The organism is Companilactobacillus musae, assembly GCF_003967595.1.
In the GTDB taxonomy this organism is placed as follows: Bacteria; Bacillota; Bacilli; order Lactobacillales; family Lactobacillaceae; genus Companilactobacillus; species Companilactobacillus musae.
The window spans coordinates 173,015-288,357 of sequence record NZ_BIFW01000002.1; the positions used below are offsets into that span (position 1 = coordinate 173,015).

The 115,343-nt window shown below is 34.6% G+C and carries 136 protein-coding genes, 2 tRNA genes and 1 other annotated feature (2 of these 139 running past the window's edge); of the genes, 28 read left to right on the forward strand and 110 right to left on the reverse strand.

What is annotated here, in order from left to right:
• Both LAB100_RS04395 and mscL read left to right on the forward strand, forming a co-directional pair.
• Positions 1-814, forward strand: partial view of a glycerol-3-phosphate dehydrogenase/oxidase gene (locus LAB100_RS04395; protein ID WP_119325749.1) — the end only. 881 nt of this gene lie to the left of the window's left edge; only the last 814 of its 1,695 coding nucleotides appear in the window; its start codon lies beyond the left edge, outside the window; it ends in the stop codon at positions 812-814.
• Positions 815-940: 126 nt separating this feature from the next.
• Positions 941-1,351: a large conductance mechanosensitive channel protein MscL gene (mscL, locus tag LAB100_RS04400; protein ID WP_119325748.1), complete on the forward strand. Its 411-nt coding sequence runs from the start codon at positions 941-943 to the stop codon at positions 1,349-1,351.
• A 169-nt stretch (positions 1,352-1,520) separates the two neighbouring features.
• On the opposite strand, the gene LAB100_RS04405 is transcribed toward mscL, so the two are convergent.
• From LAB100_RS04405 to LAB100_RS04450, 10 genes are all read right to left on the reverse strand, one after another.
• Positions 1,521-2,495 carry a ribose-phosphate diphosphokinase gene (locus tag LAB100_RS04405; protein ID WP_119325747.1) on the reverse strand — a complete coding sequence of 325 codons (975 nt, stop codon included), beginning with the start codon at positions 2,493-2,495 and terminating at the stop codon, positions 1,521-1,523.
• 14 nt (positions 2,496-2,509) lie between these two features.
• Positions 2,510-3,898: a bifunctional UDP-N-acetylglucosamine diphosphorylase/glucosamine-1-phosphate N-acetyltransferase GlmU gene (gene glmU, locus LAB100_RS04410; protein WP_119325746.1), complete on the reverse strand. Its 1,389-nt coding sequence runs from the start codon at positions 3,896-3,898 to the stop codon at positions 2,510-2,512.
• A gap of 74 nt (positions 3,899-3,972) precedes the next feature.
• Positions 3,973-4,815: a pur operon repressor gene (purR, locus tag LAB100_RS04415; protein WP_119325745.1), complete on the reverse strand. Its 843-nt coding sequence runs from the start codon at positions 4,813-4,815 to the stop codon at positions 3,973-3,975.
• A 373-nt stretch (positions 4,816-5,188) separates the two neighbouring features.
• A complete protein-coding gene (locus tag LAB100_RS04420) occupies positions 5,189-5,464 on the reverse strand; it encodes a Veg family protein (protein WP_119325744.1) in 276 nt (91 codons plus the stop codon).
• A gap of 75 nt (positions 5,465-5,539) precedes the next feature.
• The gene (gene rsmA, locus LAB100_RS04425) at positions 5,540-6,421 is read right to left on the reverse strand and encodes a 16S rRNA (adenine(1518)-N(6)/adenine(1519)-N(6))-dimethyltransferase RsmA (protein WP_119325743.1); all 882 of its coding nucleotides are present in this window, start codon (positions 6,419-6,421) and stop codon (positions 5,540-5,542) included.
• Positions 6,408-6,989, reverse strand: a complete 582-nt coding sequence (rnmV, locus tag LAB100_RS04430) for a ribonuclease M5 (protein WP_119325742.1) — start codon at positions 6,987-6,989, stop codon at positions 6,408-6,410. Before rnmV ends, rsmA begins: the two co-directional genes overlap by 14 nt.
• Positions 6,990-6,991: 2 nt before the next feature.
• The gene (locus tag LAB100_RS04435) at positions 6,992-7,753 is read right to left on the reverse strand and encodes a TatD family hydrolase (RefSeq protein ID WP_119325741.1); all 762 of its coding nucleotides are present in this window, start codon (positions 7,751-7,753) and stop codon (positions 6,992-6,994) included.
• Positions 7,753-9,771, reverse strand: coding sequence for a methionine--tRNA ligase (gene metG / locus LAB100_RS04440; RefSeq protein WP_119325740.1), 2,019 nt, complete (start codon positions 9,769-9,771; stop codon positions 7,753-7,755). Before metG ends, LAB100_RS04435 begins: the two co-directional genes overlap by 1 nt.
• 48 nt (positions 9,772-9,819) lie before the next feature.
• Positions 9,820-10,533, reverse strand: a complete 714-nt coding sequence (locus LAB100_RS04445; protein WP_119325739.1) for an NAD-dependent protein deacylase — start codon at positions 10,531-10,533, stop codon at positions 9,820-9,822.
• 10 nt (positions 10,534-10,543) lie between these two features.
• Positions 10,544-11,500, reverse strand: coding sequence for a hypothetical protein (locus LAB100_RS04450; protein ID WP_119325738.1), 957 nt, complete (start codon positions 11,498-11,500; stop codon positions 10,544-10,546).
• A 31-nt stretch (positions 11,501-11,531) separates the two neighbouring features.
• Here LAB100_RS04450 and LAB100_RS04455 point away from each other — a divergent pair, with 31 nt between their 5' ends.
• A complete protein-coding gene (locus LAB100_RS04455) occupies positions 11,532-12,038 on the forward strand; it encodes a YbhB/YbcL family Raf kinase inhibitor-like protein (protein WP_119325737.1) in 507 nt (168 codons plus the stop codon).
• Positions 12,039-12,042: 4 nt separating this feature from the next.
• Here LAB100_RS04455 and LAB100_RS04460 read toward each other — a convergent pair whose 3' ends face one another.
• From LAB100_RS04460 to trpS, 10 genes are all read right to left on the reverse strand, one after another.
• Positions 12,043-12,963, reverse strand: coding sequence for a Ppx/GppA phosphatase family protein (locus LAB100_RS04460; RefSeq protein ID WP_119325736.1), 921 nt, complete (start codon positions 12,961-12,963; stop codon positions 12,043-12,045).
• Between the two features lie 72 nt (positions 12,964-13,035).
• The gene (locus tag LAB100_RS04465) at positions 13,036-13,809 is read right to left on the reverse strand and encodes an ABC transporter permease (RefSeq protein WP_119325735.1); all 774 of its coding nucleotides are present in this window, start codon (positions 13,807-13,809) and stop codon (positions 13,036-13,038) included.
• Positions 13,802-14,446 (reverse strand): ABC transporter ATP-binding protein, encoded by a 645-nt coding sequence (locus LAB100_RS04470; RefSeq protein ID WP_119325734.1) that lies wholly within the window; start codon positions 14,444-14,446, stop codon positions 13,802-13,804. Before LAB100_RS04470 ends, LAB100_RS04465 begins: the two co-directional genes overlap by 8 nt.
• A 405-nt stretch (positions 14,447-14,851) precedes the next feature.
• Positions 14,852-17,335, reverse strand: coding sequence for an SLAP domain-containing protein (locus LAB100_RS04475; protein WP_119325733.1), 2,484 nt, complete (start codon positions 17,333-17,335; stop codon positions 14,852-14,854).
• 169 nt (positions 17,336-17,504) lie between these two features.
• The gene (locus tag LAB100_RS04480; protein ID WP_119325732.1) at positions 17,505-18,971 is read right to left on the reverse strand and encodes a peptidoglycan-binding protein; all 1,467 of its coding nucleotides are present in this window, start codon (positions 18,969-18,971) and stop codon (positions 17,505-17,507) included.
• 12 nt (positions 18,972-18,983) lie between these two features.
• Entirely contained in the window at positions 18,984-20,183 is a 1,200-nt protein-coding gene (locus LAB100_RS04485) for a C39 family peptidase (RefSeq protein ID WP_119325731.1), read from the reverse strand.
• A 151-nt stretch (positions 20,184-20,334) separates the two neighbouring features.
• The gene (locus tag LAB100_RS04490) at positions 20,335-21,063 is read right to left on the reverse strand and encodes a DUF4811 domain-containing protein (protein ID WP_119325730.1); all 729 of its coding nucleotides are present in this window, start codon (positions 21,061-21,063) and stop codon (positions 20,335-20,337) included.
• The gene (locus LAB100_RS04495) at positions 21,063-22,568 is read right to left on the reverse strand and encodes an MDR family MFS transporter (protein WP_119325729.1); all 1,506 of its coding nucleotides are present in this window, start codon (positions 22,566-22,568) and stop codon (positions 21,063-21,065) included. Before LAB100_RS04495 ends, LAB100_RS04490 begins: the two co-directional genes overlap by 1 nt.
• 26 nt (positions 22,569-22,594) lie before the next feature.
• Positions 22,595-23,032, reverse strand: coding sequence for a MarR family winged helix-turn-helix transcriptional regulator (locus LAB100_RS04500; RefSeq protein WP_119325728.1), 438 nt, complete (start codon positions 23,030-23,032; stop codon positions 22,595-22,597).
• Positions 23,033-23,161: 129 nt separating this feature from the next.
• Positions 23,162-24,178, reverse strand: coding sequence for a tryptophan--tRNA ligase (gene trpS, locus LAB100_RS04505; RefSeq protein ID WP_119325727.1), 1,017 nt, complete (start codon positions 24,176-24,178; stop codon positions 23,162-23,164).
• Between the two features lie 321 nt (positions 24,179-24,499).
• On the opposite strand from trpS, the gene helD reads away from it, so the two are divergent.
• Entirely contained in the window at positions 24,500-26,773 is a 2,274-nt protein-coding gene (gene helD, locus LAB100_RS04510) for an RNA polymerase recycling motor HelD (RefSeq protein WP_119325726.1), read from the forward strand.
• Between the two features lie 161 nt (positions 26,774-26,934).
• Here helD and LAB100_RS04515 read toward each other — a convergent pair whose 3' ends face one another.
• Entirely contained in the window at positions 26,935-27,600 is a 666-nt protein-coding gene (locus LAB100_RS04515; protein WP_119325725.1) for a CPBP family glutamic-type intramembrane protease, read from the reverse strand.
• Between the two features lie 112 nt (positions 27,601-27,712).
• On the opposite strand from LAB100_RS04515, the gene LAB100_RS04520 reads away from it, so the two are divergent.
• Positions 27,713-28,783 (forward strand): acyltransferase, encoded by a 1,071-nt coding sequence (locus LAB100_RS04520; RefSeq protein ID WP_119325724.1) that lies wholly within the window; start codon positions 27,713-27,715, stop codon positions 28,781-28,783.
• A 307-nt stretch (positions 28,784-29,090) separates the two neighbouring features.
• On the opposite strand, the gene LAB100_RS04525 is transcribed toward LAB100_RS04520, so the two are convergent.
• Positions 29,091-30,869, reverse strand: coding sequence for a collagen-binding domain-containing protein (locus LAB100_RS04525; protein WP_119325723.1), 1,779 nt, complete (start codon positions 30,867-30,869; stop codon positions 29,091-29,093).
• 110 nt (positions 30,870-30,979) lie between these two features.
• On the reverse strand, positions 30,980-32,170 hold the full coding sequence (locus tag LAB100_RS04530; RefSeq protein WP_246001242.1) for an MFS transporter: 1,191 nt from the start codon (positions 32,168-32,170) through the stop codon (positions 30,980-30,982).
• A 186-nt stretch (positions 32,171-32,356) separates the two neighbouring features.
• On the opposite strand from LAB100_RS04530, the gene LAB100_RS04535 reads away from it, so the two are divergent.
• A complete protein-coding gene (locus tag LAB100_RS04535; RefSeq protein WP_246001244.1) occupies positions 32,357-32,698 on the forward strand; it encodes a winged helix-turn-helix transcriptional regulator in 342 nt (113 codons plus the stop codon).
• A gap of 95 nt (positions 32,699-32,793) precedes the next feature.
• Here LAB100_RS04535 and LAB100_RS04540 read toward each other — a convergent pair whose 3' ends face one another.
• From LAB100_RS04540 to LAB100_RS04820, 59 genes are all read right to left on the reverse strand, one after another.
• Entirely contained in the window at positions 32,794-33,663 is an 870-nt protein-coding gene (locus tag LAB100_RS04540; protein ID WP_119325721.1) for a DegV family protein, read from the reverse strand.
• A 301-nt stretch (positions 33,664-33,964) separates the two neighbouring features.
• Complete coding sequence (locus LAB100_RS04545) at positions 33,965-34,372, reverse strand: protein-export chaperone SecB (protein WP_246001246.1); 408 nt, start codon at positions 34,370-34,372, stop codon at positions 33,965-33,967.
• Positions 34,373-34,397: 25 nt separating this feature from the next.
• Positions 34,398-34,787: a hypothetical protein gene (locus tag LAB100_RS04550; protein ID WP_119325720.1), complete on the reverse strand. Its 390-nt coding sequence runs from the start codon at positions 34,785-34,787 to the stop codon at positions 34,398-34,400.
• A 23-nt stretch (positions 34,788-34,810) separates the two neighbouring features.
• Positions 34,811-35,353, reverse strand: coding sequence for a hypothetical protein (locus LAB100_RS04555; protein WP_119325719.1), 543 nt, complete (start codon positions 35,351-35,353; stop codon positions 34,811-34,813).
• 287 nt (positions 35,354-35,640) lie between these two features.
• Positions 35,641-36,765 (reverse strand): GH25 family lysozyme, encoded by a 1,125-nt coding sequence (locus tag LAB100_RS04560; RefSeq protein WP_119325718.1) that lies wholly within the window; start codon positions 36,763-36,765, stop codon positions 35,641-35,643.
• The gene (locus LAB100_RS04565; RefSeq protein ID WP_119325717.1) at positions 36,749-37,168 is read right to left on the reverse strand and encodes a phage holin family protein; all 420 of its coding nucleotides are present in this window, start codon (positions 37,166-37,168) and stop codon (positions 36,749-36,751) included. The genes LAB100_RS04560 and LAB100_RS04565 overlap by 17 nt, the downstream gene beginning before the upstream one ends.
• Positions 37,169-37,203: 35 nt before the next feature.
• Positions 37,204-37,347 carry an XkdX family protein gene (locus LAB100_RS04570; protein ID WP_119325716.1) on the reverse strand — a complete coding sequence of 48 codons (144 nt, stop codon included), beginning with the start codon at positions 37,345-37,347 and terminating at the stop codon, positions 37,204-37,206.
• Positions 37,348-37,358: 11 nt separating this feature from the next.
• Positions 37,359-37,715, reverse strand: coding sequence for a hypothetical protein (locus LAB100_RS04575; RefSeq protein ID WP_119325715.1), 357 nt, complete (start codon positions 37,713-37,715; stop codon positions 37,359-37,361).
• Positions 37,716-37,726: 11 nt separating this feature from the next.
• Complete coding sequence (locus tag LAB100_RS04580) at positions 37,727-39,481, reverse strand: phage tail-collar fiber domain-containing protein (RefSeq protein WP_119325714.1); 1,755 nt, start codon at positions 39,479-39,481, stop codon at positions 37,727-37,729.
• Positions 39,474-40,196, reverse strand: a complete 723-nt coding sequence (locus LAB100_RS04585) for a putative phage tail protein (protein ID WP_119325713.1) — start codon at positions 40,194-40,196, stop codon at positions 39,474-39,476. The genes LAB100_RS04580 and LAB100_RS04585 overlap by 8 nt, the downstream gene beginning before the upstream one ends.
• Positions 40,189-41,337, reverse strand: coding sequence for a baseplate J/gp47 family protein (locus LAB100_RS04590; protein WP_119325712.1), 1,149 nt, complete (start codon positions 41,335-41,337; stop codon positions 40,189-40,191). Before LAB100_RS04590 ends, LAB100_RS04585 begins: the two co-directional genes overlap by 8 nt.
• Entirely contained in the window at positions 41,327-41,689 is a 363-nt protein-coding gene (locus tag LAB100_RS04595) for a DUF2634 domain-containing protein (protein ID WP_307719004.1), read from the reverse strand. Before LAB100_RS04595 ends, LAB100_RS04590 begins: the two co-directional genes overlap by 11 nt.
• Position 41,690: 1 nt before the next feature.
• Complete coding sequence (locus LAB100_RS04600; protein WP_057879623.1) at positions 41,691-42,059, reverse strand: DUF2577 domain-containing protein; 369 nt, start codon at positions 42,057-42,059, stop codon at positions 41,691-41,693.
• On the reverse strand, positions 42,032-43,087 hold the full coding sequence (locus tag LAB100_RS04605) for an XkdQ/YqbQ family protein (protein ID WP_119325710.1): 1,056 nt from the start codon (positions 43,085-43,087) through the stop codon (positions 42,032-42,034). The genes LAB100_RS04600 and LAB100_RS04605 overlap by 28 nt, the downstream gene beginning before the upstream one ends.
• Positions 43,084-43,773: a hypothetical protein gene (locus LAB100_RS04610; RefSeq protein WP_246001247.1), complete on the reverse strand. Its 690-nt coding sequence runs from the start codon at positions 43,771-43,773 to the stop codon at positions 43,084-43,086. Before LAB100_RS04610 ends, LAB100_RS04605 begins: the two co-directional genes overlap by 4 nt.
• Positions 43,774-43,785: 12 nt before the next feature.
• Entirely contained in the window at positions 43,786-46,860 is a 3,075-nt protein-coding gene (locus LAB100_RS04615) for a tape measure protein (protein WP_119325708.1), read from the reverse strand.
• A gap of 230 nt (positions 46,861-47,090) precedes the next feature.
• A complete protein-coding gene (locus LAB100_RS04620) occupies positions 47,091-47,504 on the reverse strand; it encodes a phage tail assembly chaperone (RefSeq protein WP_119325707.1) in 414 nt (137 codons plus the stop codon).
• Positions 47,505-47,517: 13 nt separating this feature from the next.
• Entirely contained in the window at positions 47,518-48,003 is a 486-nt protein-coding gene (locus LAB100_RS04625) for a phage tail tube protein (protein WP_119325706.1), read from the reverse strand.
• A 16-nt stretch (positions 48,004-48,019) separates the two neighbouring features.
• Positions 48,020-49,402: a phage tail sheath family protein gene (locus LAB100_RS04630; protein WP_119325705.1), complete on the reverse strand. Its 1,383-nt coding sequence runs from the start codon at positions 49,400-49,402 to the stop codon at positions 48,020-48,022.
• Positions 49,403-49,404: 2 nt separating this feature from the next.
• Complete coding sequence (locus LAB100_RS11530) at positions 49,405-49,563, reverse strand: hypothetical protein (RefSeq protein ID WP_162894160.1); 159 nt, start codon at positions 49,561-49,563, stop codon at positions 49,405-49,407.
• Positions 49,553-49,972, reverse strand: coding sequence for a phage tail terminator family protein (locus LAB100_RS04635; RefSeq protein WP_119325704.1), 420 nt, complete (start codon positions 49,970-49,972; stop codon positions 49,553-49,555). Before LAB100_RS04635 ends, LAB100_RS11530 begins: the two co-directional genes overlap by 11 nt.
• Positions 49,969-50,403: an HK97 gp10 family phage protein gene (locus LAB100_RS04640; RefSeq protein ID WP_119325703.1), complete on the reverse strand. Its 435-nt coding sequence runs from the start codon at positions 50,401-50,403 to the stop codon at positions 49,969-49,971. The genes LAB100_RS04635 and LAB100_RS04640 overlap by 4 nt, the downstream gene beginning before the upstream one ends.
• Complete coding sequence (locus tag LAB100_RS04645) at positions 50,384-50,782, reverse strand: hypothetical protein (RefSeq protein WP_246001249.1); 399 nt, start codon at positions 50,780-50,782, stop codon at positions 50,384-50,386. The genes LAB100_RS04640 and LAB100_RS04645 overlap by 20 nt, the downstream gene beginning before the upstream one ends.
• On the reverse strand, positions 50,779-51,165 hold the full coding sequence (locus tag LAB100_RS04650; RefSeq protein WP_119325702.1) for a head-tail connector protein: 387 nt from the start codon (positions 51,163-51,165) through the stop codon (positions 50,779-50,781). Before LAB100_RS04650 ends, LAB100_RS04645 begins: the two co-directional genes overlap by 4 nt.
• 141 nt (positions 51,166-51,306) lie before the next feature.
• Positions 51,307-52,227 carry a capsid protein gene (locus LAB100_RS04655; protein WP_246001251.1) on the reverse strand — a complete coding sequence of 307 codons (921 nt, stop codon included), beginning with the start codon at positions 52,225-52,227 and terminating at the stop codon, positions 51,307-51,309.
• 6 nt (positions 52,228-52,233) lie between these two features.
• Positions 52,234-52,788, reverse strand: a complete 555-nt coding sequence (locus LAB100_RS04660; RefSeq protein ID WP_119325701.1) for a phage scaffolding protein — start codon at positions 52,786-52,788, stop codon at positions 52,234-52,236.
• Positions 52,789-52,944: 156 nt separating this feature from the next.
• Positions 52,945-53,964: a minor capsid protein gene (locus LAB100_RS04665; RefSeq protein WP_162894159.1), complete on the reverse strand. Its 1,020-nt coding sequence runs from the start codon at positions 53,962-53,964 to the stop codon at positions 52,945-52,947.
• Positions 53,957-55,369 (reverse strand): phage portal protein, encoded by a 1,413-nt coding sequence (locus tag LAB100_RS04670; protein WP_119325699.1) that lies wholly within the window; start codon positions 55,367-55,369, stop codon positions 53,957-53,959. The genes LAB100_RS04665 and LAB100_RS04670 overlap by 8 nt, the downstream gene beginning before the upstream one ends.
• On the reverse strand, positions 55,351-56,616 hold the full coding sequence (locus LAB100_RS04675) for a PBSX family phage terminase large subunit (protein WP_119325698.1): 1,266 nt from the start codon (positions 56,614-56,616) through the stop codon (positions 55,351-55,353). The genes LAB100_RS04670 and LAB100_RS04675 overlap by 19 nt, the downstream gene beginning before the upstream one ends.
• The gene (terS, locus tag LAB100_RS04680; protein WP_119325697.1) at positions 56,588-57,439 is read right to left on the reverse strand and encodes a phage terminase small subunit; all 852 of its coding nucleotides are present in this window, start codon (positions 57,437-57,439) and stop codon (positions 56,588-56,590) included. Before terS ends, LAB100_RS04675 begins: the two co-directional genes overlap by 29 nt.
• Before the next feature lie 493 nt (positions 57,440-57,932).
• Positions 57,933-58,005, reverse strand: a tRNA-Asn gene (locus tag LAB100_RS04685).
• A 354-nt stretch (positions 58,006-58,359) separates the two neighbouring features.
• Complete coding sequence (locus LAB100_RS04690; protein WP_162894158.1) at positions 58,360-58,815, reverse strand: ArpU family phage packaging/lysis transcriptional regulator; 456 nt, start codon at positions 58,813-58,815, stop codon at positions 58,360-58,362.
• 78 nt (positions 58,816-58,893) lie between these two features.
• Positions 58,894-59,118: a hypothetical protein gene (locus tag LAB100_RS04695; RefSeq protein ID WP_119325695.1), complete on the reverse strand. Its 225-nt coding sequence runs from the start codon at positions 59,116-59,118 to the stop codon at positions 58,894-58,896.
• A complete protein-coding gene (locus LAB100_RS04700; RefSeq protein WP_119325694.1) occupies positions 59,115-59,513 on the reverse strand; it encodes a hypothetical protein in 399 nt (132 codons plus the stop codon). Before LAB100_RS04700 ends, LAB100_RS04695 begins: the two co-directional genes overlap by 4 nt.
• A complete protein-coding gene (locus tag LAB100_RS04705; RefSeq protein WP_119325693.1) occupies positions 59,503-59,877 on the reverse strand; it encodes a hypothetical protein in 375 nt (124 codons plus the stop codon). The genes LAB100_RS04700 and LAB100_RS04705 overlap by 11 nt, the downstream gene beginning before the upstream one ends.
• Positions 59,870-60,010: a hypothetical protein gene (locus LAB100_RS11535; protein ID WP_162894157.1), complete on the reverse strand. Its 141-nt coding sequence runs from the start codon at positions 60,008-60,010 to the stop codon at positions 59,870-59,872. Before LAB100_RS11535 ends, LAB100_RS04705 begins: the two co-directional genes overlap by 8 nt.
• Positions 60,003-60,224, reverse strand: coding sequence for a hypothetical protein (locus LAB100_RS04710; protein WP_119325692.1), 222 nt, complete (start codon positions 60,222-60,224; stop codon positions 60,003-60,005). The genes LAB100_RS11535 and LAB100_RS04710 overlap by 8 nt, the downstream gene beginning before the upstream one ends.
• On the reverse strand, positions 60,221-60,496 hold the full coding sequence (locus LAB100_RS04715; protein ID WP_119325691.1) for a hypothetical protein: 276 nt from the start codon (positions 60,494-60,496) through the stop codon (positions 60,221-60,223). Before LAB100_RS04715 ends, LAB100_RS04710 begins: the two co-directional genes overlap by 4 nt.
• Positions 60,489-60,644, reverse strand: coding sequence for a hypothetical protein (locus tag LAB100_RS11540; RefSeq protein WP_162894156.1), 156 nt, complete (start codon positions 60,642-60,644; stop codon positions 60,489-60,491). The genes LAB100_RS04715 and LAB100_RS11540 overlap by 8 nt, the downstream gene beginning before the upstream one ends.
• Complete coding sequence (locus LAB100_RS04720) at positions 60,641-60,859, reverse strand: hypothetical protein (RefSeq protein WP_119325690.1); 219 nt, start codon at positions 60,857-60,859, stop codon at positions 60,641-60,643. The genes LAB100_RS11540 and LAB100_RS04720 overlap by 4 nt, the downstream gene beginning before the upstream one ends.
• A 34-nt stretch (positions 60,860-60,893) precedes the next feature.
• Positions 60,894-61,118, reverse strand: coding sequence for a hypothetical protein (locus tag LAB100_RS04725; RefSeq protein WP_119325689.1), 225 nt, complete (start codon positions 61,116-61,118; stop codon positions 60,894-60,896).
• 2 nt (positions 61,119-61,120) lie between these two features.
• Entirely contained in the window at positions 61,121-61,471 is a 351-nt protein-coding gene (locus LAB100_RS04730; RefSeq protein ID WP_119325688.1) for a hypothetical protein, read from the reverse strand.
• Positions 61,461-62,249, reverse strand: a complete 789-nt coding sequence (locus tag LAB100_RS04735; RefSeq protein WP_119325687.1) for a DNA cytosine methyltransferase — start codon at positions 62,247-62,249, stop codon at positions 61,461-61,463. Before LAB100_RS04735 ends, LAB100_RS04730 begins: the two co-directional genes overlap by 11 nt.
• A gap of 11 nt (positions 62,250-62,260) precedes the next feature.
• The gene (gene ssb, locus LAB100_RS04740; RefSeq protein ID WP_371851210.1) at positions 62,261-62,791 is read right to left on the reverse strand and encodes a single-stranded DNA-binding protein; all 531 of its coding nucleotides are present in this window, start codon (positions 62,789-62,791) and stop codon (positions 62,261-62,263) included.
• Positions 62,760-63,062 (reverse strand): hypothetical protein, encoded by a 303-nt coding sequence (locus LAB100_RS04745; RefSeq protein WP_119325685.1) that lies wholly within the window; start codon positions 63,060-63,062, stop codon positions 62,760-62,762. The genes ssb and LAB100_RS04745 overlap by 32 nt, the downstream gene beginning before the upstream one ends.
• The gene (locus LAB100_RS04750) at positions 63,062-63,403 is read right to left on the reverse strand and encodes a hypothetical protein (RefSeq protein WP_119325684.1); all 342 of its coding nucleotides are present in this window, start codon (positions 63,401-63,403) and stop codon (positions 63,062-63,064) included. The genes LAB100_RS04745 and LAB100_RS04750 overlap by 1 nt, the downstream gene beginning before the upstream one ends.
• A 17-nt stretch (positions 63,404-63,420) precedes the next feature.
• Positions 63,421-63,669 (reverse strand): hypothetical protein, encoded by a 249-nt coding sequence (locus LAB100_RS04755; protein ID WP_119325683.1) that lies wholly within the window; start codon positions 63,667-63,669, stop codon positions 63,421-63,423.
• The gene (locus LAB100_RS04760) at positions 63,650-64,126 is read right to left on the reverse strand and encodes a RusA family crossover junction endodeoxyribonuclease (protein WP_119325682.1); all 477 of its coding nucleotides are present in this window, start codon (positions 64,124-64,126) and stop codon (positions 63,650-63,652) included. The genes LAB100_RS04755 and LAB100_RS04760 overlap by 20 nt, the downstream gene beginning before the upstream one ends.
• The gene (locus tag LAB100_RS04765) at positions 64,089-64,415 is read right to left on the reverse strand and encodes a hypothetical protein (RefSeq protein ID WP_119325681.1); all 327 of its coding nucleotides are present in this window, start codon (positions 64,413-64,415) and stop codon (positions 64,089-64,091) included. The genes LAB100_RS04760 and LAB100_RS04765 overlap by 38 nt, the downstream gene beginning before the upstream one ends.
• Positions 64,416-64,426: 11 nt before the next feature.
• Entirely contained in the window at positions 64,427-65,188 is a 762-nt protein-coding gene (locus LAB100_RS04770; protein ID WP_119325680.1) for an AAA family ATPase, read from the reverse strand.
• Positions 65,189-65,197: 9 nt separating this feature from the next.
• On the reverse strand, positions 65,198-65,980 hold the full coding sequence (locus tag LAB100_RS11675) for a phage replication protein O (RefSeq protein WP_246001254.1): 783 nt from the start codon (positions 65,978-65,980) through the stop codon (positions 65,198-65,200).
• Between the two features lie 11 nt (positions 65,981-65,991).
• Positions 65,992-66,795: a PD-(D/E)XK nuclease-like domain-containing protein gene (locus LAB100_RS04780; protein ID WP_174233491.1), complete on the reverse strand. Its 804-nt coding sequence runs from the start codon at positions 66,793-66,795 to the stop codon at positions 65,992-65,994.
• Positions 66,776-67,666, reverse strand: coding sequence for a recombinase RecT (locus tag LAB100_RS04785; RefSeq protein WP_119325678.1), 891 nt, complete (start codon positions 67,664-67,666; stop codon positions 66,776-66,778). Before LAB100_RS04785 ends, LAB100_RS04780 begins: the two co-directional genes overlap by 20 nt.
• Before the next feature lie 180 nt (positions 67,667-67,846).
• Positions 67,847-68,098 carry a hypothetical protein gene (locus LAB100_RS04790; RefSeq protein ID WP_119325677.1) on the reverse strand — a complete coding sequence of 84 codons (252 nt, stop codon included), beginning with the start codon at positions 68,096-68,098 and terminating at the stop codon, positions 67,847-67,849.
• Positions 68,099-68,110: 12 nt separating this feature from the next.
• Entirely contained in the window at positions 68,111-68,344 is a 234-nt protein-coding gene (locus LAB100_RS04795; RefSeq protein ID WP_119325676.1) for a hypothetical protein, read from the reverse strand.
• A 2-nt stretch (positions 68,345-68,346) separates the two neighbouring features.
• The gene (locus tag LAB100_RS04800) at positions 68,347-68,679 is read right to left on the reverse strand and encodes a DUF771 domain-containing protein (RefSeq protein ID WP_119325675.1); all 333 of its coding nucleotides are present in this window, start codon (positions 68,677-68,679) and stop codon (positions 68,347-68,349) included.
• Positions 68,666-69,169, reverse strand: a complete 504-nt coding sequence (locus tag LAB100_RS04805) for a hypothetical protein (protein ID WP_119325674.1) — start codon at positions 69,167-69,169, stop codon at positions 68,666-68,668. Before LAB100_RS04805 ends, LAB100_RS04800 begins: the two co-directional genes overlap by 14 nt.
• 252 nt (positions 69,170-69,421) lie before the next feature.
• Positions 69,422-69,631: a hypothetical protein gene (locus LAB100_RS04815; protein WP_119325672.1), complete on the reverse strand. Its 210-nt coding sequence runs from the start codon at positions 69,629-69,631 to the stop codon at positions 69,422-69,424.
• 124 nt (positions 69,632-69,755) lie between these two features.
• A complete protein-coding gene (locus LAB100_RS04820) occupies positions 69,756-69,974 on the reverse strand; it encodes a helix-turn-helix transcriptional regulator (protein ID WP_119325671.1) in 219 nt (72 codons plus the stop codon).
• 138 nt (positions 69,975-70,112) lie between these two features.
• On the opposite strand from LAB100_RS04820, the gene LAB100_RS04825 reads away from it, so the two are divergent.
• The 4 genes from LAB100_RS04825 (at position 70,113) to LAB100_RS04840 (ending at position 72,796) form a co-directional block, all read left to right on the forward strand.
• Complete coding sequence (locus LAB100_RS04825; protein ID WP_119325670.1) at positions 70,113-70,475, forward strand: helix-turn-helix domain-containing protein; 363 nt, start codon at positions 70,113-70,115, stop codon at positions 70,473-70,475.
• On the forward strand, positions 70,465-70,899 hold the full coding sequence (locus LAB100_RS04830) for an ImmA/IrrE family metallo-endopeptidase (protein WP_119325669.1): 435 nt from the start codon (positions 70,465-70,467) through the stop codon (positions 70,897-70,899). The genes LAB100_RS04825 and LAB100_RS04830 overlap by 11 nt, the downstream gene beginning before the upstream one ends.
• 58 nt (positions 70,900-70,957) lie before the next feature.
• Entirely contained in the window at positions 70,958-71,548 is a 591-nt protein-coding gene (locus LAB100_RS04835; protein WP_119325668.1) for a DUF3862 domain-containing protein, read from the forward strand.
• A gap of 129 nt (positions 71,549-71,677) precedes the next feature.
• The gene (locus LAB100_RS04840; RefSeq protein ID WP_119325667.1) at positions 71,678-72,796 is read left to right on the forward strand and encodes a tyrosine-type recombinase/integrase; all 1,119 of its coding nucleotides are present in this window, start codon (positions 71,678-71,680) and stop codon (positions 72,794-72,796) included.
• Between the two features lie 249 nt (positions 72,797-73,045).
• Here the strand turns inward: LAB100_RS04840 and LAB100_RS04845 are convergent.
• Both LAB100_RS04845 and LAB100_RS04850 read right to left on the reverse strand, forming a co-directional pair.
• A tRNA-Thr gene (locus tag LAB100_RS04845) sits at positions 73,046-73,119 on the reverse strand.
• A gap of 52 nt (positions 73,120-73,171) precedes the next feature.
• On the reverse strand, positions 73,172-73,693 hold the full coding sequence (locus LAB100_RS04850; protein WP_119325666.1) for a DUF308 domain-containing protein: 522 nt from the start codon (positions 73,691-73,693) through the stop codon (positions 73,172-73,174).
• Between the two features lie 124 nt (positions 73,694-73,817).
• On the opposite strand from LAB100_RS04850, the gene LAB100_RS04855 reads away from it, so the two are divergent.
• Complete coding sequence (locus tag LAB100_RS04855) at positions 73,818-74,468, forward strand: metal-dependent transcriptional regulator (protein WP_119325665.1); 651 nt, start codon at positions 73,818-73,820, stop codon at positions 74,466-74,468.
• Positions 74,469-74,607: 139 nt separating this feature from the next.
• Here LAB100_RS04855 and LAB100_RS04860 read toward each other — a convergent pair whose 3' ends face one another.
• The 4 genes from LAB100_RS04860 to LAB100_RS04875 are packed head-to-tail and all read right to left on the reverse strand — an operon-like array spanning position 74,608 to position 77,375.
• Complete coding sequence (locus LAB100_RS04860; RefSeq protein WP_119325664.1) at positions 74,608-75,423, reverse strand: DUF975 family protein; 816 nt, start codon at positions 75,421-75,423, stop codon at positions 74,608-74,610.
• A gap of 57 nt (positions 75,424-75,480) precedes the next feature.
• Positions 75,481-76,413 carry a DUF4097 family beta strand repeat-containing protein gene (locus LAB100_RS04865; RefSeq protein ID WP_119325663.1) on the reverse strand — a complete coding sequence of 311 codons (933 nt, stop codon included), beginning with the start codon at positions 76,411-76,413 and terminating at the stop codon, positions 75,481-75,483.
• Complete coding sequence (locus LAB100_RS04870) at positions 76,406-77,068, reverse strand: DUF1700 domain-containing protein (protein ID WP_119325662.1); 663 nt, start codon at positions 77,066-77,068, stop codon at positions 76,406-76,408. Before LAB100_RS04870 ends, LAB100_RS04865 begins: the two co-directional genes overlap by 8 nt.
• A complete protein-coding gene (locus LAB100_RS04875) occupies positions 77,061-77,375 on the reverse strand; it encodes a PadR family transcriptional regulator (RefSeq protein ID WP_119325661.1) in 315 nt (104 codons plus the stop codon). Before LAB100_RS04875 ends, LAB100_RS04870 begins: the two co-directional genes overlap by 8 nt.
• A 150-nt stretch (positions 77,376-77,525) precedes the next feature.
• Positions 77,526-77,747, forward strand: a binding site (T-box leader).
• Between the two features lie 171 nt (positions 77,748-77,918).
• Here LAB100_RS04875 and LAB100_RS04880 point away from each other — a divergent pair.
• Genes LAB100_RS04880 through LAB100_RS04890 form a run of 3 tightly spaced genes read left to right on the forward strand, consistent with a single transcriptional unit; the run spans position 77,919 to position 80,101 of the window.
• A complete protein-coding gene (locus LAB100_RS04880; RefSeq protein ID WP_119325660.1) occupies positions 77,919-78,572 on the forward strand; it encodes an amino acid ABC transporter permease in 654 nt (217 codons plus the stop codon).
• 12 nt (positions 78,573-78,584) lie between these two features.
• On the forward strand, positions 78,585-79,223 hold the full coding sequence (locus tag LAB100_RS04885; protein WP_119325659.1) for an amino acid ABC transporter ATP-binding protein: 639 nt from the start codon (positions 78,585-78,587) through the stop codon (positions 79,221-79,223).
• A gap of 20 nt (positions 79,224-79,243) precedes the next feature.
• Positions 79,244-80,101, forward strand: coding sequence for an amino acid ABC transporter substrate-binding protein (locus tag LAB100_RS04890; RefSeq protein WP_119325658.1), 858 nt, complete (start codon positions 79,244-79,246; stop codon positions 80,099-80,101).
• Positions 80,102-80,489: 388 nt separating this feature from the next.
• On the opposite strand, the gene LAB100_RS04895 is transcribed toward LAB100_RS04890, so the two are convergent.
• Complete coding sequence (locus LAB100_RS04895) at positions 80,490-81,443, reverse strand: ADP-ribosylglycohydrolase family protein (RefSeq protein ID WP_119325657.1); 954 nt, start codon at positions 81,441-81,443, stop codon at positions 80,490-80,492.
• A gap of 432 nt (positions 81,444-81,875) precedes the next feature.
• On the opposite strand from LAB100_RS04895, the gene LAB100_RS04900 reads away from it, so the two are divergent.
• The 9 genes from LAB100_RS04900 to LAB100_RS04940 all read left to right on the forward strand — a co-directional run bounded on the left by LAB100_RS04900 (position 81,876) and on the right by LAB100_RS04940 (position 88,869).
• The gene (locus LAB100_RS04900) at positions 81,876-82,349 is read left to right on the forward strand and encodes a nucleoside 2-deoxyribosyltransferase (protein ID WP_119325656.1); all 474 of its coding nucleotides are present in this window, start codon (positions 81,876-81,878) and stop codon (positions 82,347-82,349) included.
• Positions 82,350-82,359: 10 nt separating this feature from the next.
• The gene (locus tag LAB100_RS04905; RefSeq protein ID WP_119325655.1) at positions 82,360-82,911 is read left to right on the forward strand and encodes a TetR family transcriptional regulator; all 552 of its coding nucleotides are present in this window, start codon (positions 82,360-82,362) and stop codon (positions 82,909-82,911) included.
• 185 nt (positions 82,912-83,096) lie between these two features.
• Complete coding sequence (locus LAB100_RS04910; protein WP_119325654.1) at positions 83,097-84,275, forward strand: CynX/NimT family MFS transporter; 1,179 nt, start codon at positions 83,097-83,099, stop codon at positions 84,273-84,275.
• A gap of 85 nt (positions 84,276-84,360) precedes the next feature.
• On the forward strand, positions 84,361-85,014 hold the full coding sequence (locus LAB100_RS04915; protein ID WP_119325653.1) for an HAD hydrolase-like protein: 654 nt from the start codon (positions 84,361-84,363) through the stop codon (positions 85,012-85,014).
• The gene (locus LAB100_RS04920; RefSeq protein ID WP_119325652.1) at positions 85,007-85,813 is read left to right on the forward strand and encodes a YdcF family protein; all 807 of its coding nucleotides are present in this window, start codon (positions 85,007-85,009) and stop codon (positions 85,811-85,813) included. The genes LAB100_RS04915 and LAB100_RS04920 overlap by 8 nt, the downstream gene beginning before the upstream one ends.
• A gap of 114 nt (positions 85,814-85,927) precedes the next feature.
• A complete protein-coding gene (locus tag LAB100_RS04925; protein ID WP_162894154.1) occupies positions 85,928-86,377 on the forward strand; it encodes a PTS sugar transporter subunit IIA in 450 nt (149 codons plus the stop codon).
• 242 nt (positions 86,378-86,619) lie between these two features.
• Positions 86,620-87,831: an MFS transporter gene (locus LAB100_RS04930; protein ID WP_119325650.1), complete on the forward strand. Its 1,212-nt coding sequence runs from the start codon at positions 86,620-86,622 to the stop codon at positions 87,829-87,831.
• A 165-nt stretch (positions 87,832-87,996) separates the two neighbouring features.
• Positions 87,997-88,431 carry a MarR family winged helix-turn-helix transcriptional regulator gene (locus tag LAB100_RS04935; RefSeq protein ID WP_119325649.1) on the forward strand — a complete coding sequence of 145 codons (435 nt, stop codon included), beginning with the start codon at positions 87,997-87,999 and terminating at the stop codon, positions 88,429-88,431.
• A 9-nt stretch (positions 88,432-88,440) separates the two neighbouring features.
• Positions 88,441-88,869 carry a GNAT family N-acetyltransferase gene (locus LAB100_RS04940; protein WP_119325648.1) on the forward strand — a complete coding sequence of 143 codons (429 nt, stop codon included), beginning with the start codon at positions 88,441-88,443 and terminating at the stop codon, positions 88,867-88,869.
• Here the strand turns inward: LAB100_RS04940 and LAB100_RS04945 are convergent.
• The 14 genes from LAB100_RS04945 to LAB100_RS05010 form a co-directional block, all read right to left on the reverse strand.
• Positions 88,866-89,351: an NUDIX domain-containing protein gene (locus LAB100_RS04945; RefSeq protein ID WP_119325647.1), complete on the reverse strand. Its 486-nt coding sequence runs from the start codon at positions 89,349-89,351 to the stop codon at positions 88,866-88,868. The genes LAB100_RS04940 and LAB100_RS04945 overlap by 4 nt on opposite strands.
• Before the next feature lie 73 nt (positions 89,352-89,424).
• Positions 89,425-90,225 carry a hypothetical protein gene (locus LAB100_RS04950; protein WP_246001256.1) on the reverse strand — a complete coding sequence of 267 codons (801 nt, stop codon included), beginning with the start codon at positions 90,223-90,225 and terminating at the stop codon, positions 89,425-89,427.
• A 37-nt stretch (positions 90,226-90,262) separates the two neighbouring features.
• Positions 90,263-91,384, reverse strand: a complete 1,122-nt coding sequence (locus tag LAB100_RS04955) for an AI-2E family transporter (protein WP_119325646.1) — start codon at positions 91,382-91,384, stop codon at positions 90,263-90,265.
• Positions 91,385-91,479: 95 nt separating this feature from the next.
• Positions 91,480-92,343, reverse strand: coding sequence for a helix-turn-helix domain-containing protein (locus LAB100_RS04960; RefSeq protein WP_119325645.1), 864 nt, complete (start codon positions 92,341-92,343; stop codon positions 91,480-91,482).
• A 223-nt stretch (positions 92,344-92,566) separates the two neighbouring features.
• Entirely contained in the window at positions 92,567-93,472 is a 906-nt protein-coding gene (locus LAB100_RS04965) for a glycine betaine ABC transporter substrate-binding protein (RefSeq protein ID WP_119325644.1), read from the reverse strand.
• A 10-nt stretch (positions 93,473-93,482) separates the two neighbouring features.
• Entirely contained in the window at positions 93,483-94,346 is an 864-nt protein-coding gene (locus LAB100_RS04970; RefSeq protein ID WP_174233492.1) for an ABC transporter permease, read from the reverse strand.
• Complete coding sequence (locus LAB100_RS04975) at positions 94,339-95,550, reverse strand: quaternary amine ABC transporter ATP-binding protein (RefSeq protein ID WP_119325643.1); 1,212 nt, start codon at positions 95,548-95,550, stop codon at positions 94,339-94,341. Before LAB100_RS04975 ends, LAB100_RS04970 begins: the two co-directional genes overlap by 8 nt.
• Before the next feature lie 390 nt (positions 95,551-95,940).
• A complete protein-coding gene (locus LAB100_RS04980; RefSeq protein WP_162894171.1) occupies positions 95,941-96,348 on the reverse strand; it encodes a MerR family transcriptional regulator in 408 nt (135 codons plus the stop codon).
• A 172-nt stretch (positions 96,349-96,520) separates the two neighbouring features.
• Positions 96,521-96,835, reverse strand: a complete 315-nt coding sequence (locus LAB100_RS04985) for a SemiSWEET family transporter (RefSeq protein ID WP_119325641.1) — start codon at positions 96,833-96,835, stop codon at positions 96,521-96,523.
• Positions 96,836-96,963: 128 nt separating this feature from the next.
• Positions 96,964-98,232 (reverse strand): D-alanyl-lipoteichoic acid biosynthesis protein DltD, encoded by a 1,269-nt coding sequence (gene dltD, locus LAB100_RS04990; RefSeq protein ID WP_119325640.1) that lies wholly within the window; start codon positions 98,230-98,232, stop codon positions 96,964-96,966.
• Positions 98,233-98,235: 3 nt separating this feature from the next.
• Complete coding sequence (gene dltC / locus LAB100_RS04995; protein ID WP_371851211.1) at positions 98,236-98,475, reverse strand: D-alanine--poly(phosphoribitol) ligase subunit DltC; 240 nt, start codon at positions 98,473-98,475, stop codon at positions 98,236-98,238.
• Between the two features lie 15 nt (positions 98,476-98,490).
• Positions 98,491-99,699 carry a D-alanyl-lipoteichoic acid biosynthesis protein DltB gene (dltB, locus tag LAB100_RS05000; protein ID WP_119325639.1) on the reverse strand — a complete coding sequence of 403 codons (1,209 nt, stop codon included), beginning with the start codon at positions 99,697-99,699 and terminating at the stop codon, positions 98,491-98,493.
• Entirely contained in the window at positions 99,692-101,212 is a 1,521-nt protein-coding gene (gene dltA / locus LAB100_RS05005) for a D-alanine--poly(phosphoribitol) ligase subunit DltA (protein ID WP_119325638.1), read from the reverse strand. The genes dltB and dltA overlap by 8 nt, the downstream gene beginning before the upstream one ends.
• Positions 101,213-101,233: 21 nt before the next feature.
• Entirely contained in the window at positions 101,234-101,383 is a 150-nt protein-coding gene (locus LAB100_RS05010) for a teichoic acid D-Ala incorporation-associated protein DltX (RefSeq protein WP_119325637.1), read from the reverse strand.
• An 867-nt stretch (positions 101,384-102,250) separates the two neighbouring features.
• Here LAB100_RS05010 and LAB100_RS05015 point away from each other — a divergent pair.
• From LAB100_RS05015 to LAB100_RS05025, 3 genes are all read left to right on the forward strand, one after another.
• Positions 102,251-103,090 carry a WxL domain-containing protein gene (locus tag LAB100_RS05015; protein ID WP_119325636.1) on the forward strand — a complete coding sequence of 280 codons (840 nt, stop codon included), beginning with the start codon at positions 102,251-102,253 and terminating at the stop codon, positions 103,088-103,090.
• 143 nt (positions 103,091-103,233) lie between these two features.
• A complete protein-coding gene (locus tag LAB100_RS05020; protein ID WP_119325635.1) occupies positions 103,234-104,313 on the forward strand; it encodes a GDSL-type esterase/lipase family protein in 1,080 nt (359 codons plus the stop codon).
• A gap of 172 nt (positions 104,314-104,485) precedes the next feature.
• Complete coding sequence (locus tag LAB100_RS05025; RefSeq protein ID WP_119325634.1) at positions 104,486-105,208, forward strand: GntR family transcriptional regulator; 723 nt, start codon at positions 104,486-104,488, stop codon at positions 105,206-105,208.
• A gap of 217 nt (positions 105,209-105,425) precedes the next feature.
• Here LAB100_RS05025 and LAB100_RS05030 read toward each other — a convergent pair whose 3' ends face one another.
• From LAB100_RS05030 to LAB100_RS05050, 5 genes are all read right to left on the reverse strand, one after another.
• Complete coding sequence (locus LAB100_RS05030) at positions 105,426-106,157, reverse strand: GntR family transcriptional regulator (RefSeq protein WP_119325633.1); 732 nt, start codon at positions 106,155-106,157, stop codon at positions 105,426-105,428.
• Positions 106,158-106,230: 73 nt separating this feature from the next.
• Complete coding sequence (locus tag LAB100_RS05035) at positions 106,231-107,880, reverse strand: alpha,alpha-phosphotrehalase (protein ID WP_119325632.1); 1,650 nt, start codon at positions 107,878-107,880, stop codon at positions 106,231-106,233.
• Positions 107,881-108,173: 293 nt separating this feature from the next.
• Entirely contained in the window at positions 108,174-109,904 is a 1,731-nt protein-coding gene (locus LAB100_RS05040) for an ABC transporter ATP-binding protein (protein WP_119325631.1), read from the reverse strand.
• Positions 109,901-111,664, reverse strand: coding sequence for an ABC transporter ATP-binding protein (locus tag LAB100_RS05045; protein WP_119325630.1), 1,764 nt, complete (start codon positions 111,662-111,664; stop codon positions 109,901-109,903). Before LAB100_RS05045 ends, LAB100_RS05040 begins: the two co-directional genes overlap by 4 nt.
• A 47-nt stretch (positions 111,665-111,711) precedes the next feature.
• On the reverse strand, positions 111,712-112,176 hold the full coding sequence (locus LAB100_RS05050; protein ID WP_119325629.1) for a MarR family winged helix-turn-helix transcriptional regulator: 465 nt from the start codon (positions 112,174-112,176) through the stop codon (positions 111,712-111,714).
• 145 nt (positions 112,177-112,321) lie between these two features.
• Here LAB100_RS05050 and LAB100_RS05055 point away from each other — a divergent pair, with 145 nt between their 5' ends.
• Positions 112,322-112,852 (forward strand): GNAT family N-acetyltransferase, encoded by a 531-nt coding sequence (locus LAB100_RS05055; RefSeq protein WP_119325628.1) that lies wholly within the window; start codon positions 112,322-112,324, stop codon positions 112,850-112,852.
• Positions 112,853-112,926: 74 nt separating this feature from the next.
• Here the strand turns inward: LAB100_RS05055 and LAB100_RS05060 are convergent, their stop codons facing one another.
• Positions 112,927-113,610 carry a GTP pyrophosphokinase gene (locus LAB100_RS05060; RefSeq protein WP_119325909.1) on the reverse strand — a complete coding sequence of 228 codons (684 nt, stop codon included), beginning with the start codon at positions 113,608-113,610 and terminating at the stop codon, positions 112,927-112,929.
• Between the two features lie 71 nt (positions 113,611-113,681).
• Entirely contained in the window at positions 113,682-114,914 is a 1,233-nt protein-coding gene (gene codA, locus LAB100_RS05065; RefSeq protein ID WP_119325627.1) for a cytosine deaminase, read from the reverse strand.
• A 197-nt stretch (positions 114,915-115,111) separates the two neighbouring features.
• Here codA and LAB100_RS05070 point away from each other — a divergent pair, with 197 nt between their 5' ends.
• Positions 115,112-115,343, forward strand: partial view of a cytosine permease gene (locus LAB100_RS05070; protein ID WP_119325626.1) — the start only. 1,118 nt of this gene lie beyond the right edge of the window; the window shows 232 of its 1,350 coding nt (coding positions 1-232); the start codon lies at positions 115,112-115,114; its stop codon lies off the right edge, out of view.

A 115,343-nucleotide genomic window follows, 5' to 3' on the forward strand; every position in this document is an offset into this window, starting at 1 on the left:
TGGAACAACAGATACTACTTGGACTGATGATCCCAAGGAACCAAATATTACTGCAACTGATGTAACCTATATCCTTGCTGCAGCAAATCAAATGTTTGATCTTCCTCAATATCTAACACCTGACGATGTTGAAAGTGGTTGGTCTGGTGTTAGACCATTGATCCAAGAAGAAGGAAAATCACCTTCAGAGATTTCTCGTAAGGATGAAATATTCCAATCCGATTCTGGACTGCTTTCCATTGCTGGAGGAAAACTAACTGGTTATCGTAAAATGGCTGAGAAAATTGTCAATCGCGTTAGCCAACAACTAAATATTGAAGAAAATTATAAATACCAAGCTATCAAAACCAAAAATTTGATTCTTTCCGGTGGCGACGTCGGTGGTGGTAACGGTTGGATGGACTTCTTTGATCAAGCTGTTCATGAAGGAATTATTAATTATGATCTTGACCGTGAGGATGCTGAAAAATTAGTTCAACGTTACGGTTCTAATATCTATGATGTTTATGAACTATTACCTGACACCAAAACCAAATCACGTTTGCCAAGAATTGACTGGGCAATGCTCACTTATGGTCTTCAGGCAGAAATGGTTGAACATCCTATTGACTATCTTCTACGTCGTAGTAGTCAAATGCTGTTTGACATTAATCATATGAGAAGTATCAAAACTCCTGTTATCGACTGTATGACTAAATACTATAACTGGGATGATGATACTAAACAAAAAATGACCGACGAAGTAAATGAGAAATTAGCCTTGAGTAGCCTTGAAGCCGTTAAAGCTAAGTACGCAGATTACAAAAAGAAGTAATCCTGATTGCATCTCCATTAAAATTTCAATAAAAATTGATATAGCCACTTTAAAATTTTCCAATTTATAGTAAAGTGAAGGCTGTACTTTGAAAAACGTAATATCAATGAAGGAGATTTGGCGAGAATGCTCAAGGAATTCCAAGAATTTATTTCCCGTGGTACTGTTGTTGACTTAGCTGTCGGTGTTATCGTTGGTGCTGCTTTCAATAGTCTAGTATCAGCGATTACTACATACCTCTTAAATCCGCTAATCGGACTTTTTATTGGACAAATTGATCTATCAGATATGAAGTTCCAAGTTTTGGGTGCTAACTTTTTGATTGGTGATTTCATAAATGCTTTGATCAACTTTCTAATTATCATGTTTGTGGTCTTTATAATCGTTAAGATGATGAACAAAATGCGTCGAGATGGTTCACGTAGTAAGTTTGATCAAAATGGTGACGAAATCCCCGATCCACAAACTGAATACTTACAACAAATTCGCGACTTATTAAGATATCAACAGAGAAATAACCGTAATGATCATTATTAAAAAATAACGTCCATTAAAACAGGTATATTTTTATATACCTTGAATGATTTTCTAATAGACGTTATTTTTACTTTTAAATTAATTATTTATTACTAAAAGACCAGTGTAACAGCCATTTTATGACTATTGCACTGGTCTTTTTAATGTTTAAAAATCAATATTCTTTAAACTATTTCTTTTGGAAACGTGTGTTGAACAATGGACTAACTGGGTCATTATCATGAACACGTTTGATGGCTTCACCGATAAGTGGTCCAACTGATACTTGAACCATCTTGTCGATAATTTTTTCCTTAGGAAGATTAATTGAATCTGTTACAACCAAAGTCTTGATTGGTGAAGCTTCAATTCTTTCAATAGCAGGACCTGAAAGAATTGGATGTGTACAACATGCATATACTTCAGTGGCACCAGCATCGATAAGAGCTTGTGATGCTAGAGAAATTGTACCAGCAGTATCGATCATATCATCAATAATGATGGCACGTTTGCCTTTAACATTACCAATAATATTCATAACTTCGGCAACATTAGCACGAGGTCTACGTTTATCGATGATAGCGATTGGAGTCTTCAAAAATTCAGCTAATTTTCTAGCACGTGTAACACCACCATGATCAGGTGAAACAACAACTGCATCTTCTTCAAGATGATTTGACAAGAAGTAATCAGCTAATAATGGAGCACCCATTAAGTGATCAACAGGAATATCAAAGAATCCTTGAATTTGAGCAGCATGGAGATCAAGAGCAAGAACACGATCAACACCAGCACGTTCCAACATATTAGCAACTAACTTAGCAGTAATAGGTTCACGTGAACGTGACTTACGATCTTGTCTAGCGTAACCATAATAAGGCATAACAACATTAATAACACTAGCAGATGCTCGTCTTAATGCATCAACCATGATCAATAATTCCATCAAGTTATCGTTAACTGGAGCTGAAGTTGATTGAATCAAGAACACTTCAGAACCACGGATACTTTCATCAATATTAATTTGAATTTCACCATCACTAAAACGTGTAACTGATGATTTTCCTAGTGGTACGCCAACCTCTTTAGCAATTTTTTCAGCCAAAGGTTTGTTTGAATTCAATGCAAAAATCTTCATTGGTTGTTCGTTATTTTGAAATGACATTTAATTATTCACCTTTATTTCCAATCTTCACTATTTGATAGTGGTAATCTATCCCAAAAATCTTCTTTATTTGTTTGTCTCTGACGCGCAATTGCCATTGCATGCTTAGGAATGTCGTTAGTAATAGTTGAACCAGCAGCAATAAACGAATGGTCAGACATTTCAACTGGAGCAATTATATTAGAATTGCTACCAATGAATGAATGATCTCCAATATTACTGTGCCACTTCTTTACACCATCATAATTTACAAAGACAACTCCACAGCCAACATTAATATCAGTTCCAAGAGTAGCATCACCAACATAAGTTAAATGACCTACCTTAGTTCTATCACCAATTTTAGCATTTTTGATCTCACAGAAATTTCCAATGTGAACATCGCGACCAATTTCAGCTTTTGGTCTTAGATGTGAATTAGGTCCTACGTTGCTACCTTTGTGCATAACAGCACTCTCGATAGTTGAACTAATAACCTCAACATTATCTTGAATTTCTGAATCAGAGATTCTTGAACCAGAACCAATAACACATTCTGAACCGATTGTTGTTTTACCAAAAATCTTTACGTTAGGTTCGATAACAGTATCGTTACCAATTTTAACGTCTACATCAATGTACGTATTGTCAGGATCAACAATCGTAACGCCATCACGCATATGTTTTTCGTTAATTCGACGTTGCATAATTTTTTCTGCTTGTGATAGAGCAACACGATCATTAACACCTAATGATTCACTAAGATCAGCCATTTGATAAGCTGAAACCTTCTTACCCTCTTCTTTAAGCAATGAAATTACATCTGGCAAGTAATATTCACCTTGGGCATTATCATTATTAACTTTGTGCAATTCTTCAAACAATAGTTTGTTATCAAAGCACAAAACGCCAGTATTGATTTCTTGAATTTCTTGCTCACTTCTTGAAGCATCTTTTTGTTCAACAATCTTTTCAACATTGCCGTTACTATCACGGACAATACGACCATATCCGAATGGATTATCAGCATGTGCTGTCAAAATTGTTGCAGCTGCTCCTTCTTTTTCATGAAAATCAAACAATTTCTCAAAAGTATCAGCAGTAAACAAAGGAGTATCACCAGTAGCTACTAGTGTAATACCATCCTTGTCACCTAAATCCTTCTCAGTCTGTAATACAGCATGACCTGTACCCAGTTGCTCAGATTGCAAAGCATATTTTGTTCTATCACCTAATAAAGCTTTTACTTTATCAGCACCATTACCAATAACAGTTTCAATTAGATCAGGTTGGACCTTTTCTACTTGTGTTAAGACATGGTCGACCATAGCTCTACCAGCGACAGGATGCAATACTTTGTATAATCTAGACTTCATTCTTGTACCTTTTCCAGCTGCAAGAATTATTACATAACGATTCGACATCAGAAACTCCCTTCAGTCATTCAAATATCCTTATATATAATAGCATTATTATATATAACTGCTCAATCAAGAATTTATTCAAAATAACTGAAATCGGTATTAGTTAAATAATTTCCCGGTTCCACATTTAAAATACGGTTTTGTGTATCAATTTTTGTCACTTTAAAGATCGACGTTATATCGGCGTCACCAAATTGACTGTGTAGATTGATGTTCTCAGCAAAGACCGTTGCACCAACAAAAATGGCATTAAATTCTGAGATCAAACTACGCAAGCCATTAATAGTTCCGCCACCCTTCATAAAGTCATCAACTACTAATACTCTTGAACCTTCTTCTAAACTACGTTTTGAAAGTTCCATCTTTTCTACTCGATCTGATGAACCTGAGGCATAGTTAACACTAATTGTTGATCCTTCGGTGATTTTAGAATCACGACGAACAATCACAAATGGAATGTTCAAGAAATTAGCTACGCTTTGAGCAATTGGTATACCTTTAGTGGCAACCGTCATAACGACATCAATTGAACTCTGTGAATACTGAGTTGCAATCATTCTTCCAACAGTTCTCAAAAGTTCTGGATCGGCTAATAAATCGGTTAGATACAAATAGCCCCCTGGCAAAATACGGTTGGGTTCAACCAAGCGCTTAGATGTTTCCTCAATAAATTCAGTTGCTTCTTTTTTAGAGATTCCTGGTGTAAAAATCACTCCTCCACCAGCTCCAGGTAAAGTTTCCAAAACCCCGATTCCTCTGATCATAAAAGTTCTTCGTAAAATTCCTAAATCCTCAGATATTGATGACTTAGCTGATTCGTAACGATCGGCAAAAAATGCCAAAGAAATCAATGTGTGTGGTCGTTCAAGTAAATAGCGAGTCATATCAATTAAACGTTCGCTTCTTCGTGTTTTCATCTTTTTTTCTCCTAAAACATATCTTCCTACAAGATTATAAAGCAAAACAGTGAACAATTCATGTTTTTTTGGAATGAAAACGGGTTAGTATCTTAACTTTCATAAGGATTCCGTCCTCCACTGCGCTAGAAATCAATCCCTAGTCCGGAGCAACAAAGAAAATGGTCTCAGCCGCGGAATTGTTCTTAGTGGGGAACCCACTTAGAACAAGGCCAGTATTTGAGATGATTGTGAACCTCAATTAGCTCAAATCTGTGCCCGCAGCGTTCCAGCTCAATTTTCCTTGTTGCAGAGGACGGCATCTTTCAATCATCCTCCCACAAAAAAAGAGGCTTGAACATTTCTGTTCAAACCTCCTAAATAGTGACCTTTATTACTCAGCTTCAACTTCTGGATCAGTCTCAGCAGATTCTTCGCTATCAAATTTGATATCAATTGATTTTGTTAACAAATCAGCATAACTATATGAAACTCTTTCAAATGAATTTTCATTTTGATCTAAATCAACGACAAAAACTGAATGGAATGTTTCTGATAAGGTTCCGCGACGACGGACCACCTTTTTACGACCTGCTTGTGCGACAATAGTTAAATTCTCACCTAAGTGTGAATCCAAATTACTCTTGATTGTCTTCAATGATGTTGGCATTATAATAATCACTCCTTAGGAGTGAAATTCTACCATGATTCATTGAAAATTTCAAGAAAATAATATATTTGTAATCTAATTTTTGCTGAATTCTATTGCCATTTGTTTAAATTGTGCAATGGAAACTTGCTCTCCACGGGCATTTTCCGCAATTCCACATTTTTCAAAAACATTTTTTATACTTTCACGATTTTCATCAGTTCTACCTAACCAGTTCAATAAATTATTCATTAAACTTTTACGTTTTTGCATGAAAGATGAGCGCACCAATTTATTGAAGAAAACTGGATCTTCAATATCAACTTGCTCTTTAGGCAAACGTTCTAAAACAGCTACTGCTGAATCAACTTTAGGTCTAGGAATGAATGACTTACTACCAACAATACGATCAATTCTGGCTTTCATCTGTGTCTGAACTGCAATCGTCAAAGATCCGTATTCACGGTGTCCCGGAACAGCCGTGATTCTTTCAGCAACTTCCTTTTGCATCATTAAAACTAACGATTGGAAAGGATAGTCACTTTCGATCAAATTCAACATAATTGGTGTCGTAATATAGTATGGCAAGTTCGCAACTACCTTGATAGTCTTACCTTGCAGATTATTTTCTTCAACAAATTTATCTAAATCAACTTTTAATATATCTTGATTGATGACATCGATATTATCGTAATATTGCAATGTATCAGCCAAAACTGGTATCAAATTATCATCGATTTCAAATGCATAAACGTGTTCTGATACTTGAGCTAACTTCTCAGTCAAAGCTCCAATACCAGGTCCAATTTCAATAGCTATTTCATCAGGCTTTAAACCACTTGCATCCACAATATCGTCTAAAACTTTTTCATTGGTTAAGAAATTTTGTCCTAAACTTTTTTTTGCGCGTAATTTGTACTTACGCATAATATCATTCGTACGAATAGGATCAGCAATACTTAATCTATTTTGTGTCATGTGTACTTCCTTCATCAAAATTTTTAACCGCAGCTAATAAATCATTAGGAGCTACTTGAAACATATTTAGTCGATTTAAAAATTGTTTAGCATTAGTATAGCCAATTTTTAGTTCAGAGCCTACGAACAAACGTCTTTGATGAGAATCAGGTTCTCCGATTAAGCCCAAGTTAACCATATCAGTTTGATCATAATCTTTAAAAGCTTCGTTTGTCTGTGTATAAACTGCTGCTAATGCCGCTTTTATATCAGCATCTTTGGCATGCTCAATTCCCAAACTACCATCACTATGTTTAGGAACTGCTCTATCCCTAGGCAAAAACGCTTGTTTAGCATCTGGAACTGCCTTTTGAATAATCGTTCGTAAACGATTGCCATTAAAATCAGGATCAGTGAAAATAATAACACCACGTTTGGCTTGAGCAATTTTAATTCGTTTAATTGTTTCTTCACTGAGAGCCGAACCCGTTGTTTCCAACGTATCGACACCATCGTCACCAAAACAATCTTTCAGACGATTGGTATCTGATTTACCCTCAACTACAATAATTTCTTTTATTTTTGTCATAATTATAGATTATACACTTGGTGAGCATTGTTAAAAGTATGTTCTGCCACTACATCAGGTGCAATATCCTTATATTTAGCAATCGCATCAACTACGTATCTCGTATACGCTGGTTGATTAGAATGACCACGATATGGTTCTGGAGTTAAATATGGTGCATCAGTTTCTACCAACAAACGATCCAAAGGTGTATTTTTAGCTGACTCATGAACTTCAGGGGCGTTTTTAAATGAAACTACACCACTATATGAAATCCACAATCCAAGGTCAAGAAATTTATTAAGCCAATTTATATCGCCATTGAAACTGTGCATGATAATACCCGACTTAGACATATCATGATTTTTTAAAATTTGATACATATCATCAAAAGCATCCCGACAATGAATTGAAACTGGCATATTGTATTGTTTAGCAATATCAAGTTGTTGAATCAAAACTTTCTGTTGAATCTTAGGATCTGGATCTTCTTCCCAATGATAATCCAATCCAATTTCACCAATTCCTACCACTTCAGGAAGCTTGATCTGATTGACCAATTGTTCTTCATTATATTCTTTAGCAAATTCTGGATGCCAGCCAACTACGGCATGAAGTGGTTGATAGTTTTGAGCTAAGCGAATAGCCTCAATATTAAACTCTTCATTTGATCCAATTATAGCCATCTCTACAACATCTAATTCTTTAGCATTATCAATAAACTGTTGAGTTTTACCAACAAAAGCTTCGTCATTCAAATGTGTATGAGTATCAAAGATTTTCATTAGCCTAAAATAGCTCCATTTTTATGTGAATTGTCGACAATAGCAAGTTTTACTTCATCGCCCTTTTCAGTTGAAAGTAACATTCCATTACTCCATTCGCCTACCATCTTACGTGGTTTCAAATTAACAACTGCTAGAACTTTCTTACCGATTAATTCTTTGTAATTAGGATAGAATTTATGCATTCCTGAAAGAATTTGACGATCAACACCAGAACCATCATCCAATTTGAATTGCAATAATTTACTTGAGTTTTCAACTGGTTTAACATCAAGAATCTCTGTTACAACCATTTTTACTTTAGCAAAGTCATCAAATTCAATTTCCTTAGGAAAACCATCATCAGCATCTGCTTGAGCTTTAGCCTTAGCCTGAGCTGACTTACTTAATTTACCAGCACCATGCTTAGCTTGTTCTTCAGCCATCTTACCTTTGATATAGTTAACTTCTTCTTCAGCATCCAAACGTGGGAAGATTGGTTCTGGTTTTGCTGTAACAGTTTTACCCACTACGATGTCGCCAAAATCAAGTGACTTATCGTTACTGTAATCAAGTCCCAATTGAGCAAACATTTTAACTGGTGCTTGAGTCATAACTGGACTGATCAATAGAGCAATCAAACGTAATGATTCAGCTAAGTGACCTAAGACAGCTTGTAGTTCAGCCTTCTTACTGTCATCTTTAGCAAGAACCCATGGTTGTGTCTCATCGATATACTTATTAGCACGACTAATAAATGACCATACACTAGCCAAAGCGTCAGGGAACTCAAACTTATCCATATGTTCTCTGTAGGCTGTAAGTGTATCAGCATAAGATTTTTCCAAATCCTTATCCAAATCAGTCACTGCAGCAACTGAAACCACTTTGCCATCATCATATTTATTGATCATTGAAACCGTTCTATTCAACAAGTTTCCAAGATCATTAGCCAAATCATAATTGATCTTATCAATATAATCTTCAGGAGTGAAGACACCATCGCTACCAAATGGCATAGCGCGCATTAAGTAATAACGTAATGAGTCAAGTCCATATCTAGAAACAAGCATTTCTGGATAAACAACATTACCCTTAGACTTAGACATTTTACCGTCTTTCATCAATAACCAACCATGACCGAAGACTTGCTTAGGCAATTCAACACCTAATGCCATCAAAATAATTGGCCAATAAATTGTGTGGAAACGAACAATTTCCTTACCAACAAATTGAACATTAGCGGGCCAATATCTCTTAAAGAGTGAATCATCATCACTTTCATATCCTAAAGCAGTGATATAGTTCAACAAAGCATCGATCCAAACATAAACAACATGTTCTGGATTACTTGGAACTTTAACACCCCAGTTAAAGGTTGTTCTAGAAATAGCCAAGTCTTCTAGACCGGGCTTGATGAAATTATTGATCATTTCATTCTTACGAATTTCTGGTTCGATGAAGGTAGGATTGTCCTCATAATATTTCAAAAGACGATCAGCATATTTGCTCATCTTAAAGAAGTAGCATGGTTCTTTAACGAGTTGAACTTCATGACCTGAAGGAGCTTTTCCACCAATAACTTTACCGTCTTTATCATGATAAACTTCAGCCATTTGTGATTCAGTAAAGTATTCCTCATCGTCAACTGAATACCAACCTGAATATTCACCTAAATAAATATCCCCTTGTTTAATTAGACGTTCGATAATTCTTTGAACAGCCTTAACATGGTAATCATCAGTTGTACGGATGAACTTATCGTTAGAAATGTCCAATTTTTTCCAAAGTTCTTTGATTCCTTTAGCCATCATATCAACATATTCTTGTGGTTCCATATGTTTTTCTTCGGCTTTTTGTTCAATTTTGAGACCATGTTCGTCAGTTCCTGTTAGAAAGAATACGTCATAGCCTTCATTACGCTTGTAACGTGCCAATGTATCCGCTGCAATCGTTGTATATGAGTTCCCAATTGTTAATTTTCCTGATGGATAATAAATGGGTGTTGTAATGTAAAAAGTTTTTTTCTCTTCAGTCAATATATTAACCTCCACCGCTACTAAATTGATATTAAGTATAGCATTCTTTTATATTTGTGAAAAAACGTTCGTAGCATCGTCATCAATAGCTAAGATCGATGAATCGATGTTTAAATCTTCTTTATTTATGACAACCAATTTAGCCTTAGGTGAACCGTATTCCAGTAATCCAGCAAATGGATACACTTTGAAACTAGTTCCAACTACTACTAACAAATCAGCCTTTTGAACCATCAATGCAGCATTACGAAAGTTATCCGGATTAATATTTTCGCCATACAAAACCGTCGTACCCGGACGAATGATTCCATTATCTTCGTGATGTCTAAAGTCCTTTAAATATTCTTTATAATCAAACTCTTTCCCACAGGTCAAGCAATGAATATTATCGTATAAATTTCCATGAAATTCCACGACATTTTTTGCCCCAGCTTTGGTATGCAACTTATCGACATTTTGCGTGACAATTGCTCCCTTTTGATTGCTGATCTCTGCCATCTTTTGATGAATAACATTAGGCTTAGCGTCTGGAAAATACATATTATGAACTACAAAATCATGAAAGATATCAGGGTGTTTGACTAAATTATCGTGACTGAGCATGTATTCCGGCGGGAAATCATACTTTTCTTTCTTATAAAGTCCATTCTTGGAACGATAATCAGGAATACCAGACGGTACAGACACCCCAGCACCAGTTAGAAAAGTTACAAACTTAGCTTGCGCCAATAGCTCCTTAAACTCTTCGACTTCTCTGGTCATAGACTTTCTCCTATCTGATTAGATATTTGATTCCTTGCTCGTCAAAAACTTCTTGTACCTTATATTGATAAAAAGCTTTATAAAATTCTGGTGTTACCTTTGACGGATCCAAATTCAAAGTTGCCACACTCTGACCATCATTAATAGCAATCAAAGCAAATCCATCTTTTCCAGTTGCACGATTTTTATATTCAGAATGTTTGATCTGATAAGCTTGATTTAAACTCAAACGTAACTGACGTTTTGATACTACCGGAGTTATATTCAAGAATGTATGAAAATGCAATCCTTGGTAACCATTAGAAATGATAATTTCATTATATGCATCTAGACTATTCACTAAAGCACGTCTAAATTGGAATGGAACTGACAAATCATTTTTCTCGGCAACTTCAACTAACTTATTAGCATATTTATATGACTTAGGAAACTCATTTTGCCAATCTGCATCCTTGCTATGCTCACCGAATATAATTCCATCAAACATAATTAAAGTGCGATAGAAGCGCATATTTGCCAAATCCAACTCTACTTTTGGATGTAAAGCAGCTTCTACGCCCTTCAAATATTCAGCCTTAATTTGATCGGTATATGTTCCGTCTTCTTTTTGCTTCTTTAAAACTGTTACATGTTCCAAAGTTTCAAAAACAGAGTTAGCAATTGCTAAAATACGACCGTCTAGATCTTCTTGACCTGTTGTTACTGCACAATCAATACTAGGTTCATCAGATAATTCCAATTCAATATGATGCAACTCGTGTGACAAGACAAAATCGCTGAATTTTTCATTTGTGATAACTACCTTAATGTCGTCACCTTTGATTTCATGATCGGCCTGGTCTAAGGTCAAGAAATCCTGATCAACGTAATCTGAATACAATGTTATTTTCTTATTATATTGTTGTTCAATTTTTTCAACCTGTTTTACAATATGGTCAGACAATTCATTATTATTTAATTGTTTCATTATTAATACCTCTTACAAAGGAGATTTTTGGATGGAAATAAATGTAGCTTTAACAAATAATTTATTACCAGATAAGTATGGTAAACATGCGGCTGCCAAGGATATAAAAAATGGGAAACCAATTATTAGTTTCCCAATTAAGTTATCAAATATTCCGGCAGAAGCAAAAACTATTGCTTTAACCTTTACTGATCCCGATTCAATCCCTGTTTGTGGTTTTGAATGGATTCACTGGACAGCTGCTAATATTCCTAGCTCTCAAGTCGAAATTCCTGAAAACTTCAGTCAAAAAGCAACTGGACCAGTTGTTCAAGGAAAAAATAGTGCTGCCAGTCCATTACTGAATGGCTCAACGGAATTTTCCGTTGGCTATAATGGACCTAATCCACCAGACCAAACCCATGACTACGTTCTCAAGGTATTTGCTCTGGATGACAATCTTGATTTGGAAAATGGTTTTTGGATGAACGAACTATTGCACAAGATGGACGGTCACATTGTGGCTAGTGCACAAAAGACTTTACCAAGTCGAGCTTAATTCATTATTTATCTTGAAGATTCATTTTATGGAAATAGTTAAAAACATAACCTTCTCTAACTCCGAAATTCGAAAAACGAATTTCTTTAGAGGGGGTTTTTTTGATGATCTCTGAAATTATCAAAATTCCACCTAAAATGACTTCATATCTACCATCGCTTAGCTCTTTAATCTGACTGCGTTCCTCTAATGATGCGTGAATCAATTGATTAAATAACTCGTCAATTTGATCACACGAAATCACAGAATTATGCAAAGTCTTTTTATTCTTGCCTTCACGATTCAAGATACTAGTAACTGCCCTCAAAGTTCCACCTAGACCAACAAAATTAGCTGGCGTATTCATCCAATGAAGATCTTCTAGACGGCGACTAATATCTTTTCTTGCTGCTTGTAATTGATTCTCTTTTATTGGATCACTCGCTAAATATAAATCAGAAATTGAAATGGCACCAATTGGAATACTAAGACCGTGTTTAAGACGACCCTTTTTAGCCAAACTGATTTCACTACTACCGCCGCCAACATCAACGATTAAAGCATCTTTGATCCGCATCGTACTTCTGACCGCAACATAATCATAATATGCTTCTTCTTTTTCGTTAATGATCTCTAGTTGCAAGCCAGTCTCTTTCAAAACAGCAAAAATCAATTGTTCTTGATTCTTAGCCATTCTTACTGCAGCAGTAGCGATTAAGCTAATCTGATCAACTTGATACCTTTCAATTCTAGTTTGAAATTTCTTTAGAACATCAATTGTTTCTTCAATCTGATCATTGGTCAATAGTCGACTCTGAGTGATTGATTTTCCTAGTCTAACAGGCTCTCGCCAACGATCCAAAGTTTTAAAACGATTCTTCTTTGAAGATTTATAAACTGATGTTCTAATGGAGTTAGATCCAATTTCAATAACTGCTAACTTCAAATTTACATCACATCCCATTGTACCAATTATATAAAAAAATAGACCTACATAGTAGGTCTATTTGAGATAAAGCTAAGAAATTAAATCATTTTTTAATTGTTTACGGTCATTAAAGAACTGTTTATAGCCTAAATAACAAGAAATAATTGAACCAATACTCGTTGAAGCCAATAACATAAAAGTAACCATAATCTGATATTTGATAGCCTTAACTGGATCAACACCCGCAAAAATCAAGCCTGACATCATTCCTGGCAAACTGACTAGCCCCAATGTTTTAATTGAATCAATCGTTGGTTGCATGCCACTTTTAATACTGTCACGCAATATATCTAAAGAAGCCAATTTGATATCTGCACCCAAAGCCAATTTTTCCAGAACTTGTTGATGACGATCGGTAAAAGTTTGCTTCATATTGCGATAACAAAGTCCAATTGCCACCATAATGTTACTAGCAATCATTCCTGTCACCGGTACAATCTGCTCGGGAACAAATTTAATCGAACCAGTTAAAACTAAAGTCGTCAAAGTAATCGTCGTACCAACAAATATGGCTAACAGCGACGATTGAAAAGCCTTGGGAATACCATTACCACGTTTTCCTGCATTCCAGGAAGCATTAATTACAATGATGATAAAACAAGCCAAAGTTAACCAATTGTCATTAGCTTTAATAACAAACTTTAAAATGTATCCAACAATCGACAACTGAATGATTGCTCGGATAACGCCAATAATAATATCTTTATCAATATGTAATTTCTCAATATAGCCAATAACTAAAGCTACCAACACCAACACAAATCCTAAAGCCAAAGTAGAATTAGAAACCGTTAAATTAGTCATTTTCAATTTCTCCATTTCCGATTCTGATTTTAGCACGAGAATCTTCGATTTCTGTTTCATCATGTGTTACTCGTAAAATCGTTAAGCCACGATCGTTGAACTCGTTCAACATACGATGAACAATAGCTTTATTTTCAGCATCAAGACCAGCGGTAACTTCATCAGTTATCAATACTTCCGGTGGAAAAATCAAATTTCTCAGTAAAGCAATTCTCTGTTTTTCACCACCAGAAACATCATTGACACTCTTATCAATATAAGTTTCGTTAAGATTAACCATTTCCAAATAGTTAATAACTTTCATCTCGTCAAAATCTTTTTTACGAACTTCAAAAGGAAAAGATAAGTTGTCTCTAACAGTTTTTCCAAATAAAGTTGGTTGCTGAAAAGCATAAGAAACTCTCTGACGATATTCAATTGGTTCATAGGAATCAATTGATTTACCATCAAACAAAACTTTTCCACCAGTAGCACTAATCATCGAAGCCAAAATACGCATCAAGGTACTTTTCCCACTACCAGAAGGACCGACAACAGTTAAATAATTGCCCTTTTCAACTTCCAAATTGATATGTTTTAAAATTTTCGTTTCACCGACTTGGTAAGATAGATCTTGAACTTCAAATATATTTTCCATAGTCCTACCCCTTCTTTAACCAATTATTATCGCCAACTATACAGTTAAATTCTACCAATAAGCTTGTGAAAAAATAGTCCTTTTTACATAAATAATTATATTGAATTATCAATGGTATTTAAGGATGCCGTCCTCCGCGACAAAGAAAATTGGGCTGGAACGTAGCGGGCACGGCTTGGAGCCTCTTGGCTTCACCAACAGTCTTCAAGTTCGGCCTTCTACTAAATCTGCAAGGCTCGCGAATTTAGTAGAATTTCACTACTGAGCCCATTTTCCTTTCGTTCATAAAACAAAAAAAACATTGAATACTAATCTTCTTAGTATTCAATGCCATTAATAACTCTCTTGATAGTTAAATTTTTACATTGCTAAAAAATGGTCTTCAACCGCATTATTTGTTTTATATTATCTAACATTATTAACAGGTAACCACTCATTAGTAGCAACACGATACATCTTTATTCCATTAATTGTTGCAACCTTGTCTGTTTTTAGTGTTAGTGAGGAAATTGTTCTAACAAAGTTTCCTCGATCATCAAACAATTGGGAATTAGGCGTAGTTTGTATTATTTGATCGATTGGTTGATATTTGAACGAATCGTTAGCACTGATCCATTCATTAGTAGCAACACGATAATATTTTTGATTATCAAAATAAGTATATCTATCAGAAGCCCAGTCACTTCCAGAAGCTAAAGCTCTATTAGTAATGGTGTTTTCCCTTGAGGTTATGATTTTTTTGTAAGAATCAGAATAAGTTCTGACATATTCAGGATCTTCGGAGTAGGTATATATATCCTCTGCATTGATCCATTGATTTGTAGCAATGCGATAGTATGTTTTGCCAGCCAAAGTCATTTTTTTATCCGTTACCCAGTCAGTACTTGCAGGAATTGTTAAATCGGTTTTGTCTCCATTGTCATCATAAATAATAACCGGAGATTGTGAAGGATGGATACTGATTGTAGAATCAATTGATTCTGTACTACCAGTGTTCTCATCGTCATCATTTGAGCTACTTGAACCGCCACCTGTGCTAGAACCATTATTTGAATTCCCGTTATTATTGTTATCACCGGATGAGGTCATCGTAGCAATAACTGAAATAGTACCATCAGAATTTTTAACTATGCTAAACGGATTATCAGTATTGACGAAGTCAGCTCCACTTGGTTTATTATCAGTAACGAGTGAACTGAGATCTATTGTATCGCCAGTTTTATCTATTGAAATTGGCTTGCCAATTGTTTTTCCATTGGGGTCTTTATAGATAATATTTGATGGCACAGAAAGATCTTTATCTTTATAGATTATCGTGAATGTGGGATCATCAAGCTGAAATATATTTGGAAGTAGCTCAGCAACGTTTTGTTCAAGTGTTTTACTTTTATCAAAATTACCATTCCACTGTTCGTTTACCATACTTCCATCACTAATACCTGACACATACACATCAAGATTGAATTCGCCATTTGGGTCTACTGACATGTCTCCTAAAAATATATCTTTCACATCATAATTATTGCTTGCTTTGGCAGCATCATACGTTTGAGTAGACTCAAAAGTTTTGCCATCGGATACTTGTTTAAGAGTATATTTTGATTTTGACGTTACTGGAATATAAACTTCCGAATCGTCACCTATATTATAGGATGAATCAAGCGATACGGTGTTTGACGAATCAATTCGATAAGCTAAATTTATATTATTTATGTTTTTAATCGTAACTTCACCATTTTCTGGTCTTAAATAATCAGTATAGATAACATCGTTTTTTCCAACAGTTGCTTCATAATAATTAACTTTAAAATAATCAACATCTTTATGTGTGTAATAGACATTAATTACATTATTTACAAAAGGATCAGTATTTTGTCCAATAATTTCAGATGAAGTTGGTCCTGAAATAGTGCATGGCAAATCAGATTTCCAATAAGCATATGTATTGCTATCTATATCCGAATCAGACACAACCGACGATACGTTAGAAATGATATCCCCTGTTTTAATGTTTGAATCATTCTCAAAGTACTTAGTATTAATTGACTTTCCTTCATCATCTATTAAGTTTACAATTAAAGGCTGTGTTAGAGGTGTACTATACTTAGCTTCTATAAGGTATCCAGTCGCACTTGTTCCTAGATTAGGTAACATATCAAATGTCAGTGTAACTTTTACACTTCCATTGTCCGAAATTTGTTTTCCTTTGTTATCAGTTAAACACGAAAATCCAAAACCTTTTTTTTCATATTTTGTAAGATCATTATTATCTGGAATTATTGTGGGTTGCCCCACTTTACTTTTAACAGATTTATTGGATGTATAACCAATGTCTGCAATATGTGCTGTAAGATTAAACGATTTGGCTGTAACCTTAAGATTATAATTAGATTGATCCTTTATAATTTTACTATTCTCATCAGAGTCTATTGTATAAGCACTTAAGAATCCATCAGCTAAATTTGAATCATTTTGAATATCATCGACAGTATTACTGCCAACCTCATATGAACTATTAAAAGTATATTCATTACCAGTACTATCTTTTACGGGATTACCACTATCATCAGTAAAAGAAATATTTACAGCCTGACTGTCAGTATCACTTTGCGGAGCAGCTTCTGTTGAATAGGTACTTGGTTGAGCTTGCACTTGGGAAATTTCTGAGGCTGAAGTCTCATTACCGTCGGAAATACCAGAACCAGCCTGAACCATTGAAGAATTTTCAGAAGGTTCCTTGTTAGTAGTTGGATTTTGTGAGTTATCAACAGTAGGACTTGATTGTTGTGCAACATCATCAGCTTTTACTTGTTGAGTAGATAATCCACCTAAAACCATTGTAGAAAAAAGGGAAACACCTAAAGAAAGTAACATTTTATTTAATTTCATATTATTGTCCCTCACAATATACTTAATAATTTTATTATATGCCAATATTCAACAAATACAGTATTTTATAATCAAAAGATTAGTTAAAGAAAATCCGATAACTCATTTTTAAAGTTATCGGATTTTCTTATTTAATAGTCTTTTTGAAATGAGCTACTTAAAAACTTCTTTAAGCAAAGACACGTTTTACACCGGCAATGTTTCCACGACCTGAGTAAATTGAGTGTACTTGAACGGCATATGGCCATGATTCAATCATCGTTGATGGGTCCAAAAGGATACCAACGTGCCATAACATACCTGATGATGGATCTGTAAAGAAGATCAAATCTCCTCTTTGACGTTCATTGAAATTGATGTGTGGAATTCTGTTATCATTCCAGTACATTTGACAATTCCATTCGTTACCTACTTGAGCATGTTGAATTGCTGAAATTGGTGCAGAATCAATACCTGATGCATATAATGCTTGAGTTACTAATCCTGAACAATCAACACCATAATCAGGTGAACTAGAAGCACCAGAGATCCATGGTTGACCAAGATATCTATATGCTTCATTGATCATTGCTTCGATATGGTCTGATCTTGAACTTGAGATACTTGTTCTCAAAGGTGCAACGTATGAATCAATTCCATACCAGCTGTCTTCAGAGAAACCAATAGCTTTCCAAGTTGCCAAATCAACAATACCTGTTACAGGAAGTCCATGACTAGATTGAACACCTCTAACACTGTTAGCAACAGCTCCGTCATAGATTGTATGAGCATTGGAATAACCGAAATATCTTCTTACTAACCATGTCTTGATACCTTCAACACCGTTATACAAAGGATATCCAGGTTCACCAACTGGTTGAATTTGAGTATTTTGAATTTGTAACCAACCTGCTGGATTTTGATAAACAGGATCTGTTGTTGCATCGTAACTATTTACCCAAACGTTATTGGCGATTTGATAATAAGTATACTTGTCATCATAATCTGTACGGTTATATTGCCATGTAGAATTACCGGCAAAACCTTGTTGACCATTACTATAAAATCCTTGTTCATTACGTGAGTAGTTGGCTGCACCGTTAGGTTTAACTCGGATAACACCATTAGCATCTGAACCAAAACTTAACACAACATTCTTACCATCAGCAAATTCATCTGTAGCTACTCGATAGTAAACTGAACCATTATTAGTTAATCTTTGATCAGTAGCCCAAGGTGTATTAGGACCTAAAGCACGATTAGTAAGCTGTGTACCATCTTGTTTGTAAAGATAAGTAATATCATTACCAGTTGTTACTACCCCTTTTACAGGTGTGATTTTGGCATCATTTGTATCAGCATCTGCTTGTGTATTTGCTTGTGTATTTGCTTGTGTATTATCTGTAGTTGCCTGTGTGGCATCTGAAGTTGTTTGAGTTGTAGATGCTTGAACATCAGTTGCTTGTGAAGTTTGTTCAGTCACAGCTTGAGTAGTCGATTGTTGAGTTGCTTTTGAAACTTCTGGAGTTTGTTCAGCTACAGCTGTCTCAACTGGAGTATCAGTTGTAGTATCAGCCTTGACATTTTGTTGTGTTGTCACTGCCATAATAGCTAAAGCAAAACCACAAACAAAAACCATTTTTGACTTTTTATTCATTATTATTTTCCCCTAATAACTTATTGCACGTCTATTTTGTGTATTCCAATTGCCGATAAATTGATCTATTCCCATTCTTAGAGATTGATCAGTCCAACAATCGTTATAGTAAACATAACCTTGATCATAACCTGTAACTACCAAGGCGTGATATGGAAATCCATAAAGCGTATTCCAAGTCACGACTGGATGTCCGATATTGATTTGATACTTAATAGCATCAAACCCTTGACCAGTAAGATTCTTCGCTGAACCAGCATATTTCTCTACCAAGCTCATCAAAGCTGGTGGAAAAATAGTAATACCAGTTCCATCCCAAGGTTGACCAATATATCCATAATTTGGATCACTGCTACGTGGCATTTCTCTAGCCATTTGCATCTTATCAACATTGGCACCAGCATATTGAAGCATCATTGTTACGGCTGTTATTTCACAACCATTAGGCAATTCGGGTCTTTGTGCGATCAAAGGCACACCTGAGACCCAATCTGCGTCTTTATACTGTCCATTGTTAACAACTACTTCATCTTGTGGTATCCAAGTATCAGCACCGATTTGATACCAATCTTTTCCTCCAACATTTGCATAGTTATTAATCTTCCAACTAGTTCCAGTAGCTAAATCGTTACCTTCATAAATAGCACGACTTCCATATCCCTTAAATGAATGAATGCTTGAACCAGTTCGATAGACGACGGTTGCATCCCCCTGATATGGTTGAACATATGATTTAAATGTTCCATCATTTGCATTTGCATACTCATTTGTTGCAACGCGATAATAATTTGTTCCACTGGCCATCTGATGATAAGTATCAGCGTACCAATCACTATTGGCTGCTAAGGCTCTATTAGTTTCAACTGAACCATCAGCGTAATATAGTGGAATATAATTATTGGCTGTCGTTGTGAAAACTCCATCAATCGGTTGATCACTCACAACATGATCTGCTTGTGGTGCTTGAACCTGTTGATTTTCTTGAGCATTCGAACTCTGTTGCGCATCTTGAGTCTGTGAATTAGACTCAACAGCGTTTTGAGAATCCTGTTCTTGAGTTGTAGCTGTCACTGTATCAGCTTTATCTGTTGCACTTTGAGTAACATTTGGCTCTGCATTGACATCTACTTGATCAGCCTTAACGACATTGGTCGATAAAAGACAGCTAGAAGCAAAAACCGCTGCGAAGAGCACTTTCCTCTTTAATCCCATAACATTCCCCTTTCAAGGAATAATTATGGAATAGTTACATTTAAATATCAATAAGTAAATTTATAAAAAAATTATGAAAATAATTACATATATACTAAAAATGCACAAATCCCTATTTGAGGATTTGTGCATTTTCACTATATAAGTTGTATTACTTGTTCTTTATTTCTTGAATCAATTTAGCCTGAGATTCAGCTTTAAAGGCTTTCTCAGCTTGTTGTGTAACTTGTTGTTGTTCCGCAGTAGACATTGAAGGATTTGCTTGCATTGCTTTAGTTACAGCATCTTTTACATATGTTGCTCCTTCTTGTTTCATCTGAGCTTGGAACGACTTACTTTTCATTTTCTTTTGCAATTGACTAGCTTGTGACGTTGTAAGCACTAGCCAATCTTGACCAACTTTGAAAGTGTTAGTTTGTTTAACAAATTCTTTATTGTTGTCAGAAATTCCAAATAGAAATGCATAGAAATCATTCTTATATTCCCAACGAGTTGTTTTCTTCGTTAAAGTTGCGGCTGAATAATTACCAGTCTTAACAACATTTCTTACATGTGAATCAACCTTAGTCGTAGTGGGTTTCTTCTTATTAGCAGTTTCAGGTGTGCGATAAATATAAACGCTCTCTTTACCACTTGTTCCTAATTCCTTCTTCAATAGAAGATTTGAACCCTTTTGAACTGATTGAATCTGATAAGTCTTTTCATCAGTTATTTTTTGCATTCCCAAATGTCCATATTCATTTGAAATCAATAAAACTAAGCTCAAGATAAACAGAGCGATAAATGTAAATGAAAGTCCATAACCAACTTTTTTATTCTGTAAAAAGACTGCAAAGTAATAAGCTAATCCTGCACAGATCAAAATTGAAACTAAAATCATTATTTATCACCTGCCAATCTTGTTTTCTTTAATGAATCAACATCTATTGATTTTGATTTAGAACTGTTATTAACTCTCAAACTAATTAAATAACCTACAACACAGAACAAGATAGCTACAGCAAAAGCTGCGTGATAACCGCTTAAAGTAGCATCAAAAAACTTATCTTTGTATTTAAGTGGTGCTGAAGCTAATAGTGATTTGCCAGGTTTCAAATTGTTTGTCACATTAGTCAAGACACTGACCAAAATAGCAGTACCCATTGAACTGAAAACTTGACGAACAGTGTTATTAACGGCAGTACCATGACTCATCAAATTAAATGGCAAAGCATTCATACCATCTGTTGTAACAGGCATCAAGACCATGGAAATACCAAACATACGAATCATATAAAGTACAACGATATCTAATACTGGTGTTGATTTTGTTAAGAATAAGAATGGAATTGTACCGGCAGTTAACAAGAACATACCCATACGAGCTAAATCTTTAGGTCCATATTTATCAAAAGCATTACCAGTAATTGGACTCATAATACCAATCATCAAAGCACCTGGTAATAAAGTTAGTCCAGAGTGGAAAGCTGACATGCCTTTAACAATTTGCAAATATAATGGAAGAACCATTTCCACACCGATCATTGCCATATTAGTAACAGATGACAAAGCTGCGGCGATAGCAAATTTCTTTTCAGTGAAAACACGTAATTCCAAGAATGGTTTATCCATATGTAATTGACGGAAACCAAACAAAAGAATAAAAATAACACCGGCTACAATTGAACCAATAACTGTCATTGAACCCCAACCGTCATTACCAACAGATGAGAAGCCATATAAGATAGCACCAAATCCAACTGTAGATTCGATCAATGATAAAATATCTAGTTTCGTACGGTGTGTTTGAATAACTGGTCTCATAAAAATAAAGGCCAAAATCAAAACTAAAATAACAATAGGAATGATCATTCCGAAAAGATCTCTCCATGACCAGTTATCGATGATGAATCCTGAAAGTGTGGGTCCAATAGCAGGAGCAAGTCCAATAACCAGACCACCAAGACCCATGGCAGCACCACGTTGATTAGCTGGGAAAATCGATAGCATAACAACTTGCATCAATGGCATTGTAATACCAACACCAACAGCTTGAATCAAACGTCCAGCTAAAATAACACCGAAAGTTGGAGCCGTAAAACACATAATTGTACCGACTAAGAAAGTCGACATTGCAATAATATATAAAATCTTTGTACTAAAGTTGTTACTTAACCAAGCAGTAACAGGAATCATAATACCGTTAACCATCAAGAAACCAGTTGTTAACCACTGAACATCAGAAGTTGTAACGCTGAATTCCTTCATTAAGGTTGGAAAAGCGGTAGTTAAAATTGTACCGTTCAATACAGTACAGAATGTACCAACAAGAAGGACCAGAACCAAAAGATTACGGTTAAATGGCTTCCCATGTGCATCCACAATTGCTTTATTATTATTTCCCATAATAACAAATTCCTCTTCTCTTTTTTCTATTTAGAAGGTATCTCGATGCTGTCTAAATTCTTATAAACCTTTTCTAATATACTCTCTAGTTGCGATTGTTCCTCAGAAGTAATGCCCTTAAAAACTACTTCATTACTAGCCTGAAATTCTTTACGAATTTTATCGTAAAGTTCTTTTCCCTTACCAGTAATATTGACGATTTTTCTTCGACCATTTTTAGGATCCGGTTCTCGAATCACATATCCATGACCTTCAAGTTTTTTCAAAGAACGGGCTATCAATGCACCATCAGACATAGTGATCTCACCAATCTTGTCTTGAGTACATCCTTCATGCTTATAAATGATCGACAAAATAATACTTTCGATTGAATTGAGTCCTTTATCTTTTAAATAACTGGCCGCAATTCTTCTTTTGATCGAAGTAAATTTCATTACAAAACCAATCAAATTATAATCATCCATAAATTCACCTCATTTTTTTAAAAAAAACTTTCTTTTTTTAGAACAAAAAATATGCTACACCCCACTCTTGATAAAATCAAGAGTTAAGTGCAGCATTTTTTCAGAAAATTTATTTTTTGTTTTCAGAAATTAATCAAAATAGTTAACGCCAATAGCTTCTCTAACCTCTGATAATGTTTGATTAGCAACGATATTAGCATTGTCACTACCCTTTTTCAAAATATCATAAACTCCAGGGATATCTTTTTCATATTCAGCACGTCGGTTACGAATTGGTTCAAGAATTTCTTGCAAAACATCATTTAAATAACGTTTTACTTTAACATCACCCAATCCACCGGCTTGATATTGTTCTTTTAATTCAGCAATCTTTTCTTTATCAGTTCCAAAAGCATCTAAGTATGTGAATACAGTGTTACCTTCAATTTTACCTGGATCTTCAACGTGGATATGATCTGGATCAGTATACATTGACATAACTTTTTTAGTAACTTCATCTGCTGAATCTGATAAATAGATACAATTACCTAATGATTTACTCATCTTAGCATTGCCATCAATACCAGGTAATCTACCTTGACCTTTAGGTGGAAAATATCCTTCTGGTTCAACTAAAGTATCAACATTATATGTATTATTAAAAGTACGAACAATTTCACGAGCTTGTTCCATCATTGGCTCTTGGTCATCACCGACAGGTACTGTATCAGCCTTAAATGCTGTAATATCAGCAGTTTGACTAACTGGGTATGTTAAAAATCCAGCAGGAATACTTTGTCCAAAACTCTTTTGTTTAATTTCTGACTTAACTGTTGGGTTTCTTTCCAAACGGGAAACAGAAACAAGATCAAGATAATACATTGTCAATTCGTTCAAAGCTGGAATTTGTGATTGAACTAAAATATTAGTCTTAGCTGGATCAATCCCAACAGACAAATAATCTAGAGCCACTTGAATCAAACTATTACGAACTTTTTCAGGATTTCTTGCATTATCAGTAAAAGCTTGCATATCAGCAATCATGATAAACATCTTATATTTGCCTTCATTTTGAAGTTTTACACGGTTCTTTAACGACCCTAGATAATGACCAATATGTAGTTTTCCTGTGGGACGATCCCCAGTTAAAATTGTATTTGTTTTCATGTTTTTCCTCCTGGATTCATTAATGCAAAGATATTTTGATGGTGGTATAATACCTTTTCAATAAAAAAAGCGTCCTATTGTAATCACAATAGGACGCTTCTGCGTGGTGCCACCTGTTTTGTAGAATTTCTCTACCACTCTAAGTTATAAGGTGACCACCCATACCATTTCCCAAAACAAGGTTGATAACTTTTTCAGCCATGAAGTTATTCTCTGAACCAACTTACTTGAATTAGTACTCAAAAATGTCTATGCTTTAATGTACTCTAATTGCTATTAGCATAATTAAAAACCGACAAATTGTCAACGAGAGGTATTTTAATGACGATCAATCAATCAAAAGCTGAAGAACAACAACGTGTCAATTCAGTTGCAAAAAAAATTGATGAAAAGATTGAGCATGCTGACGAAAGCATTGCTCAAGCCCATCAAGAAACACATCGTATTGAACGTAATTACGGTGAAAACACTAAAGTCAATACCACTGAAGTCGATGACCAAATGGAAACTAACGCTTCTGTTCAACAACAGAAACAATTGGTTGCTTTAGCGGTCGAAAACGAAAATATTTTAAATGCCAACAAATTAAAACTAGAAAATCTTCAAGGTTCACCCTACTTTGGAAGAATTGATATTGTAGAAGATGGTGAAGAAGATACCTTATATATTGGAACTTCAACTCTTCAAGATGATGACGGAGAGTTTTTGATCTACGACTGGCGCGCACCAATTTCTGGTATTTACTACAATGGTATGTTGGGAAAAGTTCATTATAAAACTCCTAACGGAACTGCTGAGGTAGATCTTAAGAAAAAACGTCAATTTCAAATTATCCACAATAAGATTAGAAATATGTTTGATACCAACGAAACCGTTGGAGATGAAATCCTGCAATCAGTTTTGAGTGAATACAGCGACGAATATTTGAAAAACATTGTCGCCACAATTCAACATGAGCAAAACACTATTATCCGTGATACGCACTCCGATGTCCTCTTAGTACAAGGTGTTGCGGGTTCTGGTAAAACGTCTGCTATTCTACAACGTGTAGCTTACCTGCTCTACCACAGCCGTACAACGATGACTGCTGACAACATTGTTCTATTCTCTCCTAACAAACTTTTCAGTAATTATATTTCTGAAGTTCTTCCTAGTTTAGGTGAAAGAAATATGCGTCAGGTTACCCTGAATGAATTTATCGCTCTACGTTTAAGTGGTGTACAAGTTGAAACACTCTTTGAACGTTATGAAAAAGATGAACGCAATCTTCCAGAAACAACTATCAAGATTCGGTTATATAAAGAAAGTGGAGAATTCCTTGATACTTTGGAACAACTAGAAGAACAACATCCCGAACATATTCTTCACTTTGAGAACGTAATTTTTGAAGGAAAGCCTTTCTTCACTAAAGAAGAAATATCAGAAGTCTATGATCATATCAATCATGCTTATCATATTCCTGACCGTTTTCTCAAAACTAAAAACATTTTGATCAAGCGTCTTCAAAAACGAATTCACGCTGATAGAAATGAAGATTGGGTTCAAGCTGAAATTGACAATCTTTCTGACGAAGATTTCCAACAAATTATTACAGACCACAATATTGAAGAATCAACTAATCAACGTGAAATTATTGCTGAAGAATTCTTGCGTGAGCGTTATGCTCCAATTTATAACGCTTTGATTAACAATTACTTTTTCAATCCATATAGGGAATATCTTTTCTTATTAAATGAAATGCCCCAAGATTTAGTTGAAAACGATATTTGGCAAACTATGATCGAATCAATCGATGATCAAATTGAGGCCCATAGATTAAATCTTAGTGATTCCATAGCTATTCTTTATCTTCGTGATCTAATCACTGATGGTGGTGTTAATCATGCTATTCAACATATCTTTATCGATGAAGTTCAAGATTACACCATGGCTCAATTAAAATATATTGGACATGCTTTTCCTAATGCAAAAATGACCCTTCTAGGTGATCGTGCTCAAGATGTTTTAACCAGTTCCTATCGTCAAAAAGATCTCGTAACCGAGGTCAACGAACTCTTCAAGAAAAAGAAAATCACTACAATCACCCTTAATCAAAGTTATCGTTCTACCGCAGAAATTACTAATTTTGCTACTAAACTATTGCCCAATGGCGATGAAGTAAAAGCCTTTTCCCGTCAAGGAGAAGATCCTGTTATTAAAGTGTTTGATGATGACAATTATTATCAAGGATTAAAAGAAACCGCTAAAACACTCAACAAAAAATATGAGACAGTTGCTATCTTGACTCGTAATCAGGCACAGGCAGAACAAATTTATACTCATTTCAGCGATGAATCCATCGTTACTTTAGTTGATGCTGATTTTCGTTCAATCCCCAAAGGAATCCTAGTCTTACCTATCTATTTAGCCAAGGGATTAGAATTTGATGCGGTTATTGGACACGATATTTCAGCGACTAACTACCCTGATCAACGTAGTGTGGACGTTCTCTATACAATTTGTACTAGAGCTATGCATAGTTTAACTTTATGTGTAGATAAGGAAATATCACCGCTTTTAAGTAAAGAACCAGCAACCCTTATTTCCGAAAAATAGAAAACAAAATCTAAAAAAGAACAGTATCTATATAAGAAGTATTCCAGGTAGAGAAATATCTGAAACTTCCAATAGACACTGTTCTTTTTTAATATTTAAAATTTAAAACTAAAAGTCCGAAACAGCTTTGCACCGTACCCAAACTTAGAAAGATTCGTTTATTAAATAATTATTGTTCCAACCGCTGCACTGATCATGGCAACAAATATAGCCATTTTTTCATCTTTAGTATATAAGTAGGTCAAAGCGTAACACCAGCCTAAAGCCATCATCATCAAGAATTGAATCACTGAACCTGGCAAGCTGATCAAACCAGCAACAACGCCACTCAATAAAATACCCATAATGGCACTGTATGCAGAACTCTTTCTAAAGAAGTAGTTAAAGAAGAATCCTGTTTGAACCAACTGCTGCTGAATAGCAATGATAAAGACATTAGCAATCATATTGAAAACAAATACATTTTGATCTGAACTCAGAATATCATCATTTTGAAAACTAGGTAATTTACCAGTAACTTGCAAATAACTTACCATAATTCTCAATAAACAAACTAAAATGATCATCAAACTGACTAATCCAATATTTGAAACCAATGAATAAACAAAACCTTCGGCCGTATCTGAAAATGACCTTTCTTCACGAATATATTTTCTAATCATTAAGAATAACGTAATAAGACCAACTACAAAAAAGGCAACTACCATCAGGGTATCTAAGCCCTTTTTATTTGCCGAATTGTTTTTCAACATCAACGTAGCAATAGAAAAAACAATCCAAATTATATATCTAACAAAATCTGTTCCAGGGGATTCTCCTACGCGCATAATAACTTCTTCCAATCCATAATTTTACTTTGTCATTATATCATATGCCAATACTTCATTTTCATGCCGTTTTCAACTATTATTAATAGAGTATTTATGGAGGGATTTTTTAATGAATAAAAACCATCGTATTTTCTATCTTGATTTTATCCGTGTTATCGCTATTTTTTTGGTTATTTTCATTCACGTTTCCGCAATCGATACGACTTTAAATATCGGTTCCGGTCAGTGGCAAATAACTAAAATTTTAAACTATTTAGCACATATTAGTGTGCCTGTTTTCTTTATGATTTCTGGATCTTTACTGCTCAATAGTAAAAAGACTACTTCTTTAGGCTACACTTGGAAGCAAAGGATTCCTCGAGTAACGATTCCCTTTGTTGCTTGGTCGATCATTTCACCAATCGTAGTCGGAGTTTACGCACATTCATTATCACTACACAATGTTTTAACCGTAGTAAAAACAATTCTTTATCAACCAACATCCCCAACTCTTTGGTTCATGTACCCTTTGATAGGAATTTATATTTTATCACCCGTTATCAAAACATTTGTCGATAATGCTTCGACCGAAATGTTAGTTTATGTAACTGGTATCTGGTTAGTGACATGTTCGTTGATTCCATCAATAGCCGTCATGTTACCAAAAAACTTCGAACATCTTTTGGAACTTTCACCAATAGCTAACTTCTTCTTAGTTGGTGGTTTCACTGGTTACTTTATTTTGGGATATTTATTAACCAAGGTTAAAATAAAAAATTTTAACAATATTATTCTTTTACTTGTCTTTTTAATTTTCGGTATTGGTGGAAATTTTGTATCAGAAATTTTCCCCAAAATCTTTGATGCTAATAATGGTTACTATGTAACTTCAATTTTTATTCCCATCATGTCAGTAGCAGCTTTTATCCTATTACAAAAATGGGGTAGCAAAATTAAAAGCAAAGCAACTATTAAAGCTTTTGAATTTCTATCTCCACTAGTCTTTGGAGTTTATTTAATTCATAACCTTCTGATTCTTTACGTAGAACCTTGGTTTATGAATCATGTAGCTATTCATGGCTTGGCAGCAACTTTCCTACGTTATATTGTCGTTGTGATTTTATCAATCATTATTATTTGGATTTTGAATTTGATCCCTGGAGTTAATTATTTATTAACTGGTAATTCTAGGAAAAAATAATTGTTTAATAAGGATGCCGTCCTCCGCAACAAAGAAAATGGGCTGGAACGTAGTGGGCACGACTTGGAGCCCATTTTTTTTGTTGCTCCGGACTAGTGTTTTGTTACTTAGCTATTTGTAACTCTAAATGTAAAAAAGGTTTAGAGTTTTAATCGCCTATCCTATATGGAATTAAAGATTTCATATACCGCAAATTTAATTAATAATACTAGAAACAAAAAGAACAATATCTATTGAAAAATTCAGGCACTTTTATACCTTGAATGCTCAATAGTTATTGTTCTTTTTTGTTGAAAATTTAGATTTCTTAATCTTCTTTTTTAATTCTAGTTGTCTTCAAAATGAAAGCAAAGGCTGCCATAATTACACCAATAATAGTTGCTAAAGTTCCAGTTGTTTCACCAGTTTGTGGCAATGTACCAGAATTTGAATTAGATGCTTGTGAACCATTGCTACTTCCATTAACGTTTGATAACAAACCTTCTTCTAAGCCATTGTTAGGAACAGTACTCTCTGAACCACCGTTAGTAATCAAATTATCTTCGTTGCCAATATCATCGGTTTCATCAGTATTGTTATCTTCTGTAGATTCATTGGATTCGTTGTTATCCTCTGATTCATTGGCGTCTTCATCGTCGTCATCTTCGGTATTATTATCTTCTTCATTACCGTTATCACCAGTATCAGGTTTTTCAGCTTCGGAACCACCATCAACTTCGATCAAATCACCAGTATCAGGATCAATATCTTCTTCAACCTCTTCCTCATCGGGATTTTCGATATTGCCACCATTATTCTCTTCTTCACCAGGTAAGTCTGGCAATTCACCGGGGATAGTAATTGGTCTTTCAAATTCTGTATCAGTCTTAGTATCGTCATCTTGTAGATCCCATCTGTGGGTTTCTGCATTGACAATTACTTTATCGGCTACAATATTACCATCAAGGTTTTGATTAACGACAACCGTTGCCTTTGGTGCTAGGACACTACCTTGGAATGGTCTATCAATATTGACTTGACCGTCATAAAGTTTGTCACTGGCAGTACTGTCATAGAAATTCCATAACAAGTGGTTATCATCAAAATATTCTGTTTCTTGATTAGGACGTTCGACATTATTGTTAGAATCACCATCGTTATAAATCAATTTGATCTGTGAATTAACATCATAAGGATCTTGTCCCTTAGTATCAACATTGATAATTATAGTAGTTCCCCCCTGATCGGCGGACAAACCATAAATAGTCAATGGTGTATTAGCATTCAAAACATCGGCATCTAAATTAATAACAATTTTATTATCAGCTGTTGGTTGATAATGTTCTAGGTTGATAACACGTTGATTTTGATCAGGAAAATCACTGTTTTTAACAGTAACTTGTGGATCTTGATTAGCTAAACTATTAGATTTGCTTTCTAACTTATTGAAATAAGTTGAAAAATCAATATATTTATTACCATCTTTGTCTTGATAAGTTTCATCTTTAGTCAAATGATCAATATCGGTACCATCAACATTAGTACGATTAGGATTGGTTACATTAACATCGTTATCTTCACCAAAGATAACCTTATTGTCACGACTATCTGTCTTATTTACAAAAGAACTATTAGACATTTTAGTATGATTTTGAACATAAGAAATATCCTTATTAACATGTCCTTCATGAACATTAGTCCCAAAATTAACATTTCCGTGCAGTGTACCAACAGCAACATTACCGTTAGTATGTGCATTCAATGTAGCTTCGTTAGCAAAAACATGAAAATTAGAAGCATAACCTAGTTGGTTATCGCCTTCATTTGAAAAATCATCACTAACATTTCCACCATCTTGAACATCACTATTTGCAGACTGTGTAATGGCACTTTGTGCGCCAGCTTGTGTTGTAGCCCCCTCGTTGGCAGTTGTTGTAACACTACCCAAGCTATCGTTTGTCGTAGAATTTTCCACTGCTGTTGTACTATCAGCTGAACCTTGGTCAGTTGTAGCATCAGCATGAACTGTTGTGCACATTCCAGTTAAAACTAATGTACTAACAGCAACACACGATAATGCCCATTCTTTTCCCTTTTTCATCAACATAATTAACTAAATCTCCCTCATAAATTTAGAATAATTATTATCTAGGAACAAATCAGGTAATAATTTTATTTATGAAAATTATTACGCTACTCCAGACCATTGTCAAATGACTATTTATTTATTTTTTTATGATTATTATTAAGTTTATATGTCATAAAAACAGCCACTAATAATGCTATTACAGCAAATATACTAATACCTGAAAAACCAATTTTTGAGTACATTATAGCTCCAAAACCTGACCCTAACGTTAAACCCAAATATAAAAAGGAACTATTAAAAGACATTATCGTTGAACGATTTTGAGGTACTACATTTACAATATAGGTCGTTAATGAAGTAACGCCGATTCCTTGTGCCAAAGCCAGTAAAACTAGGCAACCAATTACAATTATCAAATTATTATTAAAAATAACTATCATCAAAATAAAGATTGCTGATAATAAACCATTAATAATGACACTTTTCATAGCTCCTAAATGTGAAATAAAATACCCTCCACAAAAGCTGGCCAAAAAGTTACTTAATCCATAGGCAATAAAAACCATTCCTATTTGAGCTGTATTCAAATAAAACTGTAAATTCAAAAAAGTTCCTAAAAAAGTATAGATAGTATAAAAACCAAACATCCAAACTAAATTAATCAACAATGCTGGTATGGCCTTTTTAGAAAACCAAAGATTCTTAAAGCTTTGAAGATATTTCAAATCAGATTTTGTCGAAGATTTCATTTCAGGAATCACAGCTAACAATATAGGAAACACTACTAAGGTCAATCCACCAGATCCCCAAAACGCCATATGCCAATTTGATAATTGAGATAACCCTGTACCTAAGGGTACGCCAATAGCAATTGATAAGGATAAGGCTGACATAACAATTCCCATAACAACGTTCATTTTTTTATCATGAAAATAATCTCCAATTGTTGCCCATATATTGGGCATCGTCAAAGCAGCACCTAATCCAGCAATAGCTCTAAAACAATAAAATCCAAAAATATTCTCGGCCACAGCGCATAAAAAACTTCCTATTAGAAAAATAGTAATACCTAAACTAAGTAACATTTTTCTATTAAACTTATCTCCTAAGGGACCAAAAAAAGGCGAGCCAATGGCATAACAAAGAGCATATATTGTTACCGATAATGCCGCCTGTCTTACAGTAACTTTAAAATCTGTCTCAATAGCAGGTAGCAAAGGTGAAATAATAAAAGAATCAGCACCGATAACAAAAACAATTAGAAATAGTCCCACGATCATCATTAAATCACGTCTTCTAAAACTTAATTTATTATTCATTATCAAAACTTCTTTCCATAATTAATTCATCTGAAATATAAATCATTAATAAAAAACTACAAGACGAGAATTTAATAATACTTAGTATCAAACAATTCCCTTATTGCATTTTCAAATATTAGTCAACACCTTAACAAGGTGCTACAATCCTCTTAAAAGCAAGGTTTTATCATGGAGGTTACGCTTATGGATGCTTTAAAAACAAGTACTAGACACGGCGAGATCTGCCCTTTAGATACGACCCTCAAAGTTCTTGACGGCAAATGGAAATCAATTATTCTCTGTCGTTTAATGAATCAAGAACTTAGATATAGTGAATTACTCAAAAGTTTATCCGGTTGTACAAGACGTATGCTATCGTTACAACTGTCTCAATTAGAACACGATCAAATTATTCAAAAAGAAATAGACACTAGTTTCACACCTATAAAAACCAGTTATCACTTAACTGAATTAGGTAAATCTCTAATTCCTATCATTATAGGCATGGATCAATGGGGAGAAATGTATATCGAAACTCTTTCTTAAAATACAAAAGCTCAGTATGGTAACAATCTTTGACGATTACCGTACTGAGCTTTTATTTATATATAGAAGAAAACATATTATTATAACTGAATAATTTAATCTCTGGGTTCAGCTCCCATAGCAAAAGCAGCTACACAGCCAAATCCCGTATGACTGGAAATTGTCATACCAATAGGATAAATCTGAACATCAGCTTGGCTAATTTGTTTAATAATATGCTCTTTAACAACTTTAGCAGCATCATAGTCTCCACTTGTTGTGATAATAACCGGTTGTTCTTTATCGCTTTGCATGGCAGCCACAATTTTATCAGCCAATTCAATCAGTGATCTCTTACGTGTTCGTGTTTTGGAAACCATTCGTAATTTACCATTAGTATCAACATCCAAAATTGGTTTAACCTTTAACAAAGTTCCCAAAGCAGCTGATGTTCTAGAAATACGACCACCATGGTAGAGATAATTAAGATTATCGACAGTAAACCATTGTTGAAGACGTAATTTATTTTTATCAAACCAAGTAACCATCTCATCTAAACTAGCACCTGATTTTTGCAGTCTAATAGCAGCTAAAACCATTTGTCCTTCACCACCACTAGCAGCTAAAGTATCAACTATCCTAATATCAGCTTGTGGATAAGATTCTAAAAGCATTTCTTTGGCTTGGTTCGCACTGGAAATTGACCCACTTAGCCCCCCAGAAAATCCTACATAGACAATTGGTGTATTAGCTTCAACGTATTTTTTAAAGAATTCAAAATACTCACCAACATTTACTTGCGTTGTTGTAGGCATTGCCCCTGCTTGAATCTGTTGATAAAAGTCATTAATGTCGTAGCTTTCGCCTAAATCATTGACAAGGTCTTGATCACCGATCTTTGTATGGAAATAAATTGCATCAACACCACTGTCACGTAAGGTTGCCAATGGCAAATCACATTCTGAATCTGTCAATATCTGATACATCTCTCCACCTCCTAAAAATTAATCGTTAATTCAAAATAATTTAAGTCACCGATTAATAATACCATTTATTTTAATCGTGTAAACTATGTTAGCTAGTTTTTAAAACTAGGTTATTTATAAACATATATAAATCCTTTTTTACCAATCAAAAAAGCCAAGTACAACATAACAAGTACTTGACTTCATTATACAGCCGTCTATCGGCTTATTATTACCTTTATTATGAATATTTACAGCCATTTTGTGCAAATTTTGTGCAAAACGTTGAAACTTTATGAATTTAATATTAAAAATAAAAAAATCACTTATGTTCGTTTTTATCTTTATATAAATCCATTGTATTTATTGTAGGTAATAATATTGTATTGCTTGAGTCCAATCCAGAAATCATAGAAATGATGCTTCTTACATAAGGAAACATTATAGCTGTACCATTAACAAACAAAGCTCTTGCAATCTTATCCTTAGAGTCCAGACTATTTGAAATATTAAATTCTCCACTAATTTCAATTTTTATACCTAATTCAGAATGATTGGGTCTTAAAGTAACACTTAAAGTTACTATACCATGCTTCAATTTTTCATCAATACCAACTTTAGGATTAAGATTAAAACCATCTTCATATTTTGATAAGTTCTTTTTATCATGTGTATATTCTAAGTTCTGAATTTTATAACCTTGAAAATCAATTATAGGATCATTATTCAAAATAACATAACCTCTCATCTTATATTCATAAAGATATATTAACACAATAAAAAAGGGTCTCCTGTTTAGGGGACCCTTTCTTTGTAAAATCTTTATAGTTGTTTACCGATTCATGAAATTTATTTTCTGATACATTATTTTTATATTTAGTAGATGACGATAAGTCACCTATTAATAAATCAAAACTATTATCTATTATCAATGAATTGTCAATATCTATAGAACTATGCTCTATTAACAATTCTGATTCCAAATAACTCTTATCAACAAAATTATCCAAAATGATTTTATCATCCATAATTGGAGATCTATCACCGTTGGAAGAAACAAAGGAAGGTTCCATGCCATCAGGAGTTGAACTAACTTCAATTCCTGCATTTCTTGCAGCATTCAATATTTGTTCTCTTGTAAACATTAGAAAATACCTCCTTTTCTGCATTATACTTCTTTTAATTTTAATTTGTCAAAGTTTATTAAACTCTGATTCACTATATTTAGCTGTTTTTCGTGTGCAAGTACACCATAATCCATAATATCATTGTATTTTTTTATGTCTACTGGAAAAGTATAAACACACGCTCCAAAACCGAGTAATCCTTTGGCTAAAGTTATCAATTTACTTCTTTTAACATTTGTTAAATCTTTAGGATGTTCTTTTATATACTGCTCTTCTTCTTTAGAAAATTTAATATCAACATTATTATGTTTAAGACTTTTCATTACTTTTTTTAATTTATTGGCACCTGCTAAACTGTCTAAATCAAGCAAATCTTTACTCTCTATTTCAAACTTACCATATACTACTGCTCCTTTTTTTGATTGATTACCTGCCCACCAAGTAGCAGCATCTAAATCATCAACAAAAAAATAAGCCCCATTTCCCAACCAATGATTGACTCTAGGCTGACATATAAATTTTTTCTCTTCAATAATAGAATTAGCATTGATTAAACTTGTTCCATGATATATATCTAGCTCCATCTTTAAATGTGATTTCTTTCTTATTTATAATTTATTAATTACATTATACTATAATACGTTTCCAAATAGACTAAGAAAGATTAAATACGTGAAGAGGGCCATTTTGATTTTATGAGTAAAAACAAAAAAGCCCCCACAAATAAATGTGAGGGCTGCAATAAAATAAATAAGGATAAGAACCATTTAGATGTACTTTTTAGTACCTTTAAAATATAGCAATTAAGTTAATTAATTACCATTGTCATTACTCCACTTTCGCTCAAATTTGAGCATTAATAGATTTTTGACTAACCTTTAAAGCCTGACCCTTGAGCATATTGAATTGGAATGTATTCATCAGTAGCAACTTGGTAGGCGTAGCCTATATTTGGCAAGTTCACTAGCTTATCGTTAGTTTGCCAAGAAGTACCGCCTTTAAATACTTTATTACTATCTTTAATTGATTCACCTTTAGAATTGTACGCAAGTACCCCGTAATTATTGAGGTAGTTCACTACAACTGTACCTTTAAATGTTGAACTGGACTGTGGAAGTAACGTGTCAACACCAATTACATAGTAAGGCTTATCTTTTATGACTGTGATTCCATTTGATTTCCAACTTGTTCCAGAAATAACATCAGTACCAACATTTGCTTTTCCTTCATTATTATAGGTAGTAAATGCTTTGTAAGAATTGCCTTTCACGTCCACGTTATTATTAATAGTTTCGTTAGGGTCAACTTGTGGAGATTGTCCACCAGTGAAAAAATTATCGTAGTTTTGTGATACATCAAAATTTCCATAGCTCCCAGCAAAATTATATGTGCTGCCCCATTGCCATGAATGATGATTTGAGTACCATTGCTTACCACTAGAATTATATGGATAAGAGGCAATCCACCCTTGGTTAACGTCCATCTTTGAACCTAACCATGAGCTCATAGTATAGACGGCTGAACGGTAACCATACTTAGCAACTTGTTCCATGAAAGCCTTGTTATTAGCATTATTAGTTGCTCTTGATAATCCGTTTTGCTGTTCAGCCTCTACATCGGCTACAAGGACTGAACCAACTGGTAACCCGTCTGATTTGGCTAAACTAGCAGCATAATTAGCTTCAGCAATAGCACCAGAAACAGTGCTATACCTGGCAAAATGGTAGCCATTAATATATAAACCAGCCGCTTGTGCAGTGTAAATGTTGTTAGCAGCCGTGTAGTCATGGTAGTAAGTACCTTCAGAAATCTTAGTCACCACAGACTTAACTCCGTAGTTATTGAGCATATCCTGAAAATTAGAAACAGTCATATAGCCATTATGATTACTGACGTCAACCATATCAGTTCTAGCTGCTGTCACATTAGTTGTACAAAAAAATAGACCTGCAATAAGCAGACCTACAATATAAATTAATTTATTTTTTAGCTTCATTATTATCGCCCCTATTTCTTAATTTTTCCAAATTGTCAGTAATCCAATTAGGTAACGGAATCCCCATAATTCCCAAGTTTTCTACAATTGAAATACCATATTGACCAATAAAAAACATCAAAAATAAATTAGCAAAGTTGGCTAATCCCCAGCAGTCAACTAGCGGATAAAAAATAACTCCTATTCCTGCTATGACAGTATGTTTAATAAGTCCTTGTCTACCAGTTGTTGAATTTAATCGCTCATTTGAGTTTCTAAAAAAACCTTTCAAAAAACCGGTAGCTAGGTCAACTAAAATAATAATAATAAACGTTAAAAACCAAGGATTTTCAACTAATTTTTCAGCAGCAAACCACCATTCCATAAATCCAAAATGTGGTGTAGGTTGTGGCGCATAGTACATATATATTCATCTCCTATACAAAAAAAGAGCAGCCGTTAAGCTGCTCCCTCTTCTTTATAATCTTCACCAACGATTTGCTTGTAATCATCAGCGGTAATATTTTTATTCTTAACTAAATCTTTGATATTGTCTTTAGTTCTTGTTCCCCATGATAGTTGTACTTTTAATAAGAAAATCATTTTATTACCTCCTATTTATCTGATATTTCACTTGTATTATTTTTTAACTGATTATTGGTCAATTCTGTAATAGATTGTTTAATTTGTTCAATGTCGGTTCCTTGAGCAATAACCAGATTGGTTAGTTCTGTATTGGACTTTTGGTTTTCCTCATCAGGTGTCATACCTGTAGAAATATGAACTAACTTATTATCTGATTCTCGAATGGTCCACAAATACTTCTCGTCAACAGAAAAGGCTGGGACACTATCAACTAGCACCCAACCCTTGTCACCAAACTTTTCAACTTGTGATCTTGCCCCATCTTCATTTGTGTCGTTTACATGAAGAATATTTCTATTGCTGTCTAGTTGTACTGCTATTTTCATGTTCTACCCCCTTAATTTTTATACGTTGAAATTCTAATTACTGATAATGGAAATTCTACAACTTTGGATGAAATTGAATTTTTGGCGGTAAGTGTAATAGAAATATTGAGAATTCCCTTTGCCAATTTAATAATTGTAGAATTTACCTTTTGAATCGTATATGAACCAGTACCCATTTCCCAATAATTAGGTGAAGGATTATCTTGAAAACTAACTTTTCTATTAATTAAATTTTGTAGATCTTTTGAACCATCAAAGCTATTTCCCAAAACTAAATCCTCTTTAGGAATCTTAATTGTCGGAGCAGAATTTAATATTAATCTTTGATTTGAAACGCCGTCGGTATCGTTTGCCAGTGAAATTTGAATACCATCCATGCTATTCTCAAAATAATTTGATAATCCTGATAGTACAATATTTCCGCTTGCTGAACCAGTAAAAAGATTAATAGATGAAGGTAATTGTGCTACTGCTTTTTGAGTTGAAAATGTTGCAATAAGCTCGACAACAAATGAGTAATTTGCACCAGTAGCTCCAGCACTATTCCCATCGTTAACATATCCATCTTCATGACTAATGGTCATCGTCTTATCCGCATTATATTTCAAATGAATTATAGCAGGCTTAGTGTTACTTCCATCTAAACCTTCTCCGACCCCATTAATAGGAATATCTAATTCTTGACCAGATGCTATATCAGATTGAGAAATATAGATTGGATATGGACTTGTGGTGGTAAAATATCCATTTTTAGCTACATTATTTAGGTCGTAATTCAATTCAAGATTTGATACTGCACCTTTAGTTCCTGATGTCATCACAGTCTTTTGAATATGTCCAAGGATAGTTAATCCTGAATATTGACCAAAAGGATTCGAACCAGGATCATCTTTGAAAGTAACTGTTAAATCTTTAGTTGGATCATCAGTACCAGACCATTCAAGATTACGTTCAGTAATTTCTCCATTAGCAAGTGAACCAGGGTAAATATCTACACCTGCAGCAGGATGATCTGGATCAGTGCTCCCACCAGTATTGTTATTCCATTCCCCAGGTAATGTAACTAATGAATCAGCATCAGGAAGAATGCTCGTAACATTTCCATCTTTATCAATAGTCTTAAACCCGTAAACAGCAGAGCCTAATGCTTCAGCAACTTGTGTTATGGCATTCTTATCTTGACTTTTGTTGTCGGTATACACTAATTTATTTTGCAATTTCTTAGCAATACCTTCATCTTGAATCTTGTCATTAACATCAATTTCAGCAATTTTAGTATTAACATAGTCTTTTGATGCCATACCACTAGGATCAATAGTCACTGTTACATTTTCCGTACGACCAACAATTACATACATGGTAATTCTAAATTGTAATAACACTTGATCTGCAAAATCTGGCATAAATTCAGGTTCAACAGCGGTGTTCAAAGCATAAAGAATTTCTTCATCCTTACCATCTTCTTTAGCATACAAACCTACTGCATTAACCAAATATCCTTTATCAATACCTTGATTAGTAAATAAAATCTCAGTCCCGACTACACTCTTTGAATTAGGAATATTTTCAGTTTGATTCGTGATTGAACCTGTTTGAATTTCATTAGGCAGTACTGTTAAATTTTGTAATTCTGCTTCACTCATGGCTGTTAAATCATCAGCTGTAGCAGTCGCTTTTGTGATAGTAAATTTTGTCTTACCATTAGCTGCTCTTGTAGCTAAATCTAAGCCGACTGAAGTTAAAATTGTTTCATTATATTTAGACACTAATACTCAACTCCTTTGGATATGTTTTTAGTTCGATAGTTATTTGTGGTGGAACTGAACCTATGAATTGCTTTCCATAAGCTTCAGTATTTTCTTTAATTAATGCTCTTGATTTAGCCATAACCAAAACTTGTGATGGAACCGATCCGGTATAAATTTCTGTCTCAGAATCAGCATATGTTTTTAGTCGTGGATTAGAAACTGCATCAATTTCTGAATTAGTGGCAATGCCGACAAATATCTTCAATTCTGTTTCAGTTTCCGCCGTCGTAATAATACTAAAAGTTAGATTAGCAGGAAGATAAACGTTTAACAGATATTTCAAACGTTTAATCTGATCCTTACTAATCTCACTTCTTTTTGCTGTTGCGATTACATTTCTAACAGCATATTCGACATTTATTGATGCTGGTACGTTCAATGTATGAAGCAGTTCATTGAAATACCGCAGAGTTATAGGCTTTGGTGGCAATAACCTCATCAATACGTTGTATCTTCTAGTTTCCAATGAATCATTTGGATTAGCATCAATACCTAGTTGATCTTCAAAGATTGAAATACCTTCAAGATCAGCTTGAATAACAAATTGATTCAATAACGTTCTTAAAATCAAATCATCAAAATCTCCAAAGTCTACTTGCTCTGCAGCAACCAACTTTTGCATTTCATAAACGTCATCATAATATTCTGGCAAGTAATCCTGTAGTTTAACCATTCAAACTCACCTCGCCAACAACTGGTAATTCTGATAAATCATTATCAAACGTGAGTTTTATATCATCATCTTTTTCGTTCAAAATTGGAATGGAAGCATTGACGACTCCATCTACTTTCATAATTGCAGCAAGGATTTGTGAACGGTAAATTGTGAGTGCATAACCTCTTCCAGTAGTCCGGTTAATTTGACCCCAGGCAATTCTTCGTAATTTAAAATAATCTTCTATAGCGTCCAATATTTTAGGCTTTAAAGCATTTATATCGAACTGACTATCAACTTCAATGTTAGTTGAAATATTAACAGTGACAGGCTCTGGTGCTACTACAGTTACCTTGTGGTCTATAGGAGCCAATCCATAACCTAAACTTTCAGAATCTGTTGGATCTATTTCCTCTTTGACTTGCTTTAATAACACATCACTAGCAGGCATCAAATCGTTATCCAAAATGACTAGCTTAACTGTTCCACCACCATTCCAAACCGGATAAACTTGAGCTGAACCAACTGCAGATATCTTCGAAAGCATATCCAAATAGTCAGCAATATTACCACCATAAGCAATCCAAGAATCAGTCGATAACAGTCTATTTCTAAGATGCTCATCTGTTTCATTATCTTTTGCTGGAATAGAAACCTCAATAATTTCAGCCCAGGATAAAATGTCATTTGGAGTGACCGGTAATATTTGGCCAAGATATCCATTAGGACGTGTCCCAACTTCTTCGGCTTCCAGAATACCGGTCAAATCATCATTAATCTTAGTCACTCGATAAAAAATCGGATTATCACCCAAACTAGCAAATCTATCACCAATTTCGACATTGTTAATGGGATTGCCTTTTGAATCTAAGAAATCAGCTTTAACTTGTGCTGAAGTAGCCATTTGTCTGGCGGTTCCATGCTCAACTGCTCGATAATCAAGAAACTCATTATCTGCAGTTTTAATATATGTTTCCTTAACGATATTAGATAACTTTAATGACTGTTGAGCCATGACCATTGCTGCAGGTGCCAAAGCATCATAAATAATTGAACCTTGTCTTTTATCAATATCATCTGGAACTTTAGCCATCATCTGATTTAAATAAAACTCAAAATTTTGTTTTTCAATCTTACTAGCTAAATCTTCAGGAGTCATTTACACTCACCTCACTTTCAATTGGAATATCACCATAAATTGTCGTACATGATCCATGCACTTTAAGAATTGTCTTATCCAAAACTTCAATATCATCAACAGTAACAGTCAAAATACGACTATCGGCTAATAAGGCTTCTTTAACCATTCGTTCAACTTCAACAGTCGCATAATCAAAGCTCTTACCGAACAGTTCAAAAAAATCATTTCCATATTGATTATCATAAATTGGATAAACAAAACGTTCTGTTTTAAGAATCTTATCAACTGCTTGAATCATTGCTTCATGACCATCAAATTTATTCAAAATACGTCCATTTTTGATTTCATAAGTTTTCGTAGGATTATCCATCTTAGTTATCATCTCCTACTCTGTCATTAGTTCTTTCAAGAACAAAGAATTGCTGACCACCATTAAAACGAATCATCACTACTGAATCACCATCTTTTAATGTTCCGTCAATTTCAATAGTTTCAAAAACATCGGGGCGATTACCAGATGTATCTCCAATAGAATCATGATGAGCTAGCACTCTGATACGCTCCTGATGTTTGGTAACTTGTCTTCCAAGTACTAAAAAAGACTCAGACAAAATCATTTGGTTAGATGTCTGAATCTTTAATGGATCACTTGAAATTACTTTTCCATAAACAATATCGGCATAATCTGATTCGTTACCACCTTTACTATTCATCATTCCGAGGAGTTGTTCTCCAGCCATGGCTCATTCACCTTCATTTCTAAATCACATTTATAATCCACGTCAAAAGTATGAGTAGCCTTCATAATTGCCGTGTTATTAATCCAAAAACCAGCCTTAGATAAATCATCAATTTGAATATTCACAGAATTTCCAGCTACCATAGATGTATCACCTAAACAGGTCAAACTTAATGTATAAGTTTCCCTGTTTTTTTCTTTCAGCAATTCATCTGCTCGCTGTTTCATTTGAGCATCATTGGCTTTATCTTTAGCATTCTCGACCTTTTGGAGCTTACCCCAATCTCGAACATTACCTGCACTACTATCGGTATAATTGAAACTAGTTTTAGCAGGATCGTCACCACTAGATCCTTCACTAACAGATGAAGTTGAACTAGTCTGTTGTGATTCAGCTTGATTCTTTTTTATAACACGAACTGAATTAGCGGCTTCATCAATTGATTTCTCAAAAGAAAAGCCAGTCAACAAGGACTGGTCACCGACAATAATATTTAATTCGTTATATGGAGCTTTTCTCAATTCAACAACATCATAATTAGCAAAGATATAATACATTTGATTAGTAGCCTTTTGAGTCTTATCAATGCTAGATTTCAACATATCAAAGTAAGTTTTGGAATCGGCCACTTCAGCAGGTAATTTATAGCTCGAACCATTAACAACTTTGTGACTGATTTCAGCCATCTTACAAACAGTATCAAACCTATCCGAAATAGTCGATATTGGCCAAACTAATGAATCCTCATTCTTTAAGTATCTAGTTTTATCATAGGCAGTAATACTGAATTTCTTATTTTCTTTAAAGCTAACTTTGAAGATATAACCATAGAATATCTTTTGTTCATCCCATTGAAATTCGACTACATCTCCATCTTGAGGATAAAAACTTTCGTCAAACAATAAATCAAACGTTAATGTTCCTGCGGCAAAGTTTAGATTAGTTACCCATTTAACATTGTTGACTAATTGACTAACATCCCACGTATCACCGGCATGTCGACGACTAATTGTAAACTTAGTAATCAAGTTGACCTCACATCACTTTCCTTGACCCAGCCGCGTAAACCACCATCTAAAGTAGTAACGTGATATGGATATAAAGCCCCAGGTGCAACTAAAGAAATCTTTCTAGTAGCATTCTGTTCTGTTAACCCTGGACCATTTCCTTGACTATCCCGATGTAATAAACCATTAACAATCACAATTGAACCCATTCCCACCTTTTTGGGTGGACTAGGACGTGCTTCAACAGTCTTTTCTGGCTGTTGTTTAACGCCTATTTTTTTTGCTTCAAATGGTCTGAATTCTTTTAACGACAATGTGTAAGTATATTCGCCATCATATCCATTCTTCATACCATATTCAAAACTGGCAATCGTTGACTTCAGAGAAACCTTAGTAGTTGAAATAACCAATCTAATTGGTTTTTTTAATTTTCTAGCTGATTCAATCCAATCGATATAATCCTGAGCTGAATTCAATAATTCTAACGCTGAAACATAATGCTCTGCCTTAGGATCTATAGGTAGTGAACTCTCAATGCTAATATCCTGTAATTTGTCTTCACCCAATAAATTGACTTCACCCAACTTAATAACCGATTCGGTCTTATCATCGCTTTCGAGTTTGACCGTAATTTCTGCTGGATTAACCGGCAATTCAATCGTTTCATTTGAATCATTAGTTAAATAAAATCCTAAATGATTATCCACATACATCATCTCCTATCCTAGTGAAGCATTATTTCTGTCTATTAAATATTGTTCAATAATTGAAACTAATTTTTCACCATCATAGTTTTCATTCCCTGTGCTATTGATTTGAATTGCTCCAGGCGAAATGTTAACAGTGCTTTGACTATTTGACGTTGTACTGCTATTAGCACCTTTTGAAACAATACCACCAGCACCTATAACTGGATCATCATTTTTTAAATCATTTTGAATCGTTCCATTAACACCTAGATTGGATCCATTTAAACCTTGAAAGGTTGTCATCAAAGTGTTTAAAACACCTAATGCACGTTGAAAACCATTTGCTAACATATCACCAGGGTTATTTGCTAATCCACTCATAGTCATTGGTCCAATTTGAGGATTCATATTAGAAGCAGCGTCTACTACTCCTTGTGCCATATTGGCTGAAGCATCAGCTGCAGCGCCTGAATCTCTATTCAATCCATTGATTAAACCTTGATCAACCCAACGCCCGTATTGATTAAACAATTTTGATGGTGAACCAATATGAAGCACAGACTTAGCAGCAGAAACTACTTTACCAGCAACACTCTTAACTGCACTGACAGCCGATCCAATCATTGATTTAATACCATTAACTAAGCCTTGAATTAAATCTTTACCTACACTAACCAATGAATTAACAAACCCCTTAGCTGCATTAACAGCATTCTGAATTCCACTCGAAACTGCTGTTACAACCCTAGACATAGCACTAACAATGGCAGTTACCATCATTGTTCCAGCCATAATAAATGCTGTTGCCAAGGTAATAACCGCTGAAGCTACCATAGTTAAACCACTAGCAACAATCATAAGAGCAACACCAACGATAATTAATCCTGCTCCTAAAATGATAGCTGCAACTCCAAGTAATAATGCTCCAATAGCTGCAATCATCATAAGTGGTGCAGCCATCATTAAAGCGACGGCGAATATCATCATTCCAACACCAGCAACAATTACAACAGCTGCAATCATAATCAAAGCTACTGCCATTAATAGCAAACCAACTGCAGCTAGCATTGACATAACCGCAACAATCATTAATCCAGCCCCTAGCAATAAAGTACCAACTGCAGCAACCATTGCACCGACACCAATTAATAATAAAGCTGCACCAAATAAAATGGCACCAATTGCACCTACTACAAAACCAACGCCAAGAACTGCAATGGCAATTCCTAGTGCTAACACACCAACAGCCCCAACAATAGCAGCTAATCCAAACACAGCCATAGCTCCGGCTAATGCAAGAAGTCCAACTGCTGCGCTAGTTCCATATGTTGAAATAATAGGTAATTGAGTAGCAAGTAAAGCAATACCAGCAGATGCTATAAATACGGCAACACCAATTAATAATAAAGCTGCAGCAAATATTACAAAGCCAACAGCTCCAACTATTAATGCTGGTCCAAGTATCCTTACAACAATAAGTAATATCGTAATTGCTGCAAACATACCAAAGAATACAGCTATTGCTGCACCACCAGATGATGCAATTCTTTGAGTTGCCATAGCCATTAACAGCATACCTCCACCAGCTAGTGCAACTCCCGCACCTACTAATAGCAACGCTGCACCCAGTTTAAGATATGCACCAGCTGATTGTGCTATTCCTCCAGCTTTAGGTGTTTGAGGCAATTCAGGGGTTTGAGGAACTTTAGGTTGTTTTAATCCTGAAAAGGCATCTTTAAATGCTTTTATTCCTTTGGCTACTCCCATAGCTGTTTTGATAGCTTTAATTGATACAGCCAAAATTCCTACGGAAACAGCTATGGCCTTAATCTGTCCTGCATCCATTTTTGATAAAGCATTAAGACCTGCTATCAATCCAGCAAAAGCTATTCCTTTAAGTCCAGTTTTCATAATCAGAAATGCTGTTCCTATCGCTTTTATAGTTCCCGGGCTCAATTTGGATACTGCATCAGCAATTGCACTAATTGAATCAGCGGCACCCTTAATTGCACCACCGGCTATGTTTCCTAAACTTTCAAAAGGATTCTTTCCTTTGCCAGACATTTTACTAAACACCTTACTTGCTGAATCCTTTAAGGTTCCAAACATTTGTTGAACTGAGGAAATAGCTCCTGTATCTTTAAATCCATCAAACATTTCTGACGCAGATTTTTTAACGAAGTTAAATACTTTTAAAGCGTTATCTGCAAGTTTTCCAAAATCTATACCATCAATTGCATCAGTAAGACTACTTATCGCATTAATACCAATACTACTGAACTTTTCAAACTGAGGACGTAATTTTCCACTTAATGTTTCAACTAAACCATCCATTGCTTGATCCACGGTCTTGTACTCAGTTGCTAACTTAGTAAATCCCTTGCTATTACCAACTGTAGAAATTGCATTAAAGAAGTCTTGTGTTTTCACGCCACCATCTTGAATCTTTTGTACTAATTGATCAGTAGACATTCCCATCTGTTTAGCAACAGCCGCCATACCAGCTGGAGATTGTTGTAACATTAGCTTAAAATCGGCCCATTGAACTTTTGGCATTGCAGCCATCTGAGTAGCCTGAGTACTTAGAGTTTTCATAGCTTGAGCAGGATCTTGTGCAGCACCAGCCAATCCACCAAATCCTTTCACTAATTTAGTAGTATTTTTGGTTCCAACAGCCGCTAGTTGAGCATAAGTTGTAGACATATCCGATGCAGAATAAATTGTTTTAGTTGCATAATCGGAAAGTTCATTTTCAGTCGCCTTAATTTGTTTTGGTGTCTTACCAATAATTGACATATTTCCTTCAAAAGTTTGCCAGGCCTTACTGGATTCATTCATCTCACTAATCAATCCCTTAATTCCACTTGTTGCTAATCCAATTCCTTTAGTGATTCCAGTTCCAATAACAGTTCCACCAAGAACAGATTTGAACACCCCACCAGCTTGCCCAGCCGACTTTGTTAAACCGTCGAATGCACCACTACTGCTCAACGCCGATTTAAATCTATTAAATCCTGATTGCCCTTTATTCAGTCCAGCACTCAACTTTTCCAACGGTGCAGTAAACCCATCAAAAATTTTAATTGTGGAACTTATAGTAGCCATACGAACCTCCTCTCTAGCAAAAAAGGCTAAATCCTAGCGATGTGCTTTGGACTTAGCCTTTCTTTCTGCCTCTTTTTGTTGTTTCTTTTCCTCAGTGATTCTTATTTCAATTCCAGCGATAATTAATGCTCTTTCTCTATTTGAAAACGAAAGCCACGTTTGAGGCGTCCAGTGATATTCGTTCATTGCATAGAAATAGTAATTTAAATCGCCTGTATCACTAGAATTGGCTAGTTTTTTACTTCTTCACGAAGATTATCCACATCCTCTAAATCAAAACCACATAAATCTTGAATTTGGTTGAGTAATTCAGCATATTCTCCAACTTTTAACATTTTCTTCAAAAGTCCCACTGGATTAGCAATTGAGTTCCAACTCTTCTGTAAATCAGCATTATCAAGTTCAGGAGACACAACACATGCGGCTGCTAACAGATCAACATATTTAGACTGATCCACACTTGACGTGATTTGACGTGTTTGTCTGTCCTTAGTCTTCGTCGTTGCTTGTTTTTGAAGTACTGAGTTTTCATCTTCTGTAATTGATTTAATTACAAATGGTGCTTTGAATCGAGGAAACTTAACCTCCCTTGTTTCCGGTTTTGCATCCACATTTTCCATTAAAAAATCTTTAACATCTGTCAAAATATAATTCCTCCTAAATTTCAAATCCTGTAAATGGTGTTACTAAGTCAACTTCTTCAAACGTAAAATCTGATTCCCATTCCATTACGCCGTCATCAGCTTCAAAATCTCCAATAGGAATATCGTCTAAGTTAACTTCGCCTAAGTGAACTGTTTGCTTTCCAGCTCTTGAAGTAGGGTCTTCGATTGACAACGTGATTTCAAAGTATAAATCTTTACCACCTTGAATGTAAGGTAAAGCATATTTCAACCACGCTGAACTGATTACATATCCACCTAAAGTACCGGTACCTTCGACACTTGTTGTTTTCTTGTGTTTCCATCTACTACCAAGAGTTTGAACATCTTCCTTATTTTTCTCTAACTTCGCTGTAAATTTAGTACCTTCAATCAAAGGAATCACTTTTCCATCTATTGTGATATATAGTTTGGCGTCCTTTGTTGAAATAGTATCTCTACCATTTAAAAAACTACCAATAGTACTTGTTGATTCATCCATACTTAATTGCTCCTCTCTATTCGACAACAATTGTCATATATAATTTTTCCATGGAATCAATTGGTGTTACTGCCAGATTGACTAAGATTGAATCCTTATCGTCACCAGGATCAACCGTTAAATCGGACGAATCAAAATCTGCGATAATACCCGCCTTCATTAGATTAGACATGTATGCAACACGATTAGCCTTAAATAAGTCACGACCAGTTGAATCATTATTGACTTTTCCAATAAACATAGTTTCAAAAATATTTTCAGTATCAGTAGCAATTTGATCAAGCGTTCTGATAATGCGATTCTTGCTAAATTCTTTGGGTTTATCATCTGAGTACGTTGTTAATGAATTAATATCTTGTTCAATAACTACTCTTCCACCCCGCTTAGCAGTAAAAACAACCCAACCACTATTCAGTGCTTTAATTGTTAATTCATTATTTAGTGATGGATAGGTGGAGACTGCTCCAGGGTATTCTGAATAGGTTAATGACTTACTTGAGTCGGTTGCTGAAGAAATACCTGCAAAATAACCAGCTGCAGTGGTTGTATCAATTAAAGTTCCATCTTCAAGAATTACTCCATTAGCCACAACTGAAACGCCTTCGTTATCGTAATCATACCCGCCTTCATACACAGGAACAACTGCACGAACCTTATAACCTTCTTCATCCCTTAAACGTTGAACTGCTGTGGCAATTAATTGATGAATATTGTTCTTAGGTTCAAATCCTGCTGCGGTCACAACATTAAATTGTGCCGTTTCAAGAACATCATTCAATAAATCGGTAATCTCAACTGGTTTAGTAGTACCACCAGCCAAATCATAAGTTGTGGAATTGGCCAAAGAATCTAATTTATTAGTAGATGGCTTATCATCAACGCCGGGAACCGTATCAGAAATATTTACCACATCAATGTATTCATTAGATTTCAAACCACTTGCAGTTGTTGTTCTAATGACCTGTTGGTCAACAACTTCTGTACCATAAATCGTTGATACAGTGATTCTTGTAGCATCGTTAGGATCCTTAACCACAGATACATGAATGTCATTACCTTTAGTACCAGGGTACTTTGCTGTAAAAGTCCAAGGTAGAGCATCATTAGCGATTGTTGCTTTATCACCATCATTATTATTTAAAAATAATACGGTTAATGCACCTTTTAGCGTTTCTCTCAATGCTCCAAGTTCAGGAGTATTCAATGGTTCACCAAGCAATGCCTTAAAATCAGAATTAGAGTTCAATTCAATTATTCCTTTTGCTCCCCAGTTAAGAGTTACATCGCTAACTAAAAGCGTTCTACCTAAGCTAGTATCTGCTTTAGGTTGTGAAGCACCAACCGTATTAATATAAGCGCCAGGGCGACGTTTATTCTGTGTTGTCCATGTTCCAGCCATATTTATTTAATTCCTCCTTTAAACTTAATAATTTCTCGATTAGCAGCAGATAACGAATATTGTTTTGAATTATCAAGTACAATCTTCAAAATATCTCGGTCCATTGGACTAAATCCTGTGCTATTAACTAAAGATTCTTTGCTATAACTTTCAATTGCCATTAGCAATTCCTCCTTTAAACTTCATATTCTCCTGTTTAGGGGTGTTATCGACTTTATGAGCACGAATCCATACTTCAAAAGTCATTTGTAAGGTATTGTCATCAGATTGCTTGAAGTTTCGATTGCGAATCGTTGCATAATCTTTCAAATCAGTAAAATTATCCGCTAACACTTCTTCAACAGATTCCATATCTTCATTTGGTCTATCAATCTTGGGAAAATAAACAATCTGATAGGCATACTTACGATTTTGAATATCAAACAATTCAGGTTTCACACCTGTGTCCACTTTTTGTATAAAAAAAGATGGCTCTTCAAAGCCACCTTTACGGTTTTCTCTATTAATTTGAATATTTGGATATAACTCAGCGAGTTCATTCCCGATAAGTTCAACAATGCTCTCTTTCAATCAAATAGACCTCCTAAATCTCTCAAGATAGGTGATAGTAATTGTGGCATTTGAGCATCAATTTCAAACATAGTCTTCATAAGCATATGAGTACCAGGTACCCAACTGGCCTTCAAGCGTTTGCCAATAGTCGGAACATATCGACCTGGTGTTTGTCTGTGTCCATCTTCAACATATGAGGCGTACTCAGTATTATTTTGAAGTTCAATTACAAAAGCATTTCCTGTATAAGTTGGACCAACGATTGACCATTGTCGTCTTAAGTTACCTTCTTTGACTGGTGTCATGGATCTAACATTTTTACCAGCTTGAACACCAACTTTAAATGCAGTCATTTCGATTTCCTGCTTTATCATTCCGGAATCGATTTTATTCTTAATTTTATTGGCAAATTGTTGAAACTGAGCATCATCAATCGTTCCCCAACTCATCAGTTACCACATCCTTAGCTTTTTCATCCCTAATCATCGCTACCTCTTGATGACTGACATAACCTCTGTATCCCTTACTTGAGCGCTTATATTTAGTGATATGACCATTTACATCAGTAACGGTTATATCAGCTCCAGCGGGAATAGAAACATTATTATCAATCAAAAGTTTGGCATCGTACTGATCCGTTCCAAATTCAGTTTGGTTACCAGGTTTTAAACTACCAAGAATCACTTTACCTGGCCTATCTTCACAAATGGTAACGGGCTCATCTTCACTGAATGGACCATGTTTGCCGTTCTTAACACCAATGATAGTGACCCGATCATTCCAAACTTGTTCAATAATTCCATTCATCTTTTTAAATACTGATTTCATCGTTGTACTCTCCTAAAACCATTAAGTTGAGAGATGAAATTATCAGTAATCGGATTAACTGATTGAAGTGTGGAGTAGACATCAGCAGGTGTTTTGAATGAAACTGAAATATCTCCTTCAGATAATGAGGTAACGCCATCATTTCTATCTTCAATAGGCGTTAATAATTCGTGAGTATCAATTACTTGTACACACATAGAAATGATTGTCATATCAAGTTCCTCAGGCATCAAATCAATAGAGATATGAATGTAATTACTAATATCACTAACCACTTTATCAACCACAAAATCAATAACGCTTGAATAATTTTTATTACCATTATCAGGAACCAAAACAGCTAATTTAGTTGTAATATTTTCCTTTCTTGGAAATTCAATCATTTAATCACCCCTAATTCACTGGAACTAAGGCCAACAAATCATCTTTAGCCGTCTTACCAGTATGATCAATGTTATTAGCATCTAACCAAGCTGTTATTTCAGCTATCGTATTCGAACTAGTTGGCTTATTCAGTTTAGGGGTTACGCTTTTGGGGCTGTTACTGTTTTATCAGCAATAACGAACTCAATTCCCTTAGTTTTAGTCTTCAAAAGTAGTACATCATCATAAGAATCTTCATAGTACAAATAGTTACCACTGTTTTGAGCAGATGGTGCATCAAAGCCAGCAAAAGCATACTTTTCAGGTGCAACTTGAACACCATTGTAAATTAAAAACATCTCAATTTGCTTAGCATCATCTTCAAGTTTTGAACCAACTGTAAAATCAAATGCCGTTTGCATTAAGTCTGATGGAATAACATTGATAGTTACATCATCAAGACTATACACAGAACGTTTGATATTAGCTTGATCACTTAAAATAATTGAACGATTAATCGCATCTGCACTCTTTAAAATCTTATTAATTTGAGGTGTGACATACAAAATACGTCCAGATTGTGGAATGCGTTGTTCATCAAAGTTGGCCATCATATTATCAAAAGCCCCTAAGATGTTCTTTTCATCTAACGTATCAGTTGAAATACCGCCATCATTTGCAGCTACTTTTTCTTTATACAATTTACTGAACATGTATCGGTCTTTTTCTGGTAGCTTCTCATCAAGGTTAAATTGCTTAGTGATATTAGCTAGTGAAATGACCATATTAGATTCATCAATATCAGATGGATCAACTAATGTTGACCAATAACGTTCATTCTTCAATTCATATGAATCCCAATCATTGGAATAGTTAGAAACAATTTCTGTGATTGTTCTGCGACTTCTATCCTTACGGCCTGAGTCGATTGTCAAACGTGGTAGTTTAATATGTTTTGCTCCATCAAATTTAATTAATGAGTTAGATGGTGAATTCCATAATGCAGCTGAAAATAAATGTCCATCATAGAAACCTTGTTGAATAGCTTGTTGATATGCATCAGCATAGTTAATTGTTGCCATTATTTATTACTCTCCTTTAAATATATTAGTTAATGTTTGAACGTCATTCTTATCATTGGAACCATTACCTCCAGCAGGGCTGTAGTCTTGATGTTGTCCTTCATCAAAGAGGTAACCATCAGACTCTTTAAGTGACTCAAGTTGATCATTAACACCAACTAATTCGCCCTTATCATTTAGCTTGATATCGTCCATATTCAATAGACCTTTGATAGCTTTAGGATTACGAACCTTAGCGGTAGTCAAAGTCTCATTCAAAGCGCTGTTCAATTTAGTTTGACTTAGTTGATTATTAAGATTAGTGGTATCAGTTTTGTATTTATCTTGTAAATCACTAAGTTGACTAGATAAATCATCATTATCTTTAACCTGTTTGGATAGTGACTTGATATCCTTATCACGTTCAGCAAGTTGAGCTTTATAAGATTCATTTTCTTGCTTGATTGAGTCGACATCACCAAATGATTTTTTGACATTTTCAATATCAGCACCATTTTTCGACATGATTTGTTCAATGACTTTATCGTCTAAGTTCAAACTCTTTAAAAATTCTCGTTTCATAATTAAAAATCCTCTCTCGTTAGATTTACGTGGAACGGCCACATTTGAGGTATAAAAATTAAGCACTTTTACGACTTGCTCAGGTCAATTTGATTTATCCAAAGGATTGATACCAATAACCATATTTTTAACTAACTTCTTAGTATTATTTTCTGGCTAGCCGTATTTTTGCTTCCATTCATCAAAGCTCATATTGTTAATAATCTTGCCTTTACCTGTTTCGGGATCACGCATCCAACGTTCTTTAACTTCAGGTAATCCTTCAATATAAGGAACTGTAGTACACCGGCAATGAGGATGAATTAATGGATAGTTAATGCCTTCCTTTTTCTCCGGCATTTTAAATATTTCACCATCTAAATGAGCACACACTTCACAAGTATGAGATTCAAGTGTTGCCATATATTCATACTCTTCAATACCTGATTCTTCATAAGCCTTTGAAGTAGCCTGTTCAGCAATGTGTCCCATTTCGGTAATAACCAAGCGGTGTATTTGATGTCTACGAATACTTTCAAATCTTTGTTGAAACATCTTAGTAATACGTTGAGGACTATAACCCATGAACGTTCCACGTAACATCACATCAACTAATTGTTTTGGAAGTTCTTCATGATAATTTTTCCAAACACGTTTAGAGAAATCTTCTTTGTGCCAAGGCTGATTAACAATATATTTAATCTGGTCTTCATTAAACCTAGCAAACTCACTGGTTAATTTAGCTTGCTGAATCTGAGTATTAAAAATAGTCGTCATGTAAGTATCTTGAAACTGATCAGTTAACCTATTAGATAAACTGTCCGTTTCATCACTTGCAAAACGACTACTAATTTCTTCAAGCTGCTCTTCTAAATCCTGCAGCCTAGCTATTCTACTTTTAAAATACTCTGAATCTAGTTCTTTAGTGTAACCATCTTTAATAGCCTTACGTTTGAATTCTTCAAGAGTCATAGTCCAATTGGTACTGCCAACAGTACTTAATAATTTTTTGGCAGTGTCTGGATTAATATCATGATTGTCAGCATATTTTGAATACCAGATATTAGCTTCTTGCTCTAACTCGTACTCTAAACCAGATAATCTCGATTTTAAATTACTCTCATAATCGGCAGTATTCTGAAGTTCACGAGCCTTAATCCTAAGATAACGTTTATCCCAATAACTGAGCTTAGTCATCTTCATTACCATTTAGATTATTAAGATTGTCAGGATTAGAATAGCCATCTCGATTAACTTCATCATCACGACGATTCTTCATTTCCTCTTGCCAGTCATCAACGATTGGATTGGCCTTAGCAATAGACTCATCAGATGAATAGTTTGCAACTTGTGAAATAACTTGTGCATCTTCCAAACTATTGTGAATGGCTGTTCGAGTCCATTTTTGGTTAATCTTTCGACCCTCATAATCAGATACATTCAACCATTGCATAATTGCTCTAACCAACTCATTTAAGCTATCTCGAAAGTATGATTCAGTCATTGAGGCTTTGAGTTCCAAGTGACTATATAACATTTTGATTGCTGTACCCGTAGCATTATTGGTAGCAAAGTCTGTTGGATCAATCCCTTGTGCTTCAACAAACAAATCGGATTTAGTGATATCCAGTAAAGAATTTCTAGCCTCGGTTGGAATATCAATCGTTAACTTATCCAACCCCGACTTATCACCAGTACCAATGTTATCAAGTTTGATAGCCTTGTATTCTTTCATAGTATCCATCAACTCATCAATATCTTCACCACCATAATTAGTAAGCACAAGAATTACCTGTTGAACGTCATCTACATCGTTGACGAAGCCATTATAAACATTGTCGTAAACATCAATTAAGCCTTTGTACTTAAATAAATCAGGACGTTCATACTTATTTTTAGGAAACGATATAAAAGGAATTCTACCAAAATGATGTTCAAGAACGTTGCTACTCCCTAATTCATTCCCTGTACTGGCATCAAAAATAGGAAAACGATCATTCATTTGCAATAAATTATCATAATTAGAGGTTTCCGATTTAAATACTGTTACTGTTTTATCATTCCAATACTCATGCACACTATAATTCTTGCCAGTATCTGGATTTAATTCCTGGTACGTTCTACGAACAGCCAATAACTTTTTATCCAAATCACTTGAATAGATTGGTGTAACTTGACCAGGGGGGACAATCCCATATCGAAATTGATTATCTTTATCAATCCAATAATGAATCCAAGCAACACCGGCATTGGCAGCATCAACCACCAACTGATTCAAACGTAAATTGAAATTGTCGCCTAATGTGGCTTTAATATCCTCATTCAATTTATCATCTTCAACATCAATTGCAGGAGGAATAGTGGCTAAGTAACCAGCTTCTTGGTCAACTAGTAGTTGATGAAAATTGGAACTAACACGATTGTCAGCTTTTCTTAATGGTTCATCCTTACCATCAGGATTGGTCTTTGATTCACCATTATTGCGGTTCGTGATGTCATTCTTATTAAAGTAATAGTTCAATGACTTTTGAAATCTATTAATAAATTCGGTTCTTCGTGGATCAGTTAATTGAAGCAGTTTCTTCATTTCTTTGATTTCCAAGGCTTGAATCCTCCTTTCCTAATAGTTGATTCAAGTGAATATCTTGTGGCATCCATAGCATGGTCATTACCATCAGGATAGCCAGCCTTAAAGTTTCCGTTTGAATCTCTTTCTAATTCATAAGTGCTGAATTCTCTTGCTGCATTCGGGCATTTCTTAGAATCAATGACTATCTCACGTAAATCCTGTAACCATTTATAGCCCTGATCACGGCTACCTGGTCCCTTAATAGCACCATAGACGTTCAATCCCATATCTCTATATTCAGCAATCGTACCAGGGGACGCTGAATCACCAATAACCTGCTTATTTTCTGGATCAAGTTTCTTAATCAAATCAACAGCGTTTCTATTCTTCAAACCAACCTGATAAATTTCATTGAAAATATATAATCTGTGATTTGCGACATCAAAAAAGGTCTCGACGTATGCTAATGGATCATGAGCAAAACCAAAATCGAGGCCTCTTTTGATGTTATCGAATAGTTGATATTCTTCTTTAGTAATTTTGCGTAACGTGATGTTGTCGAATACTTCTGCACCTGTCCCAGTTATTTCTCCTAAGTATTCATGATTGAAAGCCTTCGGATTATCTTTCTTTAATTGTTCCGCATCAGCCAGGAATTCTTTTCCTAGCCATTCTTTAGGAACTGATAAGTAATCAGATGAATGAATCAAAGTATCATCACGAGTGCCTTCTTTAGCCGTTGTCTGATTAACCCAACTATTGAGACTAGCTGGAGGGTTGTACGAATAGAAAGTAATGATATTACTACCACCACGATTTAGAGATTGATTCATTGAACGTATCTCAGCCCAATTTTTAAATTCATCAGTTTCTTCATAATGTTTAAACTTTGTATAACCATGTCTAAACTTTTGCGATTTAATCTTTCTTGGCTTATCTGCACCTTTAAATCGGATTTGTTGTCCTGTAGGAATATAGGTCAACGTCATAGGACTAACTGACTCTTTCCAATACTCTTCAACTCCCAAAGCATCGATTGCCCAAAGATACTGATCATAAACTGAATCACGTAAAGTATTTGCAACCTTTCTGAGTACAACCGCATTAGCTTCCGAATCTCGCATGATTCCAAGTACAACTTCAATTGATACAAAACTAGATTTAGTTGAGCCACGGCCACCTTTTAACCAATAATTTGAATGTCTATGGTTTTTAATATCTATGTGAAGTTGTCTGAATGATGGTGCAACCTTATTCTTGAGTTTTACTTGTCGTGCCATCTTCATCATCTCCTTCAATATCATCTATTATTTGAACAGAATTATTGTTAACTGATTCTTTTTCTAATTTAATTGTTTCAGCGTTATATTTGATGATCCTAGTCTGTTGCTTAGTCATTTCAGTTCTAACTTGTTGTAATTCCTGATCATAAGGGATATTCAGTATCTTAGCCTTATCTTTGATAGCCTTGAGTAATGAATTTCCAACGGCAGTTAAGGCATCCTCTAGTTTCAGTAGATCATCAAATTTTCTATATGATTGTGTCATTGAACCGGTTGGAGTAACTTCATTAACCTTGGTAACTATTTGATTTTCATTGTCGTCTTTAAATGAATGACGTTTCTGTTTGATTTTGTTATATGTTTGAACCTCAATATCGTCCATCCCATGAGCAACCTTACTGATGCGTTTAGTTATTCGATATTGCCGTACCTTTAACTGACGTATCTCAGTATTGATTGTTACTAAAGGATCATCAGTCACACCTTCAAATATTGCCCTCTCATCATCAGATAGTTGATCAAGCATGATTGTTTCATATTGACCGGTAGTCAGAGCATTCTTATTCCCAGGCGGTGCTGAGCCACCAGAATTACCCGCAGCATTCTTATTATCTTTGAGCGAATCAAAGGGAGCGCTCCTTTTGGATATCGGAGCGCTCCCTTTCAACTTGTCAGCCCATTTATCCTGGGACTTCCATTTACGAATAGTAGATGCTGATACTTCTAATTGTTTGGCAATGTCAACAAGTGGCTTGTCCCCCTTGGACTTGAGCCATATCGACATAGCCTCATCACGTTTAGGATTTCTAGGTCTAGCCACTCATCTTCACCACCTCCCTTTCAAAATTCCATCCGTGTTTGTTTCAGATTTTTTAACGCTTAGGTTTTTCTCTCTTCTTTTTCAAATCACGATCTAGATCACCAATCATCTTAGCTTCTTCCTTAGTCATGTAACCAGCCTTTGTGTGAATCATCTTAGCCATGTTTAACTTCTTCAAATGCTTCACTAAATGTCATATTCTTTTCCTCCAAAATAAAAAGACCAGCCATAATTGACTGATCTCCGCAATGGTCTCCGTAGAGATACCACCACTCTCTTATTAATAGTGTGAGTAGGAATCGAACCCACTAGTATGTCCACGTGGTTACAAACTGTTAACCTGCCACACTACTTATAGTCAGGCATGGAATCGAACCATGCACCATCATCGAATTTTAGTGTTACCCTTTGTACCACTGACTACCGTTGCTGTTTTACAAAAGAATCAATTAACGTTTTCCTTTATATTTTATGATTGCTTTCCGACAATCAACGTTCCGAATAGGAGTCGAACCTATAACCGTTCGGTTAACAGCCGAATGCTCTACCAATTGAGCTATCGAAACATAAGGCTGGTTAATTCCAGCCTAATAAATTCTTGAAGGAGTTTATAGCACTAATGTTCTATGTGAAAGTAACCAGCTTTCACAATGTGAGAATGAGGATTCGAACCTCAAGCTAAATTGGAAGGAAAAACATTTAAATATTGTTGAGGGAAATACTAATTATTTTTTTAATTTAGCCCACCCATGCGTTCTCACGAAATGAAGAGCGTTATCATAACTCTTCTAACAAATGAGCTCCTTTTAAGCGGTAGAGTAACCGCATTTCTTAATCTTTCGATAATACTAATATAACACTCAAAAACGTACTATTTAGTACATAAGTAGGACAAAAAGTAGACACATTTTACTCACAGGTCAATATTTAAGTGAAAGACTACAATTTTCTTGGTTTTTAAAAGATAGTAATCGTCCTCCTCTATATGCTTCTGCAAATTGTAATAACCCTTCACTCAACCTTCTTTCAACAGTTTTATTTGCATTTATACTTCCAAACACTAATCCAGCTATATCTATTTTCGTATGTAATTCTTTAGACATATATGTGTAATAAATTACTTCCATACACTCCCTACTTAAGTTTGACACAGCTTTCTCTATCTCTTCAATTTCATCGATTGCTGATATAACATTTACATTTTTAATTTCCTTAGAATTTCCAAACACATTATTTCTAGGCATTCCAGTTATAGCCGGGGATTTTGTATCTGTTAGTGACAGACCTGAAATCCTGGCTAGATTACGATACGGATTCAAAACTCTTCTAGCGTTCTTTTTTGTTTTCTTACTATCAATTTCTGGCAATAAATACAAATCGGCCACTCCCCGTGATATAATTGATTTGTAGGAACCAATTAATTAGCTGCTCACTTTGTGGGTGGCTTTTTTTGTTTATTTGTTTTCCTCTTCTTTAGCATAGAAAACAGCAAGGTAAAGGATTCTCGACACACAAATCAATTGTTCATACATATCTAACAACTCTTCTAAATCATCGAATGGATCAATCCCAACGTTGTTAATTTTTGACTGCAATTCACTAGCTTCTTTTAATGTCGCAGCATGTTCTTCCATAGATTCATCGTCTATAAAATGTTCCTTTAAAAATTTCTTATTCATTTCTCCACCTCAAATCCATCCATAATCGCATTAGTAACTAATTGCTGTTTCCTGGCCGAAGTGTCATCTACATCACCATAAAGCCATTTCCCAAACGCTATTTCTTCTTTGCTACTAAACTTTTGATCTGAATTTGGAGCCTGCTCCATATACGAAAGATACACCCATCTTTCAAGATATTCTGGATTTTCTCCACAGTCCTTGGCAACAAATTGATACCAGTCATCAAAGACTTTAGGCATGACAATCTTCGAATTTAATTCTTTGAGCGTGTTAGAAGAAATATCCCTAATTGCCATCAAATCCTTTTTCAAATCAATACTTGGACTATCAGCTCCACCAGTTAACTCTCTGATATCCATCAGTTGATCCATAATCTTTTCTTTATTCATCATCTTTAACCTCATAACCATTAATAATTGCATCAACACACATTTGATATTGCTTATGACTTCTTAAATCTCCACCTAAAATTAACCAGTCCCAAAAATCTTCTTCTACTCCATTCTCGTAAGAATCAAAGTTATCAGTAAACAGCTTGGTCAATCTCATTAGTGCCATACTCTGATCTCCACCTCGGCCTGCTAACCAAATATGAAATATCCTTGGCATGACTACTTTGGGATTTAGTTCTTTTTCTAATTGATTACTTAGTTCAGTAAGTTCTTTATAAGCTGATAATGAAACTTCTTCAAATTTAAGTTTGCAGTGGATTTGACCTGATAGCTTTTTTATTTTCTTTAGTCTTTCCTCATTCATCAGCGTTCTCCCTCAAGATTTCATCAATAGCACTGACTGCCTCCTGTGCATCATCTTCACGTTCTTGTTCATCATCAAATGGTGAAAACATTTTAAAGTAATCAACCATGGCTTTATATTGTTTGCTATTCATTTTCATTACATCCTTTATAAATAACTGTTGTAATAACTGATGGTTTAAATGTGTCATCTACAGTCTTCACATAATCTCTGTAGGATGTATACGTGAAACCTTGGATAGCATTGGTTTTAATGTTTTTAACATTATGAGTTCTCAGAAATTCATTTACCTCTTCATCATTATCATCATCAATAGCAACTCTAACGAACGTCTTAACCTGATTCATTTCTCTACCTCTACATAAGTCTTTTTAAAAATATCATCTGCAATTGCCCAATGTTCACCACTTACGCCTTCAGCAATCCAATAGTTAAGCCTTAGTTCAATCCATCCTTCTAATGTTTCGATTTGATAAGGAACGGTTTCATTAAATGACTCATCTTCAGGATCTAGCTTGTAAACTGTATTAGTTCTGATGTTATATCTATTAATCATTTCGGTGGATCCATCAAACTGCTCTGCTTGAATAGGAACCTTTTTTCTATACTTTTTAATCATTCCAATTACCTCTCAATGCCAGTAGAATCAAAATAACCATCATGAAGCCACTTCTTGATACTCCGATAACTGAACTAGCAAATATAAAATTAATTAAGGCACCTAGAAAACCAATTAGAAATACCCAGCCCCAAAAGTTAATTTTCATTTCTCTGCCTCCAACAACTCATTCCTATGTTTATTCCTTCTAGCATTCAACCGCTGCCACTCATCGTCTTCTCTATATAATTTTTTACCGATCATGTTATTTTGACGCTGAAGAATGTTGATGTAGTTAAGTTCTTTGTGCATGGCCTTCGCTATTTCTTTATTCTTATATCTATTTTCTCGCATTTGATAGACCGCTAAATTATCATCTGTCATTTTTTATTACTCCCAATTCATTCTTTTAGCAATTTCATATACGGCACAATTTATATTCTTTAGCAAGATCGTCCTCCTGCAAAATTGATTGAATTATTCTGTTCTTAGTCTGATCACTTAATTCTCTGTCAGCATTTTGAAATTCTTTTGGCATAGCATAAAAATTCTTTTGAATATACATAATCGCCCGAACGATGTTATGACATTCATCACTAAATTTTGACCTTATGTATGATTTATAGATTTTTTCATAATTCACAATCAAGCCCCCTCAATATCTTCTGGATAAACCTTTCTAATACAACGTTTATTAATTGCAACTAAATATATCGACTTGTATTCATCGTATGTTTGAACAATATCATCAGGATGAAAATCATCTGCACCAAGTTCAAGTGTCATAAATGTTTTTAGTTTTCGTACGCCCATTAGAATTCCTGTTTCGATTGCTTCCACTCTTTTATATTTTTCGATTTCGAGATAATCACCGGGTTCAAGGGTTTTAATATATTCATCTAGCGATTGAAAATTACTAGTAGGCCATTCAACTGTTTTTTTATTTAGGTGGGCTTTAATCTCTACCCTTGTACCAAAATCAAGTTTATTTTTCATTGCTTTGCCCCCTATCTATTTGGACGATTGCTTGAAATATAGGTAAGACTTGTTGTGGTACAACTGCATTACCTAACGCTTTAAGTCTGTCCACCCCTTCGGAAAGCCCATCATCATTTCGTTGAATTTGGCGGCTTGAATTGGCGATTGCTCGAGCGCCTGCAGATAGTACGTCATACGGATTGTTCCCGCCTTCCTTCCAGGCTTTATCCTTAATGCTCTGCGTAAACTTCCCAATACATCGTTCTTCGCTACTTTGATCCAAGCCGATCCATCGCTTGCTGTTGGAGTGGGCCACAATGAACGTTCTTTGTCTTTGGTGTGGCGTCCCGACGGCCAAAGCTGGAAGTATAAATGTCCTTGTTTCGTAGCCAACGCTTTCCAAGTTAGATAGCGTTCTGTCGAGCTCCATATTGGCGAAGTTAGCAACATTTTCTCCAACAACCCAATCTGGCTTGATTTCTTTGATAATTCTAAACATTTCCGGCCAGAGATCTCTGTCATCTTCCGTGCCTTTTCGCTTCCCGGCAATACTGAAAGGTTGGCAAGGGAATCCTCCGGAAATAACGTCAATTGCTCCAGGATCAACACCCACTTTTCTAAGTGATTCTTTATTTATTTTCTTAACATCGGGTAGAATCGGGATACCTTTAAAATTTTTCTTCAAAACTTTAACCGGAAAATCTGCCATTTCAGAAAGGGCAACCACATTAATACCAGCTGTTTGTTCAGCTAGAGCTACCCCCCCGATTCCTGCGAATAATTCAATTGCATTCATTTTTTAACTCCTCAAAATGGTAAATCGTCATCTGAAATATCAATTGGTTTACTGTTGTCAGCAAACGGATCGCTATTCGTTTGATTTGTGTTCGAATGCGTTTGATTTGTGTTTTGTTTCTGTTGGTCATCTGCACCTTTACCGCTAAAATCGTTGCTGTTGATTGATTTACTCTGCTGGCCATCTGTTGGCTTTCTGTCAGTTCTAGATTCAAGTAATGAGAAATTATCAACGACAACTTCTGTTACATAAACCCTGTTACCCTGCTTATTCTCATAGTTACGTGTTTGAAGTCGTCCATCAATTCCAACAAGCGTTCCTTTGTGCATTAAATTAGCAAAGTTCTCGGCAGCTTTTCGCCAAATAGTACAATTGATAAAGTCTGCTTCACGTTCACCTTGTGAGTTGGTAAATTGTCGATTGACAGCAACTGTAAAACTAGCAACCGCCGCACCATTAGCCGTATATCTCAACTCCGGATCACGTGTTAGGCGTCCTACTAAAACTGCTCTATTTATCATTGGCTTCCTCCTTATCTTCATCAGCTACTTTGCTTTCGATAAAGCTCATGACATCGACCACAATTTTGTTTTGTAAATCGCTGGTATCAATAGCTTTATCGTCCTCGTCACTACCTAAAATTTTTTCAACCGCAGTGATCAATAGTGTCGTTGCACCGGCTAGAAGCTTTTTACCATCGCCTTGAAGTATTGACGAAAATACGTCGCTATTCTCTACTGATAAAGCAATGTTTCCCTTGTTTGCAAAAGCATATTTCAACTGTTTAATTGCTTCTTTTTCGTCATATGTCATTATTCGTTATCCTCCAACTTGTATCTATAAATTAATGCCACAGCAATCTTCATTTGACGCAAACTTTTGAAGGCAAAATTGTCACGCCATTCTATGAACTCTGGTGTTATTTCTGGCAATCCCATTGGCAAACCATTACTTTCATCAACGGGGTGTCCTTGGCTATCTCTACCGTTAACGCATAACACCGCACCTTCAAATGTAAGTCCATCTTCATACGCTTCAACACATGGCTTAATTCGATCGATAACAAACTGTGGTAGTGATACTACTGGTGTTTCTTTATAATCAAAAATCTCTTTTGAATCTCTTTTATATTGAACAATTTCACTTAATTCCATTTTTGGTTATCCCCTTGCTAAACTTTTCTTTGATATGTTTTTCCGTTAACGGTAACTTCTTCATAACTCTCTATTTCTCCACTGATAACCGTAAATACGTCTTTTTTACCTTGGCGATCATAATAAATTTCTATATCTGGATCATGCTTAATATTTGCTATCGCCAGTAGGATATACAGGTATCTCAAACAGAACTCTTCACGACTACTGGCACTGTTCAAAACTTTATTAAGCATTTCATCTAATTCACTTAACTTCTTTCTCATGAGTCCACTCCTCAATTAAAATCTCAGTACGTGGGTGCTCGTCATAGTCCTTCTCAGTGTCGTGTTTAACTATTTGTCCATCGTCAAACCAAGCCTTTACTAAGCCGTCAAATACAGCCTTCTCGTAGTTATCTAAGTCTGGCTTAACTGTGGGTTTCACTTCATGATTAGCACGACGCTTGTGCTCTGCTCTGGATAGTCCTTTTTGAATACGTCTGTAAAATCGTATGTGAGCGACTAACGGCACGCCCCTTTCAAATAGCTGCTTGTTGTGATATTTGTCCCAATACAGGATCTTGATGCCATTCTTGTACATTCGATACTTAGAACGTGTGTAGCCCTTACTTCCAGGTCTATTTGAATTAAAGCCCGGTCTTGAGGCTGGTACTGGCTCACCGTCAATCACTAATTTCAGTTGATTAGTCAAGTTGCACGTCCAAAATATGTGGGTTAGCATCAACAAGCTTTTTATCGATACGTCTCTGAATGTGATTGATCAAAGAAGCAGCTAAAATGATGTCGTTATTTAGTTGAATATCACCTTGAAATAGTTCGCATTCATCGTCTAAGGCTGTTAGATTCTCGAGTGTGCCATATAACTGCCCGTAAGCAGATTCAGCTACATCACTGGCAACAATCAATGTTTGATTCAAGTTATCGATGCTGTCACGTGAATAGCTTCGACTTGTGGGAAGCAGAAGCATTTTTAGCTCCGGTGTTAATTCCATATTTTTTTGTTTTAGCATTTTAATATCTCCTAATTATTTCTCATGTCGCTACCGCTAAATTTAATTGTGTTAGCAGCTTTTTTTGTCATCAATCGGCTAATGATTTTTGGATCATATAGTTGCTGTAACTCATGTCCTGTATTGTTGGTCGTAATAATATTTGTTTTGTTTTTTCGATAATCGGCAAAACGGAATAGGATTTTTTGAGCATAATTACTAGCTTCACTAGTCTTAGATTGCAAAGATGATTCACTACCCAGATCATCGATTACAAGCACGTCACAGTTCTTAACACACTCTTCCACCTTGTAGTTATCACGTTTTAAAAACTCGTCCTTAAATGCCATTTGAGAATTATTGACGAACATTGCAAAACTCAAGAAATAACATGATAGTGAGGTATCTTGACTGTTCAAACCGTTCAAAATGCTAACGGCTAACATAGATTTACCAAGTCCTGGCTCACCAGTGAAAAGAAAGTTGCCCGTTTCACCGACATAGATCCTATTAGCAATATTCTTAGCCTGTTTAAGCTCACTCGCTTGGTTAGGTGTATCAGTCTTAAAATCTGCAAAATTGTACTGTAAATCGCTGAAATCACTGACTAGCGAGCTTCTAAATATTCCTTCACGCTTGACTTGAATATTTTTTTTAGTAAATTCTATTGCTCGCCGTTCCTCACGTTTGTCCCGTTCAGAAATAACTTTTTTGAAGTCAATTCCTGAATAATCAACACCGTGTTTTAAAGCTATCTCACGGGAAACTTTATCCAATCCAAACATTGATTCCATAGCTACCCCCTAGTACGGCAAGTCATAGAGTGGTTTTCTACCACCCTTGTTGCCATTAAAATTATTTGGTGCGTCTGCTTTATCTATCAACTTGCCAAACTGCTTTCTAAGTTTTGAAGCAGATAAGATATTGTTCTGCCAGAAACTGTCTTGTTGACACCATCCAATAATTCGTTTGATATCGTCGTAAGAACGTGCATCACGTTCGTGCATTAGTCTGATGTCATTAGCCCATTTCTGTGTATCAGGTGGGTTCTTAGAATCAGTCGGATAGATGCTAGAGTTACGTTCACGGATCTTAGTTAGCAAGTAATTGGCTAGTTTCAAGTTAAGGTCGTCCGGTTCGTAAACACGCTTTGCGGGTTTCGAGTCGTGACTATCTTTATTAGTTTTGTTTATATTTCTGTCTTGTTTAATTAATGTGCTACTGTTATGTGTACCCTTATGTTCACTGTTATGTGTACTGTTATGTGTACTCCTATGTTCACTATTATGTGTACTATCTTCGTTATAAAGTACACATATCTTATAAGACGTGGCTTTACGATTGCCATTACTCTCAAAATCGACTAGTCCAAGTTGTTTAAGAACATTCCTGTTCTTATTGATACCTGACCGGCTCAATCCCGAAAGTGTTTCAAGCGTTTGATTAGCAGCAGTAAACCATTCTATCCATGAACATTTATTGTTTATCTGCAAAAGCGCGTAATATAAAGCAATTTGTCCACTGGATAACTCGGTTTTAAACATTTGATAATCTCTAAACGCCTGCAACTGTTTTAGGTAATTCATAAAGTCACCTCCTAGTCTATTAAGTCATCCATGCTGACAATTTTTCCTAATTTAGCAGTGGACTTACAATAATCACATTTACCGCATCGAGTAGGCTCAACACGTCCAGCCTTAACATCCTCAATATGGTTCTGGAACTTATCGATCTGCATTGCCGCCTCTTCTAATCGATAATCAGGAATTGAAATAACCATTTTATCTGGAACTTTTTCCTTTGAAACTGCCACTATATAGGGCGTTGTCTCAATATCAAATGTTTGTCTGATAAGTTCCCTATAAACATACATTTGAAGCTGATAGTTGTATTCAGCTACGAACGATTGCCATTCTCGATCTTCGTTGTTCCAAAACTTCTTATGGATATCTCTCGAAGTCTTTAAATCAAGGAAGTAACCACGTTTTAAATTCAAGCAATCAACTTTGCCTTTCCATTGGACTCCATCAATGAAACCAGTAACGATAGCTTCTTTTTCTCCTTGATATAGTCCCTGGAACAATGAATCTTCCTTCAAGGTATCGATCATATCTTCAGCTTTTTCAAATGGTGCTCTCAATTTCTTAGTTCTAGTCATGATCTCTGATTTGTGGTCATCAATGAACTTCTGATGTGATTCAGAGCTTTCAAAATAAGAATGAAGGTAATTACCAACCAAGAGTGCTTCATGGTTCATATCGGAGTATTCTCCGTTTAGCTCAGCCATCGTTTCAGCCTCACACTTCAAGAACTTTTTGAAAAAGGTTGGTGATTGATAATCCCAATCTGTCGAACGATCATAATAATTTTCTTGAGTTAAATCACTTGTTGGTGTCAGCATCGTCATCTATCTCCTTCTCAAATCCATCTAATACCTCTTGATTACTATTTTCTTTGGCCTTACGTGACGTCTTAGAACTTGTTTTCTTTGTATTCTTAGAAGATGAATCATTATTATTAATCAATTCAGATACATCAGATGCTGGTGCTTCATCTGTCTCGGTAGCATTGATATCTTTAATATCATTAGAAACATCATCAACAGTTTCTTCATCTGTTAAGAAAGCTGTTTGCATATCTACTGACATTGGACCCCATTTACCAATCAGGTTTCTTAAGACCGTCTTTAGCGCCATAGCATCAAAATCAGTTGCCCAAACTCCGGAAGGCTGTTGTTTACCTGACATTTTTGAGAATTTTTGACGGTGATCATCAATCATTGAATGTGTCCAAAATACTGTCTTTTCAAACCCATTAAGCAATTTGAAACTACCAACGTATCCAATAGGCTGTTCATCCTTGTCTCTATCTCTAAATGCTGGCGTATAGTTAAGTTCTTCAGTCAATGGATTCCATCCATGAAATTCATCTTTATAGACCGAAATGGCATTTAATCGCTTGTATTGTCCTGAACGTTGTGCTAATTGAATGTAGCCTTTATAACCCATTTGAGCTTGAGCTTTACCACTATATGGAACCAAATACATATATCCAAAGTTTTGATTAATCGGTAAATCAAGCGATGCAGCAACCAAAGCTGATGAAATAACACTTGTCTGATCAACGTTCTTTAAATCTTGATTACTATTAACGATATTCACGATTGAGGAAATGAATTGTGGTGCTTTCTTACCTAAAACATCATTGAATTTGCTCTTAATCGTATCTGATCTAACTAACTCTTTAACTGGTATTCTTGCTAAGTCCTTCATAATTAAAATTCCTCCGCTCTGTCTGCTTTAATATCGTCTTCCTTGGCTTTCTCTTCGTAATAAGAATCAGCCTTAATAACGCTATCTTCATCAGATAGCCAACTATCAAAATTACCCATTTTAAATTCCTCTTAACGTGTTAAAATAAATGTATAAATATTTTTTAATACCTTGGACTCTCTATTTAGTGGATAGAGAGTCTTTTTTTATGACTTCAGGTGTGCGATCTGTATAAGTATCAGTAGTGACCTTATCTGATTTGCCAAACAATGAATCAATATGCTTGTGCCAAAACTTTTGAACTGATTTACGTTTCTTATCATCAATATCAAATAAATTAAGAAAGCCGCCTTCTTCTTCGACAACTGAACCAATTCCTAAACCAATTACAATAAACATCCCAAAACCAAAAATTGCATCTGATGTAAACATCTGTATCACCTCCTAAAATGTGAATCTGTATGTGTATTTGTCTTGCTCTGAACGAATCAACTTGGCCTTTAGATCTCCTTCGGACCATTCAAAAATAATTTCTTCGGGTATCTCACTATCAAAAGTTTCTTCCATACTGTTAAAGCCTTGTTTAATCATCAATAATGTCTTTTCTGGTACTTGCTCAATTTTGAAAGAACTCTTTGCTAACTTTCTTTGACGTTTGTATTCTTCTGGATCAAACATATTTAAATTACCTCTGATTTCATAAATTCCTTTTTGTGTCGTTCAATAAATTCTTTGAATTCCTTTGGATAGAATTTCCAAGGCTTCCTTCTAGCTTCGGGAAAGTAAACGCAACCGCCATTATCAACGTCTAATTGATCTCGGTATCGTTCAAGCTTTGGAATTAAAGTATTTCTTGATTTAATTCCCGTAGTTTTAAGTGCCCACGATAAATTTTCAAAAGTATGATCCTTAGATTTTTCGGCTTGTTGTTGGTTATATTCATCTATTGGAGTTAAAACATAAGTTTCTAGTCCGTTACCAAAATCAATCATCATTGTTTTAGGCTCTTGCATTATTAACTTCTCTCCTTTCTAGTAAGGCTTCGGGTACTGAAATACCTTCGCTCTTTAAAATATTTGTAGCAGATAAAATCATTTTTAGACCTGTATCAAATAGCTCTAACGAATTACTTCCAATCGCTTTTTTGTTAGGAATTTCAACACTTAACAAGTTCATTAGATTTATAATAGCTACATCGCTCTCACTATCCTCTTGCTGCGCTCCAATTAGATCAGCTAGGCTATCTTCCCTATTTTTTCTTAAACTATTTAGATAAGAGCTTGGTAGTCTTAACTCGTAACATAGAAGTGCAAGTATGAAACGATCATCGCTATACTCTGAATTAGCTATAATCCATAAGTATTTGTCATCAACAAAATTTTTAGTGAACCATTCTTGTGCAGATTGTGGTTTGACATCACATAGAATTGCTATTTTTCTTTGACTTATATTTTTTCGATAACGTAAATCCTCAAGCTCTCTAAAAATATTTACATTGTTCAATTTCTATCACCTCCTTATGGACCTTTCATTTATAATTAATTTGAAAGGTGGTGAAATATATGACACGCGTTTATGCTAATTTGCTTGGTGTGTGGACTGACTTAAGTAGTGACCCAGATTGCGTTATTGGAAACAACCGTCAGAACCCTTCTACTTGGTGGGAAGAGGGCGCCGACATGTGGTATCCAAGAGCTCAAACCGATGAAAACACTTTGTATCAATGGCCTTATGTAATGCTCTCCTACAAAGGAACTACTTATCGTGTTTTCCCTTCGCAAATTCAGATTTTGGGAGAATGATATTTGCTTTTAAAATTCTGAATGTTTCATCTTTGTCGTCAAGAGTATTCTTGGCGGCTTTTTTTGAATAGATATAATCAATTTGATCTTTTATCTGTATCCAATCCCTGAATGCAAGCCCCTGAGTGATTTCTGCAATTTGTTTCAATTTGTCTTTGTTCATAAATCTCACCTCCTTAAACTGTCAAAGTTAGATATTTTTGACAGGCTGTATTTTTTTAACCTTGTGTTAACGATTAGGCATGGATGTGTTAATCGGCGTTTGTGTACTATTAAGATGTTGATAATCAGGTCCGCTGTAAGCCATGTACGACATCATTTTCAAAAAAAATATCATCAATTGATGTATTAAAAAAATCTGAAAAGTTCTTAGCTATGCTCACTGAAGGTACGCTCTTTCCAATCTCAATATCTCGTAAATATTGTCTTGATATACCAATCTTTTTAGCCAGCTCAGTTTGCGTTAAGCCTTTGGATTTTCTTAAAACAGAAATTTTGTTATTCATTTTTCCTTCACCTCCTTGTCAACTTTATCTTACAAGAAATATAGTAATACATATCTTACTGTTTGTAAACCATGTTTTACAAAAAGATTGTATTTTTTTGTAAACTATATATTACAATACTATTAGGAGGTGGAAAATATGCCTGACAAGTTAGGCTCTTATTTAAAAGAATTACGTGGTAAAGAATCATTGAGAGACGTTTCCAAAAGAACTAATGGAAAGATCAGTCATAGTTATATAGCGGACCTTGAAAAGGGTGTAAGCAGAAGAGGAAATAAGATTAGCCCATCTCCCGAGACGCTTAAAGTCTTATCAAAAGTTTATAATACTGATTACGATAAATTAATGAAACTTGCTGGATATTCGGACAAAGATTATAAAAAGAAACACGTTGATTTAGCTGATGACGACGTTATTATGTCATATGAAGGGAAACCTATTCCACCTGAAGATCTTGAAATAATAAGAAGATTTTTTAGGGGTGGAAAAAATGACAAATAATGAAATTAAGCCTTATTTGATGAACATTGCTCTTGATAATAATATATCCGTAGTCTTTTTTGATACTTTAGATCCATATACACCACCTGCGACTGATATAGAAGCCAGATGTATAGCCATGAACTCAAGATGGCATAACAAATCGGAAATCCCATTTCAACTGGCTCATGAATTGGGACATATATTATCTGGTCAACAATCAACTAAGATCCTCTATTTCACTCCATATAAGTATGGCATGGAGTTAGAAGCCAACGAGTATGCTATTTCCTTATTACTTCCAACATATTTGGAAGACAAAAATGCTTGGGACATAAATGTACATCAATTTATGGATCATTTTAGTATTCCATATCATCTCGAAGATATAGTTATTAGAGAAATAAAAAAATATTATAACCAATTGTACAAAAAGCTTATTTAAAAAATGTCCAAATACTGACGACATTAAAAGCTGATTAATATGTTATAGGGAGATATTTATGATGAAGAAAAGAAGTGTAGTTTTAGGACTAGTAACAATTTTACTAGCTACAACAGCAGTAGGATGTTCAAGTGGAAGTTCAACAAGTGGTTCTAACAATTCAAACTCATCTGCAAAAAAAGAAAATGGAATTACGATGGACCAATTTAACAAGATTAATCTTGATGAAAACAGCGGTACATCTCTTGACGATCTAAAAAAGGAATTGGGCAAACCTTCTTCCACATCAACAAGTACTGTTCAAACACAAACAGTTGATTTAAATACTTGGTCAAAGGGCTTAGGCAATTCATTAGCCGTTGGATTCTCAAATGGTCATGCCATTAGCAAACATATTAACGGACTAAAAGTAAATAGAAAAAATAAAATTACATTAGATAGTTTTGGTCAAGTACAAAATGGACAATCTGAGGACGATGTTAAAAAAATGCTTGGTGATCCAAATGGTATTAACACCTCTACAATTGCAGGTACTACGATTACGATTCTTACATATACATCAGGCCTTAAAGGTAGTCTCGGTTCAAATGCTACCGTTACCATTACAAATGGTGCTGTAAGTGGTGAAAGTCAATCAGGATTGGAATAATGAAGACAAATATTAAGCCTTAACTGGCTTTTTATTTTTGACACAAAAAGAACATATGTACCCCTAAGGCTTATATTTTTTGTCAAAAATGACAGTTAAAACATACAGCTTTGAAAGGAATGACAGCTTATGGCTTCAATTACTAAAAAGGATAACGGCAAATGGATTGCTAGAGTGTCTTTCAAAGATCAAGAAACTAATAAGTTTAAAACTAAGTCGAATAGCTTTAAAACTAAAGCTCAAGCATCTGAATGGGCTAGAAAAATTGAACTTGAAAAAAATGATACTGATTTGGCAAAACAAAACATCAGCTTCTTTAATTACTATACTTGGTGGGCTAAAACGTACCGTAAAAATAACATATCTCATGGATCACAATTAAGATATGATCGTGTAGGAGAAATTATAAAAAGTGAGTTTCACGACACCCCACTAACAGACATAACTAAGCCTAAATATCAGGAATTTTTAAACAAATTTGGCAAGGACTACTCTAAGGAAACGGTCACACGTCTTAATTCTTATATAAGGTCTATGTGCCTGGAAGCTATTGATGAACAAATAATAAAGCAAAACTTCACACGTAAAGCAAAAATTTCATTTGGTGTAGAAGCAAAAGAACCTGACGCTAAATTTCTTGAGCTTGATGATTTTGAAAATCTTATGAGTTACTCTATTGCACGATACTCATTTTCTAACACTTCACCGTTGATGATCTTTTTTATATGTCAAACTGGTGCAAGATTCGAGGAAGCTAGTGGGCTATCGTGGGAGGATATAGACTTCGATAATCTTCTTGTTTCTTTTAAAAAAGCATATAAAATTAATCCTCGGAAAGTTGGCCCACTCAAAAACAAATATTCATATCGTACAATATCAATTAGTCAAAAACTTGCTGATCTATTGAAACAACAAAAACAGGTTCAAGAAGCATACTACAAGGCTAACAACAAGAAAAATGAATATAACTTCGTATTTAGAAATCAACGACTAGAAAATCCAAGTAATAGAACTGTAAATGACATGTTAAGCAATATGCTGACAGAAATTGACGCTAAAAAACAAGTCAGTATCCACGATCTAAGACACACACATGTATCTTATTTAATCGCTAATAGCTATGATATTCTCTTCATATCAAATCGTATTGGACACGCTGACGCTTCTACTACCTTAAAGGTTTACTCTCACTTGATGAAAAATCTTAAGGATAAGGAAAATAACAACTTACGTACTCTCTTTAATTAGAGGGTATTTTTTTGACCTCCAGTGCCGTCCGTGCAAAATGCAGCAATATCAATGCTTACAGCCAAATAATTTGCACGGCACCATTTCAAAGTGTCTCAAAAATCATCACCGTGCAAACTATCATGCAAACTCTTTTGAGTTTTTATGAATTTTTTAAAAAATGAAGAAATAAAAAAAACACCCAAATGCTGATTTAACAACATTTAGGCGCTTAATATTTTAAATTGAACTTATTTGAAATTATTAAAAAGCCGTCTATCGGATTTGAACCGACGACCCCCACCTTACCATGGTGATGCTCTACCTATCTGAGCTAAGACGGCATGACACTTTCTACATTTTAGCAAATTTGCCATGTGTAGAAAATGCTTTTAATTAAAATGCTTCGATAATTTCGGAAATACCAGTAGCAAAGAAGAAGAAGGCTAACATAAACACAATGAAGCCTCCTGCCAAAACAGGATTAAATAACAAAATGAATGCAAATAGCAAATTCAAGAGTGCTAAAATCACAATCAAAATGTAGTATTTACGTCCAAAAAAGTGGTAGAAACGTGAAGTAAGAATTTGAAATACGGCATCTAACAAGAACCAAATAGCAAACATATAGATGATAACCACTATACCTACATTCACATGTGAAATAAAAATAATACCGATAATAATATTAACAATGGCCCCAAATATTGTCCAACCACTGCGAACTCCTAAAAACTTGGTCATCTGTGATCCGAACCACAGTTGATAAACCCCTCTCAAAATAACAAATACACCGAAGATAACAGCAATGGTCGATAAACTGTTCAATGGATACCACAATACTAAGTATCCAGCATACAGAGAAATCAAACCAATAATGAATCCGAACCAGTCAAAACGACGTTTTGGTTCACTCATAAAATCTCCCCCTCTCTTTCTTAATTACTTTATTATTTTAACATTATAGATTATCAAAGTTGAATGATATGCGCTATAATAGAAAGGCTAATAATATTATTAGGCTAAACGAAAGGTTGCAAAATTGTCCCCTAACAAAGAAAATTATCTAAAAACTATTTACGAATTGAATTATGATTTTACAAAGATAACCAATAAACGTATCTCAGAGATCATGAATGTTTCCGCTCCTTCAGTTACAGAAATGCTCAATGCTCTCTCCAGCGAAGGTTATCTCACACATTCGCCTTACAATAAAATAGTCTTAACTCCCAAAGGAAATAAAGTATCTGAAAAACTAGTTCGAACACATCGTTTATGGGAAGTATTCCTACATGAATGCTTAAAATATCCGGTTGATAACGTTCATCATAACGCCGATGCTCTAGAACACTCATCCGACGACGAATTAGTTGATCATCTTAATGATTTCCTCGATCATCCTCAACGTTGCCCACATGGTGGAATTATCCCTGGCAATGGACAAGGTGAAACTGACGCTGATGATAAATTATTAAGTATGATTCCAGACGGCGCTAAAGTTCAAATCGTTAGAGTTTCCGATAACTACGATTTCTTACAATACTTTGGTAGTCTTAATCTCGAAATCGACGACACCATTGAAGTTATCAAGCACGAAAAATTTGATAACTCACTTGTTGTTAAAAAATCCGATGGCACTAATATAACTATTGGAGCCAAAGCAATTGATTATATTTTCGTTGAAAATAGATAAAAAAAGATTGGGACATAACTATTTTTCCCCAACATGCAGCATAAACGCGGAACAAGAACACAGCTTCTTCCGCTTAATCCAAATAAGGGTGGTAACTCAAAATCGAGTTACCACCCTTATTTACATTAATGCTCGGAAACTAAACGTGTTTTGTCCCGCTCCCTTTTTGTTTACCCTGGTTATTCTCTAAAACTTTCTGATAGAAAACCGCCATTGTTAATTGTTCATATGGTTGTAACCATATCGACAATAGTTCGTGTGTTAAAGCATTCAAAATTTCCCAAAAGAAAAACTCTAAACACAATGAAAAGTAGGTCCATTTATAGCCTCTCATAATTACTGAGCTTCGGCTAAAAGTTGAAAATGCCATTCTGATGGTCCACTTACCTTGATCCTCAACATCATCTTTAAAAACAAAGAAAACTTGAGAAAAAATCATTAAGAACCAGATTCCAGGAATTATGTACAGCATAAAACCAGCTTCCAAGAAGAGCCCAAACAGCGCCGTTATAAACAGCATTGGGAAAAAGTATCTTCCAGAAAATGCTCTTAAACTATCCTTTATAGCATTAATCTGATAATTAGAATCCCGTAGTTTATCAAGTAAGGTATAAGAAACACCCACGCAAATCATAATAAAGAAAAATAGAAAAGCATATACTGCCACACTTGTTTCTGGCGTCAGTGTCAACATATACTTATCTGCTGAACTCGGATCGTTAGCCATATTAGCTGAAATCTCTGATAAACGTCGACTAGCTTGCCCTGGATCTGCTAAATTTACATTTAAATTAGCCATCCACTTTGTATAAAGTTTAGTTCCCAAAAAAACTGCCAAGAATCTCAATAATATGGGAATTATATTCAGTGAAATAGTTCCTTTAATATCTTTTCGAAAAGCTCTATGAGCTTCATGTCTAACTTCTATAGCAGATATTCGATTATTAGAATTCATCAATACCCCTCACATTAAATAACGCCATTATAACAAAGATATTTATCTCAGCCTAATTTACTTAATTGTAATTGCACCTTTGGTGGCTCTAACCTCTAGCAAATTAGTAGCGTCAGTTTTATTTTCATAATTCTGACCATAACTCTTATCAAAATATCTTACAATGCCTTTTTCAGTGGAAAGATTAATCCCATCGACAGTTAAAGCACTACCAACAAAACGTCCTCCACCAAATAATCTTAAATCATTCTTATTCATTAATGTAGTTTTAGAAATACTTATTTTACTGTGATTAGCCATCGACTTCAAAGAATCAACATTCGACTGCTTGATATTCAAATTAGATTCATCCAAATTAACACTTGCATTGGTTAAAGTTGAACTTTCAGATTTAACATCAGAATAAGCACTTGCTACTAAAGTCATATTATTCACTTTTGAATTTTTCATATCTAACGTAGCGTTATACAAATTAATTTTATCAAAGTTATTTATCGTTGCATTGTCTAAATATAAATTAGCATCATAATCCATATCTTTAGCCGTTTTAACCATATGATCTATCGTTACATCATTGACATGCATATTACCATTGGCCAAACGAATATTAACATTATCCAAGCTCTTATTCATGGGAATCGTAATTGTTATTTGTTCTCTTCCCATCACATCAACGCCAATATTATTTTTCTGTTCCTTACCCGAAATTGTTAAAGTACCATCTTTAACTTTATACTTAGGAGACTGTGACTTATCGCCTGTAATATGGACTTTGTAACGATCTCCTAACTTTAAGTTAACGTTAGTATCGCGGCCTTCTATATAAATATTTTTAAAATCTGACAATGGATAAGTTTCGTTAACACGTTGTGCAACTTTGAAACCATGATCCCATACTACAGACCGGTTAGCACCCATAACAAAACCACCTAGCAACAATATTCCACCAATTATCAATAGATAAAAACCAGTTACGAAATACTTACGCATTTTTCTTTTCCCCCTTCATCGGAGTTTTTCTACCGTGCAATAATTTCTTGCCCAACCAGCGGAAGAAAATAACTACTACGCTAAAGAACCATTTAAATAATGCAATAATAATTGGTATCAAGAAGAAATCAACACCTAAAATCATCAAACCGGCCCCGACATACAATATTGTCGTTCCAAAGGATTGGAAAATAACTGATAGCCCGACAAAAATAGCACCAATTCCTCCAACAACTGACATTGCTACCAAAAAGAGAAATAATAATACCATAAAAACTGCTAATCCTAGGAAAATCAAAATCAAAGGAATCAAAATAATCGCAATTAGAATTGCTACTGGCGATGCCATCAAAGCTAAGATAACTAAGCCAATCATTTTCAAATTCTTCGAAAATCTTTCATTGCTTGTCATCTGACCATTATCTACACTTTGATAATTATCCTCTGACATCTTAATTGAGTAATCAGCCAAAACTTTACGTGCCAAATGTTTGGGTGTTCCCAATTCATTAATAATAGCAGCCGATGTTTGTAGATTAGCATCAATTATATATTCACGATAAAATTCAATTACGTCTTGTTGTTCTTTTTCACTCAATTGATGTAGATAAATCTTAAATTCTTCAATATAAGAATCAATTGCTTTATTATTCATTTTTCCCCTCCAAGATAGCATCTGTTGCCGCCTTTAACTCTTGCCAATTATTCTTGATTTGTTCTAAACGTTCACGTCCTAAATCTGTAATCCGATAGTAACGGCGATTGCGCCCCTCATAAGCTTCATCATAAGTACTTAGCCAATCCTCTTTTTTCAAACGACGTAAAATTGGATACATCGTTGATTCTGAGATTGGAAAAATCTTTTTTATCTCCCGAGTTATCGCATAACCATAATAATCTTCATTTGTTAACAGAGCTAAAACTGATCCTTCAAGAATCTCAGTTGAAACTTGAATTGCCATATTATCTCCTCATTTCCACAATACTATACGTCGTATAATATAGTCTTGCTAACAAGATATTATAAATAATAATATATGTCAATTTTCATAAAAAAGCTTGACAAGATTAATTTTAGGTCGTACGATAATTGCAACATTTTAAAACAAGTATAAAAAACGACGACAGAAGAGTAACTAAGCAAATCAGTCCAGAGAGTCAACGGTGGTGCGAGTTGATCTGATCCTTGGCGAAACACATCTGTAAGTTGAATGATTGAATCAAGTAGGTCATTTCGGTAGCACCGTTACAGCTGAAGTTATTGTAACTTCATGAGCCTAATATTGTGAGATATTGGGAACCAGAGGTGGTACCGCGAATAAGTCGCCCTCTTAGTCTTTTGACTAAGAGGGTATTTTTTTTATTCACGATACTCTCTTTTGCAATAACTTCTTGAGGTCAATATTGTGAGATATTGACGAACTCGAGGTGGTACCACGTCCAGACGTCCTCTAGCAATTTTTTGCTAGTGGACGTTTTTTTATACTTAAAAAGGGGAGAGAAATATGATGAATTATATTTTTGAAATTTTACCGTCACTATTAAGCGGTACGGTAATGACTTTGAAAGTCTTCTTTTGGACAATCATTTGTTCATTGCCTTTAGGGGTCTTAGTATCGCTTGGTCGCAGTTCTAAATTCAAACCATTGAGCTGGATCCTTTCATTCTATATTTGGGTCATGCGAGGAACCCCATTACTTCTACAATTGATTTTCGTCTTTTACGGATTACCTAACATGCCATTTGCACATATCGTTTTTGAAAGATACGATGCCGCATTATTTGCCTTTATTCTTAATTATACAGCTTACTTCGCTGAGATTTTCCGTGGTGGTTTTAGTACTGTCAGCAAGGGACAATTTGAAGGTGCTAAGGTTTTAGGTCTTAACTATTGGCAAACAATTCGTAAAATTATCATTCCTCAAGTTGTCAAAATTGTCTTACCATCAATTGGTAATGAAGTAATCAACTTGGTCAAGGATTCATCATTAGTTTATGTAATCGGACTAGGTGACTTGCTTCGTGCAGGTAATATTGCCAGTTCTCGTGACGTTACCCTCTTACCATTAGTCTTAGTTGGTATCATATATCTACTATTAACTCTAATCTGTACCTGGATCCTCAAAGTTCTAGAAAAACGTTTCAGTTATTACCGTTAGGAGAGAGAAATTATGTTGAAATTAAAAAATATTACAAAAAGTTTTGATGGCAAAACAATTTTAAATAACCTTAATCTCGAAGTTAAGGACAATTCAATTTTAAGCATCGTCGGTCCTAGTGGTGCTGGTAAAACAACTCTACTACGTTGTATTGCTGGTCTTGAAAAAGTTGATTCTGGAACTTTCACTCTCAACGATAAACCATTTGATCCTGCCGATGAATCTCGTAAGGAACGTGTTATTGGCGTCGTATTCCAAGATTTTAACCTCTTCCCTCATTTATCTGTCATGGAAAACATTGCTTTAGCTCCGGAAATGGTCCTCAAACAAGACAAAAAGACCGCTCAGAAAAACGTTACAGAACTTTTAGCTCAATTAGGATTAACTAGCTTAAAGGATCAATATCCATTTGAACTTTCTGGTGGTCAAAAACAACGTGTTGCTATTGCCAGAGCTTTGGCCATGCAACCAAAAATTCTTTGTTATGATGAACCAACTTCAGCTCTAGATCCAAGCCTACGTGATACTGTTGCTCAAGTCATTCTTGATTTAAAGAAAACCGGCATTACACAAATTGTCATTACCCACGATCCTGATTTTGCTAAAAAAATTGCTGATCAACTTCTCGAAGTAAAACCACTCAATAATTAATCTTAGGGGGATTAATAAATATGAAGAAAAAAATATTACTATTCATGACCTTATTAGCCTTCTTTGTTTTGACACTATCTGGTTGTAGCAATAACAAAAAATCAGTTGCACAACAGGCAAATACTGCTGATACTTGGTCCTCAATCAAAAAAAGAGGCCGTGTAATCATCGGTCTTGATGATACCTTTGTTCCTATGGGCTTTCGTGAAAAAAGCGGTAAATTGGTTGGCTATGATATTGATTTAGCCAAAGCCGTCTTTAAACAATATGGTATCAAAGCAGATTTCCAACCTATTGATTGGAATATGAAGGAAACCGAATTACGTAATCGAACTATTGATTTAATTTGGAATGGCTATACGATCACTCCAGCTCGTCAAAAGCAATTAATGTTTTCTCGCCCTTACATGGCCAACCGCCAAGTATTAGTTACTAAAACTAATGAGAATATTACCTCTTTCAAAGGTATGCAAGGTAAAACTCTAGGTGCTCAAACTAGTTCTTCTGGTGCTAGCCTTCTTGATGAACATCCCAAGATGTTAAAAGATTATATCAAGGGCAAGAATCCTGTTTTATATGATTCCTTTAATAACGCCCTAATGGATCTAGATGCCGATCGTATCCAAGGTCTTTTGATCGACAGTGTCTACGCTGGTTACTATATTAGTAAAGAAAAAGACCCTGCTTCCTATCGTGTGACCCGTGGCGGTTTTACTGGTGAAGATTTTGCTGCCGGAATGCGTAAAGGTGATAAGACCATGAAGAAGAAAATCGACCAAGGTTTACAACATCTAGCAAACACCGGTGAACTACAAAGAATCAACAAGAAATGGTTTGGAAATTCTGATAATTCACTGATTCAACCCGAAAAAAAATAAAACATTTAGATTAGATAATATATTTATTCACACAAAAAAACTAATGATTATAAAAGTGGCTCTTTCTCAAATCTAGTTACAATTGATACTAAACTAAAAAAGAACAGTGCCTATTAAGCATTCAAAGTAGTAGTAAAGCTACCTGAAACTAATAGACATTGTTCTTCTTTTTTATATTTAAAACAAAGCAATAGTCCGGAGGAACAAAACCGATGGGCTCAGCCGCGAAATTCTACTTAGTGAGGTACTCACTTAGTAGAAGGCCAGTATTTGAAACAATTCGCAGAATTGGTTCAAATCTGTACCTGCAGCGTTCCAGCCCAATCAGGTTTGTTGTGGAGGACAGCAAATTCACAGTATACCCCAAATAGAGAAAGAATCCTAAAAATCAAAATTCTAACTCTCTAGATGATTCTTTTTCCGCAAAGGGTTCAATAATACTGTTTAATAATTCTGGATTTCGTAATTGACCCTTCCATTCAGGATTGACCTGATCACTCATATTGGCACAATTAGCTAAAGTACCTGTAATACTAGCTAAGGTATCAGTGTCATCACCCAAATTAACGGCCAAAATAATTGCTCCATCAATACTAGTTGCATTCAAGGTACACCAAACCGCAGCTAACAAAGTATCAACCACGTAGCCAGTTGATTTGATATCCCCTCTTAAAGTTGTCGCAAAATTATTTTGAAACATTTTCTCAAAATTATTAAATTCATTCCAAACTTCTGGTTGATCTTGTAAGTTTCTTTCCAAGACACCTGGTAGTTCGGATAAAATAGCCCATAGTGACTTACCATTCAATAATGAATGAATCATTTCAAGATAAATATAGCTGGCTAAAATTGCTCGTGGGTGCCGATGCGTTAAACAAGTATAATCATGCGCTAATTTTAATCGACGCTTTATATCAGGTTCATTAACTAGGTGGATTCCTAAAGGTGCCAAGCGCATTAAAGCACCATTCCCATTTGCGTAAACGCTAGGATCTCCGCATTGTAATGCTGAATAATGATTTACCGACCAATTACGTACGGCTTTAGCACAGGTATTCCCAATACCAAATGCTAAATTATCCGGTGTATATTGATTGTGAAACATGTAATTCTCGAACTTTTGCATTAATTCTTCATAATTACCATTTTCAGTTAAGTTCTCCATTAAAGGTAGTGAAAACGAAGTATCATCAGACCAGCTTCCCTTTGGCTGTTCCCAAGTACCTGAACCAATCATTGAATCAATGTAATAAGAATCACGTCGTTTAAATTCAACGGGAACTCCCAATGCATCCCCTACAATACCCGCATACAAGATATTTTCTATCTGACACGTCTGCACTAATTCTCATCTCCCGTTTAAAAAACTGAGACCAAATATAATATTTAGTCTCAGTTTAGTTTAGTCTTCTATTTAAGAATACTACAATTTTTCCCATCTATAAGCATGTTTAATCCTAAAAAATCAAAAGAATAAAGGATAAGAAGATACCAAACATAGCTAGTATCGTCACCTTTTTCTTATCGTCGCGAATGTTCCGCAAATTTTTATTCATAAGCATCAGGCCTCCATGCCTAGGAAAGTTATATCATCTTATAAAAAAAATGAAAAGGCTTTTTTGAAAAAATTAATATTTATTTTTCTTATTATTTTTTTAAGGATTCTGCCTATTATCACGGAAAAAAGATGTCATTTTGAAATAATTTTTCGAGCATTTTCCGAACATTTCAGTATAATTAAAGTATAAATATAAAGGAGTTCCTAATAATACTTATGCAAAAGAAAAATCGTGTTTATTTAGCCGGACCATTTTTTAGTGATCAACAAATCAAACGACTTGATGATATTCACCAATTACTTGCTGCCAATCCTACTATCGGTGACATTTTCCGACCAGGTAAAGATGAATACACCGCCGCTGAGTTCGGTTCATTTGAATGGCAAACTGCTGTTTACAAACATGACATTAACAACATTAATGTTTCAGATGTAGTTGTTGCAATGTTAGACTATAAAATAGAAGAAAATGAACTAGAACCAGATTCTGGAACTATGTGGGAATGTGGTTATGCTGTTGCCAACAATGTTCCCGTTATCGGTGTTAGAAATATGACTGAAGAACCATTGAACCTTATGCTAGCTGGAAGTTTAACAGCTTTCTTCAATGGCAAAGAAAGCATCAAAGAATTAAAAGATTATGACTTCAATACATTAATGACGCGTTACGAAAACGTTAAAGTGCTCTAGGAGGAGAAACATGTCACAAGTAACCCAACGAACTGAAAATTCTATCATCACGGCTATGGTATCTTTATTACAAAAAAAGCCCTTTGAAAAAATCACTGTTGGTGATATTTGTGACGAAGCTCTTATCAATCACAGCACTTTTTACCGTTACTTCAATGATAAGTATTCTCTCTTACATGCCGTTTTTTCTTACCTATTAGATGATTTGATAAATAATACTTCTAATGCTAAAACTATCGTTTATCAAATTGCCGACTTTATGGAAAAAAATAGCAGTTTCATTCACCATATTTCTCCACAATATCAGACCAAAGCCAATCTCTATCCAGAGTTTAGAAGTATTTTGCAGGATATTGTCAAAACTAAAAGTAAGGACCCTAACAGTCAAAACGACCCTTTGATCAAAATGATTACTGAATCAGATGCTCCAGAATTAATGATCAGTTTTATCGTTGGTGGTCTAATTGGTTTGGTTGAATACCTAGAAGATAATGATTTCAAGGTTTCACGTGAAAAATTCATTGAATTTACAGCCAATTTCTTTGCTAAGTGGTCGAATTAAAAATTTCAAAAATAAAAGACATCTATAATTAAAGAGATAGTTACACACTATGTGTTATCAACTTTAGTATAGATGCCTTTTTTATTATGAATTTACATAATAATCAAACTAAACTTTTCTCGTAGCGGCATCAATAATTTAGGTTTACACTTGTAATACTATGACTAACTACCGAGGAGATTTTTATGAAAGCTAAGTCCATAAACAAAAAATGGTTTTTATTGAGTATGATGTTAATTGCCGCCAATTTACGATTACCTATTACTATCATTCCACCACTACTCAGTACTATCGAAAAAAATCTTGGAATTCCTAAATCAATGGCCGGCTTAATAACCTCTATTCCTTTAATCACCTTCGCCATTTTCTCGCCTATAATCGTTAAAATTGCTAAGAAATTGGGTAATGAATTAACTATTTTTATCTTCTTCATTCTATTAATTATAGGTAGTTATCTAAGAATTATTCCTACTACCTGGGCCTTGATGATTGGTACTTTTTTAGCTGGTATTGGTATCGACAGTGGGAATGTTTTAGTGCCCGCTATTATCAAAGATCATTTGCCCAACGAGATTCCTTTAGGAACTAGTCTTTATACTATGTCAATGTTATTAATTGGAGCCATCGGTACCGCTCTTTCGGGAATATTCATTACTAAAATCAGTCTACAAACTACCTTAGCAATCTTATCCTCCGTTGCTATTATTGCCCTAATTTTTTGGATTCCTAGTCTGAAATATAATCAACGCGACGATGATAAAACGAGCAAACCTCAGCATTACCAAAGCGTTTGGACGCAATCACTTGGTTGGTTAATTACAGCCTTCTTTGGATTTCAATCTCTAGTCTATTATTCATTTATCACTTGGTTACCATCGGTTTTAGAAACCCACGGTACTAGTACCATAGTCGCTAGTAATCTACTAACAGTACTTCAACTCAGTGGACTACCCTGTTCTTTTATTGTTCCATTCCTATCCGTCAAAAAGAATGGTCTGAAAGCTTTATTATCAATGCTTTTCATTGGTTATGCAGTGGCACCACTAGGCTTTTTAATAACCACTAATAGCCTAGTCTTCTTAACTATTGTGACTGTGATCACTGGATTTGGCTCCGGTTTAGCCTTTAATATGGCCGTTATTTTCTTCACCGAAAAAACCACTAATCCTTATCAAACTGCCGAGGTTTCTGGTATGGCTCAATCTGCTGGTTATTTATTAGCAGCAATTGGTCCAGTAATGTTCGGCTTTATCGAAAATCTAGTCGATTCTTGGAATTCAATTATTATCATCTTAGCCATCATGTCAGTCCTATTGACAATATCAGGTATTTTAATTGCCCGACACAAACCTATTGCTGAATAAACCTATTTGGTAATATTGGAAATTCACTTTATAATTAAATCATATCTTTGTAAAAACGATTACATTCAATAAGGGGAATTTTATTATGGAAAATTTATTTTTTGACTTCGACGGTACTATTGCTGATACCCAAGAGGGTATTATCAACGCCCTCAAATATATGGTTTCTGAACTGAATCTAGAAGATTTAGGAATCGACACTTATAAAAAGTTCATTGGTCCTTCTCTACCAGATAGCTTAAAAAGATACTATCCCAATATGGCTCAAAGTGACTATCGAACAGCTGTAAAAACTTATCAATCCTTCTATAATACTAAAGGCGTTTATCAACTTGAAATTTATCCTGAAATGAAAGAAACTCTGGCTCAATTAAAAAAGACTGGATATAAACTCTACGTTTCCTCAGTCAAACCCGAATCTTTGATCAAATTGTTAGTACCCCATTTGAATTTAGACGATTACTTTTCTGGTCTTTATGGTGCATCTGATGATGAAACTACTCGGAATACTAAAAAAGCTATTTTAGCTTATGGTATGAAAGATGCCCAAGCATCCTCAGCTAATTCACTAATGATTGGCGATCGTATGACCGACATGGAAGGAGGAGTTCAAAACGGTGTTCATACATTAGGCGTTACGTACGGCTTTGGAGATAATCAAGAATTAGCTGATTATGGTGCTGATTACATAGTCGATAGCGTTACAAGTATTCCTGATGGAGTGAAATATTTTGAATAATTTTAATAACGAAGACATCAAAAATTTCAATCTCATAGGACAGTTCTGTGGGCCAAGAGATATTTCAAATTTAGATTCCCATATTCTATTTTCTAAATACCAAATTACACAAGCTGATGTCTTCGTTCTTTTTGGAGGCTCCATTGTATACGGCGTAAATATCTTAGCCCAGGCAATTCAAAATAATATCGCTAAAAAGTACCTTATCGTTGGCGGTTTTGGTCATACAACAGCTTCTTTAATGCAAACGGCTAAAAAAACATTTCCAGAATTACCTGACAATATCACCAGCGAGGCTGAATTGTTTGCTATTATTTTAAAAAATCGTTTCAATTTAAAAGCAGATTTTTTAGAAACTGATTCTACTAACTGTGGCAATAATATAACTTATCTTTTGGATCTTTTAAAACAGCAGCAGATTGATTTTAAATCAATTATTCTGGCGCAGGACGCTACAATGCAGCGGCGAATGAGCGCTTGCCTACAGAAATATGTTTCCTCAGAAATAAAAATCATTAACTATGCTACCTATCAAACAAATTTGAAATTAAAATCAAATGAATTAACTTTTGATCACGACTATTTAGGCATGTGGTCGCCACAACGATATCAAACCTTACTGATGGGTGAAATGTCTAGGCTCACAGATAATCAATCTGGTTACGGTCCTAATGGAAAGAATTTTATTGTCCATGTTAATATTCCTGACGATGTTCAAAAAGCTTACTGCTCCCTAAAGCAAAAATACCCTAATATAAGCCGGCCTAGCAACGTTTTATATTCTTCTAAAAAAAATTAAACTTTCCCCTTGCTATGAAACGGGTTCGATAATATATCATACTTTGTGTAGAGAAGTTAAGACATGTCGAATCACTTCGTTGAATTTATAAAAAATGCAAGGGAGATAACTATTATGTTTAAAATTTTTAGAAAAAATCACACTACTGCTAATGTCGAATTGTCAGATAACAATCAATTGAATGCTTTAAAACTAGCCGCTCAAAAAACTGCTGAAGAATTCAATGTCGATGAACAAAACATTCAAAGTAGCATCTTTGCTAGTGCTGCTGCTGGTAATACTATTATCGAAAATCGTGCCGTCTTTATGTTCGCTACAAGCGATAAAAAGAGCCGCGTCCACACGATGATGTTGACCTTCAAAAATCCAGTAGCTTGGGGTAATGACAAGGTTCCCGTTGATTACTTAATTGTTGGCATGTTCCCAGACAGTTCTGATCAAAATACTGTTGATGCAGTTACTGAAAAAGTTACTAATATCATGCATGACAAAGCTGCTCAACTAGACGATATTAAGTTTAATGACAGCGAATTAAATAAACTAAATCAATCATTTACAAATTAAATATTATTTTCATATCCAGATAAAAAGAAGAACAATGTCTATTAGTTTCAGGTAATCTTACTACTTTGAATGCTTAATAGGCACTGTTCTTTTTTAGTTAAAAACTTAGAATTTGAAAAAAGGATCAAATCTAATTAACGACTTTTTCTATCTTCAAGACTTGTTAACAAAATATTCCTGTGCTATTATACGTTCAAGCAAAATAAATGACGTCAGTGAGCGTCAATTTTGGAGGGAATAAAATGAAAATAGTAACAAAATCGAACCAGCTAGATAGCTACCAAGCTAAAGTGGTTGCTTCCACAGCGTCAGGATTTGGATTGGAAAATATGGATGTCATGTTCTTGTCATTCGCTCTTTCATCTATTATCGCTGAATTGCATTTAAGTGGAACACAAGCGGGACTTATCTCCACAATCACAAATATTGGTATGTTATTAGGTGGTATTTTTTTTGGAATTTTAGCCGATAAAATCGGTCGTATCAAAACTTTTAGTCATACAATCTTTATCTTTGCTTTCGCCACGGCAGCAATGTTTTTTGCTCATAGCCTAACGGCAATCTATCTTTGTCGTTTTATTGCAGGTATCGGTGCCGGTGGTGAATATGGCATTGGAATGACAGTCTTAGCAGAGAGTTTTTCTAAAGAAAAACTTGGTCGTGTATCATCATGGGTCGGTATGGCTGGACAAATTGGTGCCATCTTAGCATCGCTATTGGCAGCATTGATCTTACCAACCCTTGGTTGGCACGCTTTGTTCTTGTTTGGTGTCATCCCAGTAGTCATTACCTTCTTCATCAGAAGACATTTAAGAGAAAGTACTGCTTTCACAAATTCCTCCCAAAAGAAACATGGTAATATCAAGCAACTATTTGCCACACCAAAAATTGCTTATCAAACTATTGCTTTAATGATCATGGCAGTTGTTCAAATCGCTGGTTACTTTGGTCTAATGAATTGGTTACCAACTATTATGCAAAAGCAATTGAACCTAACAGTCGGAGCCTCAACTTGGATGATTGCTACTATCCTTGGTATGTGTGCTGGAATGTTAACTTTCGGCTGGATTCTCGATAATCTAGGACCAAGACTTGCCTTCGGAATCTTCTTAACTGCTTCAGCTATCGGTGTTTATATCTTAACTTTACCCAGCAACGTTTGGTCTTTGATCATCGTCGGCGCAGTTGTCGGTTATTTCTCAAATGGTATGTTCGCGGGATTCGGAGCCATTGTCAGTCGTCTTTATCCAACTGAAGTCAGAGCTACTGCTAACAACGTTATCATGAATGTTGGTCGTTGTATCGGTGGATTCTCCAGTTTAGCTATTGGTTTCATCTTGGATCACTACAACATTATGACCGTAATGGTCTTTATTTCAACACTTTACATCATCAGTCTTTTGGTCATGTTAACTGTTACTAATCTTAAAGCTGCAAATTATAAAAACATCTAAATTTTTCTTGAATTATAAAAGAGCATTCATTTAGAAAATGATATGGCATTTTTCAGTATCGTTCACTCTAACATGGATGCTTTTTTATATATTCTCGAAATTATAGTGGACAAAGTCCACTATAATGCTATAATAATTTTTATTAACTCTCGGAGGAAATACATTTTGTTCAATCAAACCGAAATCTCTTCGATCCGTAATTTTAACCGTGACTATACTAAATTACTTGGGATTCTAAATAAAAAAGTTCTCGGAACACCACTCAGTTGGACCGAGGGACGTGTCATTTTAGAAATCTCCTTTAACCACGATAAAACTCCAATTGAAGTGGCTAATAGTCTTAATCTGGATAAAAGTTACACCAGTCGTATCATTAAACGCTTTGAAAAAAATGAACTCCTGACCAAGTCACCTTCAGCAACAGATTCTCGCTCGGTTCAATTACATTTAACTTCTAAAGGCCTTGCGCTTGTTAAAGAATTAGATGAACGCTCTGATCAACAGATCAAAGACCTTCTTGGCAATTTATCCGACCTTGAACAGAAAAAGTTTTATCAGGCAATGTCAACAATAGACACATTGCTCTTTAACAGAAAGTAGGCCTTTATTATGTGGCAAGTAAAACGATTTTCAGAATTATCTACTAAGGAGCTTTTTGACATTTTTTATTTAAGAACCAAAATATTTGTCGTGGATCAAAAACGGATTTATCAAGAAGTCGATGAACACGACCCTGAAGCTATTCATATTTTTGATATAATTGACGGCAAAGTTGCGGCCTACGCTCGAATTTTTCCACAAAATAACAATGTAACTTTTGGCAGAGTCGTCACTGATCCACAATACCGGGGATTAGGGCTTGGAAATGAATTAATGAAATACATCCTATCTACCATTCAAAAAAATTATCCAAATCAACTAATTGAAATAGAAGCTCAAGTTCAAGTTGAGGGATTCTATAAAAAATTTGGTTTTCAAACTCACGGCGAACCATTTCTATTCAACCACACCCCTCATCTTAAAATGACAAAAATTTAGTCTAAAACACTCCAGTGAACATATTTAGTGTCTGTTACTACGAATTCATTAAGCAAAATGAATTCTTTAGCCTTCAAAACTAAAGGTGAACTATTCTCCAAATTCAAATCTTCAATATCAATCCAAATAACACCTGTATCCAAATTAACAAATTGTTTTTCTGAAGTTATGGGGACACCCAAATAATCAACAATCTGATAAAATGTACAGACATGTTTTCTCCAATCATAATTTTGATATTGCCAAGGATAACTAAAACTAACCGTCCCTAACTGTTTAGCTTCTAGTACTTGCAATCCAGTTGTTTTACTCACTTTTTTTACCATCGTGTCATATGATGATTTACCATCATCTAATTTTCCTCCTGGCAAATCAAAACGATTTTTATATGGACCAGTACTATTTTTAGTAACTAACAATTTATTACTAGCAGCAATAATACCATATACTCCAAAATCAACGTGAATTTCTTTATGCCACATTATTCCTTTACCTCATTTTAATACTGAATAAAAAAAGCCCTTAGAATTTATTCTAAGAGCTTTTTGCCTATTTTTAAATAAAATTGAATATTCCTAAGATCTTAATGACAATCATTGCCAATACAATACTAATAATTGCATGAAACATGAAGAGAACTGAAAAAGCGATAAAATAAACTGACCCACTAATAACAGCAACTCTAATGTTCAAAACGTATAAAACAGACCCTAGAACAATCAAAACAACTATCCACGGTAAAATACCCTTATTAACAGTCATAAAGTCATTACGGCTTAAATCATAGCCTGTACTGGCAATCATAATAGTTAATACTATGTAAAGAACAATCATTCCTAATGAAGCATTAGCAAAACTAGATTTCAAATTATCTAAAACGGACTCAAAAATCATCCTAACAGATAAAGTGGTATTGATATCTAAACTTTGATTCAAAGAAGTTATGCTAAACTGTGCTTTCAACAAATACTTTTGTAATAAATATAAAGTTAAAGAGCACATATAATAAGGTGCCAACCCAATAAAAAAATTGCCTAACATTTGATAAACGTTTCGATCATTCCAACGATGATCAACTGAGCCTAAAGACCCTGACTGGCGATAATTCAAATTCAACAACTGTACATGCGTAACTTGATGTCCGAAAAGATAAGCAAAAATAGCGTGTCCTAACTCATGAATTATCACACCCAGGCCACCTACGATCAATTGACTACTATTGCCTAAACTATCTACTAAAATAATTTTCGACAAATGACCTAACCATGAAGTTATCAATGAGGTAAAATATGGCACTAATGTAAATATGACCACAAATGTTATTACAAAGCCAAAGTAACTATCCCACACAGCCATCGCTCCTTCATAATTTTGTCAATTATAACATTGAAATTTATGATTTTGACTCAGTCAAACGTCGATTTGTCTCATTCTTAAACAATTGATAAATTGTCGCAGCTACTGGAACTCCTAGAAGCATTCCCACAATACCACCAAGTCCTCCACCAACAGTTATAGCAGCTAAAACCCAAATGCCCGGTAATCCAATTGATGTTCCAACAACTCGTGGATAAATCAAATTACTTTCAATTTGTTGCAACACCAAAATGAAAATAACGAATAGAATTGCTTTCAATGGGGATTCTACAGCAATCAACAAGAACCCAACAGCACCACCAGCCCACGCTCCAAAGATAGGCACTAGCGATGTAATACCAACAAAGGCTCCAACTGGCAAGGCGTAAGGGAATCTGAAGATAAACATCCCTAAAGCACATAACGTTCCTAGTATTATTGCCTCTGTAACTTGTCCCACAATAAAACTACTGAACATTTTATTAGTAACATCTAGAACATATTTAATCTTTTGAAGATGCTTTGATTTGATAAAAGCTCGTGAAGCTTTATCCAGTTGCAATTTTAATTTATCTTTTGTCGCTAAAATATAAATTGCAAAAGTCAAAGCTAAAATAAAGTTAAAGATTCCCTTTGCTACACCCGTAACGATCTTAAAAGTAGAACCAAAAACTCCACCGACCCCTGATGATAAAAATTTCATCACTTTAGACTGAACCGACGACCAGTTAATATCAATTGATTTCAACTGATCTGGAATAGCCGAATGACTGTTTATATCTTTAGCCAAATTAGAAACATCACTGAAAAAGGCTGGAATTGATTTAAAGAAATCGGTCAAAGCACTGATAAATTGAGGCAAAACTAAACGAAAGACCCCAGTCATCACTAAAATGACAATAACCAATGCCAACACTATAACCAATGGACGTCTGAGTTTTTTCAGCCAACGATGTTTTGTATTCGGAAACATATGCTTTTCCAAACGAACACACAAAATATTCAATGCGTACGCCAAAACTGCTCCTAAAATTAATGGCATAATCACACTTACAAGATTCAAAAATATTTGATAAATTTGTGCAGGATATACCAAAACAAATAGTACCAAAATTCCAATTATGCTGTATTTTATAATGCCTCGCCGATTTATTTCCATAAACTGTCTCCTCATAACTTGTCTAATTAATATAACATACTAAAAAAGCAGCACTCAATTCCCAAGCCCGAGAATCAAATACTGCCTAATTAATATTACAAGTTATTACTTGCGACCCAACGTTTAATAACTTCGATTTCTTTTTCATTTTGATTAAACTCTGAAAAGACCAAAGCCTTATTTATTAAGTTACGAACCTTCTTATTATTACCATTAACCCGATTTTCATTCATTGCTAATTGTGCATAAATTCTAGCAATATAATAAGTTACATGATTTTCAGAACAGATCTTAACACCATAATTTAGCAAAGCATTAGCTGTTTCCAATTCATTTCTTTCGGAGTAATAAATTGCACAATAAAAAATGATATTAATATAACGCCAGATTTTAGAAACATCATCTATGGACATTGTATAAATATTATTAAATACTTTGCTGAAATAATACTCACTCTTTTGATCATCACCCTGCTTAGCGTAAACCATTCCCATGCCTACAAAGGCTAGAAAGGTAAAAATCGTTTCGCCATGCGCATCCAATTCGGACAAAATACGATTAAAATCAAAAACCGCATCAAATAAATCACCATCATCTAAAACATTCAAATATCCTTTCAGATAATAGAACTGCATTAAAGCATCCTTATCATGTGCTAAATCTTCCGGATTAATTGCTTTAATAATTTTCCAAGAGTCTCGATATTCTTGAATAATCAAATTAAATTCAGCCTGATTCATTTCTTTAACTACCTTTTGACTCTTAGTATCACTAACACCTATGATGCTGTCCAAAGATAGATCCAAGCGATTGCATAATTGAATTAAAATCTTTAATGATGGTATTTTGCCATTATTCTCAAATTTACTTAATGTGGCTTGCGTACAAATGCCGCTACTTAGTTCTTTTTGGGAGAGACCTAATTCTTTTCTTTTATCAATAAACGTCTGTATATCCACGCCATCGCCCCTATATAATAATTTTATATCATAATTAATATAATTATATACCCTTAGTTATATCATGTCATTGCTATGATTAATAGGTCGACAATTTGTCTTTTTATTATATATATATTTCATATGATATATAATATGAGAACTGCTTATTATTATTCCATATTTAAATATTTAGCACTCATAAAACAAAAAAGAATTGGAATTTCTTCCAATTCTTTTTATTTTATTTATTTTTTAAATCACTAATGGAATTAATGTTAGTCATATATTTTGGAACAGCTAGCCCTACTCGAGCGCCCTCCAAATTGGCACCTAAATCTTCAAATCTACCCTTATAATCAGAATAGAACTTAGCTGAAGTCTTAGGCAACCATGCACTAACCGTTGCATCGGCAGCCTTAGTGGCAATTGATGCCCAAACCGGTTGCATTTCCATTGATTGGATCGTTACTTTATAACCTTGATCTCTCAATACTTGAGCAATCACGTTAGTTGAAGCAATTTCTGAATCCCAAGCCACATAAGTTAACTTGATCGACTTACCATGAACCTTCTTAACCCCTTTAGTCCATTGTTGAACCGTTTGAGGATTCTTCTTGATCCACTGTTTAGCAGCCTTTTCTGGATCTACACCATTATTAACTTTTAACATAACATCAGACATCTGTGAAGGTGTCCAATGGAAACGACTTAAAATCGTATAAGCTTCTGGTGAATCTTTCTTTAAGCCTTTACGAACGATTGTACTGATATGTTCAGCCTTACCGTAAGTATTCTTAGGATCTTTCAAAAACTTCAATTGATATTTTTTAAACATCCAATGTGGTTGCCAACCAGTGATAACGATTGATTGTTTATTTTTATATGCTTTATCAAGTGTACTTGTCATGGCTGAAGTTGAACTTGGCTGCAATTGCCAATTATTCTTTTCCAAGCCATAATCTTTCAAAGCTGTTTGTGTTGAAGCCATAACACCAGCACCAGCATCAATACCAGTAATAGTGTAATTAATCTGTGGGCCCAACTTTTCCTTACTATTGTACGGAGCTGTCTGGGAACTACATGCGGAAATAATTGGGATAATTAGTAATGCTAATAAGAAAAGTTTGATAAACTTTTGTTTCTTCAAAAAATCCCTCCTAGTTTTTTCTGCGTGTTCTTGTTAATGATTGAGTTAATCTATCTAAGATAATCGCCAAAATAACAATTGCCAAACCAGCTGAGAAACCATTACCAGCATCATTTCTACCAACGGCGAAGTAAACTTTAGTACCAAGTCCCATAGCACCGATCATAGAAGCAATAACAACCATAGATAATGAAAGCATCATACTCTGGTTGACACCAGCCATTAAACTACTTTTAGCAATTGGCAATTCAACCTTAAACAATTTTTGCCATTCTGTTGATCCAAATGAATCAGCAGCTTCAATCAATTCATCAGGAACTTCTCGAATACCCATGTTAGTCATTCTAACTGTTGGTGGCATAGCGAAAATAACTGATGCGACGATACCAGGAACCATACCGATGCCAAACAAAGCAACTGCTGGAATCAAGTAAACGAAGGCTGGCATTGTCTGCATAAAATCAAGTACTGGTTTCAAAATAACTTCAGCAACATGACTTTTAGCCATTAAAATTCCCAATGGAATACCGATGACTAAAGCAATTAAACTAGAGGTTAAAACCAATGTTAATGTTTGGGTCATATCACGCCAATAATTCAAATTCCAAATCAAAAGTAAACCTAAGAATTCAAATATCAATAAGCCCCAATTTTGTTTATCACGATTAACGTAATAAGTTAAAGCTAGAACTAAAACAATAAATAACCAAATTGGAATTAAATCAAAGACCCATTGAAAGGCATTGTTAATAGAACCAATAAAGTTAGTAATAGCATTGAAAAAGCCTGTAAATTGAACTAACCAATTAACAAAATTATCAATCCAGTGAGCTAATGGAAGTTCTGGAATACTACCTAAAATTAAACTATTCAAAATCGCTCACCTCATTTCCTGCTAAAGCACCTAGAACGGCACCACGAACAATAATTCCTCGTAATTGCTTCTTATCGTTGATAACGGCAAATGGAATACCTGTTTGTGAAATATCGTCCATTAGGTCAGAAATTGGTGTATCTTCAGCTGTTGTTGGAACCTTAGTTTGAATAATAGGTGTAATATCCCCTTTCTTCTCACGAACTAATTTAATAACATCATTGGCATCGACGACACCAAGTAATTTACGTTCGTTGTTAACAATATAAGCAGTTGAAACTTCGTTAGCCTTCATCATCTTCAAGGTCAAACGAGGACCAGCCTTTTCAATATTGATTGTCATTGGACGAATCATTACGTTACCTGCAGTAAGAACCTTACTACGATCAACGTTTTCGATAAATTCTTCAACATATTCATTAGCTGGATGTGTCAAAATATCTTCCGGAGTACCAGTTTGAATTACCTTAGCATCCTTCATGATCATGATTCTATCACCGATCTTCAAAGCCTCATTTAAATCATGACTAATAAAGATAATTGTCTTGTGTAATCTTTCTTGAATATCCAAGAGTTGATCTTGCATATCAGTTCTATTCAATGGATCAAGGGCTGAAAAGGCCTCATCCATTAATAGTATTTCGGGATCATTTGCTAAAGCACGAGCCAATCCAACACGTTGCTGCATACCACCTGATAATTGATCAGGGTATTCATCGTTATAGCCGGTAATACCGACTGTTTCCAAAGCATCTTTGGCTTTTTTCTCGCGAGTATCTTTATCTACACCTTGAATTTCCAAGCCGTATTCAGCATTTTCCAAAATTGTTCGATTAGGTAATAATCCAAAGTTTTGGAAAACCATACTCATTTTCTTACGACGGACTTCACGAAGTTTCTTTTTATCCATCTTCATTAAATTCTCGCCATCAATCAAGATTTCACCTTCTGTAGGCTCAATAAGACGATTGATCATTCTTACTAATGTTGACTTACCACTACCTGATAGACCCATGATAACAAAAATTTCGCCATCGTAGATTTTGAAATCTGCTCGGTCGACACCAAGTGTAGCACCTGTTTCCTTGAGAATTTCCGATTTATCTTTTCCCTGTCTGCTTAACTCTTTGGCTTTGTTGATACGTTTACCAAAAATCTTAGTTAAGTTTTTGACTTCTACTTTTGTACTCTTATTAGTACTCATTAAATCCCCCATTCTTGGAATTGAAACAAACAAAGTTTATGTTCATTAATTAGAAATAAAAAAGCTGTTATTTAACAAAAGAAATAACAACGACCCTTATAACCCTAACAAATATAATTTAGTTATGCAAATTATTAGATTTATTGTAAGCCGTTTATTCCACAAAAAAAGACCATAATTTAATTTTTACAAATCATGATCTTTTATAGTTATGATATAGCTTTGAGCATAGTTAAAAGAATTATATTCTCACAGAAAAAAATATATTTAAATTTTTTTCTGCCGATAATAGGATTCGACCACAAAAAATAGTGCCAATCAAAGTTTTTTTAAGAAATTGTTTATATATTTTTTCACTTTTCTTCCATTATATGTCGATTTTTTGCAATCTTAATTTAAGTGCATTTCTTCTTTAACATATTTCTCCGTTCCATCAGAAGTAGCCTTACCATAATATGCACATTTAAAATTAATTGTATCCAAAGTTTCTTGTAATTGTTTCATTTGTTCTTGTACGGAAACTCTTAATTCTTGAAACATCTGAGAACGTTCATTCAATGTTTTATCACCTTGTAGAGTCCATTGAACAAATTGCTTAATATCTTTAATGGGCATTCCTGCGTTCTTAAGACATTCAACGATTTTCAATGTGCTGACATTATCTTCATTGAAACGTCTAACTCCAGCAGCGTTTTTATTTAAATTAGGAATCAGGCCTTCTTTGTCATAATAGCGAATCGTGGGAACTGATAAACCGAACATTTCAGCTACCTCCCCAATCGAATAAGTAACGGCCATTTCTTGCATAAACATTTTCCTCCTAATGAATTACGAGTTCTCCTTAACCTAAAGTTAAGTTTAGATATTAAAGTGATAATAACATTTAAACTGATTTTTCCCAAAAGAAGACTACTAAAAAGCCCAACGATTGATGCTCGTTGGGTTCTATTACGAATTATCTTGTCAAAAATTAATGGATATATACTGTAACGACAGTAATTAAGCCAAATAAAACACCTGGTACATTTGAAATAATTATTGGCCAATCCTTATAAGTTTTAAGCCAACCATAACCGGTCCATAGACATCCATTGATCATTGCCACAAATGGCTGTAAAGGATTAACCGGATTACCTGAAAAATTGGCTATTATTTGTGGAACATAAGAAACATACATAGCAATACACGTAAAGGTTGCTAGTTTACTAAGCAGTTTCAACATTTTAACTTTTTTGGGATCAACTGCATCTTTTCCCTTCGGATATTCACCATTATCAACTCTCATAGTAATCATCTCCTCACAATTAAGGATAACACTAACATTCAAATTTTCCTTTAATTTTAATCACCATAAAATGCCCCATAGCTATTAGATAAAGTTCTAACAACCTTGCGGCATTTTAAGTTTGAGTCTTATTTATTATTTGAAAATTTTGTATTATTGGCCCATGTATCAGTTAAGAAGTAGCTGTCCATCTTATATTGAGTATTCTTAGGATTTGCCTTCTTATCCTTATAATATCCCTTAAGATGGTGATCTAACATCAACCAACCACGCCATCCCATATGGATAGTATCTTCAGCAATATAGTTAGAATTTTTAACATTAGATAAATCAACGATATTATTAAAACCTTGTGATCTCAATTGATACTTGATCTTAGTATCAAAGTTTGTAATAGAACTCATTGGCATACCAGTGTATTTAACCCAGTAAGGATTGATTGGTTGAATGACAAACATTACTTCAACTTTGTTTTGAGCAAACATATAAAGCAAAGCTTCAAAGTCATTATATTCTGGTGAATGTGTATAAGTAACATGCTTATGCGCATTCTTATAAATATCAATTCTCTTCTTCAATTGTTTCTTATAGAAAGAATTGCCAATTTGTAAGTCATTATCAGTTGAATGTTTCTCAGCTAATTTAATCGCTAATTTATTCAAATGCTTGTAGTCATATGTATCAGGCAATTGGCTTGAAGCTTTCTTGATCATATTCTCATGATCATTCATCGAAACTGAACCGAATAAATTATCTTGGCTTTGTAAACTTGAGCGAGCAAAGTTTTTGATATAAAAACGTTGGAAACTAGTAATTTGTTTGCCTTCAGAAATACGCTCTAGTGCACCATCTTCGATAGGTCCTTTACTGACGCCTAGATCAAGGATTCTTCCAGCAACGTATTTGTTCATCGCCTTATCGCCGTGATCTGAATTCAAAATAAAACCAGTCAATTGAAGTGGTGATAAGAAGTATTTGAAAGCATCTGATGGAACACCAGATTTTGTAAACCATTGTGGAGAAATAATCATAACAGCTTTATTTCCCTTTAAATTGGCCATCCCACCAACATTCATGGCTTGCGTCAATGAAGCTGTACCGGGATTACCTTGCAAGAATGGTTTATTCTTCCAATTATATTTTTGTGCCATGGAAGATGGATGGAACGGATCCATTCTAGAAAGTTCTGATGAACCAATGATAGGAATGTAATTTTCCTTCTCGGCAGCATTCTTCAAGCTTTCACCTTTTAGAACACGAACATCAAGTGAAGTAGCAGCTTGTTGAACTTTTTGTGGTGTCACTGTCTTAAAGTTGATTGGTGCCCAGAGAAGGATCAATAAAGCAGCAATGGCAACTATAACAGGTCCAAAAATCATCCATAACTTTTTTTTCATAATCTATTCCAATTCTTGTACTTGTTGAGCAATTTTGTTAACTGTTGACCATTGTGAACGATCAAATTCAGAAACTGGTACTTGAATACCAAAAGTATCTTGTAATGTTACTAGAACCTCTACCGTTGCCATTGAATCAAGAACACCATCTTTGAATAGATCTTGGTCAGCGTCTTGGCCAGCATCATCCAAACCTGTAACATCTTGTAAAATACCTACAATTTTTTCTTTAATATCATCCATAATAAACTCTCCTATCTAAAACCATAATTTGTCTAAAATACCTGAGAAAATCATAAAACTAAAACATACAACATTGAACGTTAAGAAGATTGCAAAAGCCTGTGTAAACTTATTACTTGGAATACTCTTACGATGTTTCTTCTTAAATCTTAACCAAGCATCGTTGGTAATCATTGCTCCAGCGTGGAACAAACCATAAACGATGTAGTACCAAGTTTCACCATGCCAGAATCCCATGATCAAGAATAAGGTCAAATAACCAACATTGGCGATTGTGACACGATTCTTGAGCCATTTGTGCTTGATTACTGTAAACATCAAACGCATATAGATAAAATCACGGAACCAGAATGATAAAGTAATATGCCATCTATTCCAGAAGTCCTTGATATTCTTAGACTTGAATGGAGCTCTGAAGTTCATTGGAGTCTTAACTCCCATGAAATTACTGATTGCGACGGCAAAAAGTGAATAGCCAGCAAAATCAAAGAATAGATACATACTATAAACATACATATAAGCTACCAAAGCCCAAGATAAACCTAATGGAGTTTGACCTCGATACGATAAAGTTAAAATTTGGATCTTTGGCAATAACAATGTTCCAAAGAAATAACCAATAATAAATTTATACAACAATCCTTGCATCAACTTATTAACACCACTGTGGAGCAACTCTACATACTCTTCACGGCTAGGAACATTAACAACATCTTTTTGGAAACGTCTGAATCTATCAATTGGTCCTGAAGTGATAGTTGGGAAAAAGAGCAAGAATCTCATGAATTCATAAGGCTTGATCTCTTTGATAACACCATCACGAATTTCCATAATGATTTCAACGGACTTGAAAGTTAAATAACTAATACCCATAAATGCGAATAATGAAATCGTTGGATTTTTAATTAGTGGATCTAATTTGACGAAAACTAATGGAATAATTGCCAAAATAACAAACGTGGTAAAGACCCAAAAGCCATTGTGTTTCTTACGATACGACAAGTAAATGAAGACGATCAGCATTTCAAAAATGATATAACAAATCAACGAAATACCTTGTGACATATTGCCACCAAAGAAAGCTGTTATCAAAACAACGATTGATGCAAACATATCATAGATTCTGAAACGTTTACCGAACCATAGTCCAATAATTATTGGAAGTAAGAGAATTAACAGGTAAATAAAATAATGGGGACTACTATAAGGTGTAATGTTATTCATTAATCTCGCCTATTAAAGTCTTTCTATCAATTTTCCCATTCTTACTGATCGGTAATTCATCAACAAATTTCAAAACATTAGGAATCATATATTCCATCGTTGTTTCTTTCAAAGAATCTTTGATATTTGAAACTAAATCTTTTTGATCATCGTCGCCATACTCGTCTTCAAGAACGATACAAGCAATCATTTTACTTACTTGTTTCTTATTATTATATAAAGGAACAGTACATGATTGTTTGACTTGTTTTAAGTTACCTAATAAAGAATCAACCTCTTCAAGTTCAATTCTGTAACCATGCATTTTAATTTGAAAATCGGTTCTTCCATGATAGTATAAAAGACCATTTTCTCCTTCACTGATCATATCACCAGTGTGATAGAAAGTTTTTCCATCAATTTGTTCAAAAGCCTTTGCTGTTTGAATGGGGTTATTCAAGTAACCCTTTGAAACATCTGGTCCACTAACTAATAATTCTCCTGTCATTTGACCAGTCTTTTCATCAATTGCTCCATTGATCTTATGTTCCATATTGGACTTCAAGTAACCAATTGGTAATCGGTCAAATTCTTCCAAAGCCTTTTCATCAATTTTAATTGATGTAATAGCAACAGTATTTTCTGTAGGGCCATAAGTGTTGTAAAGTTCAGCACTTGGAAACTTTTTAAGTAGTTTTTGTGCTGTTGCATGAGTTAACTCTTCGCCACAAAAGATAAACTTATTCAACTGTGGCATATGTTCTTCATCAAAGCCTCTAAACAACAAGCACATTTCAAAAAATGATGGTGTTGAAACCCAAGTATTGAAATCTGAGTTAAGAATAGCTTCTTGTAATTTACCAAAATTCTTAGTTGTGTCTTTATCAACAACACTTAAGGTTGCACCATTCATCAAGCCTGGATAAATATCGAAGACTGATAAATCAAATGAGAATGGAGCTTGCAATAACATATTCATTTGATTCGAATAATTAAATTCTGTTTTGGCCCATTGTGCAAAGTCCAAAATATTATTAGTACTAATTTGTACCCCTTTAGGAGTACCTGTTGTTCCTGAAGTGAAGATGATGTAGAAATTATCATCTAATCCAACACTACGATTATCATCATAAATATTGTTATCAGATGCTAAAACTTTCATTAATTCTTCTTTAGTTACTTGTGGAGTTTCAACCCCAAAGTCACTGATATCACTCCAATTCAAAATCAAAGCTGGCTTTGCAACACTATTGATTTGAATTACTCGAGAAGGATCTGAACCATCATCAACTGGAATATAAGGATGCCCTGCTTTAATAGCACCTAAGAACATCACTAACATTTCAAATTGTTGCCCACCAAAAATAATTACAGGACTTTTAGCAGGTAAAAACTTCTCTTGTAGATAACTGGCAACTCGATCAGATTCTTGTAATAATTCTTGATATGTATGTGTTTCTTCACCATTCTTGTAACAAATCTTTTCAGGTGACTTTAATGCGGTAGTGGTAATTTTTTCAATGATTGCATTCATAATAATATTCCCTTCTTCCTGCTAGAATTCGTTATAAATAAATTTGGCACTGCCGACACCGTTATATCCATATATATATAAGAGCACTAAGAAAATAGTAAAAAATATAACAGTTTTAAGAATAAAAATCGTAACTGGCTTTTTAAAAAAGTTAAGGAAACTATTTTTCATAACCAACACCTCACTGAAAGAGTTTGCTTTTGCGGAAACTATATAACCATTCAAAATAAATGGTGTCAAACCAAAAAATAAAGCAAAATAATAAAATATTGTTATTTCTATATCGCCTGTATAAACATTATAATAAAAAAAGTGGTTGTACTAATCAGCCTATTTTGTAAAAAAAACTTGTCCTTTTTGATTAAATTCAATGTTTATGCGGGGTTCAGAGCTATTTGTTTAAACAAATAGATTATAAGAAATTATTCATCATTTTTCAAAATATACGCATTGTAACTGTCACTTATTAAAGTGTTGGTCCAACAACGACACTTTTAGAGCAATCGTTTATCTATTAACGAGCTTTATTATTGAACTCCAGAAATTAAAAGTAAATAATTGATTATCATAATTACTAAAGTGTTAGTATCATGTGACAATTCTGTAAGATAAGGCGCTTACATCTTTCAAAAATTATTTAATTTCAATAAGGAAAATAACAGTCTTTGTATTTAGATACTTATATTGTTTTAAACATGTAAAAAAAATAGATTCCCTAACGGGAATCTATTTTTATACTAATTATTACCAACTGATCTTTTTAACACTAGAAATCTTTTCTTCAACCAACTTCCAAAAATTCAGCTTTATTCTATATATCAGATATCTAAATTTAAGTATTTGATATTTTGATCCATTATCGTCTTTTCCAAATATCAGCCAAAGTGTTTATTTAAAAACCTCAAAAAATCTTATTCCAGTTTAGATAAAAAACATTTATAAATTACGATACAAACTGTCTGACTAATTTTGCTAAACTTTAAGCATGGAGCAGGTCCGTAAATAAGTCTGCAAATAAATCAGTTAGGGGGACAACTAATGAAATTGTTAAAAAATATCGTTTGCTTATTAGTTTTAACTAGCCTTAGCTTGTCCATCACTCCCTTAACTACAGCTAAAGCAGCTACCGCCGCTAAAGCAATTCAAGTAAATACCAGAGAAGCTACATCCGCATCGTTATCCCCTACATACAGTGCCTTAAGTTCCAGCGATGTAGCAACACCAACAAGTACAGCTGCTGATACAACAACAACCGCCGATACAGCTACATCTGATGTTAGTGTTACTGTTCTTTCTGGAATTCTAACTTTGGAAGCTGTTCCTAACTTCAACTTTGGTTCAATGATGCAGGGAACTACTGCTAAGTTAAAAAATAATACCGTTGATACTACTGGTTACAACAGTGATGATAATACAAAGCCTATTACTGCTGGTAAAGATGGTAATGACAGTGGATTGTTAGAAGTAATTGATTCACGTAACACTTCTGATAAAATGCCTGGTTTTACCTTGTCAGCCTCAATGGGACCACTTAAAACTATTGATTCCGATTCAACAGCTGATTTGAATGCTATCCTACATTTAAGTGCTATTCCATTACTTGATGGTGACAAAAATAATGTTTCGACTACTTCTAATGATTTAACGACTGAAACCGCTTCAATTGACAGTGAAAAAGGCAATACAGCAAACGTCATGAACCTAGAAGCTGGTTCTTATAATGCTGGAATTATTAGTGCTAATTTTAATACTCCTGATTCAGCTAGCTTAAATATTCCCGGATCTGGAAATAATACTGAGAAATCAGCTAAAAATATGAACGCTGTTATCACTTGGACTTTGACAGCTAAACCAACTGTTACTACTGCAACGAAATAATGGAAATACTCACAAAACTTTGAAATGAGTTTTATGAGTATTTTTTTGCAAATAAATCTAAAGTTTTAATCTATGCAAGCTTGAATAGTATTCAAACATATTATCATAAAACTAGTAAGTGACTTGCTAAAGAAGAAGGGTTAATGATGATCGTAACTACCACTTGGAAACATAATTTTACCAATTACGCTAATCTTGAAAATATCAATGAATCCGGGAAACAGCATTTAGAAATCATGCAGCCCCTATCCACTAAAAAAATTTGTTTAGAATTGAATAACCTATACGACGAATTACCACTTCAAATAACGTCTATCGTTATCTATTCTGACTCTAAAACTAAATATTCCGTCACTCTAGATGGCAAAAAGCAATTTAGTATTGAACCTCATTTAGTGGAATATAGTGATTGGATCGATGTTGATCTACCAGCTAATAATTTTCTTTCGATCGATATCATATCCCCAAATAAAACTATCCATTCCGCTGGCTTAACCATTTCTAATGATCTCGTAAAAACTAAAGACCAAACCGCTGGAGTTTCCAAATATTTTTTCGGAGTCTCAGGAATTCAAGTTCAAACTCAAAAAGTTCAAAAACGAATTGCCTTTTTCGGAGATTCGTTAACTAATCAAGGCAATTTCTCAGCTCCTTTAGCTTTAGAATTAGAAATAAAATTTCATATTATGACGGCAAATTATGGTATTTCCGGTAATCGTCTTCTACATCCTGGACACAGTACCTCTCAGTGGTCGACTAGTTTTGGAGAAGCCGGTTTAACCAGATTTGATCACATGTTGATTGATTATCGTCCTAATCTAGTAATTTTTATGGAAGGCGTCAATGATTTATTACATCCAGGCACTGGTGCGCCAGAAAATGAGTTACCTACTGCTTCAGCAATCATTAAAGCTATTCATCTTCTCAAACAAAAATGCAAACAGTTCAATATAACTTTTGTGCCTATGACAATTACTCCTGCTTTAGGCAATATTAACGGAAACGTTCAGGGATTCAACGATCAAAAGGAAACAATCCGTCTAGAAGTTAATCAAGAACTTATGAAAATGCCACACATCATCGACTTAGCAAATTTAGTTGGCGAAAATGGTCGGCTCAAAAAAGAATTCGATTCGGGTGATCACGTTCACTTTTCTTCTAATGGTGGTCAAAAAGTATCCGAATACATTAAAGAACAGCTTATCAGAAAAAGAATGATTTAAATATTCCATTATCATCAAATTTCACTTACTTGTGGAATATTCAATTATTGAATATATTAATATTTTTTAACAATTATGTTTAAATTATTTTCAATATAATATATTATTAAATAGTATACACATATCATTAAATGGTATACACATATTGATCAATAGTATTGGAGCGTTACAAATGGCTGAAACTACTAACAAAAGTATTTATCAAGAACTTAAGCAACGAGTAGTTAACGGAAAATATAACATTAAGATGCGTTTGCCCACAGAGGAATCACTGATCGATGAGTTTCACGTTAGTCGTTATGCTATCAGAAAAGCCATCAAACAGCTGTCTGATGAGGGTTTGGTTTACAGCGTGAAGGGAAAGGGTGTTGTCGTACTTGAACAAACACCTCAAACTCAAGAAATTAACCTAAGTTTAAAGGAGATCAACAGTCTTCAAACTTTGAATGATGCTGAAGATATTAGCCGAACAACAATTATTGCTGACTTTCAACAAGTTATTGTCGACGAAGACCTTAGTCACAAAACGTCGTTTGCTATTGGAATTCCGCTTTATGCTATCAAGCGTGTTCGTCGCATCAATAATAAGAATGCCGTTTTAGATATTAACTACTTCAACGCTCAATTAGTTCCTGATATTAATCCCGAAATCGCAAAAGATTCTATTTATACCTATATTAAGAAAAATCTGGATATGAAAATTGCTGTGGTCAAACGCCAATTGAGAATTGAACACGCTGATCAAATTGACTATGAACACTTAAATCTCGGCATCAACAATTGTGTGGGAAATATGATCAGCTTTGCTTTTAATGATGATGGTAAGCAATTTGAATATACTGAGTCACACTTTATTCCTGATAATTTCATTTTTAATCAAATAATTAAGTTTTAAGATTGAAATCAATATCTTAAAATAGAACCTAATTTTCCTATCAAGAAATTGGGACATAACTAGTTTTTCCCCAACATGCAGCATAAACGCGGAACAAGAACACAGCTTCTTCCGCTTAATCAAAATAAGGGTGGTAACTCAAAATCGAGTTACCACCCTTATTTACATTAATGCTCGGAAACTAAACGTGTTTTGTCCCGCTCTCTTTTGGTTTACTTTAATAAGATTCAAATCCAACCAATGAAAAGTGATTAGGTACATACTTAGTTTCAGTACATTCAAACAAATTCCCCAAATCTGTATAAACGTACTTCTTCAAAGCACCGACACAATTTGCTTCATTTAAATCTAATAATTTTGATTCTTTATCAGTCACCGTTTCAACTGATGCTACTGAACGAGCAGCTGCAATCTTAAACAATTGTTCATCTCTGATATATTGATAGATTGATCCTTGTGCATTAACTAAAGACAAGTCAGGAATGCTCTCTTTTCTAAAATAACTGGTATCCAGTGCCATAGCCTTACCATTGACCATTCTCAATCGTTCAACATAATAAGCCATATCGCCAACTGTAAATGAAGTATGTTTTGATAATTTATCATCAATTTCAACTTCTTTAAATTCTAAAACCTTAGTTGTTAATTTCTTGATGAATTTGTTTTGTGGAAAACTCATCAAATCTTGAAATCCAAAATGATTGGCAGCCGAAAAAATAACTCGATTGTCAACAATTGGTTCCAAAACAACTACTCCACGGCCTTTAACTGTGTATACTAAACCATCAGATTGAAGTTTTTTCAAAGCTCGACGAATAGTATTTCTGGTAACGCTAAATCTTTCTGATAAATCTTCTTCACCAGGCAAGATCGTTTTAGGTGGGTAAACATTACTGTCAATTTCACCCTTTAAAATATGATATATATCTGAATATAAATTTTTTGGCATTTTTTCTCCTCAATCAGTAACGTAATTTAATATCTCTCTATTTGAAAGCGGTAAAAAACACCCTGTTGGGTGTTTATTTATTTTCTAACATTACAGATTCGTATGGACGCAAAGTTACTGTACCGTTGCTTTCTTTTATCCCCTCATAATTGCCCAGCAACAGGTTGAAACCATTTGCTATCTTTCTTTCTTGATTTTCATCAGTAAAATTGGCCATTACTAAAATTTTACCCTTATCATTAAATCTTTCATAGCTATAAACGCTATTATCTTTAGAATCTAACAATTTATATTCGCCATCTGTCAATAAAGTCTTGTTTTTACGCAAAAAAATTAAGGCACGATAGAAATTAAAGACATTGTTTTTCATTTTTAGAACTTTTTCTACTGAATAATCATCATGGTGCAATGGCTTCAACCACGGTTGTCCTGTAGTAAAGCCATAATACTTATTAGAATTCCACTGCATTGGCAAACGTGAATTTTCACGCGATTTTTGTTGCAAGATCTTAATTGCAGTATCTTTTTTAACGCCATTATCCAGCATTTCTTCATAGGCATTGATAGATTCATGATCTTGATACTGGTCAATATCAGTAAAATAGGCATTTTTCATTGCAATTTCATCACCTTGATAAATATAGGGTGTTCCTTGCAAACCGAATTCTACCATGGCTAAAAGTTTAGCTGATTGATCACGATATTTACTATCATCAGTGAATCTTGAGATGGCTCTTGGCTGATCATGATTATTCCAGAATAATGCATTCCAACCACCTTGCCGATTCATTTTAACTTGCCAATCACTCAAGATCTTAGTCAGATCCGTTAGTTTGTAATGCCCTAGTGTCCATTTATTTCCACCAGTATAATCAACCTTCACATGATGAAATGTGAAAGCCATTGATAGCTCTTGTCGTTTAGGATTAGTGTATTTAACAGCCTCAGATACTGGTGTTGAAGACAACTCACCCACAGTAATAAATTTATTTGGGCCAAAAACCTTTTCATACATTTCATGAATATACTCATGAACATGGGGGCCATTAGTATAGAAGTTTCTACCATCATCCAAAGGTGTTTCAAAAGTATCATTAGGAAGATCTTTATCTTTAGAAATATTATTGATTACGTCTAAACGGAATCCATCGATTCCTTTAGCAGCCCAGTACTTCAACATTTCAAAGATCTTATTACGTAATTTTTCATTACGCCAATTCAAATCTGGCATTGTTACATCATATAAGTGTAAGTAATATTGATCTAATTCTGGAACATATTTCCAAGCACTACCACTAAACTTTGAAACCCAATTATTAGGTTCGTGTCCATCAACTGGATCTCGCCAAATATAAAAATCATGATATGGATTATCTTTAGATTTTAAAGCTTCTTGAAACCATTGGTTTTCATTGGAGGTATGGTTTAAAACCATATCCATAATAATTTTGATTCCTCGTTTATGTGCTTCATGCAAAAGGTTTTCAAACTCATCCATCGTTCCAAAAACTGGGTCGATCTGATAATAATCGGCAATGTCATAACCGTTATCATTTCCTGGTGAACGATACATTGGTGTCAACCAAATCAAACCGATTCCCAATTTTTTTAAGTAATCTAAACGAGAAATGATACCGTTGATATCACCAATACCATCCCCATTTGAATCTTGAAAACTGCGTGGATATATTTGATACACAGTTTCTTTTTGCCATTCCTTCATTTAATAGTACTCCTCATATTTGATAAAAATTAAGCCTACTTGACACCGTGATTTTATAATATGTTTATACATCTGTCAATATTTTGAGAAATTGAAAAATATCAAAAATTCTACTCACGACCACCCGCAAGGCTTATTTATAAAGAATTATTATTTTTGAATAAATTTAAATTTATACAGCTTGTCTGTTTGCGATTAATCAAAAAAGGAACGATATCTATCAGCACACACGAGTATATTTACCTCGAGTTTTCAATAGATATCGTTCCTCTTTTTTATCAAAACAATTCATATTACTTAGTAAATTGACTGTTATACATATTTGCATAAAAACCATTCTCTGACATTAATTCATCATGCGTACCACGTTCAATTATTTCACCATCTTTAACTACCAAAATCAAATCAGCATTTTTAATAGTTGAAAGTCGATGGGCAATAACGAATGAAGTTCGATTCTTCATTAAAATATCCATGGCCTTTTGAATCTGTTCCTCAGTTCTAGTATCAACTGAACTTGTTGCTTCATCTAAAATCAGCATTGGTGCATTTCTGATCAGAGCTCTAGCAATAGTCAAAAGTTGTTTTTGGCCAACAGATAAACTAACTGAATCATCCAAAACTGTATCGTATCCCTTTGGCAAAGTTTCAATGAAATGATCCAATCCTACTGCTTTAGTAGCATCTTTGATTTGTTCATCGGAAACGTTCTTTTGATTATAGACTAAATTATTTCTAACTGTATCATCGAATAACCAAGCTTCTTGTAAAACCATATCAAACTGGTTTCTAACTTCTGAGCGCTTCATATCAGTTATATCGACACCGTCAATTTTGATTTTACCGCTATTCATATCATAGAATCTCATCAATAAATTAACAGTTGTTGTTTTACCAGATCCAGTAGGTCCGACAATAGCAATCTTCTGACCTGCCTTAGCTTTAACTGAAAAGTCTTTGATGATCTTTTGACCTAGCAAATAACCAAATTCGATATTATCAAATTCAACATTACCTTTTGTACCAGAAATAGTTTGATAACTATTTTTATCTTCAACAACTTCATCTTCAGCTAAGAAATCAAATACTCGTTTCATAGCTGCCTGAGCTAATTGCAAACTTGAGAAGGCCTGGGTAATTTGTGATAAAGGTTGTGTAAATAAACGTACATAAATCATGAAAGCCACGATCACACCAATAGTAATATGACCATTTAAAACTAAGATAGCACCTATCACACTGACCATTACGTAACCAAAATTACCGATAAAGTTCATCAATGGCTGCATGATTCCTGATAAGAACTGTGACTTCCATACATTATCTTGCAAATCATTATTCATTTGATCAAACGTTGATTTAGCCTCATCAGTGTAATTATAAGTATTAACAACATCATGACCACTATAAATTTCTTCAATGTAGCCAGAAACATCTGCTAACTTATTCTGTTGATTATAAAAGTATTTTTGTGATCTCGACATTAAAACAATCGTTAAAACAAATCCGACCAACACCGATAAAACTGCTGTAAATCCTAATGTCACATTTGTTGTAAACATCATAACGATACTACCAATCAATAAAGTAATCGCTGATACTAATATTCCCAAACTTTGATTCAATGATTGACCGACAGTATCCAAGTCATTAGTAACACGACTCAACGTGTCACCTTCGTTATGAGTATCAAAATATTGTAATGGTAAATTATTGATTTTTTCTGTAATTTTCGTACGTAATTTTTGAGTAAATTTTTGAGTAATTGTTGCCATGATGAAGCCTTGTCCATAAGACAAAACTGCCGCAGCAACATAGATAATTGCCAAGATCCAAACAATCTGCATAACCTTAGTTAAATCAATTGCACCAAACAATCCCTTACTGATCAAATCAGTGATCTTGCTTAATTTACTAGGTCCGATAATAGTAAAAATACTACCTGCCATTGCAAAAATGAAAGCAATTATTAATGGTATTAGATATTCTGAACCATATTTCTTGATACCTTTAAGTATTTTCATTCAGCAAGTTCCTCCTTTGATAATTGTGAGTAAGCAATTTCTTGATAGACTTCATTACTCTTCAACAACTCTTCATGAGTACCCTGACCAGCTACATGACCGTTATCTAACACTATTATCAAATCAGCATCCATAATAGTACTAATTCTTTGAGCAATGATAACCTTAGTAGTTTGAGCAGCCTGCTCTTTTAATTGTTCACGTAATTTTTTATCAGTTTCATAATCTAAAGCTGAGAATGAATCATCAAACAATAGAATCTCTGGTTTTCTGGCAATCGCTCTAGCAATTGCTAATCTTTGTTTTTGACCACCGGAGAAATTATCACCATGTTGTGCCACTTTAGCATCTAATTGCTTATCCTTTTGTTCCACAAAATCTCTTGATTGAGCTACATCTAAAGCATCATAAAGATCATCATCGGTTCTTTTACCTGATGGTGTTGAACCAAAATCAAGATTGGAACGAATTGATCCACTGAAAAGAACTGCCTTTTGAGGAATATAACCAACTTTATTATTTAAGTCTTTTTGAGAATAGTCCTTAACATCAATGCCATCGACTAACACTTGACCTTGAGTTGTATCGTATAATCGAGGAATCAAATTCATTGCTGTTGATTTACCACTACCGGTAGAACCAATAAAAGCAATTGTTTGACCTGTTTGTGCTTTAAAATCTAAATTATGAATTGCATCAGCTTCAGCACCAGGATAACGGAAACTAACATCTTTAAATTCTAAAACACCTTTTTCAGTTGTCTGGCCTTCAGTTTTATCCAAGTGTTTAACTGAAGGGTCTACGTCTAAGACTTCATTAATTCTACCTACTGATACAGTTACACGAGGTAGGAGAATAAAGATGATCGACAAGAGTAAGAATCCTAAAATAACTTGCATAGCATACGATGAAAATACGATCATATCACTAAATAAGGTTAACCGAGTTGCTCCAACAGTTGCCTGGTTAATAATAATGGCACCAATTGCATAAACGGCTAAGGTCAATGTACTAGAAATGAAACTCATTCCCGGATTCATTAAGGCTAGAACACGATTAGCAAATAAATTAGTATCTGTTAAATCCTTATTAGCTTTATTAAACTTAGCATTTTGATAATCTTCTGCATTATATGCATGAACTACTCTGATACCAGAAAGATTTTCTCTAGTAACCAAATTCAAACGGTCAGTCAAACTCTGAATTTTCTTAAATCGTGGTTGTACCATTAAAAGAATAAAAGTTAACATAACAATTAAAACTACTACCGCAACAGCTGTGGCAGTAGTCCATTGCCAGCCTTTATTAGCAATCTTAGTAATAGCCCAGATTGCTGTAATCGGTGCTTTGATAATAACTTGTAGACCCATAGCTATAAATTGTTGCAACTGTGTCAAATCATTAGTTGAACGAGTTAACAAACTTGAAACCGAAAAGTTCTTAATATCATGAGTTGAGTAATCCATAACTTGATCAAAGATATCTTTTCTTAGTCTAGCTGTAAAACCTGCCGCTACATGAGCTGCAAAGTACCCTACGATGATTGAAGCTATAACACTCAAAACTGACAAGAGAATCATCATCATACCGGGCTGTAAAATTTGACTTATGGTAGTACCTTTTTCTTCAAGCCTTTGAGTAATTGTCGACATGTAACTAGGTATCTCAAGTTCTAACCAAACTTGTACGATAATAAATATCAAACTAATACCAATCATGCCATATTCTTTTTTATTTAACTTTTTAAATAATTTTAGCATTTAGTCCTCCTCTAGTTCGTATACGAACTATATCTTCAAAGAAAATACTATTTAGTGTTTTCTTTAATTTGTTTAAGCACTTTAAAAAAGATTTCCAATTCGTTAGGATCGATTCCCTGGCGTAATTTTTCCTCTGTTCGTGCAGCATTTTTGTCTATTTCATGCATAATATCTACGGCATAATTTGTCAGATTCAAACACTTGACCCGGGCATCCTCACTCGAAGGTGTTGTGTAGATCAATCCATTTTTCACCATGCGACTAACTAAGCCACTAGCTGTGGATTTACTGATAAACATAGCTTTTTCTATGTCCTTTTGAATAATCTGTTGACCTTTATGGCTATATAAATAGCCTACTGTCATCCCTTGCAAACGTGACACACGATCGGTTGCCTGACTATCAGCGAAAGGATTGCCACCCTTTTTCTTTTGATCATGGTGAATATAATGTGAAATATGTAATGACAAATCTCTAACATTAAAAACAATCATTGTTTTTGGATCAAACATATCGTTCACCTCATTTGTTCGTATGCGAACTATATTAATCTTTTTAATTTTTAAAGTCAAATATTTTTTTGAAACAAATCATTTTACAGTAATGAATTTATAGTTTATTATTCATATTCTAATTGAGGATTAGGAGATAAGAGTTATGCGCCAAGTTAAAACAGAGAGATTGACTATCCGTCCTATTCAAGTAACGGATTACGAAGAACTACAAAGTATTCTATTCGACCCTGAAGTTGTTAGATATACCAGATATCGTGATATTACTAACACTGAAAAATTTGCCGAAATCTTTGAACAACATTTTTTAAATAATATCTATACTTTTGGTATTGAAACTAAAATTGATCATAAACTAATTGGATTTTATGAATTTCATCCCGAAGAAAATGTAGGGATTTTAACATATGCTCTTGCTCAAGATGCCTGGGGCAAAGGTTATGTTGCCGAAGTAGGAATTGCTATGATGAATTATGGTTTTGAAGAATTGAATTTTGACAAAATTGAGGCCCACTATGCCAGCCTCAATCCTCGCTCTGGAAAAGTAATGCACAAAATGGGTATGAAAGATTTAGGACAAATCGATACTTTTACAGTTCCAGAATCTGGTGAAGAACACCAAGTAATGGCATACGAATTAACCAAAGATGATTGGAAATTAAATCAAGCAGTTTAAATAAAAAACTATTTAGAAATATAATCCCATTACCTGGAATTATTAAATCTAAATAGTTTTTTTTGAATATTCTATTAAATTAAATCCTTATGAATCTCTTGCATGCCTCTTTCAATCTGCTCTAGTTCATCAGCGTAGCCCTTTAATTGATCGCCATACTTATCAACCAGCTTACTATCAACATTAGTTTTATATCTTAACTTATGTTCCAAACTAGCCCACATATCCATACCAACGGTTCTAATTTGAATTTCAACTGGTACATCAATTGGACCTTTGGACTGAAAGACAGGAACTTTAACAATTATATGCAAACTACGATAGCCACTTTCCTTAGGCTGTTTAATATAATCCTTACGTTCTAATAAAGTTACATCTGTTTGGTTCGTTAATAATTTTTCAACTTTATAAATATCATCTAAATAATTAGTAATGACCCTTATACCGGCAATATCATAAATATTCTTCTGAATACTTTCAGCAGTCAAAGCATATCCCTTACGCTCAGCTTTTTGTAAAAGACTTTGCATATCTTTCATTCTAGATTCCATATGGTGAATGGGATTATAATCATAATTCACTTGAAACTCTGAATCCAAATTTTCTAGCTTTGTACTGATCTCTTTTTGTCCAGCTTGATAAAGTTGAAATATTTTGATCATTTTAGAAAGTTCATCTATTTCAGGACGTTTTTCCAAACCTCCTAATTGTGATTGTAATTTCTTTAAATTTACGACATTTTGTCTTTCTAATATCATATGCTCTTCCTTTAAATTATTATCAAAAAAGACAGCCAATTATGGTTGTCTCCATTCTATACTTATTCAGTCTAAATATATAATTCAGTTTCAGCTGGTTTAGTCTTACCAATAACTTCACCATTATGAACTGACAACAATACCGCTGCATGTTTATTCAAAGCATCATAGAAGTTATGAGCATCTAATAATACGAAATTAGCTGGCTTCCCAACTTCGATTCCGTATTGATTTTGAACATGCATAACTTTAGCACTATTGGTTGTAATAAATTTGTAGGAATCCATAATCTGCTGATGTCCCATCATTTGAGTAGCATGCAATCCTTCAGCTAAAACATCGAACATATTACCATTCCCCATTGGATACCATGGGTCCTTGATATCATCTTCACCAAAGGCAACATTGATACCATTCTCATCTAGCTCCTTAACACGTGTTAATCCACGACGCTTAGGATAAGTATCGAAACGACCACCTAGATACATATTAACTAATGGGTTAGAAATAAAGTTCATATCAGACATCTTCAACAAGCGCATCAACTTGTACATATAAGCATCATTATATGAGCCCATAGCAGTTGTGTGTGACGCTGTAACTCGATCTCCCATACCACTTTCATATGCTAAGGTAGCTAATGTTTCCAAGCTTCTTGAACTAGGATCATCGATTTCATCAGTATGTGCATCAAACAACAAGTCATTTTTTTGAGCCAAATCAAACGCAAATCGTAAGGATTCGACAGAATATTCTCGATTAAATTCATAATGAGGAATTGCTCCGACAACATCAACGCCCAATTTAACGGCCTTTTCCATCAATTCCTTACCATGTGGATAAGACATGATCCCTTCTTGTGGAAAGGCAACTAATTGCAAAGTCATCCAATCCTTAACGCTCTCTCGAACATCAATCAAAGCCTTAAGAGCCTTCAAGCTAGGATCGGTTACATCAACATGTGAACGTACAAATTGTATTCCATGGCTAGCTTGCATCTTTAAAGCTAATATTGCCCTTTTTTTGACATCCTGATAAGTCAAATCCTTCTTGCGTTCAGTCCAGATACGAATTCCATCGAACAAAGTTCCGTTTTCATTCCATTCTGGTTGTCCAGCTGTTAAAGTTGAATCCAAGTGAACGTGTGGATCGACAAATGGTGGTAACAACAATTTTTCATGCCCAACAATAACTTCTTCACCGTCTTTAGGTGACAAATGATCAGCTATTTCGGTAAACTTTCCATCTTCAATTCTAATATCTTTAGCGGACTGATTTTGGATTCTGACTTGTTGTAATAACATCGATATACACTCCTCTGAATTTTTGATATAGTATACAATTTCTAAGTTGACATTGCCAAGTATCTACATTAAACTAGCAACAATATAAATTCTTTTTAAGGGCAGTCCAGTGAGGCTGACAAGAGAGCGGTAAGACTAGAAGTAGGACTGCTCAAGAGAGTAGTCCTTTTTTACTGCTCATGATTACGGGGGTAAAAATGGATAAAAAAGAACATATTCAAGCAACAACACCTGATCAACGGGCGATGTCAAAATGGGACATGTTTGCCACCTGGATTGGCGCTAATGCTAATAATGGAACTTGGTATATCGGTGGCGTTATCGCTGCTGTCGGTTTGATTAAAGCTTCAACATTACTTGTCGTTGTCGGATCAATCTCCTATATTCTTTTAGGATTAGCGTCATACATGGGTTACAAAACTGGTTTAC

Excerpts from the sequence above, each read along its gene's own strand:
- LAB100_RS04675 (WP_119325698.1), bottom strand. The coding sequence starts at position 56,616 with ATGGCACGACAAGTAAAACTCAAGAATAAGGTTGCACCATCATTCAGA.
- purR (WP_119325745.1), bottom strand. The coding sequence starts at position 4,815 with ATGAAAACACGAAGAAGCGAACGTTTAATTGATATGACTCGCTATTTA.
- LAB100_RS05045 (WP_119325630.1), bottom strand. The coding sequence starts at position 111,664 with ATGCTAAAATTATTTAAAAAGTTAAATAAAAAAGAATATGGCATGATT.
- LAB100_RS04570 (WP_119325716.1), bottom strand. The coding sequence starts at position 37,347 with ATGATTTTCTTATTAAAAGTACAACTATCATGGGGAACAAGAACTAAA.
- LAB100_RS04795 (WP_119325676.1), bottom strand. The coding sequence starts at position 68,344 with ATGTTTGATCCAGAAGAATACAAACGTCAAAGAAAGTTAGCAAAGAGT.
- LAB100_RS04640 (WP_119325703.1), bottom strand. The coding sequence starts at position 50,403 with ATGAGTTGGGGAACGATTGATGATGCTCAGTTTCAACAATTTGCCAAT.
- dltC (WP_371851211.1), bottom strand. The coding sequence starts at position 98,475 with ATGGATGATATTAAAGAAAAAATTGTAGGTATTTTACAAGATGTTACA.
- LAB100_RS04755 (WP_119325683.1), bottom strand. The coding sequence starts at position 63,669 with ATGAGAAAGAAGTTAAGTGAATTAGATGAAATGCTTAATAAAGTTTTG.
- LAB100_RS04575 (WP_119325715.1), bottom strand. The coding sequence starts at position 37,715 with ATGAAAATAGCAGTACAACTAGACAGCAATAGAAATATTCTTCATGTA.
- LAB100_RS04660 (WP_119325701.1), bottom strand. The coding sequence starts at position 52,788 with ATGAAACGAGAATTTTTAAAGAGTTTGAACTTAGACGATAAAGTCATT.
- dltB (WP_119325639.1), bottom strand. The coding sequence starts at position 99,699 with ATGAATAACATTACACCTTATAGTAGTCCCCATTATTTTATTTACCTG.
- LAB100_RS04405 (WP_119325747.1), bottom strand. The coding sequence starts at position 2,495 with ATGTCATTTCAAAATAACGAACAACCAATGAAGATTTTTGCATTGAAT.
- LAB100_RS04655 (WP_246001251.1), bottom strand. The coding sequence starts at position 52,227 with ATGGCAACAATTAACTATGCTGATGCATATCAACAAGCTATTCAACAA.
- LAB100_RS04950 (WP_246001256.1), bottom strand. The coding sequence starts at position 90,225 with ATGGCTGTGTGGGATAGTTACTTTGGCTTTGTAATAACATTTGTGGTC.
- LAB100_RS04710 (WP_119325692.1), bottom strand. The coding sequence starts at position 60,224 with ATGAATCAGGTTAAGACGTTCGTTAGAGTTGCTATTGATGATGATAAT.
- LAB100_RS04585 (WP_119325713.1), bottom strand. The coding sequence starts at position 40,196 with ATGGTTAAACTACAGGATTACTTGCCAGAATATTATGATGACGTTTAT.
- LAB100_RS04890 (WP_119325658.1), top strand. The coding sequence starts at position 79,244 with ATGAAGAAAAAAATATTACTATTCATGACCTTATTAGCCTTCTTTGTT.
- LAB100_RS04475 (WP_119325733.1), bottom strand. The coding sequence starts at position 17,335 with ATGAAATTAAATAAAATGTTACTTTCTTTAGGTGTTTCCCTTTTTTCT.
- LAB100_RS04565 (WP_119325717.1), bottom strand. The coding sequence starts at position 37,168 with ATGTACTATGCGCCACAACCTACACCACATTTTGGATTTATGGAATGG.
- LAB100_RS04790 (WP_119325677.1), bottom strand. The coding sequence starts at position 68,098 with ATGTTTACATCAGATGCAATTTTTGGTTTTGGGATGTTTATTGTAATT.
- LAB100_RS04705 (WP_119325693.1), bottom strand. The coding sequence starts at position 59,877 with ATGAATGAGGAAAGACTAAAGAAAATAAAAAAGCTATCAGGTCAAATC.
- LAB100_RS04520 (WP_119325724.1), top strand. The coding sequence starts at position 27,713 with ATGAATAAAAACCATCGTATTTTCTATCTTGATTTTATCCGTGTTATC.
- LAB100_RS05060 (WP_119325909.1), bottom strand. The coding sequence starts at position 113,610 with ATGATATTAGAAAGACAAAATGTCGTAAATTTAAAGAAATTACAATCA.
- LAB100_RS04435 (WP_119325741.1), bottom strand. The coding sequence starts at position 7,753 with ATGAAAATCTTTGATACTCATACACATTTGAATGACGAAGCTTTTGTT.
- LAB100_RS04495 (WP_119325729.1), bottom strand. The coding sequence starts at position 22,568 with ATGGGAAATAATAATAAAGCAATTGTGGATGCACATGGGAAGCCATTT.
- LAB100_RS04550 (WP_119325720.1), bottom strand. The coding sequence starts at position 34,787 with ATGTTTACAAGAGAACAAATATTGAATGCTGCAAGAAATGCAGGAATT.
- LAB100_RS04760 (WP_119325682.1), bottom strand. The coding sequence starts at position 64,126 with ATGCTAACCCACATATTTTGGACGTGCAACTTGACTAATCAACTGAAA.
- LAB100_RS04490 (WP_119325730.1), bottom strand. The coding sequence starts at position 21,063 with ATGATTTTAGTTTCAATTTTGATCTGTGCAGGATTAGCTTATTACTTT.
- LAB100_RS11540 (WP_162894156.1), bottom strand. The coding sequence starts at position 60,644 with ATGAAAATTAACTTTTGGGGCTGGGTATTTCTAATTGGTTTTCTAGGT.
- LAB100_RS04720 (WP_119325690.1), bottom strand. The coding sequence starts at position 60,859 with ATGACAGATGATAATTTAGCGGTCTATCAAATGCGAGAAAATAGATAT.
- helD (WP_119325726.1), top strand. The coding sequence starts at position 24,500 with ATGACGATCAATCAATCAAAAGCTGAAGAACAACAACGTGTCAATTCA.
- LAB100_RS04825 (WP_119325670.1), top strand. The coding sequence starts at position 70,113 with ATGCCTGACAAGTTAGGCTCTTATTTAAAAGAATTACGTGGTAAAGAA.
- dltD (WP_119325640.1), bottom strand. The coding sequence starts at position 98,232 with ATGAAAAAAAAGTTATGGATGATTTTTGGACCTGTTATAGTTGCCATT.
- LAB100_RS04905 (WP_119325655.1), top strand. The coding sequence starts at position 82,360 with ATGTCACAAGTAACCCAACGAACTGAAAATTCTATCATCACGGCTATG.
- rnmV (WP_119325742.1), bottom strand. The coding sequence starts at position 6,989 with ATGACAAAAATAAAAGAAATTATTGTAGTTGAGGGTAAATCAGATACC.
- LAB100_RS04715 (WP_119325691.1), bottom strand. The coding sequence starts at position 60,496 with ATGATTAAAAAGTATAGAAAAAAGGTTCCTATTCAAGCAGAGCAGTTT.
- LAB100_RS04595 (WP_307719004.1), bottom strand. The coding sequence starts at position 41,689 with ATGGATAATCCTACGAAAACTTATGAAATCAAAAATGGACGTATTTTG.
- LAB100_RS04860 (WP_119325664.1), bottom strand. The coding sequence starts at position 75,423 with ATGAATTCTAATAATCGAATATCTGCTATAGAAGTTAGACATGAAGCT.
- LAB100_RS04650 (WP_119325702.1), bottom strand. The coding sequence starts at position 51,165 with ATGATTGAATTTCCAAGAAAGGAAAATATTACAACTAAATTAGCTGTT.
- LAB100_RS04730 (WP_119325688.1), bottom strand. The coding sequence starts at position 61,471 with ATGAAAAATAAACTTGATTTTGGTACAAGGGTAGAGATTAAAGCCCAC.
- LAB100_RS04940 (WP_119325648.1), top strand. The coding sequence starts at position 88,441 with ATGTGGCAAGTAAAACGATTTTCAGAATTATCTACTAAGGAGCTTTTT.
- LAB100_RS05015 (WP_119325636.1), top strand. The coding sequence starts at position 102,251 with ATGAAATTGTTAAAAAATATCGTTTGCTTATTAGTTTTAACTAGCCTT.
- LAB100_RS04800 (WP_119325675.1), bottom strand. The coding sequence starts at position 68,679 with ATGCAAGAGCCTAAAACAATGATGATTGATTTTGGTAACGGACTAGAA.
- LAB100_RS04925 (WP_162894154.1), top strand. The coding sequence starts at position 85,928 with ATGTTTAAAATTTTTAGAAAAAATCACACTACTGCTAATGTCGAATTG.
- LAB100_RS04590 (WP_119325712.1), bottom strand. The coding sequence starts at position 41,337 with ATGACTCCTGAAGATTTAGCTAGTAAGATTGAAAAACAAAATTTTGAG.
- LAB100_RS11535 (WP_162894157.1), bottom strand. The coding sequence starts at position 60,010 with ATGAATAGCAAACAATATAAAGCCATGGTTGATTACTTTAAAATGTTT.
- LAB100_RS04820 (WP_119325671.1), bottom strand. The coding sequence starts at position 69,974 with ATGAATAACAAAATTTCTGTTTTAAGAAAATCCAAAGGCTTAACGCAA.
- LAB100_RS04515 (WP_119325725.1), bottom strand. The coding sequence starts at position 27,600 with ATGCGCGTAGGAGAATCCCCTGGAACAGATTTTGTTAGATATATAATT.
- LAB100_RS04625 (WP_119325706.1), bottom strand. The coding sequence starts at position 48,003 with ATGGATGAATCAACAAGTACTATTGGTAGTTTTTTAAATGGTAGAGAT.
- LAB100_RS04885 (WP_119325659.1), top strand. The coding sequence starts at position 78,585 with ATGTTGAAATTAAAAAATATTACAAAAAGTTTTGATGGCAAAACAATT.
- LAB100_RS04600 (WP_057879623.1), bottom strand. The coding sequence starts at position 42,059 with ATGGCTGGAGAACAACTCCTCGGAATGATGAATAGTAAAGGTGGTAAC.
- LAB100_RS04470 (WP_119325734.1), bottom strand. The coding sequence starts at position 14,446 with ATGGAAAATATATTTGAAGTTCAAGATCTATCTTACCAAGTCGGTGAA.
- LAB100_RS04915 (WP_119325653.1), top strand. The coding sequence starts at position 84,361 with ATGGAAAATTTATTTTTTGACTTCGACGGTACTATTGCTGATACCCAA.
- LAB100_RS04780 (WP_174233491.1), bottom strand. The coding sequence starts at position 66,795 with ATGCTGACACCAACAAGTGATTTAACTCAAGAAAATTATTATGATCGT.
- LAB100_RS04420 (WP_119325744.1), bottom strand. The coding sequence starts at position 5,464 with ATGCCAACATCATTGAAGACAATCAAGAGTAATTTGGATTCACACTTA.
- LAB100_RS04865 (WP_119325663.1), bottom strand. The coding sequence starts at position 76,413 with ATGCGTAAGTATTTCGTAACTGGTTTTTATCTATTGATAATTGGTGGA.
- LAB100_RS11530 (WP_162894160.1), bottom strand. The coding sequence starts at position 49,563 with ATGGCAATTGAAAGTTATAGCAAAGAATCTTTAGTTAATAGCACAGGA.
- LAB100_RS04985 (WP_119325641.1), bottom strand. The coding sequence starts at position 96,835 with ATGAGAGTTGATAATGGTGAATATCCGAAGGGAAAAGATGCAGTTGAT.
- LAB100_RS04525 (WP_119325723.1), bottom strand. The coding sequence starts at position 30,869 with ATGTTGATGAAAAAGGGAAAAGAATGGGCATTATCGTGTGTTGCTGTT.
- LAB100_RS04750 (WP_119325684.1), bottom strand. The coding sequence starts at position 63,403 with ATGGAATTAAGTGAAATTGTTCAATATAAAAGAGATTCAAAAGAGATT.
- LAB100_RS11675 (WP_246001254.1), bottom strand. The coding sequence starts at position 65,980 with ATGAATTACCTAAAACAGTTGCAGGCGTTTAGAGATTATCAAATGTTT.
- LAB100_RS04480 (WP_119325732.1), bottom strand. The coding sequence starts at position 18,971 with ATGAATAAAAAGTCAAAAATGGTTTTTGTTTGTGGTTTTGCTTTAGCT.
- LAB100_RS04835 (WP_119325668.1), top strand. The coding sequence starts at position 70,958 with ATGATGAAGAAAAGAAGTGTAGTTTTAGGACTAGTAACAATTTTACTA.
- LAB100_RS04615 (WP_119325708.1), bottom strand. The coding sequence starts at position 46,860 with ATGGCTACTATAAGTTCCACAATTAAAATTTTTGATGGGTTTACTGCA.
- LAB100_RS04735 (WP_119325687.1), bottom strand. The coding sequence starts at position 62,249 with ATGAATGCAATTGAATTATTCGCAGGAATCGGGGGGGTAGCTCTAGCT.
- LAB100_RS04945 (WP_119325647.1), bottom strand. The coding sequence starts at position 89,351 with ATGTGGCATAAAGAAATTCACGTTGATTTTGGAGTATATGGTATTATT.
- LAB100_RS04955 (WP_119325646.1), bottom strand. The coding sequence starts at position 91,384 with ATGGAAATAAATCGGCGAGGCATTATAAAATACAGCATAATTGGAATT.
- LAB100_RS04450 (WP_119325738.1), bottom strand. The coding sequence starts at position 11,500 with ATGAAACAATTAAATAATAATGAATTGTCTGACCATATTGTAAAACAG.
- LAB100_RS05055 (WP_119325628.1), top strand. The coding sequence starts at position 112,322 with ATGCGCCAAGTTAAAACAGAGAGATTGACTATCCGTCCTATTCAAGTA.
- LAB100_RS05010 (WP_119325637.1), bottom strand. The coding sequence starts at position 101,383 with ATGAAAAATAGTTTCCTTAACTTTTTTAAAAAGCCAGTTACGATTTTT.
- LAB100_RS04880 (WP_119325660.1), top strand. The coding sequence starts at position 77,919 with ATGATGAATTATATTTTTGAAATTTTACCGTCACTATTAAGCGGTACG.
- LAB100_RS04830 (WP_119325669.1), top strand. The coding sequence starts at position 70,465 with ATGACAAATAATGAAATTAAGCCTTATTTGATGAACATTGCTCTTGAT.
- LAB100_RS04975 (WP_119325643.1), bottom strand. The coding sequence starts at position 95,550 with ATGAGTACTAATAAGAGTACAAAAGTAGAAGTCAAAAACTTAACTAAG.
- LAB100_RS04555 (WP_119325719.1), bottom strand. The coding sequence starts at position 35,353 with ATGGAGCTAGATATATATCATGGAACAAGTTTAATCAATGCTAATTCT.
- LAB100_RS04535 (WP_246001244.1), top strand. The coding sequence starts at position 32,357 with ATGGATGCTTTAAAAACAAGTACTAGACACGGCGAGATCTGCCCTTTA.
- LAB100_RS04455 (WP_119325737.1), top strand. The coding sequence starts at position 11,532 with ATGGAAATAAATGTAGCTTTAACAAATAATTTATTACCAGATAAGTAT.
- LAB100_RS04485 (WP_119325731.1), bottom strand. The coding sequence starts at position 20,183 with ATGGGATTAAAGAGGAAAGTGCTCTTCGCAGCGGTTTTTGCTTCTAGC.
- LAB100_RS04500 (WP_119325728.1), bottom strand. The coding sequence starts at position 23,032 with ATGGATGATTATAATTTGATTGGTTTTGTAATGAAATTTACTTCGATC.
- LAB100_RS04560 (WP_119325718.1), bottom strand. The coding sequence starts at position 36,765 with ATGAAGCTAAAAAATAAATTAATTTATATTGTAGGTCTGCTTATTGCA.
- LAB100_RS05030 (WP_119325633.1), bottom strand. The coding sequence starts at position 106,157 with ATGCCAAAAAATTTATATTCAGATATATATCATATTTTAAAGGGTGAA.
- ssb (WP_371851210.1), bottom strand. The coding sequence starts at position 62,791 with ATGAAGATAAGGAGGAAGCCAATGATAAATAGAGCAGTTTTAGTAGGA.
- LAB100_RS04910 (WP_119325654.1), top strand. The coding sequence starts at position 83,097 with ATGAAAGCTAAGTCCATAAACAAAAAATGGTTTTTATTGAGTATGATG.
- LAB100_RS04445 (WP_119325739.1), bottom strand. The coding sequence starts at position 10,533 with ATGACCAGAGAAGTCGAAGAGTTTAAGGAGCTATTGGCGCAAGCTAAG.
- LAB100_RS04695 (WP_119325695.1), bottom strand. The coding sequence starts at position 59,118 with ATGAATAAGAAATTTTTAAAGGAACATTTTATAGACGATGAATCTATG.
- LAB100_RS04700 (WP_119325694.1), bottom strand. The coding sequence starts at position 59,513 with ATGATGAATAAAGAAAAGATTATGGATCAACTGATGGATATCAGAGAG.
- LAB100_RS04770 (WP_119325680.1), bottom strand. The coding sequence starts at position 65,188 with ATGGAATCAATGTTTGGATTGGATAAAGTTTCCCGTGAGATAGCTTTA.
- LAB100_RS05050 (WP_119325629.1), bottom strand. The coding sequence starts at position 112,176 with ATGTTTGATCCAAAAACAATGATTGTTTTTAATGTTAGAGATTTGTCA.
- LAB100_RS04870 (WP_119325662.1), bottom strand. The coding sequence starts at position 77,068 with ATGAATAATAAAGCAATTGATTCTTATATTGAAGAATTTAAGATTTAT.
- LAB100_RS05035 (WP_119325632.1), bottom strand. The coding sequence starts at position 107,880 with ATGAAGGAATGGCAAAAAGAAACTGTGTATCAAATATATCCACGCAGT.
- LAB100_RS05020 (WP_119325635.1), top strand. The coding sequence starts at position 103,234 with ATGATGATCGTAACTACCACTTGGAAACATAATTTTACCAATTACGCT.
- trpS (WP_119325727.1), bottom strand. The coding sequence starts at position 24,178 with ATGAAAACAAATACAATTTTAACTGGGGATCGTCCCACAGGAAAACTA.
- LAB100_RS04465 (WP_119325735.1), bottom strand. The coding sequence starts at position 13,809 with ATGACTAATTTAACGGTTTCTAATTCTACTTTGGCTTTAGGATTTGTG.
- LAB100_RS04630 (WP_119325705.1), bottom strand. The coding sequence starts at position 49,402 with ATGGCTGGAACATGGACAACACAGAATAAACGTCGCCCTGGCGCTTAT.
- LAB100_RS04980 (WP_162894171.1), bottom strand. The coding sequence starts at position 96,348 with ATGGCCGTTACTTATTCGATTGGGGAGGTAGCTGAAATGTTCGGTTTA.
- LAB100_RS04645 (WP_246001249.1), bottom strand. The coding sequence starts at position 50,782 with ATGAAATCAGTATTTAAAAAGATGAATGGAATTATTGAACAAGTTTGG.
- glmU (WP_119325746.1), bottom strand. The coding sequence starts at position 3,898 with ATGTCGAATCGTTATGTAATAATTCTTGCAGCTGGAAAAGGTACAAGA.
- LAB100_RS04875 (WP_119325661.1), bottom strand. The coding sequence starts at position 77,375 with ATGGCAATTCAAGTTTCAACTGAGATTCTTGAAGGATCAGTTTTAGCT.
- LAB100_RS04530 (WP_246001242.1), bottom strand. The coding sequence starts at position 32,170 with ATGAATAATAAATTAAGTTTTAGAAGACGTGATTTAATGATGATCGTG.
- LAB100_RS04930 (WP_119325650.1), top strand. The coding sequence starts at position 86,620 with ATGAAAATAGTAACAAAATCGAACCAGCTAGATAGCTACCAAGCTAAA.
- LAB100_RS04840 (WP_119325667.1), top strand. The coding sequence starts at position 71,678 with ATGGCTTCAATTACTAAAAAGGATAACGGCAAATGGATTGCTAGAGTG.
- LAB100_RS04765 (WP_119325681.1), bottom strand. The coding sequence starts at position 64,415 with ATGCTAAAACAAAAAAATATGGAATTAACACCGGAGCTAAAAATGCTT.
- rsmA (WP_119325743.1), bottom strand. The coding sequence starts at position 6,421 with ATGACACAAAATAGATTAAGTATTGCTGATCCTATTCGTACGAATGAT.
- LAB100_RS04815 (WP_119325672.1), bottom strand. The coding sequence starts at position 69,631 with ATGAACAAAGACAAATTGAAACAAATTGCAGAAATCACTCAGGGGCTT.
- LAB100_RS05025 (WP_119325634.1), top strand. The coding sequence starts at position 104,486 with ATGGCTGAAACTACTAACAAAAGTATTTATCAAGAACTTAAGCAACGA.
- dltA (WP_119325638.1), bottom strand. The coding sequence starts at position 101,212 with ATGAATGCAATCATTGAAAAAATTACCACTACCGCATTAAAGTCACCT.
- LAB100_RS04900 (WP_119325656.1), top strand. The coding sequence starts at position 81,876 with ATGCAAAAGAAAAATCGTGTTTATTTAGCCGGACCATTTTTTAGTGAT.
- LAB100_RS04665 (WP_162894159.1), bottom strand. The coding sequence starts at position 53,964 with ATGACTAAGCTCAGTTATTGGGATAAACGTTATCTTAGGATTAAGGCT.
- LAB100_RS04745 (WP_119325685.1), bottom strand. The coding sequence starts at position 63,062 with ATGACATATGACGAAAAAGAAGCAATTAAACAGTTGAAATATGCTTTT.
- LAB100_RS04785 (WP_119325678.1), bottom strand. The coding sequence starts at position 67,666 with ATGAAGGACTTAGCAAGAATACCAGTTAAAGAGTTAGTTAGATCAGAT.
- mscL (WP_119325748.1), top strand. The coding sequence starts at position 941 with ATGCTCAAGGAATTCCAAGAATTTATTTCCCGTGGTACTGTTGTTGAC.
- LAB100_RS04850 (WP_119325666.1), bottom strand. The coding sequence starts at position 73,693 with ATGAGTGAACCAAAACGTCGTTTTGACTGGTTCGGATTCATTATTGGT.
- LAB100_RS04540 (WP_119325721.1), bottom strand. The coding sequence starts at position 33,663 with ATGTATCAGATATTGACAGATTCAGAATGTGATTTGCCATTGGCAACC.
- LAB100_RS05040 (WP_119325631.1), bottom strand. The coding sequence starts at position 109,904 with ATGAAAATACTTAAAGGTATCAAGAAATATGGTTCAGAATATCTAATA.
- codA (WP_119325627.1), bottom strand. The coding sequence starts at position 114,914 with ATGTTATTACAACAAGTCAGAATCCAAAATCAGTCCGCTAAAGATATT.